Source organism: Bacillus sp. S14(2024) (assembly GCF_050473785.1).
GTDB lineage: Bacteria > Bacillota > Bacilli > Bacillales > Bacillaceae_G > Bacillus_A > Bacillus_A yunxiaonensis.
This window is the reverse complement of sequence record NZ_JBFLUP010000006.1, coordinates 2,402,492-2,517,834: the sequence shown is the minus strand read 5'-3', so window position 1 is coordinate 2,517,834 and position 115,343 is coordinate 2,402,492. Positions and strand designations below refer to the sequence as shown.

Below are 115,343 nucleotides of genomic sequence, written 5' to 3'. Positions count from 1 at the left end.
ATTAGTTGCTAGAGACGAAACGTTGTTGGAACAACACGCCGAGAATTTAAAAAAGGATTATGGCGTGCAAGTGAATACTTTTGCTGGTGATTTGAGCAGCTATACAACGATAGAGAGCTTGCATCAACAATTGAAAAACGAAGGAATTGACATCGATATTTTAATTAATAATGCTGGGGCTGGCGGGTTCGGGTTCATGACGGAAGCAGATATTCAGAAAGAAATGGAATATCTGCAGCTTAATATGATCTCGCTTACGTATTTAACTAGACTTTTTACAGATGATATGGTGGAACGAAAGCAAGGTAAAATCTTAAACGTGGCTTCACTAGCAGCCTTTCAGCCAGTTCCGCGGATGTCGATGTATGGAGCAAGCAAATCGTACGTATTATCCTTTTCGGAAGCGATTGCAGAAGAATTGAAAGGAACCGGGGTTCAAGTTTCCGTATTATGCCCCGGCTTTACCAAAACACCGCTCACGCAACAATTCGCCGGAGCAGGCACGAAAGTGTTCAATAAGAACATGTTGGATCCGCAAATGGTTGCTAAGTGCGGCTTTGAAGGGTTAATGAAGAATAAAAGGGTAATCATCCCGGGCTTTAAAAATAAACTCATGGCTAAATCTGTGGGACTACTGCCAAGGAAATGGGTAACCATTTATACTCGAAAACTTCTCGAGCAAAAAGTGTAAAAAATAACAAACTATAGTATTGTGGGTGATTTATTTTAGATGGTTACAAATCTAACGGAAAATTCAAAAAATTACTAGTAAACTTTTAACAGAATCGTAGGTATTAAAGAGGCATTCCGCTTCTTTAAGAAGGGAATACCTTTCATAAAAATATGACAATTAATAAATTACTCAGGTAATAGGAGGAGGAAAGATGGCCGAAAACTCTAACTTTTATAAAATTTGGAAAGAGTATTATTCCCGGTACAGTAACTTTTTTGATGAGCAAGTGACTAAAGAATTTCCTGCTCAAGGAATAGGACAGATGTTGGAGATGAATCTTCAATTCAAAAAAATGATGAATGAAACGACAGAACGTTATTATGAATTTGTTAATCTACCATCACGAAATGACCTTGCGCATATTTCTTCTCAGATTGTCAATATAGATGCAAAGGTGGATGATTTAGAAGAATTTATACAAGAAACAAAGGATACTCAAGGAGACTCAGTGGAATTGCAACGTGAAATGGCAAATTTAAAAAAGGATATGAAAAGCCTTGATACTAAAATGAATGAACTTATAACCTTATTAAAATCCCCAAAAGATGTGAGTACAAAAGGTACTGTATAAGAAATACAGTAAAAAACAAATTCATAAGTCGATTATTAATTATGTAAGGGGTGAAGTTATGAGTGTTCTTATGACAAAAGAATACGAAAAGTTTATCGAAATGATAACTGAGGAGTATCAACAGATGTATGGACGTGTAAAAAGTGCAACTCAAGTGTTAACATTGGATGCCGAGCCTGAAGTAGGTCCAACACCGAAGGAGGTTATTTGGACTAGGAATAAAACGAAGCTTTATCGATATTTTTCTGATCAACCGAAAAAACATAAAATTCCAATCCTATTGATTTATGCATTGATTAATAAACCATATATTATGGACTTAACAAAGGGGGGCAGTTTAATAGAATATTTAGTGAATCGTAACTTTGATGTTTATCTCCTAGACTGGGGGACACCAGGTCCCGAAGATAAAAATATGAAATTAGATGATTATATAATGGACTACATCCCACGTGCAGTTCGTAAAGTATTGCGAAAATCTAATACTGATGAAGTGTCCATGCTTGGTTACTGCATGGGCGGTACGATAACATCAATATTTACGGCGCTTCACCCTGAATTACCAATTCGCAATATTGTTTTTATGACAACTCCTTTTGATTTTGAAGAAACAGGTCTATACGGCGCTATGCTAGATGAGCGGTATTTTGATATTGATAAAGTGGTCCAAACGCTCGGTAATATTCCACCTGAAATGATTGACATTGGAAACAAATTACTCAAACCGATGGCAAATTTTTATGGGCCATATGTTAGTCTTTTCGATCGTGCTGAAGATGAAAGATTCGTAAAGAGCTTTAAACTTTTGCAAAAATGGTTAAACGACGGCATTCCATTTCCAGGTGAATCCTATCGTCAATGGATTAGCGATTTTTATCAAAAAAACAAACTGATTAAAGGGGAGTTGGTTATTCGTGGGCGTCAGGTTAAACTTGAAGCAATCACTGCTAATGTGCTCAATTTATCAGGTGAAATCGATATTATTGCTCAACCACATCAAGTAGAAGCATTGATGAATCGCATATCGAGTAAAGATAAACAATATATAAATTTACCTGTTGGGCATACGTCTATTGCTTTTGGAAGTAAAGCTTCAAAAATAACTTATCCAACGATTGGTGACTGGCTGGAAGAACGGTCTAAATAGTAGTGAATAATGTTCGAATGAGATAATCTGTATTGGCAACTTGAAGAGGTTGTGAAAAGCTAAATTCTATTAGTTAAGAAGTTTTTTAGCTTATAAAGCATAATGTAAGAGTGGTTGTAAAATGAAAAATATTAATGAAGAGGTGAAATTATGTGGGTTTGTACTACACACATGAAAGAAACATTACTATTGCTAGAAACTCCCCATGTTAGCAAAGCTTCGTATCAAATTAAGTGTTCTCTTTGTGATAATCTTGCTACTGCGAAAGTTTATTACACTCACCGAACTTATCATTTTACTAAAAAACAATTCATGGATTCTTTATCAAAATCTCCCTCCAAAAAATCTGGTTAATTAGTTTTAAAAAATACAAATTTACATAAAGTGCAGGTTTTATATTTTTTTTATGGATATGCATATTTATCTAGAATATGAGCACATTATTTACCAATAAAATGGAGGTGCTAAAGATGAATATTCAAGAACATAATCGTACCAATGAAATTCTTATCACAAGCGCAAGGAGCGCGATTGAGCAAATGAAATATGAAATTGCACGTGAATTCGGGATCACACTCGGTCCAAATACAACAGCACGCGCAAACGGAACAGTTGGGGGAGAAATTACAAAACGCTTAGTACGAATGGGCGAAGAAAAACTAGCTGGACAATATAGAATACACTAAAATGACGTTTGCTTTCTCTTTTATTATTTTAGAGGGACTGCTGTACACACATCTAGTTAAGATTTTAAAGTCCCCTCCCTACATTCTACTTTATTGAAATCCATAATTAAGTAATTATTGTAACGTTATAATTTTTTTGAAATTTATTTTTATTAATAAGGTAGTTAAAATCCTGTTTTGATGATATTCAAAACAGGATTTTTGTTTTACATACTAACATTTTTCTGCTTTGCTAACATGAATTTTTCATCTAAAAAGTTTGTACCTAATACACCGAGAATAATCATGACTGCGCCGATGATATGGTAGTATGCAAGATCTTCTTGTAAGAAAATTACGCCAGCGAACATCGTAATTAAAGTTGATACATTGCTAAATACACTCATTTTTGATGCTTCCATAATGGACAAAGCGTAATTTGATAGGAATGCTGTTAACAATGAAGAAAGAATTCCTAAATATAAAATTGAAACTAGGAATAATGGACTTGTAAAGGGCTGAAAATATTGATTCATCGTTCCCGCAGCAATATGATTTCCGATGGACAGTGTATTAAAGCAAACAAACCCAATTGTAGTCATCATATATGTTACATCAATTAATCGAAATTGTTTTGTCATCTTTCGTGCTAGAACGTTATAACCAGCTGACGATAATGCTGATAAGAGAATGAGTATAACTCCGATAAAACTAGTAGAATGAGAACCAAATCCTTTCATAGCAAAAATGTAGATGACACCAGATACAGATAAAAGAAGCGAAATTTTTTGCCAAATTGTTGTTCGTTCTTTTAAAAAGTAAGAGGCACATACCAATGTAAAGATAGGAATGGTAGCTTGAATAATGCCAGCTTCAGAAGATGATGTATACACTAATCCAAATGCTTGAAAAGTAAAGAATAAAGCTGGGTATAGGATTGCTACTGGTAAAATAGAAAGCATGCTTTTAAATGTGATATTTAATTTAACAAAACCGAATATTACTGGAATTGATGCGACAAGAAAAGAAATGGTAAATCGATGAGCTAACGTATCAAGTGGTCCTGTGACTGTAAAAGTTAACTTTACAAACATAAATGAAAAACCAATTATGAATGTATAAAGAATAGCTGCGGCGTATGCTTTTTTTGTTTGTGTCATATTCACACCTCATATAATGAATTTTCTTACTGGCCAGTATACGTAAATGGTAATGGTTTATTGCGGGTGCTACAATACAAATAAATGTCATCTGTACCGGTACAGAAAATATATAGGGGTGTAAACGTGTATAAATATTTAAACGTTTTCAATGATTTAGAACGCTTAATCCAAAATGGGGAATTAAAAGAGGGAGACAAATTACCTTCTATTCGATCCTTAAGTACGCATTATCAATGCACGAAAAGTACAATTATTCGTGCACTTCAGGAGTTAGAAAAAAGGCATATGATATACTCCGTTTTGAAAAGCGGATACTATGTTGTGAAAAAAACAAACGAAGGCTATGTAAATGATAGTAGTGTAATAGATTTTGCAACATCTGCACCTGACCCAGATGTTTTTCCATATTTAGATTTTCAGCATTGTATTAATAAAGCAATTGATACATATAAAAATGACTTATTTATATACGGGACTCCGAAAGGATTGTCATCGTTAATTCGGGTTGTTCAAAGGCAATTAACGAATTATCAAGTGTTTACAAATGAAGAGAATATTTTTATTACATCTGGCGTGCAGCAAGCGCTGTCTTTGTTAATTTCTATTCCGTTTCCGAATAAAAAGAAAACGATTTTAATTGAACAGCCAAGTTATCATTTATTTATCGAGTATTTAGAAACGCACAACATCCCTGTTATGGGAATAGAACGAACAGCCGAAGGGATAAATTTAAACGAATTAGAACTTATATTTCAAACAGAAGATATTAAATTTTTTTATACAATGCCGAGGTTTCATAATCCGTTAGGTACATCGTATTCTAAGAAAGACAAGGAAGCTATTGTCCGTTTAGCGAAGAAATATGATGTATTTATTGTAGAAGATGATTATTTAGCAGATTTAGAGAGGGACGCTAAAGCGGATCCAATGTATAGTTACGATGACTCCTCTCATGTTATTTATTTGAAAAGTTACTCTAAAATTATTTTTCCAGGATTACGAGTTGGTGTTGCAGTTATACCTAATTGTCTTACGGGAAATTTCTTAACATATAAAAAATTATTAGATATCGATAGCTCAATGATTTCACAAGCAGCTTTAGAAGTGTATATAAAGAGCGGAATGTTTGATCGGCATAAACAAAAAATTCGCGCTTCCTATTATGAAAGATCCAAGAGGTTAGCCGCTTCTTTGAAAGAATGGAGTATTACGAACAAACAGTTATTTCAATACCATGATGCGAAATTACCATGTGTTCATACACATATTACTTTAGATAAGAGAGTTATAGTTGAACCACTTCTTCGACAGTTAATAAAAAATAAAGTATTGCTAGATTCGATTGATAAAAATTATTTATCTTCGTTTCCAAAAGAAAGAATATTGAAATTAAATGTATCAAATGTAAAGGAAGTAATGATTGAAGAGGGAATATGTAAGATTATTGATGCAATGAAACGTATATAGGTTGTTCATTAAGGAAACAGATTTGTAGCATTTACAGCGTTAAGGAAATAAAAAAACAAAACAATATAAAGAAACAGGCTTTATGAATATATTGCGTTTACAAATCATGAATCGTTTAGATTGTGAGATTACGTATGGCAGTTACACAAAGCCGATACGAAAAGAGTTACGTTTATCTAAAACACATGTACACGACGCCATTGCGATTACAAATCCAAAACGGTTACAAGAATATGATCAAAGTGGTGAATTTTGCATCAAGCAATTTAGAAAGAAAAAACGTTCCCTGTATGAAGCAACCGCAAGAAAAGGAAGGAAAACAAAGAATACAAGTGCAAAACGGAACAAGAAAAATACATCACATATAGATGGAATCTATTTAGGTGATAAAGTAAAGGTATTTGGACAAGTAGGATTTGTGACAGGATTTACAGGAAAAATGGTATACGTACAAGATATACATGGACAATATATACAAAATCCTGCGAAATCCTATAAGCAAGTGAAGATGTCAGATATGGAACGTATACACCATACGAACAATTGGTAGTTCTTACAAATCAGTTAGGCTATGTCTAAATACGTTAAATGTGTCTTCTGAAAATTTATAGAATAGTAGGTTATATCACTTCTAAGGGGGAAAATAAGAATTGACTAAAATAATGGTCGTTGATGATGAAGATCATATTCGTGAGCTCATTCGTTTGTACCTTGATGGTGAAGGTTTTGATATTGTTGAAAAGTCGAACGGAGCAGATGCATTGGAATATGCTGAGAACCATCAGGTTGATCTTGTGATTCTTGACATCATGATGCCAAAGCTGGATGGATGGTCATTATGTAAGGAACTTCGTGAACTAGCTGATACTCCTATTTTGATGATTACCTCAAAAGGTGAATCAGAGGACAAAATAAAAGGTTTTAGGCTTGGAACAGACGATTATTTAGTTAAGGCTTTTGATCCAATTGAGCTAGTCTTGCGCGTGAAGGCACTGCTCAAACGCTATCGTATTGCAGCTTCAAATGTAATAAAGCTTGGAGACATTGAACTAGATCGTAAAACCTACCAGGTGATTTATAAAGATGGTAAAAGAATTACAATGCGAATGAAAGAATTTGAACTCCTTTATAAACTGGGCAGTTATCCTAATCAGTTATTTACACGTGATCATCTCATTGAGCAGATTTGGGGCATTGATTACGAAGGGGATGAACGGACAGTTGATGTCCATATCAAACGACTTAGGGAGCGATTTGCCGAGTATGAGCAGGAATTCAAAATAGTAACAATCCGGGGGCTCGGATATCGCTTGGAGGTGTATCGGGATTAAATCGCTCTATACACGAATAGTGGTTATTTATGTCAGCACTGTTATGTTTAGTTTACTTGTCGCTTATATTGGAACGAATATTTTATATCATGACCGTTCTCAGGAAGAGATACGGAAAATTCTTGTCAATAATGGTAAAAGGATGATTGAAATCTACCAAGCTACTGGATCGAACAATTTGCTGTCTTTTATGAAGGCATATTCGGGGACTGCTGGCACACGCCTTCAATTATATAAAAATGATAGTGTACCACTTCTCAAGGACGAAAATTTGAAAGTTGAAAAAAATATATCGATGCGGTTCTTGCTGGGGAAATTACAGACAATTTTAAAGGGTTTATAACGCATGTTCCGATTGTTGGCGTACCATTTCAAGAAAATGGGGAACATTATGCAATATTTTTAACAATTGAGAGGAATCAGTTTGAAGACCAGTTTATGAATGTAATTCATATCATGTACGTCATCATTTTGTTTTTTGGCAGCCTTTTGATTATTATAGCTGCTCGATATGTCGTCAGCCCTCTCGTAAGGTTGACAGAAGTAACGAGGAAAATGGCACAAGGAAATTTTACTATTGTGCTTCCGACGAAACGAAAAGATGAGATTGGCGCATTAAGTGCGAGCTTTAATGAAATGGCTAAAGAACTCGGCAAACTTGATCAAATGCGTCAAGAATTTGTGTCCAATGTATCACATGAAATCCAATCACCGTTAACTTCAATCTCTGGATTTTCAAAAGCGTTAAAACAAAAGAAAATGAGTGAGGAAAATCGTTTACGATATTTGAATATTATTGAACAGGAAAGTGATCGATTATCACGTCTAGCAAGAAACCTACTTCGCTTGTCTCACTTGCAGCATGATCAACTACAACTTAACCTGTCACATTTTCGATTAGATGAACAACTACGGAATGTTACCATCGGTTTGGAACCGCAGTGGTGAGCCAAGAAAATTGCGATAGATATTCAGTTAACCCCCATTACGATTGAAGCAGACGAAGATCAACTCAAGCAGGTGTGGACAAATTTAATACATAACAGTATTAAATTTACGCCACTTCAAGGGAAAATTACGATTAAAGCAGTATCAAAAAATCATCTTATCTCTGTCTTAATTATAGATACTGGTATTGGTATCCCAGTAGAAGAACGGAAGGATATTTTTAAGCCATTCCATAAAGTTGATAAATCCCGAGACCCGTCGATAAAAGGAAATGGGCTCGGCTTATCTATTGTTAAACAAATTGTTGATCTCCACGATGGGGATATTAAAGTTTTAGAGGGCCTTGAGGGGGGAACAGAGTTTATTGTTACACTGCCGCTAAAATATAAAAAATAGGTATATGAAAACACGCTTGTATTACAAATTTCAGGAACAATACTATGGTCTTTTTACAACGTATTAAAAGAACCTGTATTAATGGTTAAAATGATTATAACAGTAATGTGATTTCATTCCTATTCGTTATCGCAACACTATCCAAGACGGGGTGGTAGTAGTTGATAATGCCCACGTCGATAAAAATCACTTTTTGTGCCTGACACTGCTTGTAGACTCTTTATACAAGCAATGTCAGGCACTATTTTTATTTTTGAAATTTTTTGTGGATTTTTTTGTAAGTTCATATTCAGTTCATATTGGAAATTTATATTGAGGCTACATCAAACATGGAGGTTAGTAAAATGAATACAAAGCAAAAGAGGAAGAGCAAGAAGAAGCTTGTAATTTGGAGCATGATTGGGGTGGTTATAATCGCACTGATTTCAGTGTTGGCTTTTTGGCCAAAAGGAAACGGTGATTTTCAAGAGGAGAAAGCTCAAACAAGTGACATTACAACTTACTATAGTTTTTCTGGTACAGTTGAAGCAAAAAATAAACAGAACATATCTAGTAATAAGGAAATGCATGTTGACGAAATAATCGTTAAAGAAGGAGATCAGATTAAAAAAGGAGATGTGTTATTGAAAAATGGAGTAGGGGAAGAAATAAAGGCCGAAATCGATGGTGAAGTTTCAAAAGTATATGTAAAAGGTAACACTCATGTATTGCCAGGGACCCAATTGATAGACATTGTGAATTTTGCTAATTTACAAACAAAGGTCAAAGTAGATGAATACGACCTGAAATATTTAAAGGTTGGCAATGAAGTAAATGTAACCATCAATGCACTTGAAAAAGAAATGAAGGGTACCATTTCAAACATTTCAAAAGAGGCAACAAACGAAAATGGGGTTTCTTATTTTATAGCAACGATTGACCTTAATAGCGATAATACAATTCGAGTAGGAATGAGTGCTGAGGCAAGAATACTGAAACAAAAAGCTGTTGGGGTCACGACCCTTTCAATGAACGCGGTCCAGTTTGATAGTAAAAATAAGCCATATGTTCTGATTCCATCAGAAAAAGGATTACCCACAAAAAAATATATTCACATCGGCATTAATAATGGAACCACAGTTGAGATTAAAGACGGAGTTGACGCTGGTGGTGCAGTGATGGTTTCTACTAAAGAAAAAGACAATTCCAATGCAACTATGATGCATGGAGGGAATCAATAATGGGTGAGCAAATTCTCAAAATGACTCAGATTATAAAAACGTACTACATGGGTGAGGAAGAACAAGTAGTTTTAAATAATATTAATCTAACCATTCATAGAGGAGATTTCGTTGCAATCTTGGGACCATCCGGTTCAGGAAAATCAACTTTGATGAATATTATTGGGTGTCTAGATTCGACTACAAGCGGTGAATATATTTTATCGAATCAAAAGGTTGATGAGCTTGAAGAATCGGAGCTTGCTGCAATCCGAAACAAGGAGATTGGATTTGTATTCCAACAGTTCCAACTCCTTCCGAGACTTAGTGCCATTCAAAATGTAGAGCTTCCACTTGTGTATGCTGGTGTAGCCGAAAAGGAACGTAAGAAAAGAGCACGTGATATGCTCATAAGGGTTGGACTTGGTGAAAAATTGCAAAATGGTCCCAATCAGCTTTCCGGTGGTCAGCAGCAGAGAGTGGCCATCGCAAGAGCAATGGTAACAGAACCAACGATTTTACTGGCTGATGAACCAACAGGAGCATTGGATCAAAAAACGGGTCATCAAATTATGGAGATTTTTCACGAGCTTCACGAAGAGGAAAAAACGATTATTATGATTACCCATGATATTGAAATCGCTAAACATGCAAACAGGATTGTAAAAATATTGGACGGAAAACTTAGGGAGGAGTACACACATGTTTAAGGAAAATATCAAGATGGCCTGGATGAATCTCATTCATAATAAAATGCGTTCTTTCCTGACTATGCTTGGAATTGTGATTGGTGTGGTTTCGATTATTGCTTTGATTACAATTGTTAAGGGTGCAATGAATGGGATGATGAGTGAGTTTTCTTCTTTCGGAACTGATAAAATAACCGTTCAGGCCATAGGGACTCCACTTAAGCATGGATTGATTGATAGTGACATACAAAAGTTGTCTGCCATTGAGCATGTTGATGGAGTTTCTCCTACGCTTACTGGAAAAACAACGATTGTCTATAATGGTAATGAAAAAAAAGATGTAGTAGTTCAAGGCAAAAATGATGTGTATTTTTCAAAAACGAAGAACCTGATTGAAACAGGAAGAGGTCTAAATAACCTTGATATAAATAGTAAAAATAAGGTGTGTCTGATTGGGTCCGATATTGCGAATGATTTGTTTTGGGGAGAGGATCTCATTGGTAAGAGGATTCAGATTGCCGGGGCGACCTACACCGTGATTGGCACGTTACAGAAATCGAATCATTTTTCTGAATCCTCAATAAATAATGCGGTGATCATTCCTTATACTACATCCATGAGCCTTCTTGGAACAGGATACATTTCGAGTGTGGATGTATATATGAGTGATTCAAATCAATCCGAAAAGATAACCAGCGATATCGAATCTGTATTAAACCAGGCTTTTAACTACAAAGACAAAAGTTTTACGATCATGAATATGCAGGATATGATCTCATCGTTCAATAAAATAACGACAATGCTATCGCTCATGCTTGGGGGCATTGCATCGATTTCGCTTATTGTCGGAGGAATTGGGATTATGAACATGATGCTTGTTTCAGTTACGGAAAGAACGACAGAAATTGGGCTAAGAAAGGCCCTAGGGGCAGAACCGAAACGGGTTCAACAGCAGTTTCTGCTAGAGGCGGTATTGCTGTCTCTTTTTGGTGGAACCATCGGATTCTTGCTGGGCACGTCCATTGCTCTTGTTGTATGTTCATTAATCGGAGCAAGTTTTGCACTTTCTTTATCAACTGTATTGTTAGCTCTTGGCTTCTCAGCAGCAATCGGTATTATTTTTGGAATTGCACCAGCGAGGAAAGCATCAAGGCTGAACCCGATTGATGCGCTAAGGAGTATTTAATAGCAAAAAAGAACAAATAAATTGATAAACGGGAGGAACAAACAAATGAAAAAAGTTATCGTTAGCACTTTAACAACATGTGCTTTACTTTCAAGTACAATCTCAGTGAATGCCCAAGTGATCAATGAAAAAGCAGCTCAAGCCACTCAACATCCTGCAAAGTTGGAAAATTCATTGGTGACTTTTCCAAAAACTACAGGTAAGCATCAAGTAGGTTCTACTACCTTTGATTGGACCGACTTTTCCAGAAAAGACTTTCTTGACCATAATAATAACCGGGAACTTATGGTTCAAGCTTGGTATCCGATTGATAGCAATGACCGCAAGGGTAAGGAAATGGAGCCTTATATCCCTGCGACTATAAACGCAATCAATCAGATGGCAACTACTAATAAATTTGGTGAACTTTTTGTTGGTGTCAATAACGTAAACACTCAAGTGTATAAAGAGGGAGTGCTATCAAGTAAAGAAGATAAATATCCAATTGTTTTATTTTCGCATGGTTTTGGCTTGGGTAACTGGAATTATCAATGGCTTACTCGTGAACTGGCAAGTCAAGGATTCATTGTATTCAGTATTGATCATACGCACTTTAGCGCTGGAACTGAATTTAATGATGGGCGGTTTATTCCGATTAACCCTCAATATATTAATGAAATCCCGAATCTCACAGAATATGATAATAGAATTAATAATATATGGGTAAAAGATTTACAGTTTGTTATACACCAGTTGGATACATTAAACAAAACGGATAAGAATTTTAGGCACAGACTGGATTTGGATAAAATTGCGGCAATTGGACATTCAATGGGAGGGGCTACAGCAGCAAGAGCTTTGCAGGTTGAACCTAAAATTAAATCTGCAATAAATATGGATGGGGCTTTCTTTGGACTGACAGGCCCAGGCAGTATGACAAAGCCATTTGCATTTATTGCAACTGAAAATACTGAAATGTGGTTTAATGGAAGAGTTGAACAACCACTACCATCAGGACTAGATTCACAGACAGTGCAAGAAATAAGAGATATGTTCAAAGTGACTAATGACAGATACAAACAAGCAGTTTCAGGCCCGGCATACGATATTACGATAGCGGGTGGAGCAGTACACGGCAGCTTCACAGATTTGCCTTTGTTGAGACCATATCTTACCGGAACACCTTATGACGATGACAGTACATTACCACCGAACCCTGAGCATGTTTATGAATTGAGTAATCATGTTATATTATCGTTTCTTGAAAAAACTCTTAATGGTAAAAAGAATACGATACTCGATCGTGAAAATGTAAATATACCGGATTTGACGATTGTTCAATAGTTGGGGTACCGCCCCATGTCCATCAACTTAAGAATTTTATAACACCCCAAAACGAAAAAAATGAGCTAAATTCTCATAAATAACTGCAAAATAATAAAATTTTTGTTTTGGGGGTACTACAAAACCTTAGCTTGATAGCAATGTGGTGCTACCCCTGATAGAAGAATCGATTATTCAAGAAAAAATGAAATTAGCATAAACACAACATGAATGTAGATTTCCTCTAATTAAATAGAAAGGGAAGAAGTAAAAACACTTCTTCCCTGTCCTGTTATGGTTTTATCCATTTTATCTTAAAATCATACTGATAGACATAAATTATTTTTAAGAAATACTTTTTAATTCCTCTGTTAATCGTAGGAATTCTTCCTTGTTTCGATTTTGTAGTGATCGTTCGATTTCCTTTTGGATTTGCTCTTTTCGGAAATCATGAATGGCTTTGTCTAAAACCATTTCAGCAAATAGAGAATCCATGACGTTTACTTCAGATTGTGCTGGTGTATTAAGTAAATGCTTTTTCATAGGAAATCAACTCCTTAACCTTTTTTTTATTATACCAAAAATTTACGACTATTCAAACTATTTTGTTAATTTATAACATACAGTAAAAGCAGGAGATACTCCTGCTTTTGTCACCAAATTATTTTACCTAAGGTAAAAATCTTCCGTTTCCTTCCCCTAATATAAGCCTGCTCCATTGATTCTTGGTTCAGTATTATTCTAAATCATCCGCAAAACTCAATGCTGCATTATCCTTTCGTTTTAAATGTTTTTCCAAATAAATTTGTATTGTGAGGATATAGTCATGTGCCAGTGTACGTTGTATTTTCGTAATCTCGACTCTTCTAGATGCAGCTGCTATCGCAAAAAAATGATGAAATCAGCACGTGAAGATAATTCTGTAAGTGGAGAAATTATGAGACGCCTATTTCAAATGGGGAAGGAATAATTATTAGGACAGCATAGCTTACACTAAGATAAAAAAGAAAAGTATCTATTTAGAAATAGATACTTTTCTTTTTTATACGTAAAATAACAAAAAAGTAATCTATAAATATAAAGTTAATAAAATAAATTTTGATTAATACTATTCCCATATTAATCGCATACATGCCGTTTACAAATAAATTGTATAAGTACTTCAAAGTTTAAAGAATACAATGTCGTTCTTTCTTATTCTTTATTCAATTTTCAAATGTTGATACAATATTTTCTAGTCTTTTGGAACTTAGTTCACGTTTACTTCTCACAAAAGCAATAAAGTCAATTATTTCTTCAGTTGATAGTACTTCTCCGTCTATTGCAAGTGTTTGATCTGGATCTTTCAGTAGTTTTGTAATATCAATTATATCTTTGTTTTGATGTGAATTTTCAGTTCGGCCTATTATATAATCTACGGATGTATCAAATAAATCTGCAATTTTGGATAAAGATTGTAATGAAGGCAATCTATAACCATTTTCATACCCAGCATAGGTGCTTTTTGCAATCCCAAGTCGATCTGCTGTATCTTGTAAGGACCATTTTCGATTTTTTCTTAATTCAGATAAACGTTCCAGCATTCGTCTCATACCCCATCTATTTTTATTAAATCAATTATAACATAAGAAAATAATCAAAAACAGAAAAAGTACGCGTATTGAGTACGAAACCTTGATTATTTCAAATTAAGTTCTATAATGATAATTATAAATACGCATTTCGCGAACGATGTATAGTTGTTTATTTTATGGAGGTGTTTTGTATGAAGAGAATTTTATTACTTGCAACTGGTGGAACAATTGCATCTGTGGAGGGAAATGAAGGGCTTGTTCCAGGATTATCAGCTGAGGAATTGTTGAATTATTTTTCAAAGTCATCCCAAAACTTAGAAATAGATTGCAAAATCTTAATGAATATTGATAGTACCAATATGCAGCCTGAGCATTGGATAGAAATAGCTAATGCTGTTTTTAATCATTATGATGATTACGACGGGTTTGTGATTACACATGGGACAGATACGTTAGCCTATACATCTTCTGCGCTTTCTTATATGCTTCAAGGTTTAAGAAAACCAGTTGTTTTAACAGGCTCACAAGTACCTATCAGTTTTAAAAAGACAGACGCAAAGAAAAATGTAGCTGATGCCCTTAGATTTTCCTGTGAGGATGTTGGCGGTGTGTTTATTGTTTTTGATAGTCGGGTCATTATTGGGACAAGAGCCGTTAAAATGCGAACAAAAAGTTATGATGCGTTTGAAAGTGTGAATTATCCATATGTTGCTGAAGTAAATGAAAATGAAGTGAAATATCATTGGAAGCCAACTTCTATTCATAATGAATTCTCAGTAAATACTAATTTATGTACAGATGTTTTTCTTATGAAATTGTATCCAGGTACAAAACCGGAGATATTTGATTGTCTAAAAGATTTGTATAAAGGAATCATTATTGAAAGCTTTGGTAACGGTGGATTACCTTTTGAAGGAAGGAACTTGCTTTCGAAAATTCAAGAACTGTCTGAAATGGGGATTGCTGTAGTAATTACTACTCAATGCTTGGAAGAAGGAGAAGATATACTTCTCTATGAAGTAGGGAGGAAAGTGGCGCAGCATCAAGTAATATTATCAGGAGATATGAATACCGAAGCCATCATAGCAAAATTGATGTGGACGCTTGGAAAAACTAATAAATTAGAAGAAATTAAAGAGATTATTGAAACACCTTTAGCATATGATTTAACACTTAAATCTGACGATAATTGATAATGGATTCATCTGTTTTTTTCGGCTGTACATTTAATATAGGGAGAAATTAACATGTTAACTACAAATAAGAACATGCGAGTTGAGAAGGATTTTTTGGGATCAAAGGAAGCACCTACCAAGGCATATTATGGAATTCAAACTTTACGTGCTGTTGAAAATTTTCCAATCACAGGTTACAAAATTCATGAAGGCTTAATTAAAGCGTTTGCAATTGTAAAGAAAGCCGCAGCTCTTGCAAATACAGATGTAGGAAGATTGGAATTGAATAAGGGAAAAGCAATTGCAGAAGCTGCTCAAGAAATTCTAGATGGAAAATGGCACGATCATTTCATCGTCGATCCAATTCAGGGCGGTGCAGGTACTTCAATGAACATGAACGCAAATGAAGTCATTGCCAATCGTGCTCTTGAATTATTAGGAATGGAAAAGGGAGACTATCATTATATTAGTCCAAATAGCCATGTGAATATGGCACAATCAACAAACGATGCATTCCCAACAGCGATTCATATCGCAACATTAAATGCGTTAGAAGGCCTATTACAAACGATGGGTTATATGCATGATGTATTTGAATTAAAAGCAGAACAGTTCGATCATGTTATTAAAATGGGTCGTACACATTTACAAGATGCTGTGCCGATTCGTCTTGGACAAGAGTTTAAAGCGTATTCTCGTGTACTTGAACGTGATATGAAACGTATTAAGCAATCACGTCAACATTTATATGAAGTAAACATGGGAGCAACTGCAGTTGGTACAGGGTTAAATGCAGATCCGGAATATATTGAAGCAGTTGTAAAACATCTTGCTACGATTAGTGAATTACCGCTTGTTGGTGCGGAAGATTTAGTAGATGCAACGCAAAATACTGATGCGTACACTGAAGTATCTGCAGCATTAAAAGTATGTATGATGAACATGTCTAAAATTGCGAATGACCTTCGCTTAATGGCATCAGGTCCACGCGTTGGCTTAGCGGAAATTATGCTACCAGCTCGTCAACCAGGTTCTTCTATTATGCCAGGGAAAGTAAACCCTGTTATGCCAGAAGTTATTAACCAAATTGCGTTCCAAGTAATTGGTAACGATCATACAATTTGCCTTGCTTCAGAAGCAGGACAATTAGAATTAAACGTTATGGAACCAGTACTTGTTTTCAACTTACTTCAATCTATTAGCATTATGAATAATGGTTTCCGTGCCTTTACAGATAATTGCTTAATAGGAATTGAAGCGAATGAAAATCGTTTAAAAGAATACGTTGAGAAGAGTGTAGGAATTATTACAGCCGTGAACCCTCATGTCGGTTATGAAGCAGCAGCTCGTGTTGCGAAAGAAGCAATTGCAACAGGTCAATCCGTTCGAGAACTTTGTGTGAAAAATGGTGTATTGTCACAAGAAGACTTAGAGTTAATTCTAGATCCATTTGAAATGACACACCCAGGGATTGCAGGAGCAACTCTTTTAAAGAAAAATTAAAAAAAGAGGGGGGACAAGCCCCTCTTCTTTGTTTGAAATATAGAAATGCCATATATAAATAGAGGTAGGGATGTTATGAGTAAGTTTACAGTAGGTTCTAATGGTTCATTAGAAACGACATTAAGAGGAGTAGAAGTATTATCAACACCACTTTTAAATAAAGGGGTAGCTTTCACGCAAGAGGAAAGAGAAGAGTTAGGTTTAAAAGGGTTATTACCGCCAGCGGTTTTAACGTTAGAAGAACAAGCACGCCGAGCATATGAACAATTTAGTTCTCAGCCAGATGATTTATTAAAGAATGTATACTTAACTGCGTTACATGATCGAAATGAAGTATTATTTTATCGTATATTAACAGATCATTTACGTGAAATGTTACCAATTGTATATACACCAACTGTTGGTGTAGCAATTCAAAGATATAGTCATGAATACCGTAAACCGCGTGGGGTTTATTTATCAATTAACGATCCATCAGGTATTGAAGATGCATTTGCAAATATCGGTGCAACAGCTGAAAACATTGATTTAGTCGTTGTAACAGATGGAGAAGGTATATTAGGAATTGGTGATTGGGGTGTTGGTGGAATTAACATCGCGATTGGGAAATTAGCTGTATATACGGCCGCAGTTGGAATCGATCCTAGCCGTGTATTACCGGTAATTTTAGATGTAGGTACAAATCGTGAGGAATTATTAAACAATCCATTTTATATTGGAAATCGTCACCCTCGTATAACAGGTGAAGCTTACGATGAATTTATTGATACATTTGTACAAGCGGTAAATAAACAATTCCCGAAAGCACTTTTACATTGGGAAGACTTCAGTTCCCGAAATGCACGAAAAATTTTAGATAAATATCGTCATGACGTTTGTACATTTAATGATGATATTCAAGGTACAGGGGCAGTTTCACTTGCTGCCGTATTATCGGCAGTAAAAGCTTCGGGTGTACCGTTAAGTGAGCATTGTGTCGTTGTGTTTGGTGCTGGTACGGCTGGAATCGGTATCGCAGATCAAGTAAGAGATGCACTGGTTCGTGCGGGCTTATCAGACGAAGAATCTCATAATCGTTTCTGGTGTATCGACCGTAACGGATTAATTACAGATAATATGGAAGATCTTCTTGATTTCCAAATTCCATATGCAAGAAAAGAAGTTGAAGTAAGTGAGTGGAAACAAAATGATGTGATCGGACTTGCTGAAGTTGTGAAACATGTAAAACCGACAGTTTTAATTGGTACATCTACTGTTGCGGGCGCATTTAAAGAGGAAATTATTAAAGAAATGGCTTCTCACGTAGAAAGACCAATCATTTTACCGATGTCGAATCCAACGTCACTTGCGGAAGCGAAACCAGCAGATTTAATCGAGTGGACAGAAGGAAGAGCGTTAGTTGCAACAGGAAGTCCGTTTGAACCGGTTACATATAACGGTGTAACGTATGTGATTGGACAGTCAAATAACGCACTTATTTTCCCGGGACTAGGTCTTGGAACAATCGTTGTACGTGCAAGCGTCATGACGGACGGAATGTTCACAGCAGCTGCTGAAGCAGTTGCAAGTATGGTGGATACAAGTAAGCCAGGATCACCTATTTTGCCAGAAGTTGAAGAGTTACGTAATATTTCGGAAATGGTTGCAATTGAAGTAGCGAAAGTTGCAGTTGCAGAAGGTGTTGCTAGAGAGAACTTAAGTGATAACGATATCAAGATTGCAGTGAAAGAAGTAATGTGGAAGCCTGAGTATCGTCAAATAAAAGCGATAGAAAAGGTTAGAATATAGAAATAAAGCCCGTTTAAATAATAGGCGATACCGCCCCATGCCCATCAAGTTAAGCTTATATAAGTTTAACTTGATGGGCTTTTTTTTCTCTAAAAATCTATTAAAAAAAGTAATTCATGAATTCTACTCTCTTCGTTGGCAAATTGGCGTGTCCAGATAGGGACACATTATCTAGTTGGTGAAAGTCCAATCGGGAGAATAGACTCCACTTCCGTAGCCTGAGAGGCGCCATGAAGCGAAATCGAAATGGTGAAGCCCTCGACACCCGATGAAGAAACCTCATCGAGGAGACCATCTCTATAACCGCGATCGGGAAATGAGACCGGTAGGTGTCAGGGTGGCAGAACGGATCGTAGTACCAGAAATCTGCGTGCAGCAAAACGCGTTGGGAGGGAAGGGTCCGAACCTGTAAATATTTCGTATGACCAAAGGAGGCAAGGGTGCCATGACAAAAACACCTATTACTTTGCAGGAACTAAGGCGACGAATCTATCAAAAGGCGAAGTCTGAGCCTACGCATCGGTTTTGGGGACTATTTCCCCACATTACCAAACTAACGCCCCTCCATGAAGCATATCAGCACGCGAGGAAAAACGGCGGTGCTCCGGGTATCGACGGCCAAAGCTTTACTGATATAGAACTAGAATGAGTACTTAAAAGAAATAATTCATAATCAGGAAAAAAACAAGCTTAAATAGAACATGAACGTTTGACAAAGAAAGTAAGCGTGATGAACAGCTTATGTCACTTATTCGTGATATGCAGGAAACAAAGAAAATCATTGCGGCCACAGAACAACAAAAGAACAACATATTTGGCTGGTTTCGGCGCAAAAAATAAGGCATGCATGGAGATATCATGCATGCCTTGATCCCAAGAGGGTACATTATTACTTTATTCAGGATCAAAATTACATTTCGCACATTTAAAGTATACTATAGCATAAGTTAATTCCTAATGTTTTCCTGATATTTTCATGCAAGATTTTATACAATTTCGGATTGGGAAATAAAACGGTAAGGATACTAAAATCCTTGCTGTTTCTGTATTGCATAAAAACATGCATAACCTGAAATTTCATAGACTGTACAAATTATAGGAATAATGCGAGTTTGGGGCGTAGGAGAATTACTGATAATGGTATGTTATGTTAATCGAATATGTATAGAATATTCATTGTTCTTCTTTCCCTTTTTCTTGTAGGGTATTAATCCGAATATTTGATTTTTTTTGTATACTGGTTTATACTCAGTCTAATTATAATTCCTCTATACGTAACTGGCGAAGCGTGGAGTACCACGAGGAAGCGTATAGTTCATATAGTCGTACGCCTGGGCAAAAGTATTTGATTGTAAGTAACATAACAATCAAATACTTTTTTGTTTTTGAGAATGATTAAAAACAAAAATAGGAGATGAAGTAAAGTATGTATAATACTAAAAATGCAATCATCGGATTTATTGGTACAGGTGTTATGGGAAAAAGTATGGTCACCCACCTTATAAAGGCAGGATATACAGTTTTAGTTTATAATCGAACTCCTGCCCGTTCTCAAGAGTTAATAGAAAATGGTGCCATTTGGAAAGAAACTGTAGCTGAGATTGCTGCTCAAGCGAATATTATTATTACAATGGTGGGTTACCCGAAAGATGTAGAGGGAATTTATTTCGGGGAAAAAGGGATTTTACACCACGCTAAACCAGGTACATATGTTATCGATATGACTACATCAAGTCCTATTTTAGCGCAAAATATTTACGAAATAGCCCGTGAGAAGGGAATTTATACATTGGATGCCCCTGTGTCAGGGGGAGATATTGGGGCCAAAAAAGCAACTTTAGCCATTATGGTAGGAGGAGAACAACAAGATTTTAATGCAATGAAACCTATATTTGAGCTAATGGGAACTAATATTATCTTACAAGGAAAAGCTGGGGCAGGACAACATACGAAAATGTGTAATCAAATTGCTATTGCTTCAAATATGATAGGGGTTTGTGAAGCAATGGTATACGCTAAGCAAGCAGGTCTTGATCCAAAAGATGTATTAAGAAGTATTGAAACAGGAGCAGCAGGAAGTTGGTCTCTTAGTAATCTAGCTCCTCGGATGATTAATGGAGATTTTGAACCAGGATTTTATATTAAACATTTTATAAAGGATATGAGAATTGCTCTTGAATCAGCAAAAGAAATGGGATTATCAACACCAGGATTACAATTAGCTAAATCATTATATGATGAGCTCGCTGACAAAGGAGCAGAAGAAAATGGAACCCAAGCATTATACAAACTATTAAATAAACAACCTTTACATAAATCTTAGTAACTCTAATATAAAATTTATTTACTAGAAAAGAAAATACTCCAAGCAAGTGGTTCCTTATATGATGATAATACTGGGTAGGATGGCACGAGTGGCTATCAAGGTATCTGGCGTAGGTGGGGCCGATACTAGGGACAAGGGAGAAATATTGCTTTTTTACTATTATAAAACTCTATATATATTATAAAGAAAAGTGGAAAAGGAACTGACTTATGAACTGCACCCCAATTGTTAGACACGAACTAACAATTGGAGGTGCAGTTTTCTTATGGCCAAATATTCTTTAGAAACAAAATTAGCGGCAGTTCATGCTTACCAGAGTGGTGTAGAATTTTTTAAAACAGTAGCTGAAAAATATAGTGTAAATATATCGATGCTAAAGAAATGGGTAGCTAGGTTTAGAGAACACAGATTAGAAGGATTTCCAAAGGCGTATACAAATTATTCAATTGAGTTTAAAATGGACGTGCTTAATTATATGAACGAAACAGGAGCGTCCATTTCAGAAACTACTACAGTCTTTAATATTCCTGGCCTTAACACTGTCTGGGAATGAAAGAATTTATTTGATACACAAGGGATTGACGCTCTTCAATCAAAGAAAAAGGGGCGTCCATCTATGAACAATAAAAAGGAGAACAATCATTTAGTCGAAGGATCAAAAGAAACGCTTGCTTGCAGTAAATTCACGATTGAGTCGATTTTCAGCGACATATTGCACATATGAGGGAACATGAAAATTATCTTTTTATATAACTGTTATGATGTTTGTTATAATGAAAGGTATTTTACAAATAGTTGGATAAAAATTCCTTGACGTGTTAAAAGGAAATGTTATAATTAACGAAAACATATGAATATATGAACAATTATTCATATGTTATTTTTAAAAATTGGTAGTGAAGGTGAAGATATGTTAGATGTTATTGTGATTGGTGCTGGGCAAGCTGGATTAAGTATGGGGTATTATTTACAACAAGAAGGATATGATTTTGTAATACTTGATGGAGAAAAACGAATTGGAGATTCATGGAGAAACAGGTATGATTCTTTGATTTTATTTACACCTAAATCATATAGCTCACTGCCAGGAATGAAATTAGAGGGAGATGAAAATGCATTTCCTACAAAAGATGAAATTGCAGACTATCTTGAAACATATGCTAACCATTTTTTGTTACCAGTACAAGTAGAAACAACTGTACATAAAGTACAGAAAATAAAAAATACATTTGAAGTATCTACCGATAAGGGAGTATTTCATTCCAAACATGTTATCATTGCATCTGGTGCTTTTCAGAAATCGTTCATTCCCTCAATTTCTCAAAGTCTGTCGCAAGAAATATTTCAAATTCATTCGTCTCAATATCAATCACCAGAGACGATTCCAGATGGTCCTGTCCTCGTGGTAGGGGGAGGGAATTCTGGTACACAAATTGCGACTGAACTTGCAGAAAGTCGCGATGTAACCATTTCTATTAGCCATCCACTTAAATTTTTACCACTTAAAATCATGGGAAAAAGCATTTTTCACTGGTTGGAAAGGGTGGGTCTTTTATATGCAGGAAATACTACGAAGCGCGGATCATGGTTTCAAAAACAAAGTGACCCTATTTTTGGCCTTGAATTGAAGCATCTGATTCGTGAAGGGAAAGTTGAAACCAAACCGCGGGTGATACAAACACAGGGAAGTGAAATAACTTTTAGCGATCATAGTAAAAGAAACGTAAAAAATATAATATGGTCAACAGGTTTTGTTCCTGACTACAAATGGATAGATATAGAAGGAATTTTAAATGAAAAAGGATTTCCTCTTCACAAAAGGGGGGTAAGTCCGATTCGAGGTTTGTATTATATTGGATTACCTTGGCAGCATCATAGAGGCTCGGCGCTTATCTGTGGAGTAGGAAAGGATGCTGAGTTCTTAAGTTTGGTTATAAAAAATATGAAACATGATTAAGGTTGAACTTAGTCAAAGACAGTATCGTTCACTAAGCTATTAAAATGTTAGGATGCCGAAAAAATTTGGAAAAATAGAAGGTGGATAAGCATTATGGTTCTGGTGCAAAAACTTCAAGATAATTTCAATTAATCTCCAAATCTTGGGTATAGTTTTTGCAATGAGTTTTGGGAGGAGTTTTCGACAAAAAAACATCAAAAATTGATGAATATCCGAATGTCCCAAAAATAATCGTTTTTGGGAATTGTTGAGTACCTTAGAGTAGTAAAATCAACGTTTTCTTATGTCTAATTTTGCTTAGCGTATATTATCGTTAAAATGTTGGCGGTACGCCTAATAGAATAATTATGAAGGTGATCAGATAATAAATTTTTACACATAAGGAGATAAAAATATGGCAAAAAACAAATTACTAAGAATGGACAATGTCGGCATCGTTGTAGAATCCCTTGATGACGCAATCTCTTTCTTCGAGGAGATTGGCTTGAACCTCGAAGGGCGAACCACTGTCGAAGGTGAATGGGCTGGTCGCGTAACCGGACTGGGTTCTCAGTGTGTAGAGATTGCTATGATGGTTACCCCAGATGGCCACAGCCGAATTGAACTTTCGCGATTTCTCACCCCACCTACTATATCAGATCACCGGACTGCTCCTGTAAACGCCCTTGGTTATCTACGCGTCATGTTCACCGTTGAAGACATTGACGAAATGGTATCCAGACTCACTAAGTATGGTGCTCAGCTCGTTGGCGAAGTGGTTCAGTATGAAGACTCGTATCGGCTCTGCTACATTCGTGGAACCGAAGGACTTCTAATCGGTTTGGCGGAACAACTCGGCAACAAATAAGGGGTACCGCCAGCATTTTGGAAATAAACCACGTTAAGAATATTTTGATACAACACAACAGGTTCTGTTAAAAAGTTTGAAAAAACATAAATTAGATTGGTAAATGAGGAAAAAGGATTAGGAAGTAGCTAGTAATTGCTGAAGTTCATTGTATGTTGAAAAAGCGGAGTCTCTTTGCAGAAATTGATAACTGGTTAGAACCTTATCGAAAGTACTGGTCAGACAAGTTAGATATGCTAGAACAATTATTAGATGAGGAGGAGTAATGTATGCTAGCAGTTGTAAAGAAGTTTGAGGATGGGTATGTAGCCACATATAATCGACCACTACATCATTCAGTTGAAAAGGTTTGGGCCACATTAACTGAAAATGGGAAATTGGAAAAATGGATGTCAAACTTACAAGTTGTAGACCTTCGAAAAGGCGGAGTGATTAAGTTCAATATGAACGATGGGACAGGGAAATCTATTGATATTTCGATTATAGATTTCAAAGAACTGGAATACTTGCAGTACAAATGGGGAGAAGGTTGGGTTCGATTTGAGTTATTTCCAAAAGATGATGGTTGTTTATTAGTATTAAAAGAATATATTCCTACCCTGAGTGATCATACTTCAAAAGATTTAGCTGGATGGCATGTATGTCTAGATATGTTCAGTACTTTACTGGACGGTCAATATATGGACTTTCCAAAAGGTGAATGGAAAAAATGGCATGAGAAGTATGGAAGGATAATTAAACAATTATAGTGAATTAATTAATCGATCCTTAATAAATGGGCACAATCCTTATTAGAAGATTGTGCCTAAAAAATATAAAAAAGGATAACGAAGAAAATACTCCTTTTCTCTAAAACCAAGCTTTTGTCTCATTTACTAATACAACATTATCATGCTACAATATTCCTACTAATGACAGAAAGGATGATGGGTGGACGATGATTAACTAATCTTATTTTTAAATGTTGAAATTGGATATTTTAAATTTCAAATTATAAAAAATAGGATTAGTCTACCCATTTTTCATAATAAAGTAAAGCTATTTAATAAAGTAGCTTAATTGGGTATCAATAATATAAATGACTAATCCTGCCAAATTTAATTGGGAGGATTTTTTATTCTCTTATAGGTAAGTTGATATTTATTAATCCGTAACTGTACCTAACAAATAAAGGAGAGAGAAAAATGAGGAATTCAGACACTATTGTTACACATGTAATGCTCTATATAAGTCGTTAATATCCATCAAACTTATATGGAGGAATTAAAAAATTGATGGATATTCCGACTTTATATGAAAAGTGCTGATATATAAAGGAGGAATTATTATGTCAATGATAAAAGTTCAAGACTTAACTTTTTCATACCCAGGTAGCTTTGATAATATTTTTGAAGGTGTAAACTTTCAAATAGATACGGATTGGAAACTGGGGTTTATTGGTAGAAACGGACGAGGTAAAACGACATTCTTTAATTTATTATTAGGGAATTATGAGTATAGTGGGAAAATCATTTCTTCGGTAGAATTTAATTATTTCCCTTATCCAGTTTCGGATAAGAACAAGTTCACTCATGAAATCCTTGAAGAAATTTGTCCCCAAGCAGAAGATTGGGAATTTCTGCGTGAAATATCCTATTTAAATGTTGATGCCGAGGCCATGTATCGACCATTTAAAACATTATCAAATGGAGAACAAACAAAGGTGTTGCTTGCTGCACTGTTTTTGAATGAGGGTCAATTTCTATTAATTGATGAGCCAACAAACCATCTAGACACTGATGCACGAAAGATGGTCTCTGATTATCTAAGGAAGAAAAAAGGGTTTATCTTGATTTCACATGACAGAATCTTTTTAGATGGATGTGTTGACCATATCTTATCTATAAATAGAGCAAATATTGAAGTGCAAAGTGGTAACTATTCTTCTTGGAAGTTAAATTTTGATAGACAGCAGGAACACGAAGAGGCTACAAATGAGCGTCTACAAAAAGACATAGGGAGATTAAAACAGTCTTCAAAGCGTTCAGCAGATTGGTCTCATCAAGTGGAAGCTTCCAAAAATGGAACAAGGAATTCAGGATCTAAGTTAGATAAGGGTTTTGTAGGACATAAAGCGGCTAAGATGATGAAGAGAGCGAAGAACCTTGAATCAAGGCAACAAAAAGCTATTGAAGAAAAGTCAAAATTACTAAAAAATGTCGAGAAGACTGAGTCGTTAAAATTAGAACAATTGAAATTTCAGTCAAATGAATTGGTTGTTTTGGCTGATGTGTCTGTTAAGTATGATGACCAAATAGTGAATGAGCCAATTCGCTTCATAGTTGAACAAGGGGATCGAATTATACTTGATGGAAAGAATGGAAGCGGGAAAAGTAGTATCCTAAAACTAATTCTAGGAGATCCAATACAGCATACAGGCTCAGTTAATTTAAGTTCAGGACTCATCATTTCCTATGTCCAACAAGATACTTCTCATTTGAAGGGATTGTTATCGGACTTTATTGAAGAGCACGAGATTGATGAGACGTTATTTAAATCCATCCTACGTAAGATGGATTTTGACCGAATTCAATTTGAGAAAGATATATCTCATTATTCTGGTGGACAAAAGAAAAAGCTGCTTATCGCTAAAAGTTTATGTGAAAAAGCTCATTTATATATATGGGATGAACCATTAAATTTTATTGATATTTATTCGCGTATGCAGATTGAAGAGCTTATTCAACAATTTAATCCTACAATGGTTATTGTTGAGCATGATAAGGCATTTCAACAAACAGTTGCAACAAAAACTATATCTATATAGTTCAAAATGAATGATTGAAGATATAATCAGTAAATCAAGTCATTAAACTATAGGGCGCTTTAATGGAGTGATGAAAAAAGCCTAATTTCTCTACAATAAATTGAGAAATTAGGCTTTTTAATAGGAAAAGTAGGATACATATTAACAGAATACACTCATAAATGGGAATATGATATAAGACCATAAGGTTTTCCTACTGTTAAAGAAGATGCTTAGGTTTGAATGATACAGGATTAATTTGAACAAACTTTATTTTAAAACAACAATAGGGCGCGTTTATTGAACAAAAAATTAAGGGTGTTACATATTAGTCATGACTAATATGTAACACCCTTAATTTTTTATGACTATTTACCGTTTAGGTCTTGATAAGAATAAGTTGAGGTGCCTTTTTTCTTTTGCTTCAACAAAACTAAATTCCTATATCAAAGTCAAGTGATTTGGGCAGAGAGGCTGCTTTTTTCATGAGTTGTTCCCATAATTGTATAGATTTTCTCCATTCCGATGTGGCCTGCTCCTTTTGATAAATAGTATTCTCATAACTGAGAGTGAGCTTTTGCATATCAGTTGAGTTGTAAAGTATATCTACATGGATTGCATACTCTCGTAATGTTTGGCTCTCATTACGCGGAATGCCGATTCTGGCAAATTGTTTTAAAAGTGCCTCGTAAGCTTTTGGATAAACAGCATCATCTTTTCTGTATTTATAGAAGAGAATAATGCAAAATGTAAGCCACTTCATTCTAGTAGCAAAGAGAATGTAGCCAATTATGCTCATTGATATGATAGAGAGGAATAGGTACCACCAAGAAAATTTTTTATTGGAATTCGTAATTTTTTTGATAGAGACTTCTTCGGTATTTTCTATTAAATTTTTAAGCTTTGTTTCATTATTTTTCTGCTGTGTTTGTTCATTGTTTGGATTAATCACTTCGCTATTTCGTGAACCGGAAGCCGGAGCGTCTTTTATAAAATTATATGGGTTGCTGAAGCCTTTTGTTGGTTCGAATGGGACCCAGCCGTATCCTGGAAAATATACTTCGACCCAAGAGTGTGCATTATTATTCGTAATTGTATAGACGCTATCACCTTCTAAATTAACTAATGTATTGTCAAGAGCGCCTTCGGTATAGCCTTTTACCCAGCGTGCGGGAATACCGACAGAACGAAGTAACACAATCATGGATGTCGAAAAATTATTACAGTATCCGCTTTTTGTATCAAATATGAATTGATCTACATAATCTTGGTCTTTTTTAGGAACCAAAACATGTTCTGTTTCATATACAAAGGAATTGTCTGTGAAGTAGCTTTCAATAGCCAATACTTTATCGTACTGATTATCTTTGTTTTTTGTAAGGTCTACTGCCAGATCCCTTACTCTTTGTGGTAATGATTTGGGAAGCTGTGTATATTTTGTCATGAAATAAAGACTTGTCTCCATACCCTCATCCTTTTTTGCAGCTTTCAAGTTTTCTGTGGAAAACTGAGGGATTTCATAAGTCACTTTATATTTGTTTAAAGAGATAGAGGAGCCTTCTTTCATCGTATAAATTTTTTCTGAAAATGGATCAATACTGAATGATACATTTTCAGAAACAGCTTCAACTGACACTAATCCTGTGGGATAAATAAGATGAGGATAACTTTTTTGCATGTTAATCGTTGCTACGGCTGTATCTGTTTTTGTATTTGATTCGTACCAGGTCACTACGTTGTTTTTACTCTTAAAAGAATTTTTTTTTGGTTCCTCAGAAACTTCCCAACCTTTTCCGGTATAAAAATCTTTTGTTTCTACCCTCCAATATTGACTGTTTTGTGTTTGCGCGGTGAAAACAACTGTATCATCTGGTTTAAAAGGTCCGCCTAATTGAGAATCATCCATACCATACCCAATTTTAGAAACTTCAACTTTTTTACTTGCTGTAAATGTATCGAACTTCAAAAAAGTCATAGGATTTGACCATTGAGGGCCAAACTTTGGAGCAAAGTATGCGATGGTTGCTGATAATACAATAAACATAGTAAGTGGTCTAAGTAATTTTGATATGTGTCTTGAATAATTTTGCAAGTGTTCAATCATTTGTATCCGTTCGATTTGAAGAAGACTAAGCATAAAAAAGCCGATGACAACGGTACGAATAATAGCATGATTTGCGTTGTATAAGTGTAAGTTATGAAAAGTCGTGATATAAATAATAGTTAATACAAGAAATAACAGTCCGCGTTTTTGACGAATTACCCAATAAGAGATGAGAAAACATAAAAACCAATGTACTAGAAAAAGTAAGAAGGTAGGAAAAACAACGGAAATATCTTGCAAATTCCCCTGAAAAAGCAGGGAGGTGTTTTGAGAAATATCAGAAAAGAATACTGTCAGCCAAGATGGATTCATAAAAGTACCTTTATAATATACGGAATGAATGATGAATAAGATGATTACAATCTTTATTGCAATCTGCCACCGTATTTGAAAAAAAGAGAGAGTGAAGCAAATTCCTATAAATATTACAAAAATATCTAATCTCCCTATGTTCGTAATGTTTATAAGCGGTCTTAACCATTCTAGTAAAAGAAGAAACCCGCTTACATGCATTAAGAACCTGCTCATATTCCATTGATTGTTTGCACGTAGTGTTATCATTTGTTCACCTCAAAAAACACATTTGCATAATGATTATCATAAATCGCTTTTACAAATATTTTTCGCTTTTGAAGCGTTTCTAGTATACTTAGTTCCCGATTTGAGAATTGGTTCGCTTTTTCTTTTGCAACAAACACCATCAATCTTCTATTCTTCATTGCAACATTTTCAGCTGCTTTTAGAATATCAGGGGAAAGATCACTTGTCACAAGTATAACTGTTACTGGCTGATACATTTTTCTTAATTCCATTTCTATAGTTTGAGAGAATGGAAATATACTGTCTGCTTGCACTTTTGCTAAATGACAAAAGATTTGTTGCAACTGGGTATCTCCATAATGTAAAGGGAAAACAGTCTGTTCTTTTCCGATAGACACGAAAGACGTTTGTGAATCTTGTTTTAAGACAGCTCTCACGAGAGAAGCTGTAAACGTAACGACTGATTCGAATAGGGGAGATGGGGTTCTATCTATGAAAATCATGACATCATGACCCCGCTGTTGTTCAAATTCTTTTGTCATAATATTGTTTTTACGGGCGGTTGCTTTCCAATCAATCCATGAAAAACGATCCCCAGTTTTATATTCTCTGACACCAACTGAGACTGTAGAATCTTTTGTTACATTTATATTTGCTGGGAGCGCCCCTTGTTCGAAATGGTTTTCTAATTTTCGGTAAGTTATATCTATATATCGAGGATAGATTAAAAGTGTATTAGGAACTGAAAATATCATTTCTTTTTCAATAACACCGAAGATATCTCCAATTTTTACACGTACGCTTGAAAAAATGTGTTCTCCCCTAGGGATTGTGTCAATTCTATATTGATACGAAATATTTCGTTTAAATCCTGGAAATAATATCACTTTGGCGGAACTTGATTGTTTACTATTTGCAAATTGTGGGGGCAATTTATCTTCTATAATTATATAAAGTAAGGGAAAAGGAATTTTTCTTTCTATTATAATAGTGCTTCGAAATTGTTCGCCAGCTATGTATTCTTTTTGATTGGTTATGCGTCTCACTTCAGCATCCCTCAAAGCGAAAAAGGGGAGCAGCAATGAATAAAAGCCAAAAGGGATGATGCTGTAAAATAAGAACCAGCTTACAAATCCTCCTTGTAGCATAGCATATACAAATGTTAAGACAAGGGATACAGGAATCAGCAATAACTTTCCAACATTATAAATTGATCGTAGTATCTGTTTCATCAAAAATTCATCTTCCTTTGAGTTGGTACGGAAGTTCGTGCGATGATTTTTGCGATAACTTTTTCTCCTGTTATTCCTTCAAATTTCGCTTCCATTTTCAGAATAAGTCTATGAGATAAAACATAAGGAGCTAAAAATTTAACATCATCTGGAATCACATAATTCCTGCCATGGATGAGCGCATAAGCCTGTGAAGCCTTCATTAAAGCAATAGAACCGCGTGGACTTGCACCTAGTTGTATAGAATTATAGGAACGAGTTTGATTGACAAGTTTCACAATGTAATGCTTGATTGCTTTTTCTATATATATTTCTCGTACACTTTGTTGTAATTTCAGTAATTCTTCTATTGTAATAATAGCCTGTAGGAGTGAGAGTGGATTTGTTTTTTCCATACGATTTAAAACTTCAAATTCTTCTTCTGGTGTAGGATAGCCCATTTTCAATTTCAGCAAAAAACGGTCGAGTTGAGCTTCAGGCAAAGGGTATGTTCCTTCATATTCAACTGGATTTTGCGTGGCCATTACAAAAAACGGCTTTGGTAACGGGTGAGTTATGCCATCTATTGTAATATTACTTTCTTCCATACTTTCAAGTAAGGCGGCTTGGGTCTTCGGTGATGTACGATTAATTTCATCAGCAAGCACGAAATTCCCCATAATTGGTCCCGGCTTGAACTCAAATTGCAGCTCTTTCGGATTATAAATAGAAACACCTGTTACATCTGACGGTAGTAAATCAGGTGTGAATTGAATTCGTTTGTAATCAGCATCGATTGACTTAGCGAGGGTGCGTACCAGCATTGTTTTTCCAACACCTGGAACATCTTCTAATAGTACATGACCTTCAGCTAAAAGAGCTGTCAAGGTAAGAATCGTTTCTTTTTGTTTTCCGACCATCACTTTTTCGACATTGTCGATTATCTTTTCTGCAATTGGATGTAATGAATCGAGCTGCGTCATCGTACACCTCCTAATTTTAATTTCTTTTTTAGTTATGATTTACGCAAATAAGAATTGAGTTTTTTAGGTATGTTGTGGTGGATTATCAATTTAAGAAACTATAATTTTTTTAAGTGGTGATACCGTTGAGGGAACTGCCTCTTTTAATTACTTTATAACTTCTATACCTTCTAAGAAAATCCTACTCTATACTTTTAAAATATGTCATCTCATTTCTAGATGATATGCACATGAAGTATAGTCCAATAAGAAAAGGCCGTATAGTGAATAAATAAACACTCTACAGCCTTTTCAGTTAGATTAACTTGCAATCCTATTGTTAGAATTCTTTGATTTTTCTGCTTGTAAAAAGCGCTTTGTTTCTGTAACAACGATGCCACTTAATCCAATAAGACCAATTAAATTTGGGATTGCCATTAGTCCATTAGCGATATCAGAAAATGTCCAAACAAGTCCTAATTTTAAATTTGCTCCAAACGCGACCATACCAACAAAAATGAAACGGTAGTATCGAACGGCATTACGGCCAAATAGATATTCAACGCATTTCTCTCCATAGTATGACCAGCCTAACATTGTTGAGTAAGCAAATAAAATAATTGCAATGCCAAGAATCATACTTCCGGCATTTCCAAATACAGTTTGGAACGCAAAGGTCGTCGCTTCAACGCCTGTTTTCCCAGAATTCCAAGCACCTGTTGTAATGAGTACTAAACCAGTGATTGTACATACGACAAATGTATCAAGGAACGTTCCTGTCATAGATACGAGTGCTTGTTTAGCGGGGGAATCAGTCTTTGCAGCAGCTGCTGCAATTGGTGCACTTCCAAGTCCTGCTTCGTTTGCAAATACACCTCGTGCCATCCCGATTTGAATAGCTGAAACAACTGTTGCACCGGCAAAACCACCAGCAGCTGCAGTGCCGTTAAAAGCACCTGAAAAGATAAGCTGAAATGCTTCTGGAATTTGATCTATATGATAAAAAATAATAATAAGTCCAGCAAGTATATAAAAGAAAGCTTTAATTGGAACGAAATAACCTGTCACTTTCCCTATTTTTTTAACTCCGCCTAAAATGACTATTGCGATGAAAATCGCCATTACAATTCCAGTCACGACAGGTGATAAGGAAAAATTAATTTTCATGGCTTGAGCAACAGAATTGGACTGCACCATATTTCCGATTCCAAATGAAGCTGTTGTACCAAAAATAGCAAACAATATAGCGAGCCATTTCTTTCCTAACCCGCGTTCTAAGTAATACATTGGGCCACCAGAGTATTCACTGTTAGCTCCATGAATGCGATACTTTACCGCAAGAATAGCTTCTGAATATTTTGTTGCCATTCCAAACAAGGCAGTAATCCACATCCAAAATATTGCGCCAGGTCCTCCGATTGCAACTGCAGTTGCAACGCCTGCGATATTCCCCATACCAATAGTGGCTGACATCGCAGTCATTAATGCTTGGAAATGACTAATATCTCCTTTAGAAGATTTGTCCTCTGATTTTCCGAATGCTAACTTATGTGCATATAATAGTTTGATAAATTGTAAGCCTCGTAGGCGTACTGTAAGGAGGATTCCTGTTCCAACAAGCAGTAACAGTGTAGGTAGTCCCCATACGTAATGATTGATTACTTCTAATACTTGATTTGCTGTTTCCATCTCTATTCTCCTTTACAAAAAATAAAAAACCATTTCATATAAACGAAATGGTCTCTGGAGATACAAGGAATAGAAAAATAAACCGATTCGGGAATCGGTATTTTCTGTCGCTTGTCTCTGTCCTTTTACCTGAGAGATTATCCACTGTAATAGCGGATTTGCTCCTTCGGTGCTCTGTTTCCTCCTTTTTGCTATGCAATAAGAGGGAGTCTCTCCAGAGATTCGTCCCCATACAGTTCTACTTGAATACAAGACCTGAGAGTTTCAAAGCTGTCCGACCAGCTTTTTGCCCCATCGGTAGATCAAAAGATCTTCTCCTGTATGGTTCATCCGAATGCTATGAAATTAATATGAGTTATTATAATCATGATTTATATTTTAAGTCAAGAATTAAAAATATATAGATTCATAATTAATATTTATATATCAGTGATTTTAATCTGCTTATTTAGGCTGAAAAAGGCTTGTCTGTCGTAATTCATTTATTACTTTAGAAAGCACATCATTATAATTTCCCCGCGTTAATTCATAAATCTTCATTTTACTATTAGTCTTTATTTCATCTATTTTAGGATGAGAATCATAGTATATTGTCCCTAATACAGTTTGTGAACCTTGCATAAATTGATTGATAATAGATAGAAATGTTTGGGAGGCAATTTGCATAGGACCAATCTCATCTATCACTATAATTTTCTTTGCGTTATTTTGAATAGACTGAATAGCTATCTTTTCAAATTCGGAAACGTTTACGCCATATCTGCCTACTCTAATATCACTTTTAGAATTAACATCTGCAATTACCGCTTTTTCACCAGCAAGAGAGATAATTCTAAAACCAGTTCTATTAGAGTTCTCGACAATCTCCTCTGTATATAATCCACCAAAGTTTTCTACTCCAATTTCATTTATTATTTTCTTAAGAGATGTAGTTTTACCGACCCTGGGTTTTCCAGTTAGAAAAAAATAATTTCCATAAAGATATACTTCCTCCTGTGTCGTAAGAGTAACTACTTGTTGAATTAGAGATGTTTCGTTTCACTATTTTGCAAATGAGGACACTTGGCAAGTAAAGTTTTTATGAACAATTCTTCGTTTTCTGGTGATAGTTTCACACTGCCAAATAGAGCATTTGGATAGTGAATTTCTACACCGTGAAATGCAGCTGCTGGGCGAAATCCCATAAGCATATCATCAGTTGGATGAACCCCTGTAATATTTTCATATGGAACATTGCACCAAAAAGGACCACATCTTGCATATAAACTCTTTTCTCGCAATTCATAGCGAATACCAAATATAACCCATAACATAAATAAATCAAATATTAAAATGATACTTGGGATGATAATCCAATCTATAGAGTTCAATGTTTTATCTAACCAAAGTGGAAGAGATAAGAGTGTATTAGATAACAGAATGGTTCCAACCATCATATACCAATATTCTCGGTCCCGTCTTACTTTCCATTTCATTACATCACCTTCTTCTTTGTGTGATATGTTTTCTTATCAGAAATGATGACTTTGGGTTTATATACAAATATTATCACGTTTTCATGTGTATAATTGGGAATATGTTACATCAAGGGCTAAATATTGAAAATGAGGTAGTTTATTTAGAAATTAGATGGCAGAATGAAGAGGAAAGATGTCCGTTTTTTGAAATTGGATGAAATTAAAACTAAGTAAAGGAGAAATTTATGAAACCACTACAAGGGAAAGTTGCAGTAGTAGCTGGTGCAACACGCGGTGCTGGACGTGGTATTGCAATGATGCTTGGTGAAGCCGGTGCTACTGTATATGTGACAGGAAGAAGTACAAAAGGAAATTTATCATCCATGGGAAGAGCGGAGACAATTGAAGAAACAGCTGAACTTGTAACGAAACAAGGTGGAAAAGGAATTGCAGTTCGCGTTGATCACACAGTGAAAGAAGATGTTGCAGCTTTATTTGCAAAGATTGAACAAGAGCAGAATGGACAGTTAGATATTTTAGTGAATGATGTATGGGGAGGCGATCCGCTGACAGAATGGAATGTACCATTTTGGGAGCATAATTTAGATAATGGAATCCAAATACAAACAACTGCTGTACATTCTCATATGATAACAAGTCACTACGGTGTCCCGCTTATGGTGAAAAATAAGAAAGGGCTTGTTATTGAAATTACAGATGGTGTTGATTATGAGTATCGAGGGAATTTGTATTATAGTCTCGCTAAAATTTCGACAATTCATTTAGCACAAGCAATGGCAAAAGACTTAGCTCCCTACAATATAACATCTGTTGCAGTGAGTCCAGGATTTTTACGTTCTGAAGCCATGTTAGAGTTATTCGGTGTGACAGAAGAAAACTGGCAAGAAGGAGCAAAAAAAGATCCGCACTTCATTGCATCAGAAACACCATTTTTTATCGGAAGAGCAATTGCTGCTTTAGCGAGCGATCCGAATGTTCATAAGAAAACAGGAAAAGCGCTTAGCTCGTGGGAATTAGCGAGAGAATATGGATTTAAAGATATAGATGGAAGACAGCCTGATTGGGGAAAATATTTTGAAGAACATGTACAACATACTTTATAAAGGGTTTTCATTGACTTAGGAAAAAATAGATAAAAACTCGTAATCATACGGGTTTTTTATTTATTTCAATCGTCTTCAATATTCAAATGATTGCTAGAAGGTTAATTAACATTGACATGCAACCATAAGGTGTTATATTCTATGAAAGTAAAACCAAAAGGTTTTATTTTGAAATAAGGAAAGAAGGTAAAGTACTATGAATACATTACAAGATATTAAGCAAACTATCGTGCTAGAAGCACCTATTCAAAAAGTATGGGAAACAGTATCAACTGCAGAAGGTATTGCGTTATGGTTTATGCCAAATGATTTTCAACCAGAAGTAGGGCATGAATTTCATATACAATCTCCATTTGGTCCATCTCCATGTAAAGTATTAGAAATAGATGCTCCTCATCAACTTTCTTTTGCGTGGGATACAGACGGTTGGATTGTTTCTTTTATTTTGAAAGACTTAGGAGATAAGACAGAATTTACCCTCATTCATGGCGGTTGGAAAGAGCCTGACTTTATTCTTCCGAAACCGAATCAGAAAAGTTCTGTTATTCGTGAGAACATGGCATATGGTTGGAATGGCATTGTGAATGAAAAACTTAAAAAGGTTATTGAAGGTTAAATGTCTCCAGCAGCAGAAACTTATGATGTATTTCAGGCGATTGCTGATCCAACTCGTAGAGAGGTACTTCGGTTACTGGCAGAAAAAGAATTACCTATTTCAGAAATAACATCTCATTTTCCAATTAGTCGTACAGCTGTTACAAAACACCTTCACATTCTTTCAGAAGCAAAGTTAGTTAGTGGAAAAAAGGTGGGAAGGGAAAAAATTTATCAGTTGCAGCCAGAACCTTTACAAGAATTAAAACAGTGGCTGTCATTTTACGAACAATTTTGGAATAATAAATTATCCATTCTGAAACATATCGTTGAGAATGGAGAGGCTAGTGGATTGAAAATTATTGAAACAAAATCGGATAAACAAGAGGAATAAGATAATTTCCTACTAAATGAAAAAGAGTATGTTTGGAACAATTTGTTTTAACCATACTCTTTTATATTTAATAAACAGGATTAAGATTAATTTGAAAATGGTAATACTGTGTGTAAATTGCTGTAAAAGGAATGGACTGTATGAATATTGTTTTTGAAAGCATCATACTAATCGTGACAGGCATCCTCGGTTTAAAGTTAACGGGGAGTAAATCTCTTAGTCAAATGACGAGAGCTGAAATTATTATCGTTGTATCTATTGGGCGAATTATTGTAGAACCAGTGTTAAATAAGAAAATAGGACCAACTATACTCGCTACATGTATATTTTCTGGGATTTTATTCATCATTCATTATTTAGAAGTGAAATCACGAAAGGTGGAACAATTTCTAAATGGTGATACTATCGTTCTTATTAAAGATGGAGAACTTTTAAAGAACAATTTAAAATGTGCCAAAATGACAGAACAGCAATTATTTATGCATCTAAGAGTACAGGGAATTCATGACATTCAAACATTACAGCAAGTAACTGCAGAGCCAAACGGTCATATCGGCTATCAATTAACTGCTCAAGCTCAACCAGTTACTCGTGAAGTGCTAGAAAAGGTACTGCGTCAATACATTTCTAAAGAATAAGGAATATAATTATGCCTATTTTTGAAAATCGAAAATGATCTCACGTAGTTTTTGTAGTCCGGCAATTAAATCTTGATCATTTAGCATAGAATAGCTGATACGCATATACTCGTGTTTTGATTCGTGAACAAAGCAAGCTGTTCCTGGTAAAAAAGAAACGTCAACTTTATTTGCTTTTTTTAGTAATGCAAATGAATCCATTGAGTCCGGAAGGGAAATCCATAAGTTAAAGCCACCTTGTGGTATTTGAAAATGAAGTATATCTGTTAAGGGTGCAAGTGTTTCTATCGTAGCATCCCGACGTATTTGTAAGGCAGTCCGTAGTTTTTCTAAATGATTCTTCATTCTTTCTGTCCGCAAAAAAGGTAGAATGGCTTTTTGCGTTATTAGCGGACTACCTATATCCATTAATGCTTTCGCAGCATATAACCAATCAAATACTGGCCCTTCTGCGACTAAGGCTGCAATACGAAGCCCTGGTGCTAACGTTTTACTGAATCCTTTTAAATAAATGACATGACCGTTCTTATCAAAATGTTTAATAGGAGCCGGAAGCTCAATATCATTAAAATAGATCTCACCAAAAGAGTCATCTTCAATAATAAAAAAATGATAGAATTCTGCTAGTTCTATAAGCTCTTTTCTTCTTCGTTCACTCATTAATGTTCCAGTAGGATTATGAAAAGCAGGATTCACGTATAACAAAACTGGATTATTCTTTTGACACACCTCATCTACTAAATCAGCACGAATGCCTTGTTCATCAAGCCCAACAGGAATAACATGGATTCCTTTGTTAACAAACACATCAATGGCAGCACCGTAACATGGACTCTCTACTATTACTGTGTCTCCAGGCTTTAATAACGTTTGAGCGATTAAGTCAATCCCTTGCTGGGCACCGCTTGTAATTAATAAATGAGCAGGATCAGCTGTTAATCCTTGATAGTCTTTTAAATATTTGCAGATTTCCATGCGCAGCTCTTCATCACCTTGTACAGGCCCGTATGTAGCTAATATCATTTTGTCTTTGTCTAATATTTTTTGCATTTCACTTGATAGAAACGGATTAGGTAAAAGACGTGGGTACAGAATGGCCTGTGAAAAATCATAATACTTTTTGTGACGATTGATAATATACTGAGACCTTATTACATTAACAGCTTTCATATGTTGCCAGTCGTAAGGAGCATGTATACTTCGAGAAGTATTTCTTTTTCCCCTTATGTAAACACCCTTTCCTGGTTGTATATATACATAACCTTTTGTCTCAAGCTGTTTATATGCTTTACGAACAGTTAATACGCTTATTTTCAAATCATCTGCCATGGTACGTAGAGAAGGGAGGGCGTCTCCATCTGCTAACATGCTACTTTGAATACGATGAACAATTTGCTCATAGATTTGTTGATAGAATGGTACATTAGATTCCTTTCGGAGTACAATCTTCATTATCTCACCTAGTCTTTTTTATCTTCATTTAAACCGAAAAAAACTTTATAATCAACTGAAAATTCATGCAACTGTTATATAGCTTGATGTACTGTTATACACTGTTTCCTCTATACTCATCTCAACAATGAAAAGGAGGAAGCATTATGGTTATTTTTAATTATCTTCTTATTTGTATTATTTTTGGGACGACATTTTTAACGATTAAAATAGGAATTGCAACAGGAGCGCCGCCGCTTTTTTCAGCAGGAATTCGTTTCTTTTTAGCAGGTATAATTGTTATCATGTTTTTTATTGTGAAACGGAAACAAGTTATACCATACCTTTTAACAAAAAGAATTATATTCGCTGGCTTTTGTCTTACATTTATGACCTTTGCAACTTTATATTGGGCAGAGCAGTATATCTCATCGGGATTAGCAGCTGTTCTTTCCGCTACAGGTCCAATGATGATTTTATTGCTTCAAACGAAACGAACGAAAATGAAATTGAGAAGGGAACAACTTTTTGCACTTATACTTGCTCTTATAGGAGTAGTGTGCATTTCTTTGCCGGGTTTACAGCAGCAATTTTCTTATATGTGGAGTGTTGCTTGCCTTGTTATATTAGTAGGAGAATTTTTCTACGGAATGGGTACGATCCATTCAAAGGAAGTTTTATCAAATTTACCAAATGTCTCGCCATTTTTGATTAATGGAATTCAAATGTTTTATGGAGGTTTATTACTAATTGTTTTTTCTCTCTTATTAGAGCATCCTAACCCATCTGTCTTAACTTCATGGAGCGTTCAATGGCCCATTCTGTATTTAATATTTATAGGTTCAATTGGTGGGCATGGCTTATACTATTGGCTATTATCCAAAACCAATCCTGTATTTCCATCTACTTGGCTTTATGTTTCGCCATTAATTGCTGTTATAACAGGATATATATTTTTAGGTGAACCAATTAAACCAGAAATGGGAATTGGAGCTTGTTTCATTTTAATTGGTGTTTTTATGGCGAATCGATCTACACTTGAGGTGTATTGGAGACAAGGAAAGCTATTGAAAAAAGAGATGTAAGAGTTACTACAAAAGAAAAACCTCTCATATATCAATTTTTTTAATGATATATGAGAGGTTTATGTATGAAGTGTTAATTTACTTTTTTTATAAATCCTTTATAGTGGCGTTTCACAAGCTGGCTTTCTAACGTTTTCATTGTTTCTAGTGCTACACCGACAATAATGAGTAAACTTGTTCCGCCGATTTGCGCGGAAGCTGGTAAATCAGAAACTTTTGTAAATATAATTGGTAAAATAGAAATGGTTCCTAAAAAAATTGCCCCAATAAAAGTTAAGCGATATAAGATTTTTGTTACGTATTTCTCTGTCATTTTCCCTGGGCGAATACCTGGAACATATCCATTTTGCTTTTTCAAGTTTTCAGCCATTTGTTCAGGGTTTACTTGAATAAAGGCATAAAAGTATGTAAAAGAAATAATGAGGCCAACGTATAGAAACATTCCAATTGGATGCGTAAAATCCAAGTTTGTATTTATCCATTTGGACACTACAGAGTTTGGAAATAGCTGCGCAATTGTCCGCGGCGTCATTAAAAATGCTGAAGCAAAGATAACAGGAATAACACCTGCGCTATTTACCTTAAGAGGTAAGTGGGTATTTTTTGCTCCTTGATACGGATTGTTCCCAGTAGAAGCTTTTGCATATTGAATAGGAATTTTCCGATTTGCTTGCTGAATATAGATTACACCAACAATGATTGCTAAAATGACTAAAATAATTAATGCAATTTTTATTATATGCATAAAGAGTTGATCTCCAGCATTATGAATTTGTTGTAGGTATATTTGATTCATAATATTTGGAATTCCTGCCACAAGGCCTGCAAAAATAATAATTGAAATTCCGTTACCTACTCCATTGGCAGTAATTTGTTCACCTAACCACATTAAAAACGCAGTACCAGCAGTTAATACGGTAGCAATTAATAAATAAGTTTTCCAACCTGGATTAGTTATTAATTGTCCACCTGCCATATTGTTAAAGCCAATAGACATTCCTATTGACTGAATGAATGCAAGAACAATTGTAAAGTAGCGGGTAAATTGAGCTGATTTTTTACGGCCCATTTCACCTTGCTTTGCCCACTCTGCAAATTTAGGAACGACATCCATCTGTAATAACTGCACGATGATGGAAGCTGTAATATACGGTGTGATGCCAACTGCGAAAATGGAAAAGTTTTTTAAGGCACCTCCGCCAAATACATTGAGCATTCCTAAAATATTTGTTTGATCTTGTACTTTTAATACCTCGGCATTAGTATGAGGAACTGGAATGAATGTGCCAATCCGAAAAACAATTAACATTGCTAAAGTAAAAAGGATTTTCCTTCTGATCTCAGTCACTCTCATAAAGTTTGAAATTGTACGAAACATCATCTCGCCTCCTATATGTTTACCAGTCATGTAAAACAAAACTGGCTTTTATATCCTCACGTATAAACTGCAAACCTCCTTCCGAATAAAATTCATTATGACAAATGGATTTCTATACAGTTTATGGATATAAAATGAAGCGATATTTGTATTTTCGTAGCAACTCAATAACCATAATATAACTATAAAATGCGGATTTGTACATAGATAAGGCTAAAAAGCACAGGAAATACAAGAAGTATACTTTTTATAGCATCTTTATGGAAAAGAGGAAATTTCATATTTGATAACGAACATAGGTTATGTTTCACAATTCAATAAAGGAGTTTATTATATGGAATTTTATTTACATAATATAGATGTAGAAGAACTAACAATTACAATGATTCAAGAAGCAATGGAAAATGGTAAGTTCACATCAAGAGAGCTTGTTATGTATTATTTATACCAGATTGCCAAGTATGATAAAGCTGGACCTAATATAAACGCTATACTTGAAATGAATCCTGATGCAATTTTTCTTGCCGAATCATTAGATCATGAACGAAAGAAACAGGGAAAACGAGGGCCTCTTCATGGGATTCCTGTTTTACTAAAAGACAATATAGAAACAGGAGATAAAATGCATACAAGTGCTGGTATGCTTGCTTTAGAAAATCATGTGAGTCAAAAAGATGCGTTTCTAGTTAAAAAGCTTCGGGACGCAGGAGCTATTATTCTCGGTAAAACAAATATGACAGAATTAGCAAATGGCATGTCGTTAAAAATGTGGGCTGGATATAGTGCAAGAGGAGGACAAACTTTGAATCCTTACGGTCCTGGAGAATTTTTTGTAGGCGGATCCAGCTCCGGTTCCGCTGCTGCAGTTGCTGCAAATTTTACAGTATTATCAGTTGGTACAGAGACAGATGCATCTATCCTAAGTCCAGCAATACAAAATTCTGTAGTTGGCATCAAACCGACTGTTGGACTCATTAGTAGAACCGGCATCATTCCATTTACGTATTCACAAGATACTGCAGGGCCAATCGCTCGAACTGTAGAAGATGCTGCTCTTTTATTAGGTATATTAAGTGGTAAAGACGAACTAGATCCAGCAACTTATCGCTGCGAAGGAAATGTTGTACAAGATTATACAATGTATTTAGATAAGAATGGATTAAAAGGCGCTCGCATCGGTGTGTACCAGCAATTTTCCGAAGAGAATTTTCTACCGGGTGAATTTGATGAATCGTTATTTTATAAAGTCATTCAAGTCTTAAAGGAAGCTGGAGCAGAAGTAATAGAGAATATTGAAATCCCTTCTTTCCATAGAAAATGGAGTTATGAAGTGCCAACTCATGAGATAAAACATAGTTTAGGAAACTATCTGTATCAACTACCATCACAGGCTCCTATTCATAATGATCACGAATTAATAGAATTTAATAATAAAAATGGTGATAAAGCATTAAAGTATGGACAAAATATGCTTGAATATAGAGAATCTCTACCAAATACATTATGTAATTCAGAATACATAATGGCGAAATTAGAAGATCTTTATTATTCGCAGGATGAAGGGATAGATTTTGCAATTCAAAAATATAATCTAGATGCGATCTTATTTCCTTCATATATAGGATCGACTCTTTCTGCCAAAGCAGGTTATCCATCAATTGCTTTGCCAGCAGGATATATGGAAAACGGACGTCCATTTGGCATTACTTTTGCTGGAACGGCTTTTAGTGAAAAAATATTAATTAAGATTGGTTATGCTTTTGAACAAGCGACGAAATTTCGGAAACCTTCTAGTTTAATAGAGAAAGTATAGTAGATATAAAAGTGGTTTTGTGTAAGAAAAGAAGGACTCATGAATAAATAATACGTACGGGTAGTGATATAGTGAGGATTGGTAAATTTGGAGAAGTAAATCAATTGAGTATTGATACAATTAGGCATTATATGGATTTAGGGTTAATTGTACCTGAAAAGAAGGGAGGACATTATTTTTTTGATGAGCGCTGTCAAAATGATTTAGAGATTATTTTAGAATTTAAAGGGATGGGCTTTCGTTTAAACGAGATTAAAAAATTTTTTCTGTATAAAAATTTTGGTGAATTTACGGATTATGAACATGATACGTACTATCAATCTTTATTTATGGATAAATATAAGCAGGTTGAGCGGGAAATAAATAATTTAGTAGAAATAAAGAACAATTTAAAGACGAAATTAGATGAGTTAACAGCAAAATCTAAAGGTTCAAGCGTGGTGATGGGGATTGATTTAAAAGTACTCGATATGCTGAAATGTTTAAGATGTAGTGAAAAACTTATTCTTCAAGATGGAATGATAAATAGAAATCAAATTATAGAGGGAAAGTTAATTTGCGATTGTGGTGAAGAATATCTTGTTGAATCAGGCATTTTAAAGGTTGGTAATTCATTTCAAGCGGTTACTGGCCCTCATCATGAAGAATTTGTTCTTGAATATATTCATGTAACTGATCCAGCTTATTTGGAAAATGTCCATAAAGTTGGAGAATGGTCAAAGAGGAAACTTGGTCAATTAGACTTAAACGATAAAGTATTACTTGAGTTAGGATCTGGAGTTGGTTTTTTTCTGCGAAATATTTTTCGGGAATTACCGGAAAGTTGCCTGTATATTGCCATTGATCGCAACTTAGAGCGGCATCGATTTTTAAAAGGTGTATTAGAAAGAACTGGTTTCAAAAGAAACATTCTCTTTATTTGCGCTGACTTTTTAGATATACCTATACAGGAATACTCTGTCGATATCGTGATTGACCATTCAGGTACTAGTAATTATAGCTTTGAACATGAGGAGTTTTTGCTTCGTGAAGTGGTTTCTCTTTTCAAATCTGATTGTTACTTGTTGGGATCATTTATTGCTTTTAAAAATTTTAGCACCAAAAGTAAAATCGAAGCTAGATTTAGAGACAACTTTATAGCTAGAAAAATTAAGGAAAACATCAACAGTTTAGAGTATATCCCTCTTGAGGAAAGGACTTCAAAATATATTGATCGAGGTGGAAAGTACGAAAATTTCTTTGTGCAAGGGGAAGAAATATATTCATATTCATTTTTTGGTAAAAGGTAGGGTTAACCCTATCTTTTTTTCATTTTCTATTAAAAATTTATGGATTGCACCTATTGTTGTCGGGTTCACCCAACAGCTTACACTTTGTTATATAAAAAGTTAAGCGAGGTGGAGTATTTATGGATGCATTACAAATGAGTATAAGGAATGAAAAGAGAAAAATAGAAATAAAAAACCTATTCCTCTATTTTGCAGGAAAGACTGTATCAATATTTGGTACGGCTATTTATAATTTTGCGTTAGGATTATACGTTTTAAAGCTGACGGGTTCGGCCTTAAGCTTTGCAGTTACTCTTATATTAGGAATTATTCCGATGATTATCATCAATCCGTTTGCTGGGGTGATAGTAGATAAGGTCAATAAAAAGACGTTAGTTATTTGTATGGATCTTCTTAGTGGAATTTTGTTAGTTTCGGTTTATATATTATGTATGAAATATGAATTGAATTTACTTATCATTTACGCTACCACATTCCTGTTGACGGTGTTTGCTACTTTCTTTGGAATATGTTTAGAAGCAGTGAAGCCAAACATTGTATCTGAAAAAATGTTGATGAATATTAATTCTATTAGTAAAATAATTGATTCAATCTCTTCTATTATGGGTCCCATGTTAGGAGGAGTTGTTTTTGCGATCTTTGATATTAGAACCTTTATTATTATAAATGGAATTTCTTTTATCCTTTCTGGATTATCAATGATGTTTATTCATTTTAAGCTCTTCAATCACGAAATAAATGAAAATCATTCAAATAGAAAAATTCATTTGATAAGAGATATGAAAGATGGGTTTAACTATTTATTTGAAAGAAAGAGAATTAAAAGCACATTTACGATCTTAATTTTAATTAATTTCTTTCTCGGTTTTGCTGTAACTGTTCCATTACCGTATATGATCAATACAGTTCTAAAGCTAGGGTCAAAGGAGTTTGGTATAATCCAAGGGGCCTTTCCTGTGGGGATGATTTTAGGAGCTTTATTAGTAAAAAAAATCACAGAAAGAATTTCCTATTCCATTCTTTTAAAATATTTAAGCTTTGCTTTAGCGATTTTTATGATTTTATTAGGAGTTCCAGTTTTGCTGAAAAGTTTACACCTGAGCTCCATCGTTAACACCTGTTATTTCATTGTCATCATGTTCTTGTTTGGGGTAGTCATAGCGTTTATTGATATCCCTCTCGCTTATTTTATGCAAAAAGAGATTCCAGATGAATATAGGGGTAGAGTGTTAAGCATTGGCATTAGTACCGCGAAAATAATGCTTCCTATGGCGATGATTTCATCAGGAGCTCTATTAAATATTCTTCCTTCTTATATCATGCCTATTGCAGGAGGAGTGTTATTCTTTCTCTTTAATGTGCGTTCAGCGAATAAGGTGAACTTTGAACTAGCTTCAAAAAATATAAGTATTTAATTTGTTATAGCGCTGGATTATTGTGTAATAAAAGCAGTGCTATAGTTGAAAAAAAATCCCCTTCCAGTATACTGAATAAAGAAATTTATCTTAAAGGTAAAAGTATGTTTGATCATTTATAGATCAAATTTCTGGAACGTATTAAAGAATGAAAAAGGAAAAGGTGTTATAAATGAAAACGTATATTGTAGTTGGGGCTGGGATTCTCGGAGCATCTACTGCTTATCATCTTGCAAAAGCAGGGGCTCGTGTTACATTGGTTGATCGTCAAGATTTAGGGCAGGCAACGGATGCAGCAGCAGGAATTGTCTGTCCTTGGCTTTCGCAGCGTCGGAATAAAGCTTGGTATCAAATCGCAAAAGGCGGGGCTCGTTACTATGCTTCCCTTATTCAACAATTAGAAGCAGATGGCGAAACGGATACAGGTTATAAACGTGTAGGTGCGATCAGTCTTCATACAGAAGAGAAAAAATTAGATCAAATGGAAGAGCGGGCATTTAAACGACGTGAGGATGCTCCGGAAATCGGTGAAATTACTCGTCTATCAAGTTCCGAGACAAAGAGCTTATTTCCGCCGTTATCAGAAGAATATAGCGCTGTACATATTAGCGGTGCTGCTCGTGTAAACGGTAGAGCACTTCGTCAGTCTCTTGTAAATGCAGCTAAAAAGCATGGTGCTGTATGTATCATGGGAGATGCATCATTAGTTCATGAAGATAATCGAGTTATTGGCATTGAAGTAAATGGTGAGACTTTAACAGCTGATCAAGTTATCGTAACTACGGGTGCTTGGGCAAATGAGTTATTGCAGCCGCTTGGTGTTAATTTCTTAGTTACATTCCAAAAAGCGCAAATTGTTCATCTCCATATGCCAGAAATAAATACAGAAAGTTGGCCTGTTGTTATGCCGCCAAATGACCAGTATATTCTTGCATTTGAAGATGGTCGTGTCGTAGTAGGTGCGACACATGAAAATGATACTGGATTTGATTACCGAGTAACAGCAGGTGGATTACATGAAGTATTCGATAAAGCGTTATCGATTGCTCCGGGTCTATCAAATAGTACGGTACTTGAAACGAGAGTTGGATATAGACCATTTACCCCAGGATTTCTTCCTGTAATTGGTGCATTACCTAACTTTGAAGGCATACTAGTTGCTAACGGACTTGGTGCTTCTGGGCTAACAGCAGGGCCTTACTTAGGTTCTGAACTTGCAAAACTTGCTCTTGGTGAACAGACAGAACTTGATCTTAGTTATTATGATGTATCTGGGGCAATTGAACAACCAAAGAATTAGAGAAATAGTATGTACTACATATAGGGGTAGCCTACATGCCTGTCAGGCTAAAAAATAAAATAATTCATAACAAAAATTTTCTTTCTCTACAACTATTTATAAGAAGTTAGATTCTTTTTTTGTTGTGAAGAGAAAAGAATTTCTTAGCTTGATGGCCATGTTTCGGTACCCCTAAAAGAAATTAATGACAGGATTCTTATTTTAAAATAGCTTAAATTGATGGATGTGATATTACCTCTAAACGTAGTTTCTTACTTATTAGTTAACCTGGACATTTCAACAGATTTTTGAGTACAACGTTTCATAGCTGAAATGATAGCTGTTCTTAAGCCTTTTTCCTCTAATGTTGCTACAGCTTCTATTGTCGTTCCGCCCGGAGAACAAACCATATCTTTAAGTGCGCCTGGATGTATTCCTGTTTCAAGTACCATTTTTGCTGAACCTAACACAGCTTGAGCTGCGAATTTATATGCTTGTGTTCTTGGCATACCATCTAGTACAGCAGCATCTGCCATGGCTTCTATAAACATATATACATATGCTGGAGAAGAACCACTTACAGATGTTACAACATCCATTAATTTTTCAGTTACTATCTCTGTTTGGCCAAAGCTATTAAATATATTTAGTATGTCTTCTAAATCTTTTTCTGTAACCATTTCATTAGCACATAACGCAGACATTCCTTCTCCAACAAGAGCCGGTGTATTAGGCATTACTCTAACAACCTTTAACTTTCTGCCGAAAGCATTCTCAGTACTCTCAATACTTTTTCCTGCAGCAATAGTTACGACTATTACATCGTTTTTTATCTGCTCTTTTATTTGGTTAATTACTGATGAGTATAGGTCTGGTTTGATTGATAAAATTAAAATATCAGCATTGTTAGCTACTTCATTGTTGTCAGTAGTTGTAGTTATGTCATATTTTTCACTAGCATTTTTCAAATTAATAATACTTACATCTGAACAAATTATTTTATCTGAAGAAACTATATTTTTGTTAATCATTCCACCTATCATAGCGATACCCATGTTTCCACATCCGATGAATCCTATTTGTTTGTTCATAATAACTCGCTCTTGCTCCTTTTAGTATAAATTTTATTGGTTTGGGATTGTTATTCTAGAAAAATAATCATATCCCCGTACAGAAAAAATAAACATTATAAACTATATCGAGATTCGTATAAAAAAACATTTTAAGAGAGTACATTACTTTTTGCAATACAAAAAATATATAGAAATCACTTTTACTCTGCACTAAACAAGTACATTTTCTATTATTTAATATTTTTTGTTATATACCACTCAATAATATTTTAAATAATTTTAGAGAATATAAACGTATCACTATCTTTCCTTATTTTCTAAAATATCTCTTGACATAAAAATGCGTTATATCGCATACTATATAAAAATTAAAGTGTAAATCGTTGAAGGGAACTAGTACATATGTCTTCTTGCGCCAGAGAGTGGAATCCGCAGGCTGAAAGATTCCTCGTATAGAAATTATCGAACCTATCCCTGAGTCTTAAACGAAAGTTTAGGCGTATGCCTGCGTTACAGGCGACAAGCGGATATAGATTTATATCAATGAAGGTGGTACCGCGGAACAATGACCGTTTCGTCCTTTTTTAAGGACGGAGCGGTCTTTTTTATTTGGCTCTTTATCACGAGACAGGCATCATTGGTGAGGGGGGCATTGCTGCAAATTGCACGTGGTAGAAGAATAGTTTGTCTCCATTTGAAAAAAGAAGCAGCACAATTTACAAGAACTTTTATTTTAGACTAGGGGGTACAAAAGTGAAAAAACAACGAATTGTCGTAAAAATCGGAAGCAGTTCCTTGGCAGCGAATCATGGCGGCATCTCTGGCGAACAGCTTTCAGATCACGTCGCAGCTTTGGCGCGACTGAAGCAGGAAGGACATGAAGTCGTGCTGATTACATCTGGGGCAGTCGCCGCAGGTTTTTCCGCTCTCGGGTATCCCGGCCGACCCGTGACAATTAAAGGGAAGCAGGCTGCTGCCGCTGTCGGACAAAGTCTGTTGATGCAGGCGTATACGGAGGAATTCCGCAAATATGGGATTGTTACTGCGCAGCTTCTGCTGACAAGAAGCGATTTTTCCAGAAAAGAACAATACAGCAATGCCTACGCTACTTTATCGGAGTTACTAAACCGCTCCGCTCTTCCTATAATCAATGAAAACGATTCTATTTCTTTGGAGGAGCTGACGTTTGGTGATAATGACATGCTATCAGCTTTAGTAAGCGGACTTGTCTCGGCGGACATGCTCATGATTTTTACGGATGTGAACGGTTTGTATGACCGGAATCCCCAGAAAAATCCGGACGCGAAAAAGTATTACTTTCTCCCTACCGTTACGGAAGAAATTGCCTCCCTTGCTGGAGATGCTGGCTCAAAACTTGGTACTGGCGGCATGAAATCGAAAATCGATGCGGCAAAGATGGCACTATCTCTCGGTGTGAGTGTATTCATCGGAACAGGACGTGGAGGGGAGAAGTTTTTAGATGTTTTGAAGGGTAAAGGTGATGGGACGTATATCGGCAATACACCTCAAAAAGTGATCAAAATGAACAAGCAATGGATCGCGCTGCATTCGCTTGTCAGCGGACAAATCGAAGTGGATACCGGAGCAGCCGCTGCTATCATTCAGCGTGGAAAAAGTCTTCTGCCTGCCGGTGTTACCGGTGTGTTTGGGATCTTTCAAGCCGGCGAAGTCGTGGAGGTCATCACACAACAAGGACGCGTGATAGGGAAAGGACAATGCAGATATAGTGCAGAGGAATTGCGGGAGCTAAAAGGTATGCAGAGCCACGACATTCAAGCGCGAGGCGAAAGACATAGCTATGAGGTCATTCATAGGAATAATTGGGTTTCATTTTAAGAATAAGAGAGATGGCTCGTTCAATTGAAGAACACATGGCCCTCTGTCCTAAAAGGCGTTGTTTGTCTATTCCCGCTCTAAGCGTCTAATTGATTCAACTAACATCTATGCAGGAGAGTCTTGGATTGTAGTGCCTAGTTGGCGGAGTTGGACACGTCTCAAATTTTATACTTTTTAATCTTTAAAAGGGGGAAACGAAAATGAATGAAGTGTTGGCAAAGGGACAAAAAGCGAAACAGATTGCGGGAGAGCTTGTGACCAAATCGACTAATGAAAAAAATAAGGCACTGGCGGCTGTTGCTGAGCAATTGATAGTAGAGACATCCTATATTTTGGAGGAGAACAAACGGGATATCGAACAAGGTAAAGCGAAAGGAATGTCTGCCTCTCTCCTCGACCGCCTCATGCTGAATGAACAGCGCATTATTGATATGACAGAAGGGATCCGGCAGCTGATTGATTTGCGCGATCCTGTCGGAGAATGTGTAGCTGCATGGGAACGGCCGAATGGATTGTCTATTCGGGAGATGCGCGTGCCGCTTGGTGTTGTCGGGATGATTTACGAGGCGCGGCCGAACGTGACGGTAGATGCGGCTACAATTTGCTTGAAAACAGGTAACGCAGTAATCTTGCGTGGTAGTTCTTCCGCCGCTTATTCCAACAAAGCCATCGTCGCTGTCATTCATCGAGCGCTCAAACAAACGAGCTTGCCTCCAGAAAGCGTACAGCTCATTGAAGACAATTCACGAGACAGCGCAAAGCAGCTGTTTACATTGAACGAGTACTTGGATGTTCTTATTCCAAGAGGTGGCAAGCAGTTGATAGATACTGTAGTGAGAGAAGCGTCTGTTCCTGTATTGGAAACAGGTGCGGGAAATTGTCACATTTTCATTGATGAAACAGCAGATAAACAGATGGCATTTGATATTATCGTAAATGCCAAAACACAGCGTCCGTCTGTATGCAATGCTATTGAAACAATTATACTTCATGAGAATTGGGCGCAGCGATTCGGTACCGAGCTATTTTCTTTCTTGAAGGAAAGAGGAGTGGAGCTGCGTGGAGATAAGAAAGCATTGGCAATTGATTCTTCTCTTGTACCCGCTTCAGAAGAAGACTGGGAAACAGAGTTTTTGTCTCTTACGCTAGCAGTCAGAATCGTTTCCTCTGTTGAAGAAGCGATTCGCCACATTAATACTTATGGCTCCATGCATTCCGAAGCGATCATTACAGAGAACGAGGAAAACGTCAGCAAGTTTTTCACGTCCGTCGATGCCGCGGCGCTCTACCATAATGCTTCGACCCGCTTTACTGACGGCTTTGAATTTGGCTTCGGCGCAGAAATCGGCATCAGCACGCAAAAACTGCACGCGCGGGGACCGATGGGGCTATCTGCATTGACTTCCACAAAATATGTGATTCGTGGAAATGGACAAATTCGGGGATAAGAAGTAGAAGGTCAGATGCAAAGCCCCTTTTGTTTTATTTTTGCTTTCAGTTTCTATTGCTTTTTTAGTATTAAAGTGGTTTCTAGAAAACTTAAACTTAGCTTGATAGCGTCACATCGCCATCAAGCTAAGACTTGAAGCAGGAAATCTAATTTTTTCGCTTAAGTTTTGTCAATTAGCTTGAACGAATGTATGGATAGCTAATGCATGTTTTTTAATTACTGGAGTTGGATTACCATTACTATGTATCACAGCATTTGTTTTTTTTGGGTGAAAATAATTTACAATCTTTAGCTAGACGTGTACATCTGTTGTTTGGTATTGTATTTATGACTATTCTCTATCTAGCAATTGGTCCTTTTTTCACTATCCCTAGATCTGGTAATGTATCATTTGAAAGATGCAAGTCCTGTTGCATTAATCATATTTACAGTCTTATTTTTCATAGTTTCATGCTTGTTATCATTTAATCCTACAAAAAATATTGATTTAGTTGGTTTTTTTAACTCCTATTAAATTGGCATTTATCGAATTGCTCGTAGTTGTGGCTTTTGTTTTTGGAATTATTATTGTGAATACAATTAAAGAAAAAGGAGTTATCACTAAAAAACAACTTATGATTATTTGTGCAAAAGCGACGGTTATTGTTGCCGTAATCTTAGCTCTTATTTATACGGCCCTTTTCTATATGGGCGCTTCTAGTATTGAAAAACTAGTTCGTTTAGATAATGACGCTAAAGTTTTAGCAAAAGTTTCAGACTATTATTTTGGTTCTTAGGGTGCAATTTTATTAGGTTTAATGATTACAGCGGCATATTTGACCACGAGTGTAGGGCTTATCACTGCTTGTTCTTCTATTTTTTATGAATTGTTTCCAGCTAGCTCTTATAAAAAAATGCTTTCATTTTGTCTGTGTTTAGTACACTTGTAGTAAATATAGGATTAACACAACTAATTACAGTTTCAATCCCTGTATTAATGACCTTGTATCCAATTTCTATCTCCTTAATTTTCTCAACATTCTTACATCGTGTGTTTAATGGTAGATCAGAAGTATATCAAGGCAGGTTGATGTTAACATTTATTGTGAGTCCATTTGATGGTTTAAACGCTGCTGGAATACACATTGAAGTAATTCATAATTTTTTCACTTAGTTCCTACCTATGCATAAGGTAGGTTTAGGTTAGATACTTCCATTTATTATAGGGGGTTATCTGGTTACATTTTTAGTGGATTACGGAAGAAGAATATTCTTATTTATCGTGCAATTCGATAAATTAAGTAATTTGTCGACTGAATAACGAAAGGAAGATGAAGAATCTTTCTAACTGTTAGGAATGTTTAACAAGAAGTGAAGAATGAGTTTAGGGAGGAGTTTTAAAAAAGACTCAAAAAAGGGACGCTTGCTTCATCATTTCGATACAGAATAGAGGTTGTATTATAGTATCTTGATTAAAATTTCGGCTATTAATGTGTAAGGGGAGGAAATAGAATGGCACACGAAGAACTGAAGAGAGGCTTGAAAGCGCGTCATATTCAGATGATTGCTTTGGGCGGTACAATTGGTGTTGGTTTATTTATGGGTTCAACGAGCACGATTCAATGGACAGGCCCGTCAGTAATGCTTGCTTATGCAATTTCAGGGATTTTTATATTCTTCATTATGCGTGCAATGGGAGAAATGTTGTACTTAGAGCCAAGTACAGGTTCATTTGCGACATTTGGCCATAAATATATACATCCATTAGCAGGGTATATGACTGCATGGAGTAACTGGTTCCAGTGGGTTATCGTTGGAATGTCAGAAATTATAGCAGTTGGGACATACATGCAGTACTGGTTTCCAGATCTACCTGCTTGGATACCAGGTATCATCGCAATGGTGATTCTTGGTGCAGCGAACTTAATTTCCGTTAAATCATTTGGTGAATTTGAATTTTGGTTTGCGATAATTAAAATCGTTACAATTATATTGATGATTATTGCTGGGATTGGTCTTATTTTCTTCGGATTTGGTAACGGAGGAGATGCAATTGGATTATCTAACCTTTGGAAAAATGGCGGCTTCTTTACAGGTGGATGGTCAGGGTTCTTCTTTGCTCTATCACTAGTTGTTGGAGCTTATCAAGGTGTTGAATTAATTGGGATTACAGCTGGCGAAGCAGAAGATCCTCAAAAAACATTAACTGAAGCGATTCAAAGTATTATTTGGCGTATTTTAATCTTCTATATTGGTGCGATTTTTGTTATTGTAACTGTTTACCCGTGGGATCAACTAAATTCAATTGGCAGTCCGTTTGTTGTAACTTTTGCGAAAGTTGGGATTACATCAGCAGCTGGACTTATTAACTTTGTCGTGATCACGGCTGCAATGTCTGGCTGTAACAGTGGTATTTACAGTGCAGGACGTATGCTTTATACATTAGGAGCGAATGGACAAGCACCAAGGTACTTTACAAAAATCTCTCATAACGGTGTGCCTTTATTCGGTACGATTGGTGTGCTAATTGGTTTAGCAGTTGGCGTTATTTTAAATTATATTGCACCAGGAAAATTATTCGTGTATGTATACAGTGCAAGTGTTCTTCCTGGTATGATTCCATGGTTTGTTATTCTAATTAGCCAAATTCGATTCAGAAAAGTAAAAGGAGCTGAAATGGACAATCATCCATTCAAAATGCCTTTTGCGCCTGTTACAAACTATTTAACGATTGCCTATTTAATTTTGGTATTAATCGGTATGTGGTTTAATAAAGACACACGTATCTCGCTTATTGTAGGAGTTATTTTCCTGGCTATCGTTGTCATTAGTTTTTATGCTTTTGGAATGGGAAAACGTGTTCCAGTAGATGCTCAAACAGATGATGAAGTGATTAACCAATAATTCACCTTGTTTGATTAACGTTAAAATAAGGAATAGTGAGTAAAAAAATTGGTTCTGGTGCAAAGATAGAATAAAAGAGAATAAAGCGTATATATTCCTAGCGGACTTGTAGCTTATGCTGCAAGTCCAAACAATTGATGGATGAATTCTTTCTAATTTTGGGCGGACTAATCCCGTAAATCAATCTGTTCTTTTTTATTATATGCAAGGCATCTGCTCGCGAAAGAATGGATGTAACTGTGTCAAAAGACTTGAACTTTAACATAGAAGCTCATTTTATCATTTTGGGGTAGTAATAGTATTACGATTTCCTAAAACCTCTTTAGCGAGAGTAGACGCATACAAAGAGAAAAAGGATTCAAGCTATTTTAGCTCGAACAGTCGGGCAATCGAGATGACAAGTGAGCCATCACTTGTCCGAAGGTGAATCATCCTCGACGAAGGTGTTTTAGTTTTACGGAATCTTATAGATTTGATGAAGCACCCTGATATGTCACTAGAAAACGCGATCAACTATTTTTAGAAAACATTAGAAACAGGCAAGCAGAAAAAGAAATAGCAGTAACACAACAAAAAAATAGTTTTTACCAAAAGTTAAAGTGGTTCTTGTTTGGTAAATAAAAAATGCTTCATCCTGGGAGCATTTTTTATTTTACTTTTTTATCGGAAGTCGATGTATTTAGAAATCTATGAAGTCCTTTCAACTTCGGGGCTGTTCTAACGTTCAATAAAAGCAAGAAGAAAAAAAACCAACAGTGAAATCAAAAGAAACTGTATTTTGTTATGATTTTACTTCACGCTTCCTCTTTTTTAATGCTAAGACAAGCAGAAGTAGCAGCGGTTGTAAACCAAATAAAAAAAACGCAAAATTGCCCATCATATCCCCGAATTTAAATAGGTCATTAGTATTTTTCGGAATCATAGAAATGATGTAAATAACCGGAAGCAGGCCAAACATAAATGGATGAATGTTCTTTTGAAAAAGTTGCGCCAGTCCCAAAGAAGCAGCATAATAACCAATGCTAAAGCAAGTAAACATTTTCATAATCCATATTGCGAGCAAAAAAGACTCAAATCGTTCAAATATCAAACCGGTTATTTCAAAACTTCGCATGAGGTCAACCGTCGGCCATGTTCTTGTTATCACTCCATCGATGGAAAACACACCGATGACTATTATAACAGTTATCAAGTAAACAATCAGTGAGATAGAAATTCCAACTAGAACAGCTTTTACTGCTTTATTTGGCTGTTTCATAAACGCCATTATAATCAACATGCTTTCAAAACCTGTATATGAGAGAGCGGTTGTTTTGATTCCTTTTAGTACTGGTATGATTCCCAATCCCAGTACCGGGCGGATATTATCTATCTCAAATATTTTGAAACTCATAAAGGCAACCAACAAAAAAAATCCGATCGCAATGGGGAGGATAATTTCAAGCAGGCGTGCAATGGGATTTATGCCGCCCATGATTAGATAGAGGCTCACCCACATAAATGGCATCACGATGGCCCAAGACGGGGTGCCTTCCAATAAAAAGAAACTTGTTATTTCTGCTAATGCACGGGTATGAAACCCACCCATCATTACAAAATAACATACAAGGAGTAAACTTAGTAACCCGCCCATCCATTTCCCTACAATTTCTTGGCTGTATTGATAAAAAGTTTTTCCTGGAAACTGTTGACCTAATTTGACTACAATAACGCCTATCATCATCGCGATTAGCCCACCTAAAATTACAGTTAACCAGATATCTGGTGTTTTCACTTTCTCTGCAGCTGCTCGTGGCAAGGTTAAAATCCCCGTTCCAAGTGTATAATTGATAACGATAACAGCTGCTTGAATTGTTGTAATGCGATCTTTGGAGTTCTTAATCATCGTAGGTCACTTCCTTATCCATAATTCAGGATTACTATTTTTAGAAGGGTCATTATTCCATGCTTTTTCTTATAAACGGTACCATTTTATATTTCCAAAAAAGAACAAAAATTATGCATATTGTATTCGTGTGGAGTTTATATAACAGCTCATTATCGGTAGCAAGAAAAAAGGCGGCCTCTTACTCTTGTAAGGAAACCGCCTTATTAACCTCATACGTAACCTGCTACGTATAATTTTCATGGGAGCTTAAAAAATTATAAGCATATTGGTGGAAGTTACACTCTAAAAAAGGCGATATAGTTAATCTTAATTGGTTGATCACAAAAACTTAAGATCCTATGAAAGGATCTTATAGATACATTAGATGTCAAATAAATTAATTAGGTGGAGAATTGAAGTTTACTTATAAAACATAAAAAGGACAAACCTGTAGCAATAAGCTGCATTAGGTTGTCCTTTTTTGCATAGCACTTGTTAAGTATCGATTTGAAATCAGAGTTTAATAACTTTATTTTACGGAATTTTCAAAAAACAACATATTTAGTTTATATGTGATATTATACTTAGGATAATAAAACTACATTAGTTTTTCTCAACTAAACCCTTAATAGGGTCCCGCCAACATTACGCGGATTTACAACGTTAAGGGCTCTAAGAAGAAAAAATTCCTCAATTCAGCCACGCTAAAAAACTGTTTCTATATGTCATAAAGTTTTTTGCAGGGATGACATATTGCAAAATTCTCATTCAGGACCTTGTGACATACTCTTTTCTAGACATATCGGGCCTGTTATAAAGCATGCTTTTTGATAGTAGCCACACATAAAAAATACCTTATTTTATTGTTGTTTAAAAACGTTAGTCATATTATTCCATTTAAGGGCTAGATTATGGAACAACTAATTGACAAGAAAAGCTATTAAATTTAATGTAATCCATGGCCTTTGTTGGATATATATTAGAGAATGTCTATTAAAGGTAAGAATTGATCTTCTATTTCTTTCTACTAACATAGTTTACAGGTGGTGTATTGTGAAAGAATTAATATTCGTCCAAAATAAAAAAAGAATCCTTATGAAATTTGTATTTTTAAAAAAGGATATAGTGCTTACCATTTCACTGATGCTGGCAATTGTAAGCTGTTTAATATATCCGCCAAGGATCGAATATATTAACTTTGAAGTGCTGGTTAGTTTATTTAATCTAATGGTGGCCATAAAGGCCTTTGAAGAGCTAAGGTTATTAGACAAACTTGCCGTTGCTATATTGAATAAATGCAATAACAGCAGATCAATATCAGTTATTCTGATTTTGTTATGCTTTATTTGCTCCATGTTTGTAACGAATGATGTCGCTTTGCTCACTTTTGTACCAATAACACTTGTCATTAGTAAAAGGACACAAATGAATATGATGGATACGATTATCCTGCAGACAATTGCGGCAAATATCGGAAGCAGCTTGACGCCTATAGGGAATCCGCAAAATTTGTACATCTATTCTTACTATGGAATTAAGCTCATCCCATTTTTTGGTTCAATCCTGTTATTTGCTGTGCTTGGCATCAGTTCGTTGTTTATGTTTACTCAAAAGCTTCATAAAACAGAAGTAAAAATAGAATTCCCTGTTATCACTATAGAGGATCGAAAAAAAGCTACAGTCTGGAGCCTGATACTTGTCATTATTATCGCGTCTATTTTTGGAGTCATCAATTATTACATTGCGCTAATAATCACATTGATAACAGTATTTATTTTGAATAGAAAATTACTATTTAAGATTGATTATTTTCTTCTGATAACCTTTGTCTGTTTTTTTATTTTTATTGGAAATATATCTAACTCAAATGCCATGGACACATTTGCTCGCGCCAATTTAAGAGGAGGAACATCGATCTTTTTTAGTTCCATATTTTTGAGTCAATTGATAAGCAATGTGCCTACTTCAATTCTTTTGTCAAACTTTACTTCTGATTGGAAACCCTTATTATTAGGAGTAAATATCGGAGGACTTGGAACAATTATCGCATCTTTAGCCAGTGTAATCTCCTATAAACTATTCATTCAGGCTAACCGTAAAGAGAGCAAAAAGTATTTAATCAAATTCAGTGTTTACAACTTTTCATTATTAGTCATACTTGCATGTATACAATACTTCATCTTTAAATTTCTAAAAATCTTTTAAAAAAATGATTACCGATGGGAGTGTAAAAAACCTATGGTGTTCTTATTCCTTTTCATATTGGTACGCTTAATGGTTGCGGTGATCATTCCTTCTTTTTGGAGCCACTCACAAAAGTGGCCTTTTTTATGCAATTTTACTATAGAGAACTAGATTTCAGTGTAGTTTTTGTTTAAGATCCGTTATTTCGTACGCTAGAAAGCCGATGATTCCTACACTAAGGAACCGTCGGCTTATTATATTTTTTTGCTATATAGTTGTTTAAAATGATACAAACACGCTGAATTCTTTGTGGGATATGTCGGAAAAATACGGGTCTTCAACGTTAAACTAATTTCAGTTTAAAATAGTTAATTTCCTTAGTTATTATTCGATCCTTCTACTAACTTACTCAAATAAGGAAACCTTTAGCTAAACAAGATTTATTTTTCCATACTAATTATGTACTCTTTTCAGGATAATAGTTTCAGTATATTAAAGGTTTAGAGATTGATTGCGATTTTTTGAAGTTTTTGCACCAAAATCACTTTTCTGATAGTTAAAAAATCTTTTTTGTAAAACCATGTACTTTTTGGTTAGATTCTGTAGTGCTGATTATAAATTAATGAAAGTTCTGGTGCGAAAATTTGAAGAAAAGTGGAGGGAGTAAATCTATTTATATCATGTATTAATTTAGAAGGGGAATACCAGAGCAGTTAAGTGCTTTTCTAAGAAGCTTTAATTAGAAAATAAAGAGACATTACTCTAGAACAAATATGAAAGCGCTTGAATTTACTTGAGTTTTCAGAAAATTCATTTAATCCCCTTTGCAAATAATAAATAGAGACAAAAAGGATCTATATAATTCAAATTTATAAATCCGGCATACAGAACAAGCATGATGGTGCAGCAACATTTCTGGATAAAAACTATTTTCTGCAGGAGGAGCTAGAGCATCCACATGTAGAAGTATCAGGCCTTTTAAGATGTCAGCTGTACGGTTACATGTTACGGATATTCGTATAATCGAGGAAATACCATTTTCATAGAAAATTTTTACCTGTGTTACATGTGTATATGAGACGAGTTTAGTTATGTCGGAAAAATAAGATTATTTTATATGGATTAGGGGTTACTTAATTTTGATATGAGGTGATGATATGGGACAATTTTTGTCGGATCTATTGGCATCAACAAATGATTTTATGTGGTCTAAATTGTTAATTATTATGCTTGTTGCTTGCGGAGTTTATTTCACATTTAAATCGAAATTTGTACAGTTTCGAATGTTAAAGGAAATGGTCCGTGTGTTAATGGAAGGGAAAGCTGGTTCTAAAGATGAAATTTCACCATTTCAAGCGTTCTGTGTTGGTATGGCCGCTCGCGTTGGAACGGGAAATATCACAGGAATTGCGATTGCGATTGCATTAGGCGGTCCTGGAGCAGTATTCTGGATGTGGATTATTTCTATTATTAGCTCAGCATCCAGCTTTGTTGAAAGTACGTTAGCGCAAATATATAAAGTGAAAGATAAAAATAGTTTCCGCGGTGGTCCATCCTATTATATGGAAAAAGGATTAAACAAACGTTGGATGGGAGTATTATTCTCCATTTTAATTACGATTACTTTCGGTCTTGTATTCAATTCTGTCCAATCAAATACCGTTACACTTGCTTTTCAGAACTCATTCGGTACAGATCGTTTAACTTTAGGGATTATCATGGCAATTGCTTTCGCTGTGATTATCTTTGGCGGTGTGCAGCGTATTGCCAAAATGGCTGAATACAAGGTAATGTTCCTAGCGGTGTTATACATTGGTGTTGCATTATTTGTTGTAATTACGAATATAACAAAAATGCCGGAGGTTCTTTCTCTTATTGTTCAAAACGCATTTGGCTTTAAACAAATAGCGGGCGGTTCAATCGGTGCAGCGCTTATGAATGGAGTTAAACGTGGTTTATTCTCAAATGAAGCTGGTATGGGAAGTGCGCCAAACGTTGCCGCAACGGCAACAACAAGCCATCCGGTGAAACAAGGACTTATTCAAGCATTTGGCGTATTAACGGATACACTGATTATCTGTACAAGCACAGCCTTTATTATTTTACTTTCTGATGCATACAAACAACCAGGGCTAACTGGTATTGCACTTACACAGGCAGCATTAAGTGAACATATCGGCTCTTGGGCATCAGGCTGTCTTGCTATCTTTGTTTTCCTATTTGGATTTGGTGCTTTAATTGGTAACTATTATTACGGAGAAACAAATATTCGATTCTTAAACAATAGTAAAGTAGGGTTGATGGTATATCGAATAAGCGTGTTAGCCATGATTGTATTCGGTTCTGTTGCAAAGGTCCAATTTGTATGGGATTTAGCAGATTTATTTATGGGCTTTATGGTTATCATAAATTTAATTGCTATTTCATTCCTATCAAAAACAGCCTTTGCTGCGTTACATGATTACATGAAACAGAAAAAAGCGGGTAAAGATCCTATTTTTTATAAAGACAGCATTAAAGGGCTTGAAAACGTTGAATGTTGGGAGCATTATAAGGATGCTTCAACTTCTGAAAAGAAAAGTATGTAATAAAAAAGATATTCGGACTGTAATATGTCTGAATATCTTTCTTGGTTCTAGTGCAAATAAAACTGATTACAATAAAAAACAGTGTTGTAACTCAAGAGTTTTGAAACAGATTCTTTAACAACTAACGGATGCAGAATAGTAAAAGGTGTTCATATATTGCAACTATATTAAGATCATAAATAGAGGATCCTGAAAAGCAGAGAAAGTAATGGTCGATTCCTTTAAAATGATTTTTTAAACATCACAGTTCTATTAAGTAAAAGTATGTTTAGCTGCTTATATCGGTAGAAAAAGAAAAAACAGCTGTTTTTGATTTAGCCGCATTGCATTACCCTTAAGAGCAATATAGCTTATAATTGGTTAGGTTATATAAAATTTGAATGTGCTATTACCTATCAATCTATATAGAAAGGTGACCGTCTTGACAGTGTTTTTTCGCACTTTTTGTCTATTCTCCATAAAGAAAAATGTATACTGTATAAAATTAATAGGACGGGGGAATAAGGTTAAATGATAAAGGAGTATAGCGTTCAAGTTGAGAGTCAAAGGAGGGCTTGCTTAGATCAATGGGTAGCACATTATCGATCCTATGCTGCTAAAGGACAAAACGTCAGTTATATTCCAGCTTTGGGAAAGATAAATTTATCGCAATTAGGTATTTGTATCATAGAGCCAGATGGAACAATGATAAAGTCAGGCGATTGGAAGGTACCTTTTACCTTACAAAGCATATCAAAAGTAATTGGCTTTATAGCTGCTTGTTTAAGCCGAGGTATTTCTTATGTGTTAGAGCGTGTTGATGTAGAGCCAACTGGAGATGCTTTTAACTCGATAATTCGTTTAGAGATGCATAAACCCGGAAAACCGTTTAATCCTATGATTAATGCCGGAGCGATTACGGTAGCTTCGCTTCTGCCAGGAACGTCGGCACAAGAAAAATTAGAACATGTTTATGCATTAATCGAAAAAATGATAGGGAAGCGCCCAGCTATTAATGAAAAAGTGTTTCAATCTGAATGGCAAACAGCCCATCGAAATAGAGCTTTGGCACATTATTTAAAGGAGAATGGTTTTTTAGAATCGGATGTGGAGGAAGCACTAGAGGTTTACTTGAAACAATGTTCGATAGAAATAAATACAGAAGACATAGCCTTAATAGGACTTATACTTGCACATGATGGATATCACCCTATTCGTAAAGAACAAATCTTACCTAAAGAGGTAGCTAAATTAACAAAAGCTTTAATGCTCACTTGTGGAATGTACAATGCATCTGGCAAATTTGCTGCTTTCATCGGATTGCCAGCTAAAAGTGGGGTGTCCGGAGGGATAATGACACTCGTCCCGTCAAGGCTAAAGAGCGAACTACCGTTTTCAGATGGATGTGGTATTGGTATTTATGGACCAGCAATTGATGAATATGGGAATAGTTTACCAGGAGTTATGTTATTGAAACGTATTGCACAAGAATGGGATTTAAGTATTTTCTAAAAACCATCATGTATGTTTTGGTGCCAGAACGAACACAAAAATGTTCAGACTGTATAATGTGTCTGAGCATTTTTGTGTTACATAGCATCTTCCTGTTTTAAAGCTGAATAATATCAAGAATACTCACAATGTTTAATTCTTTTGTTTGTATCTGATATGTAGTATTTATAAAAAATAGCGTAAGTGTTGTATTAATCTCAACGGGTTTGTATACTGATTGTTAGTCAAAATTGGGAAGTGATTATCTTGAATCTCAGTAATTTAGTAAAAAAAGACATCTATATTTTGGTTCTGATGATATTTACAGTACCCTTAGCAGGTGAAATAAAGTTTTTCCCCTTTAATGAGACGTTTCGAATGAGCTTTGGTGCACCAACATTTTTCTTTTTTTTGTTATTATTTCGGCGAATGCCAGCATTTTTCCCGGGTTTTTTAACAGGAATGGTGGTTGTAGAATTTCGTATCCTGATAGACCTCATCACACAGGAAAATATGGATTGGATATCTTCTTTTCATATCCAATATCCTAGTTTTTTCTTTTATTTTACTTATTCTTGTCTCTTTTATTTAGCAAAAATCAAACGATTTCATCACCAACCATTGATGATTGGGTTTATTGGCTTCATCATCGAAATATTATCGGACTGTGTAGAATTAATGATTCAATATTTTGTATTAAAAACAACTGTTACACCAGAGGCACTATATGAGATAATCGTTGTCGCATTTTCCCACAGTTTTATAGTTCTAAGCTATTTCAATATGATGAAACTGTATGAAGCACAGTCGAATGAAAGGCATATTAAAAAACAAAATGAACACATGCTCATGCTCATTTCCAATTTATATGAAGATGCTGTTCATTTAAAAAAAACGTTGCAAGATGCTGAAAATATAACGAAGAAATCTTATGAATTATATAAAAGTTTAGACTCTTTAGAGGATGGACAAATAAACTTTCAGGTTGAGGATTTACGTGATCATGCGTTGAAAATCGCTGGTGAAGTCCATGAAATTAAAAAGGATAACCAACGTATTTTTGCTGGACTTTCAAAACTGATTTCTGATGAAAGTTTTACAGATTATATGTCCATATATGAATTGGTAAACATCATCGTACGAGCAAACGAGAAATACGCCCGTTTACTAGAGAAAGATATCCAATTTGTGTACAAGGTTTATGGTGTGCATCCTCATTATCATATTTACACAATTTTATCAATTATAAACAATGTCGTTGCAAACGCTGTAGAAGCTATCCAAGATATGGGGACCATCACGATTGACATTAATAAAGAGCATGATTTGGTTGAATTTCGAATAGGAGATAATGGTCCTGGCATTTCCTCAAAGTATAAAGAGTCAATTTTTGAACCTGGGTTTACTTCTAAATATGATGCTGCTGGTAACGCATCGACAGGTATCGGACTATCGTATGTAAAAGAAATGGTCAAACAACTTGAAGGTGATGTTACGTTTGAGGACAGACCCGAAGGAGAAGGCTCAATTTTTATAATTAAATTAGGGATCGATCACATAATTGGAAAAGGGTGATTCTATGAATTTTTATATAGTAGATGATGAGAAAGCAGTTCGCTTAATGTTGGCCCAAATTATCGAGGATGAAGATCTTGGAGAGGTTGCAGGAGAAGCTGAGAATGGCTCATTGGTAGATCAACAAATGCTAATCTTGAAAAATATAGACATTTTATTTATCGATTTGTTAATGCCGATTCAAGATGGAATAAAAACGATTCGTCAAATAAAACCGTCATTCAAAGGAAAAATCATCATGGTTTCTCAAGTAGAATCAAAAGAATTAATTGCTGAAGCGTATTCGCTTGGTGTTGAATACTTTATTATCAAGCCGATTAACCGGATTGAAGTATTAACAGTCGTTCAGAAAGTAATTGAACGAATCAAATTGGAAAAATCGATAAAAAACATTCAAGAATCACTCAATACTGTGCTTAAATTGGATAGCTATCAAAGTTCACAGGGAAAATACCGTAACGAAAAACATATAAGTACTTCCAGCCATTTTCAAAATTCCGTTCATTTTCTTCTATCTGAATTAGGGATAGACACTGAAAGCGGAAGTAAAGATCTAATGGACATGTTGGATTATTTATATAAATATGAACAAGATAAAACGTTCGAACAAGGGTTTCCCTCTCTAAAAGAGATTTTTTTCAATTTAGCTCAAAAAAGACTTGGAGAATCAATCGAAGAGGCCGAATTAAAAAGATCCATTGAAGCCTCCAAACAACGGATCCGGAGGGCGATTTACCAGTCATTAAACCATTTAGCATCCCTTGGACTTACTGATTTTTTAAACCCTAAGTTCGAAAATTACGCTTCTAGGTTTTTTGATTTTACAACCGTAAGGAGAAAGATGACAGAATTGAATAATGAGCCAACAGTACCTCCCCGTATTGATGTGAAAAGATTTATTCAGGTTCTTTATTTTGAAGCTAAGCGGATACATTTGGAGTTGCAATGACGAACTCTTACTTATTCTTAATATCAAATGATGGATTCGCTTTAAAATCTGGATGCTTATTGGACTAGTTTTTTATATGTTATATGGAAAAAATAAAAGTGATTTAGCTAAAAATATAACTAAGTAGTTAGTTAAAGTAAAAAAGATGCTATCTAGCATCTTTTTTACTTTAAAAGGTATCATTACATACTTATATTATTTTTAATAACAGTTACTTATCAAATTATTAGCTCGCATGCGTAAAGTAGAGGAGGTGAAGCAAAACAAAACGTTATATAAGTGTTTTGAGACCGGAGATTCTATTCCTCAAATAATTCATGAGTTTTCATTGAAAAGAGAGAGCTCTTTGTTCAGCCCGCATATATACATGGAATAACATTATAATGGTTTTTTTTACATAATTGTGATACTATTTTCCTTTATAACAAAAAAAGGACGTGACATACAGTGATCAAAATTGAGATACCAACTCCAGACGTTACGATTACAGAGCGTAAGCAAGTAATAAAAGGTGATGAACCAAGAATAACTCCGATTAGCGGGTTTATTGATTTTCATTTAATTCCGAGAGATAAGGGCGGCATTTTTATGTTTTATAATATTAATGACGAGCTTTTATTCGTTGGGAAAGCAAGAAAATTAAGACAAAGAATTAAAAAGCATTTTGAAGATACTGTTTCACCAATGAAAGCACATAGAGATGAAGTATATCGAATTGATGCATGTATCGTAGAAGATCCAATGGAAAGAGAAATTTACGAAACATATATTATTAATGAACTTCAGGCGAAATATAATGTAGATAAAGTATTTTTTAAATAAAAAGTTCTGAAAAAAATGACCTCAGTGTTGTCCTGAGGTCATTTTAGTTGAAGTCTAGTAGTAGTACCTATATTCTATATGCCTGTTTACGAATTAGTTCTTGATAATGTATCCTCAATTCGAAGATTCAGGAGGAAAGCGTGTGCGGATATTCCATGTAAGTGAAGAGAGTCATATTCAAGTGTTTCAGCCCCGAATACCTACTCGAACGGACCTAGATCCAACGAAAGGACTTGTATGGGCGATAGATGATAAATGCTTACCTAACTTTTTAACACCTAGAAATTGTCCACGTGTTTGCTATCATATCGGACCAAATACATCTGAAATCGACAAGCAAACATATGTATCTTCAAAATCTGGTTCACATGTAGTAGTTATTGAAAACAAATGGTTTGAAACGATGAAAAATACAAAGTTATACTTGTATGAATTTGATAAAAAGCAATTTACACTTCAAGACGAGAATGCTGGTTATTATATAAGTGAAACAACACAAATTCCGATTGCTAAATTAGAAGTAGCTGATTTATTTCAAGAACTGTTTAAATGTAATGTTGAATTACGTTTAGTAAATAATTTGTGGGATATTTGTGATGAAATTCAAAAAACAACATTTAACTGGTCAATGTGTAGAATGGGGTTTGCGCAGCCAAGGTTAATGAATAGTTTGTAATTCAGTAAACTTTATAACAATGGTAGAAACGTTTTTTTCATAGTATATCTATGAGTTCTGATTAATTATTTTTATAAAAACTAAATTTAGATTTCTAATTAGGGAATCCATTTTGATCAATCTAATTTTTCAAAATGGATTCTTTTGTTTTGGCTTAATTATGAGTGTTTTAGAAGTAGTTTTAAATGAACGTTATTTTACAACTACATTTTTGCAAGATTCAATTGCCAAGAAACACCGTACTTATCTTGGATCCAAGCAAATTTTGCACTCCAAGGAGAAGCAGTTAACGGCATTAATACTGCGCCATCCTCAGATAACTTATCAAAAACTCGATCAATTTCTTCTTCTGTATCACAAGAAACAAACAAGGACATAGCAGGAGTAAATTGATGTACATCTTTATTACTATTATCAATACACATAAATAGTTGTCCTTTTAATGAAAACGTAGCATGCAGCACTTTTCCCTCTTCAGCAGTTTCGTTTCGAGAAATACTTATGATTTCTGATTGATCAAATATAGAAGTGTAATGCTTCATTGCTTCCTCGGCTGTTCCAGGGAACATTAAGAAGGTAGTAATTTTTTGATTTGAGTTTTCCATTTCCTATTCACTCCTTTTATTAAATATAAAGACAAAAACTTTCATTCTTATAAAACGAACGTACATTCTTATGTATATATTTATATTATCTTTAAGAGTTCTCTATTGTCAATTGTTATCACTTTATTTTATAAATCACATAATTGTCATCCAATATAAGAATCTATTAAAAACGAGTAACTTTACATAACTAAAAAAAGACAAACATATACTGGTACAAGCAAATTTGAAAGGAGACAATCATGAATTGGTTAGAAGCCTTTATCTTAGGAATTATTCAAGGTTTAACAGAGTTTTTACCAATTAGCAGTACCGGTCATTTGTATTTAGGAAGACACCTTTTTGGTTTAGATGAGGCAGGACTTTTTTTAGATACGATGCTTCATATAGGGACGTTAGTAGCGGTTTTTATTTACTATAAAAAAGAATTTCTCTATTTAATAAAAAATCCATTCTCAAAATTAACGTATTTATTAATTATCGGAACAATTCCTGCAGTCGTAATTGGTTTACTATTTAAAGATTTCTTTGAAGAGATTTCCAAAACAGGTATAACGATCGGGTGGGAATTTTTGATTACAGGTTTATTTTTATATATGGCAGAGAAACAAAAAAGCGGACGGAAGAAGATGAACGATATTACATATAAAGACGCATTTATTATTGGTTCGTTTCAAGCCTTTGCTATTTTCCCAGCAATATCTCGTTCAGGAATGACCATCGTCGCAGCACTTTGGAGAAAGTTAGATCGTGAAACAGCGGCTTATTTCTCATTTTTATTATCAACACCTGCAATTGTTGGAGCAATTATCTTACAGTTAGTTGATGTTTTTCAAGGAAAAGCAGAAGCAATCTCTAACATGTCCCTTATTGTTGGTACATTATCTGCAGCATTCTTTGGATATATTGCTGTCTCATGGATGATTCAATATTTAAAACATCATTCTTTAAAAACATTTGCGTATTATGTATGGGCCCTTGGGCTTCTCATTCTTACCTTACAATTTGCTGGTGTATTTTAAGGGAGGAGGAACATGAAAAAACATGAGAAAATGGTAAGGTTATTGTATGGGGGATTCTTTATGCTAGGTTTAGCTGGTGGAATGTTATTAGAAAAGCCTAACATCGGAATTTTTATTGGGATTGCTTGTGGATTATTTGCGCATGCGATTCTTGTAATGAAAAGTAAAGATGAATGACATATCACTAGAAATTAAAATCCTGTATTCGTATTATGATACAGGATTTTTAAATTTGTTATGTTAAGAGATCTTAAAGTAGTAAAATTAATAGAGAACTAGGGAACAAGGAAGATAGGGGGTAACATATTGGAGAACGCGATTGTAATTGGAGGAAGCATTGCTGGAAAACTTGCTGCAAAGACTTTATCTCATTTTTTTCAGAAAGTAATAATTTTAGAAATAGGTGAAGAATGGACGGAAAAGACTCCTAGAAAGAGGGTGCCGCAAAGTTATCACCCGCATGTTTTATTAAAAGGCGGAGAAGAAGCAATCGAAAAATTATTCCCTCAAATTACTTCACAATTAATCGAGGATAAAAGTATTGTAAATAATTTTACACAAGATGTGAAGTGGCATCATTTTGGCTGTTGGAAATCACAATTTACAGGAGATTTAACTATGGTTCAACAAAGTCGCCCTATGTTTGAGTGGCATTTAAAAAAACGAATTGATCAAGTAGCTAATATTGTAACTAAATATAGAATGATGGTTGAACAAATTTTGATAGATGAAGAGCATAATCAAGTATACGGAGTACGAGTGAAAAATCTTGAAACAGGTGCAAAAGAAGAAATTCATGCAAATGTAGTTGTGGATGCAAGCGGATTTGGGTCAAAAAGTGTAGAGTGGCTACAAACACATGGTATACAGGTTAAAGAGGAAAAAGTATGGATTCAACTATTTTATGCTACTAGAGTATTTCGTTTAAAAACAAAAGAACGACTAGATTGGTGTAACCTTCTTGTTTCTCCTAGTTTTCCTGAAAACCCTTATGGTGCTCTTATTCAAACAATTGAAGACGATCGTTTTTATGTAACTTTTAGCGGTTACGCAAATGAGCGTGCTCCGCAAACTGATGAAGAATTCTTTGCTTATGCTCAGAAATTACCAGTCCCTGATGTGAAAAGATTTCTTGAAATAGCAGAGCCTCTTTCAGATATAAGAATACATAAAATTCCTTATCAAGTGCGTCGCCGATTCGACTTAATAAGGCATGTTCCGGAAGGTTTTTTAGTAATTGGAGATGCTCACTGCCGTTTTGATCCTGTTTTTGGACAAGGGATTTCAGTCGCTGCAATGGAAGCTTTAGAGTTGGAAAGGTGTCTCCGGGAAAATAAACATCTCGAAAAAGATTTCACCTACAAATTTCATAGGAGTATTTCGAAGTTGATAGCAACGCCGTGGGATATGACTACAACAGAAGCATTTCGCGTTTCGAACATTAAAGGGGAAAGACCTCTTATGCAACCATTTAAACAGTGGTACACCAAAAAGATATATCGTCTTTCTGCTTTTAATCCGGAAATTTATATTCGATTGGCTAACGTTATGAACTTAATTCGTAGTCCTTTACATCTTTTTCATCCTAAAGTACTGTTCGCTATATTTACGGGTCGAGGAAAGTAGCCTTTTTTCAGCAGGATTTTGTGACGAAATAGCAAATTTATATAGTTGATTCATTTTGAAAAGGAATGGTTAGCGAATGGAAATCTACATAGAAAAGTTAAAGGAACAAGATGCAGAAGAATTGTTTGCTTTTGAATGTAGTAACCGGGCTTTTTTCGAAAAGATGGTGCCTAGCCGTGGTGAAGATTACTATACATATGAAACGTTTCAAAAGATTTTCTATGAATTATTAAAAGAACAATTTGAAGGTATTTCATATTTTCACCTCATAAGAAATCATGCAGGAACAATTGTTGGGCGAATCAATTTAGTAGATATTGAGAAAGATAAAGAATTTGGGTACCTTGGCTATCGATTAGGAGAAAAATATGTTGGAAGAGGTGTTGCAACTAAAGCTGTAAAATTCCTCTTAGATGAAGCAGCAAACTATCAAGTTACTGAAATTCACGCGAAAACAACGAATAATAATTTTTCTTCTCAAAAACTATTAGAAAAGAACCATTTTTCACGTATCTCAATTGATGAAAATGCAGCAGAATTACAAGGCCAAAAAATTGATTTTATCCATTATATTTGGAGACATTCTAACTAAAAAAGGAGAGCAATACAATTATGGACTTACGTTATCCGATCGGTCAATTTACTTATGAAGGTAATCCTACCACAGATTTAATAGAGAACTGGATAAAAGAAATCGAAAACCTTCCTGCGAAGCTAAAGGAAGCAATAAAGGATTTACAAGATGAGCAGCTTAATACATCGTATCGTCCTGGCGGATGGACAGTTCGCCAAGTCGTTCATCATATTGCAGATAGTCATATGAATAGTTATATTCGGTTTAAATTAGCTCTGACAGAAAATAATCCAACGATTAAACCGTATATGGAAGAAAAATGGGCAGAGCTTCCTGATTCACAGCTACCAATAGATGTATCCCTAGCACTTTTAGAATCATTACATACGAGATGGGTTACTTTGCTGCGATCTATGAAATCTAATGATTTTGAAAAAACGTTTCATCATCCTGAATCAGGGTCGAGTAAATTAGGTGTAACGATCGGTCTTTATGCATGGCACGGTCGTCATCATACCGCACATATTACTTCTCTTCGTGATCGATTAGGGTGGTAATTAAATTAAGCAGTTGAAATGCAAAGGGGGACAGTTTATATGGGGATATCTAATAAATGGACTGAGGTAGATCGCTATATAACTGATTTACTGATTCTGTCTGATCCTGTACTTGATACGGTACTTCAAGTTAACGCAGATTCTGGCTTACCGGCGCACGATGTTTCTCCGAATCAAGGGAAATTTCTGCAGCTGCTTGCGCAAATTAAAGGAGCACGCACCATACTAGAAATTGGCACGTTAGGTGGTTATAGTACAATTTGGTTAGCGCGAGCATTGCCTAAAGATGGTCGTCTTCTTACGTTAGAAGCAGATCCAAAGCATGCAGAAGTAGCTCGTTCTAACATTAAGCGTGCTAATTTAAGTGATATAGTGGAGGTACGCCTTGGACTAGCATTAAATACATTACAGCAACTTGTTAATGAAAAGCATGAACCGTTTGATCTTATTTTTATTGATGCTGATAAGCCCAATAATCCGTATTATTTAGCGTGGGCATTGAAGCTTTCACGTCCAGGTACTTTAATCATTGCAGATAATGTCATACGTGATGGTGCAGTAATAGAAGATTCTAATGTTGATCAGAGTGTTCAAGGGATACGGCGATTCTACGAGTTGATCGCTACTGAGCCACGCTTGAGCGCAACGGCAATTCAAACTGTTGGTTCCAAAGGATATGACGGCTTTGCGCTTGCTGTGGTTACGTCTATTTGAAATGAACTTGAACTTCAATGGTTGAAGTGGAACTTAAAGATGTTTTTGTGACATTTAGTAGTTGATATAGTTTAAAGTTAAAAGCACTGCATTTGCAAATGCAGTGCTTTATTTATGTGCATAAAATTAAATATGAGTGATTATTTAATAGGATTATAGAAGTCTTATTCTCTACATTATTTGTATAAAATAGGTGTGACTATGGTTTCAAAACGACTTTTATGCAATTGTCTTCACGATTATTAAAAATTTGATAACCATGACTTGCTTCTTCAAGAGGCATTTTATGTGTAATAATTTCTCTTGGATCAAACTCGTTATTCGTTATTTTTTGAAACAGTTCTGGCATAAGATGAATGACGGGGGCTTGTCCCATTTTAAGATTTATATTTCTAGTCCAAAATGCTCCTAAAGGAAATACATTGTAGTTTCCTCCATAAACACCCGTTATTTGCACAGTTCCACATTTCCGAACGGCTTTCGTAGCAATTTGAATAGGACCAAGAGTACCACCTTGTAGTTTTAATTTTTGTTCGAGATATTCAAGAGGTGATTTTTTTCCGTCCATACCAACGCAATCAATAACTACGTCGGCACCGCCATTAGTAATTTCTTTTAAATGCTCTCCCATATCAGGATATTTTGTAAACTCGAATACCTCAACTTTGTTCATTTTTTTAGCATGATTTATACGATAATCTAAGTAATCAACAGCGATGACACGTTTAGCACCTTTCATCCATGCAAATTTTTGAGTCATCAATCCAACAGGTCCACAGCCAAGAACAATGACAGTATCGCCCGGTTTTACACCTGCGTTTATTACACTCCAATATGCAGTTGGGAGAACGTCGGATAAAAAAAGTAATGATTCATCTTCAAGTTCGCATGATTCAGGAATAACAAACGGAGTAAAATTTCCAAAAGGAACTTTCAAATATTCAGCTTGGCCACCTGGATGGTTGCCAAATTTCTCTGTATAGCCAAAGTATCCACCAGAATCATAGTGAGGATTTGAATTATCGCATTGACTCTCCATTTCGTGCTGACAATAAAAACAATGCCCACATGAAACATTGAAAGGAATTACAACACGGTCTCCTTTTTTGACCCTGGTGACATCGGGTCCTACTTCCTCTACAATACCCATCGGTTCGTGGCCAATAATATATCCTGGAGGTAATGGCATGTTCCCTTGATATAAATGTAAATCAGATCCACAAATAGCAGTAGAGGTAATTTTTACGATAATATCATCTTTCTTTTCAAGTTTTGCATCTTCCACCTGATTAACTTCAACAAAATTTGGCCCTTGATAAGTCACAGCTTTCATAATTCTAGAACCTCCTAGTTTCTTAAATGCACCTTTTAACACCTTTAACTATGTTCAGTCAAAGAAGTAAATAATATACTTATTCATCTTGTAACAGATAATAAATTTGTAAGTGTTGGAAAATATATAAACAGATCGATTTTTAATAAGCAATATAAGTTTGAAAAAGGAGGGTATTCATTTTGAACAAAGCAGAAAATACACTATCCATTTTTGCTTTAGGCGGCATAAAGGAAATAGGAAAAAATATGTATGTTATACAGTATGCAAATGACATTGTGATAATTGATTGTGGTTCAAAGTTTCCCGATGAAAGTTTATTAGGAATTGATTTGATTATCCCTGATATTACATATTTAAAGGAAAATCAAGATAAGATTCGGGCTTTAGTTGTTACACATGGACATGAAGATCATATTGGAGGTATTCCATATTTATTAAAACAACTAAACGTGCCAATTTATGCAACACGTTTAACGCTAGGGCTAATTGAAGTTAAATTAAAAGAGCATAAACTTCGAAATGAAACAGATCTATTTGTTATTGACTCTGAATCGTTAATTGAATTTGGACAAATAAGTCTATCTTTTTTCAAAACGAATCATAGCATTCCAGACTGTATTGGCATTGCTTTTCATACACCAGAAGGTACAGTAGTACATACAGGTGACTTCAAGTTTGATTTGACTCCTGTAAATAATCAATATCCAGATATCCATAAAATGGCTAAAATCGGAAGTAATGGTGTTTTAGCTTTACTCTCTGAAAGTACAAATGCAGAACGTTCTGGATTTACTCCATCAGAACGATTTGTAGGCGAACATATTGAAGAAGCATTTCTAAAAGCGCGCAGAAAAGTTATTCTTTCTACTTTTGCTTCTAATGTGAATCGCCTGCAGCAAGTGGTAGATGCTGCATGTAAAACAAATCGAAAACTCGCTTTGCTTGGAAGGAGTATGGTAAATGTAGTATCTGTTGCATTGGAGCAAGGATATTTAAATATTCCAGAGGGAATGTTAATTGAAGCACATGAAATCAATCAAATGGAGCCGGAAAAGGTAGCAATTCTTTGTACTGGCAGTCAAGGTGAGCCTATGGCCGCTTTAGCTCGTTTAGCTAGTGGAAACTATAGACAGGTAGATATCCTGCCGGAAGATACTGTTATTATAGCTGCAACTCCTATACCAGGAAATGAACGAAATGTTTCTCGTATTGTAGACAACTTATTTTTATTAGGAGCAAATGTAATTTATGGATCGGGAAGTTCAACAGGAATGCACGTTTCTGGACATGCTTATCAAGAAGAATTAAAATTAATGCTCACTTTAATGAAGCCAAAATATTTCATTCCGATTCATGGAGAATTTAGAATGCTACACCATCATCGTCTTTTAGCAGAGTCCGTTGGTGTTGAGAAAGATAATATTTATGTTATGAATAACGGTGATGTTGTTGATATAAAGAACCAAGTTGCTTATCAAACTAGACGAATACCTGCAGGAAATGTATATGTAGACGGATTGGGTATTGGTGATGTTGGAAATATTATTTTACGTGACCGTAAACAGCTTGCAGAGGATGGTATGCTTGTTATAGTTATAACTCTTAGTAAAACAGATAGAAAAATGATTTCTGGTCCAGATATAATTTCTCGTGGATTTGTATACGTACGTGATTCAGAAGATTTTATGAAGAAAATTAATCAATTAGCTGTAACAACCATTAATAATTTACTAAAAACCAATATTAACCAGTGGAATGTTCTTAAAAAAGAAGTAAAAGAAACACTTGGACAATTTTTATACGAACATACAAAAAGAAAGCCAATGATTCTTCCTATAATAATTGAAGTTTAAAATGCCTACTTTCCCCCTAAGTAGGCATTAATTTAAATTTGAATTAACAGTATCCTTATTAAACTATATCCATTTAGTTTAATAAGGATACTGTTATAAATTCCTATAGCTAATGTTGATAATATATTTACTCAAAATAAATAAAAAACTCTTTTTTGTATGTGATGTGTTTAGTTTGTCTAACAAAGTTTCAAGTGAAAAATCCCAATAGGAGGGGAGGGAATGGAATGGGTAAGTGTATTATTTCACAACCTTGCTAGAAAAGTTAAATTATCTTTATAAAACTTTTAGTTTAACTAATAAAGCTAATAAAATTTGAAGAAGGACTTGAATATTTACTGCTATATCAGTATCTGTAGTAGTTACTGAAACATTTCTAGAATTTTTAATCACAGTACGTTGTTTAGTAATTTGCGAAATGGCAGATTTTTGAAAAAGCTCTTGTGCAATTTTATCAGCTTTTTCGCCATCTGCAATAGATATACTTAGAATCGCAATAATTGCTGCTTGTAATGAGGCTTGAATCGATAGTGCCACTTTTGTATCTGTTGTAGTAACTTGAACATCAGCGGAATCAACAATCGATATATATTCTTCGGATAATTGATAAATTTTATTTTTTTGCTTAGCTTCTTCTGAAATTGTTGGATCGTAGAATGATGGATGAGGCTTTGAAGAATCTAGTGCGTTCCACTTTTTATCTTCGTTTGGATACCAAACTCCCGACATAAACTCTCTCCTTTTAATCTAAAATGTTATTAATTTGATTTTTTAATTCAGAAAAGATTTTTTTGATTTGTGTTTTTTTCTCTGGGGGTAAATTTTTTAGAGATGAATCTGTTATATCATTTCTATTTAAAATATCTGAAAGTAGTATAGTGAATATTTCGTTCTTTTGTTTTCCGTTAAGTGTTGAAGAAATCATTTTTTTTAAATCATCCATTCCAATATCCCTCCAAATTGGGTTTAAATTATTAGTTAGTATTATCTAACTAGAATCATTATATGAAATAGAATAGATATGGTTTGGACAAGTATCATTAAAAAAAGTTTTTATAATATTTTTTTAGTAAATAATAGATTACGTCTGTCTTAATAGCCGAACAAGATTATTTAAAATATAAAAAAGATAATATGATAGAATACAAAAAAGACTATCTTGTGATAGGGATAGTCTTTTTTTGTATTTTTAATCAAAATTAATGTATGTTGTTCCAAAATATACGGGGTAAATACTTTTATTTCTGTATAAAAATACATTATTGTTATTTTGTTGTGTAAGCTACAAGTGCTTTTTGAATGTTGTAAATACTATCGTCTTTTCTAAATTCTTTCGAAATCGGAGTAGACATGCTTGATACCCAAATTTTTAACTCAGCATCTAAATCGAAATGACCAGCTGTTTCTATGCTAAATTGTGTAATACTTTTATATGGAATAGAATGATATTCTGTTTTTTTACCAGTCATACCTTGTTTGTCTACTAAAATCATTCGGCGATTTGTAAATACAATTAAATCACGAATTAACTTATAAGCGTGTTCTACTTGCTCATCGTCTAACATAATCGCTTGTAGATCACGTTCTACGCTACTTATATCTGCATCAGATGCATTTCCTAAAATACCATTAAATAAACCCATTATGAATTCCCCCTTTATGTATAGAATAAGTTTCTTTTATTGTAACATGTAACGGAAAAGCAGGTTCTTACTTTTCAATATAAGAATTAATTTTCAATTGCAATGAAACAATTTAATACTTCATCATAATATCTTATGCTAATATATTTGTGTAAGAACTTTTTATACACTACGAATTTGAAATTGAAATATGATAGAGGGACAATATATGAACAATATCGGATTAGTTTTAGAAGGCGGAGGAATGAAAGGACTTTATACAGCAGGTGTATTAGAATTTTTCATGGAAAAAGATCTTTATTTTCCTTATGTGATAGGTGTTTCAGCAGGGGCTTGTATGGCTGCTACGTATTTATCTCGTCAAAAAGGAAGAAATAAGAAAGTAAACACAGAACTTGTAAGCGATCCACGCTACATATCATTTCGGAATTTTTTACGAAAACGTGAATTGTTTGGCATGGACTTTTTATTTGATGAAGTACCTAACAGAGTTGTTCCGTTTGATTTTCAGACATTCTTAAATGGAGCAGAACAGTTTGTTATTGGTACGACTGATTGTGAAACAGGAGAGGCTGTGTATTACAATAAGCATGAACATGGAAATGATATTTTAAAAATTATTCGTGCATCAAGTTCAGTGCCATTTATTGCTCCGGCAGTTGAATATGATGATAAAAAGTTACTAGATGGAGGAATTACAGACCCAATTCCGATTCAGAAAGCACAGGCTGATGGATTTCAAAAAAATGTAGTCATTATGACGAAACCAGCAGGATTTGAAAAACAACGAAACAAACTGTCATCTATTGCGAAATGGTTGTATCGACATTATCCTAATGTAGCAAATCGCCTTGTGGAGCATTACGAAATCTATAACAATACTATATCTTATCTTTATTCAGAGAAACAAAAAGAGAATTTCTTTGTTATACAACCAAGTGTTCAATTACCTGCAAGTGGATTAGAACGGAATAAAGAAAGATTAGTTCATTTATATGAACTTGGTTATAGTGATGCCAAAAATCAATTTGAGCAGCTGAAACAGTGGATTAAATAAAATAATATTTTGTTAAAATGGTCGTCAAGATTGGGCGATTGTACTGAAAAGCATAGCAGCGCCATGAAATTAGATTGAACAACTTTTGTTCAATCTAATTTCATTTACCGTATTTTTACAATAAAAAAACAAACCGTTCTAACAATACTCATCTATATCCAACCGGCAAAGGAATTTTACTTCTTACATTAGAATTTACTATCTGAAGAGTAAATAAGGAGGACCAAAATATGAGAACTCGCTTTCACCACATTGTCAGGGGTGTGCTTATAAAAGACGGAAAGCTTTTGGTAGCACATTTTAAGGGACATCATTCTTTTTTACCTGGGGGACATATTGAATTAGGTGAGTCAGTCGAAAATGCACTTATACGAGAGTGGGTAGAAGAAATAGGTACAGCTTGTTCAATTGAAAAATTCCTTGGTGTCATTGAAAATCAGTGGAAAGATGGAGACACACTACATTATGAAATTAATCATGTATTTAAAGTTAACAGTGATAACTTAAATGCAGAAACACCTCCTAAATCTAGAGAATCTCATCTGGATTTTTATTGGATTGTACCTAATGAAGATAACTTGAAAAGATATAAAGTCATGCCGGATGCTGCCGTACAAACACTTATGAAAAAAATTCAAGAACATGACATAGAAACATGTTGGGTTAGTACACTTTAACTACTTGAAACTGGATTTATGTTAAGAAAGGTGTTTTCACGTCTAGAAAACACCTTTTTAGTTTGTAAAGTTTTTTATAGTCTAATACTTTATTCTATACGGTCTTAAATATAAAATTTGTTCACAAAATATACACTATACTTATAGTAAATAACCAGGAAACAATCAACTTGGTACTGAAATAAGTATTGAGTTGAAAAGAGAAAAGGGGGGCAAAAAATGAAGAAACTAATGAGTCCAATTATGCATGATTTGGCGAAGCAATTAAATCAAGAAAATCCTTCTGCTGTTACATTGTTTTTAGAAAGTATAAAGAAACAAGAAATACCTATAGTGGAGACTTGTCCAATTGATGCTGAGTACCATCTTGTTACATATATTTGGTTAGGTGATGAAAAAACTGAAAATGCATATGTATTTGGCAGTTTTCCTGGTTGGGATATAGCGGCAAATGAAATGAACAAGCTTTCACATACAAACATATGGTTTAAAACATTTCGAACAAAAGAAAGGTTTGCTTCGACGTATTATTTTTCAATTAATGATGACTTTGAACAAGATTGGGTAAAGCGAAGTAAAAACTATAAGCGTGATCCATTTAATTCTAAAATATTTGAGCATAAAGCAGGACCAATATCTGTTTTAGAGTTAGGCCTATCGTCACAAATTGATAAAACAAAGCAACAAACTCAAACCCCAAAAGGAAAAGTAGAAACATATCAGTTTCATAGTTCTATATTGAAGAATGAACGACAACTTTGGATATATACTCCGCATAATTACTCACCTGAACAAGCTCCTTACGACCTTCTTATCATGTTTGATGGCAGTTCTATGCTGCGGACGTTATCAGCAGCTGCAACACTAGATCATCTTATACATACAAAAGAAATTCCACCGTGTATTCTAATTGGCATTGATCATGTAGATCGATTTACAGAACTCACATTTTATGGGGAAATGAATCTGTTTTTAACAAAAGAACTATTTCCTTGGATTCAACAAAGATATCATGTTAATGCAAATCCATATCATACAACAATTGGTGGATTCAGTCTTGGTGGTTTAGCAGCTTTTTATGCAGCATTGGAATATCCAGATCTCTTCGGAAATGTTTTATCAATGTCTGGTTCTGTGCATTGGAAAAAAGACAATTACACAGGACCACATCCTTGGATCGAAAATCAATTTAAAAGAAGCAGCACATTACCACTACATATTTATATGAGCGCTGGGGAGCTGGAAAATAAACCATTGTTAGAAGCAAATAGGAGGTTATCACAAGTGCTTAAAGAAAAAGAATATCAAATCACCTATGTTGAATTCCCTGGTGGTCACGATGAATTGTGGTGGCATAAACAGTTTGCTCAAGGATTAGTATCTTTACAACAATTTAAAATCCCCATGAAATAATAAAAAGGGAGGAGAAAACATATGAAAGATAGAGAAAAAGATTTAGATAAAGCATTAAAGAAACAAGAAATTTTAGTGAAAGATGAAAAAGTATGGTCATATACGTACGAAGATCATATTAGCTCTATTATTAAACGCGCTCAAAAAGAAGGCGTATTTGATGACTTAGTAGGCAAAGGAAAACCACTGCAAATTGATAAAAGTCTCTCTTATAATCCAGAAAAACAGCTATATAAGACGATGAAGGATAATCATATTTTACCGAGGTGGATTGAACTTTCAAAAGAAATCGATGCGTTAAAGGAAAAATTGCATACATGCATAGAAAAAGAAGAAATTACTGCAATGGTTGAAATGATTAATAAAAAAATTTACGAACACAATTTAACTTGTCCACCATCAGCACAAAAAATGAAGATAAGTAAAACTAGTGCAAATATATCGGAATGAAGAGCGAAAAGTTATCTATCATAATCGAAAAAGCGGTATTTTACATTTAATACGTCAAATAGAAAAGATAACAAATGCGCATTTTATAGGAAAGATTATATCTAATAGAATACAAGTCATTTATTAAAATTCTTCCTAAAATAACAAGGGAGGATTTTTTTGTTCCATAAATATATTATGTTAACTAAGAGCGATTGAACTTAAGTGAAGAAAAAATAGGCCAGAGCTAGGATTATAGAAGATTTTTATATAAAACACATTTCTGTGTATATTTAGAAAACAAGATATCAATATCGAATGTAAAATGAAAAACAAGTCAGAAAATAAACTGTTTAAGTGCAAAATAAATATAAATTACGGCTCTGATCATTTAATAAGAAATTTCTCCGGCTGTGTGTGAAGGATTTTGCTGAATGAAATTATAGTGAGTTGTTTGAAATTCAATAATTTCAAAGCTTATTTAAACATGCTATAAATCGTTTTAAAAATCTCTATTTCGTCTCAAAATATATAGTTTACTTGGTTTTAGAGATATGAAACTCCTTTCATTTTACAACTTCCTATAATTTATATTATGTAAACTAAAAAAATAAATTAACTTAATCTAAGTAAGTTTGTTTTTTTATTCCTCCCTGTTTTTATCTTCTTGTCATAAATAAAAAATCAGTTAGTGTGCTTGTCTAAAGTTTGCACACTAACTGAAAGATAATTTATTTTTTCTGTTGAAAAATTTCATATTTCCTTTGTAAGAATAATTCTTTGTCTTTATAAATCCATTCTGCAAAATGTTGAATTTCGTTTTTGCCACTTAAATATATACGATACTGTTTTTCTTTATTAACAAACTTAGGTTTGTAGTTCTGATCGGTTAACACTTCTTTTAAAGAATTCATAAAAAGATATGAGCCGCTAACAAAACTTACAAAATATTTTTTAGGATTAACATGTTCACCTCCATCAAAGTACCCTCTAATAAAATGATGTAAGTATTCTTCCGGAACATATGGGAATTGTACATCATATGATTTGCAAGGAGTAATGCTGTGCAAATTTATTAGGTCGTTTTTCATGATTTTGCTATTTAAGTTCAATATATATACACCGGTATTTTGGTTTTTATATAGTGGATGGTTTGAATTTATTTCTTTTTTCATATCTTCCAAAATCCCTTTTTCTTTTTGAGAAATACTAACTGTGTGACTGTTTTTGGCTATTACACCGTCAGCAACGAAAAAACCTAAAATATATGCCATGTTGTTAGACCAAGTTTTAAAGTAATCTTCATTTAAATCATATTTACGCTTCCAGCTTCCACGCGCGCTCTTTTCAATGTTGCTATCTGTTAGGACCATGCGAACGTATCTAGAAGAAACATTAGCTAAGTTTGCGATATCTGATGTGCTAGAACCTTCTAAATATAACTTAATCATTTCGGCCTTTTCCAACATGCATTTAGACTTTCTTTTGCCCTGTTTACACATTAGGAGTATCCCCTTTCAACAGATATAAAAATTGAGTATACCTTCTTATATATCATATCCAAAGAACAAATGTTCCGTCTACCGTTAATAAAAAGATAACCAATAAAATAAAGACTTTAGCATCTTTTTTAGTTGCTAAAGTCTTTATTTTTTACTTAAATATAAATTCTAGTTTAAATGGGTATGATTCTTTCAATCTATAGCCTGTCCAGATAAACAAAAAATAGGTTGCAGTAAGCAATGCAACCTATTTTTTGTTTATTATGAAATTATCCAATCCAAACACCGTTACTATTAAATTGATACCATTGGTTATCAATTAATGCCCAACCCGTTCTCATATAACCTGAATAAGAGTCAAGGTAGTACCAACTTCCGCCAAGTTGTAACCACCCTTTGTGTTGGGCCCCATTGTTGTTATAATAATACCAAGAACCATATTCTTGTATCCAACCTGTTTGCATAGCCCCTGAATTTTTATCGAAGTAGTAATATACGTTGTCTACAGACGTTCTTCCTGTCTCCATTTGTCCGTAAGTGCCAAGATAATACCACTTTCCACCATTATTTAGCCAACCCGTTTGCCTTACGCCATTATTATTTAAGAAATACCAATATCCATTAACTTTCACCCAACCCGTTTGCATCACACCGGTGTTAGGATCGAAATAATACCATGAAGTTACTCCAGTTTTTTTATCTTTGATTGACAGCCAGCCAGTTTGCATAATACCACTATAATCATATAGATAATACCACTTTCCGCCGTCATTTAGCCAACCTGTTACTCTATTACCATTTTTGTCATAGAAATACCAATATCCGCGTTCTTGTACCCATCCTTGCTTTTGGCTAGCAATACTTACATTTGTAAGTTTAGAAGCATTAGCAGTATTTTGAGTTGCCTTAGTCTCCTCCGCATGAGCAACAGCTGGAATTAATAGTGTAGTAGAAAGTAAACAAGTAATAATTTTCTTTTTCATTATTTTTCCCCTTCCAATAAATTGATAACATATATAATTTTACCAATTCATTGGAGTGATTCAAATGTTTTTATTAAAATATTTCTATTAAAATATATTTTGTTTTAAGAATTGTACATTAAATTTACACGTAATAAAGATACACTTATAACTAGTAGATTACATCGATGTGTATTGTATGTTTAACTTTATGATAAACTTGCATATGTTTTAGAATCACTAGTTATTGAATTTACTAGCTTCTGTACCTCAATTTCTTTTTTCTCTTGAAAGATTTTGTATTCTATTCATTCATGAAAATATTTTTTTGTCTTCATATGTAATTTATAAGGATTTACTTTTAATCTACCTCATTCTAAATTTATTGTTTTTTATTGCGAGTTTCAGTAGTTAAATTTTCTAGCATAATACCACCCTTTCTTATTTGTTTGAAATCGATGACTTTATTGTGAACTAACTGTTTCCTTTATACATTGGTACGTGAATCCTATATAATAAGGTATATATGATTAAAAACTTAACGGGATGGATGGAAATAATGAAGATTTTAATAATTGAAGATGATCAGCCTCTTTTAGAAGGAGTTATGGCAGTTTTACAAGAAGAAGGATATGAAATTGATTGCGCTGTAGCTGGTGATGAAGGATTATTCATGGCCAAGCAAAATATTTATGATGCTATTATTTTAGATATCATGCTTCCAGAAATGAATGGATTTGAAATTGTGAAAGAAGTACGTGCTGCTTCCGTTAAGACCCCTATTCTTCTTCTTACTGCTAAAGATAGTGTAGAAGACCGTGTAAAAGGCTTAGATGTTGGCGCAGATGATTATTTGATTAAGCCGTTTGCAGTACCAGAGCTGCTTGCAAGAATACGCGTACTGTTACGAGAAAAAGGAACGATTGGAGAACATAATTTTTCCTATGGTCCTATCCAATTACACATACAAGAACATGATGGGTATATAGACGGTAATAAGTTATATTTGACGACTAAGGAATATGAATTACTTGAATATTTTATACGAAATAAAGAACAAATCTTAATCCGTGATCAAATTTTTAGTCGTATTTGGGGGTTAGATTCTGACGTAGGGCTCGGTGTTGTAGATGTATATGTGCATCATTTGCGAAAGAAATTAAACGCATTTCATGATGAAACGTTTATTCATACCGTACGTGGTGTCGGTTTTATATTCAAAGGAAATGACCAAAATGTTTAAAAAAACAAAGATGCAACTTGTTACCTTAAATACGGTTGTTTTTTCATTGATTTTATGTGTATTCGGTGTTGTTTTGTATGTATATATGAATCATTTTATTTATACAGAGATTGATTCGAAGCTTGCTAGCGTGTCTGAAGAAATACAGCAAGAAGGCATGAAACATGTTTTGAAAGAACATGAATCCAAACGAGAATCAGAACGGAAAACTGTTTACTTAGTTTGGGATGAAAACGGGCATTTCATAAAAAGTATACCTGAAAATGCTGTCTTTTCTAACGATATTAATGATTTCTCCCCTTCTCGATTTCAGGACAACAAACTATGGACACAAACAATCAATAAGCATAGTTATCGTATTCTTAAGTTTGAACCACCATCCCGTTATTTGGAGGATATTGGGATGAAATCGGCTCATACGGTTGAGATTGTCTTAAATATAGATTCTGAGGTGACTATACTGCAAAACTTGCTTATATTGACTATAGGAGGTTGCTTTGCGGGAGTTATCATTTCTTTCTTTATAGGGTGGTTTTTAGCAAATCGCTCACTTATACCGATTCAAAACTCTTGGGAAAAACAAACTCAGTTTGCAGCGGATGCTTCCCACGAACTTCGAACCCCGTTGTCTGTTATCCAGACACACTTAGAATTATTATTCCGTCATCCGCAATATACAATTGAACAAGAAAGCATGACAATTTATAAAGTGCTACAAGAAGTAAAGAGAATGAATAAACTTGTATCAGATCTACTGACTCTCGCAAAAACAGATTCGAATCAGATACTTATTCAAAAGAAGGAGTTTGCACTAGGTGAATTAGTCAGCACAATCATTCATCAATTTGAACCCATTGCAGAGCTGCGGAATATTACGATTATTGAAGATGTGGACAATCAACTGATGTATAAAGGAGATAAAGAACGAATTCATCAACTGCTCGTTATATTGATGGATAATGCTATGAAATACAATGTTGAGAATGGACGAATCAAAGTTACATGCAACAAGGATGGAAGTTTTGTCACTATCATAGTAGAAGATACAGGTATCGGTATTTCAAATAAGGAACTTCCTCATATCTTTGACCGCTTCTATCGTAGTGATAAGAGTAGAACACGTTCTGAAGGCGGGACAGGTTTAGGGCTGTCCATAGCTAAGTGGATTACGGACGCTCATAATGGAGAAATAAAAATACGGAGTGAACGGCATAAAGGGACATGTGTTACCATTAAGTTCCTAGTATGACTAACAAAGGGTGTCAAGAGGAACTGCTTCCTATAACTTGACACCCTTTGTTGATATAGAACTAGGTATTTTAATTGAAATACGGATATAATCAGATTGTAAGCCATTTTCTATATATTTCTTTCTTAAATAGCTGGTGAAGCTGATGATGTACGTGATGTTTTTTTGTTTTTAGAAATTTTTAATGCTTTCCATCCATTTGCAATCAATATGCCTACTAATAGAAAAATTAACCCTCCAAACATCATATAAGAAACTATACTTGCTATTGCTGTAATAATCCCGAATATAACTTGATCTTTATACTTTCCTAGAGAAGTCGGTGGATCAGTAAGCATAAAGAATGCTAAAAATAAGGTTGAATTTATATATGGGACTCTTAGCATATCCCCCACATTTGTAGTTCCTATAATTCCTATAATCAAAAGTGCAAGAAAATAAACACCTAAGAATGAAAAGACTTGTGGAAATTTATTTACTTTCTGTGTTACAAAAAATCCTGTGATACATACAAACATAATGCACCAAGTAGGAAGCATAGATAGTCCTCCCCACCAACTTTGTCCGCTTGAAAATAAAACAGCTGTAACAAGTAATCCGAAGGCAGCAGGATTAAATATAGGTTTTTTCTTAACTGTAAATAGATGTTTCGATGCAATTGCAATCGCTGCCGTTAATGCTGAAATATACGAGGAAACCATTGGACTTAATACGAGTGCAACAATTAAGCCTGTTATAGCAGCCCCATCTGGAAATGTAAGCTTTCGTTTTTTTAGCATAGCGATGAAGGTATCTATGAACATTGCAGTTGCAGCCGAAATTCCTGCATGAACAAGACCAGTATAATTGGTCATATTTACCTGGGCTATTAACATTAATAAAAGTAGCATAACTAAGACGAGTCTTTTAGGAGTCATAAAGGGTTTATGGCTTCGCTTTCGTTTCCGGCTTTCTCTTGTTTCGTCTGCAATCGCATATTTTTGTCTCGCTCCGCTCATTGTATTTTCTTTTTTATCCACGCTCATACAAATATCCCTCCACTCCGTGTGTCATATTTATGTTTAAAGAGGATGTAATCCATATACCTTCGAGATCAACGTTTTGCAACAGTGCGGCTCCCTCTTTTTTACCTAATAGAAAAGCTGCTGTTGAAAAAGCATCTGCCATCATTGTAAAGGGCGCAATTACAGTACAGCTTACGATATCGGACTGAGACGTTCCTAAGTGTGGATGTATGAGATGATGCTCATTCATATGAACAGGACTCTTTCGCTCATAGCTGCCAGAAGTACAAACCGCCTGATCAGTTAGCTGAACTTTACAAATTGTTTTTTCCTTTTGGAAAGGATGCTGAATACCAATGACCCATGGTTCTCCCCTTTCATTCGTACCACTAGCAAAAAGATCTCCGCCGGCATCGATGACAAAGCCTTCAAAATCGCGTAGTTCTTGAACAGCTAAGTCAACTGCCAACCCTTTTGCAACAGCACCTAAATCTAACAACAGAGGTTTTTTCAGCAAAATAGTCCGTTTTTCTTCATCTAGAATCACATCTTGATAATTTGCAGGAGCTACCGTAGATGAAACAAGTTCTTCACCTGTTAAATAGTGACGGTTAAATCCGTACTCCTGAAGTGTATGCCCTAATGTTAGATCGAATGTTCCTTGCGTTAAATCAGCTACTTGCCAAGCATAGCGAACAGCCTCAAAAAGAATATGACTGACTTGAATTACTTTACCACTTTGAGTGCATAGACGTCGAAGTTCACTCTGATGATTGAAACGGCTGCATACTTTTTCTACAGCGTAAAATGCTTGAAATGCCTTTTCCATTTTTTCTTTTATATATCTTTCTGTGTGTGATGTGACTACTTTGATATGGATAATTGTTCCCATGTAAAGGGCGGATTGTTCATATGTTTTTCTTATTCGATTATGCATTTCCTGTCACACTTCCTGTATTTTGTGTTTTATAAGATACATTGGCCTGCTTTGCCTGTAATAAAGCACTCTGAACTGCTTCTTGAAAATCTTCCGTACTTCTTGTTGCGCCGGAAACTACATCTACATCTGCGCTTTGTCGGTCCACGACTTGTTGAGGTAAGTCGTCAATGTAAGATTGAGAATAAGAAGTGGTGCAATCTGTAATTTGTACAGATTTAATTTTATCTTTTTGAATTGTAACTGCTACAGCTACTGAACCGATATGATTTGCACCCTGACCATAATATGTCCCATCTTTATAAGTACTTTTAACCTTTTTAGTTGTTAAATCGGAAGTGCTAGAAGGTACCTTAGGTTGCGGTGTAGATTCCGTTATATTTTGGGAAGCTTGTTCAACTTCTGCTTTTGGAGATTCTGTAGTAATATATCCAGCTGTATAAATCATTCCTACAGCAACTGTACATAACGTAATCATTTTATTTCCCATTTTAGCCATATCCATGACCTCCTGCATCATTAAATGTATTTGAATATCTATTTTGCATTTTACAAGGCTATTTTTAAAAAAGTATTAAAAACCTATTTGATTCTCAAATTATAATTTACCTCTCTTGTTTCCGCTTTTACTGTATGTATGGTATTTATATACAAGTTCAAAATTTTAAACGAAAGGCTGTTATGTTCCTATCACATCTTCTGATAAAAAATAACAGCCTTTTCCCGACTAAATATTGAGAAAAGGCTGTTATTTTTTTAATTATCCTTCTTGGTAAAATCCGGATAATTGAGTTATCTATCAAGTTAAACTTTTACCCCGGCGTGATTCTTCATTATTTATTAATCATAAAAATACTAAATTGTTTATTTTATTTTCTCTAATTGAGTTACTGTAAATTCATATTGAGAAACTGTATATGTGAACAATGCGTCCAAAGGTCCATATATGCTTAAAATCTCTTCAATTCTCTCAAAGTCTCTAGTGTAGAAATTGTAAACACAGAATTTTCCTCATGCTCTAAAGTTCGGAAATACAAGCTTCTTAAGAATGATTTAATATTTTGCACTAAGATATCATTATGAGGAGCTGGAGCTTCTTCAATGATCGTAAAGCTGTCAAGCCAATTTTTCCATTCTTCTTGAGACAAGATATTTTGGTTCCGTAAAGACATTACTGCGGTCACTAATCTCTCATCCTCAGAGTTTATATATAAGTAATCGTGTAGACGAACCTTATGACGAACAGCAGCAAGTATTGCATGACCAAACTCGCGATTCCGTATAGTACGGGCTAGAGCACTTAGGGCATCTGCAACATGCGCTGTGGAATGTGCCCAACCTTTTCCTTCTACATACCCTCTTACATCCTGTTCAAGATACGCGTACTCAAGAACTTGTTCTGCAACGCTGTACAGCTGTTCTTCAGACAAGAACGGTTCTTTTTCATGAACGGATAAAATAAGTGGCGGGATTAAAATAGAGAAAGCACGTTTAAAAACAGAGTCTGTTCCCTTTTCATCGATTTGATAAAATAAATAATCAGGACTCAGAGCTTGCAGCAGTAGTCCGCGTAGTTCTTTTTGTCTAAATACCCCACTTGTTATCCAGCGTTCTAGCGTACTGTAAATTAGTTCATCACGCAGTTCGGCATCAGGTGATCCAATATAGTCAAGCATCCATTGTGCATATGGATATGCGTCCACATCATCTGGGACGGCGTAATTGTTATTTTTAATATGTTGTAGCTCTTGTTTCAATTCGTATTGTTCCATCATAATATTTTTTGTCCTTTCATACAGTGTTTATATGTTGTTTTTTAAACATTACTTTATATTTTTCTTAAAGGGCTGAAATGTTTGCACCATCGTCTAGTTATAAATTCATAGCCTTGTATAAAAATTGTGCGAACTGTTCACGTGTTACAATCATTTTCGGTTCGAACTTACCCTCACCTGTACCAGCTGAAATGCCATTTGACTGTAATGCGCTAATCGCTTCATTTGCCCAAGAATTAGGATTTACATCGTTAAAATTTTGCTGACCTTTATTTTTTAATTTGAATGCGTTCGTAAGTACTTGCGCCATTTCCTCACGAGTTAAGGAATCTTTTGGTCTAAAATTCCCTTGTTCATCCCCATTGAAAACCTTCATCTCTGTAAGAGCTAAAACTTCATTTAGAAACATTGTAGAATTTTTATTTAAATCATAGTATGGATTAGGGTACTCTCCCTTTGGAGATATTTCTAATGCACGATAAATAAGAGCCGCTACTTGTTCACGTGTAACTGGATCACCCATACCAAACCTGCCATTACCATAACCAGATACAATTTTTTTGTTTACTAGATCCATAATTGCTGGATAAGCCCAGTGAGTAGTTGGTACATCAGAAAATATTTGAGAATTCGTCTTTGAGTCTTGGAATGCTGAGAAATTGACTAATCCGTATCCGTATAATGGATCCCTGCCTTTTACCCCTAAGTCTTCAACATATTTTTGAAGCTCTGTTCGAAGCTCATAGTTGGACATGTTAGGGTTTTTTTCTTTTAGTAAAGCGAGCATCGCCGCAACATGTGGTGATGCTTGTGATGTACCATTAAATTTACCGTAGTATCCATCTAAATATGTACTTATTATATTGTTACCAGGAGCGGTAAACTCTACTTCTGGCCCGCGTGAAGAAAAAGAAGTAATATTTTTGTTTTCATCTATGGCAGACACTGCAATAACACTATCAAACTTTGCAGGATAATTCACTGCCTCGCCATCATTTCCTGCAGCAGCAACTAAAAGAATACCTTCTTTATTCGCTTTGTCCACCATGTCATGCAACGCTTGCGAGTTAAATGTAGTTGCTAAACTTAGATTAATAATATCCATATGATTTGTAATTGACCAATCAATTCCTTTTAATACATCATCCAAATTCCCCCGCCCAGTTCCGTCTAAAGATTTTACAGCAAAAAGACGGACGTCAGGAGCAATTCCAACAATCCCCATTCCATTATGTTTAGCTCCTATAATCCCCGCAACATGTGTACCATGTCCATTATCATCTGTATAAGAAGGTGTATAATCAACAGTCGAAGTACCACCTTCAATAGATAAATCAGGATGAGGATAAATCCCAGTATCTATAACTGCAACCTTTACTCCCTTTCCAGTAATTCCTTGTTTAAATGATTTCGCATTTGGGTCTACTGTTTGGAAGTTCCAAAGACTCTCTTCAAAAGGAATAGAGTCTGCTGTTTTTACCATTGCTTTTACATCTTCTTTTCCCGTAATTGTAAATGTCACATTAGGTTCAACGTAAGCAATATTGGGATCATTTTTTAGTTCGTGAATATTATTTGTTGTTAATGTGGCAGACACTGCAGGAACTGTTTTGAATTCATGATCAACTTTTATGCTGTCTTCTAGTACTCTTTCCTTTCCAGTGTTGTTTTTATATACCACGACTACTTCCTGCTTCGTTTCTGTTGACCCATTTGCTTGAGCTGTTGTACAGATAAACAGATTTGAAAGCAGTGATAGAGATAGTATAGGAACAAATAATTTACTATAAATCTTTTTCTGTTTCATAGAATCTTCCTCTTTCAACGATTATTATAATATTATAGGTGTTATAAAAGTCAATCTATTAAAATAATAATAATATATTTCGGTAAATTTTAATATATAGATTGAATTGAAAAATACAATAAGCTTTAAAAGTTGAAGAGTAAAATGAAACTGATTCGGCTCTATTCCTATTTGAAGACTTAAAAGATAATGAAAATAAAATGTGTAGATGCCATTATCAATGAATTAGCTGATGTAAATTCTGAAGGATACGCCTTTTTTGAGTGTAATGATGTAAATCCAGAAGTTTATTTTTGCGTATATCAATGCGGACCAGGCCCTAGCTAAGATTTTTATGTAGGAAAAAGGGTGTAAAATATTAAAATCTAGAGAGTATGTGAACTCACATTAATTAAATTTAAAAATCATATATATTTATAAGTGAGAATAAAGAAGAGGGATTTGCTTTTCTAATGAAAAGCAAATCCCTCTTCTTTTGTCTTTAAACTTTAAATGAGCTTCTTTGGAATGAAATAAAAATTAAACATGCTCACGCTGCTCTGCGATCAATCTTTTGTTTTTCATTTTGCTGATTAGGTGGTCGAATCAAAATAGAGATAATAAATGACACAATACACAGTGCGCCAATTACCATAAAAGTTGGCTTAAATCCACCTAGAATTGCTCCAATAAAGGAACCTGCGAGTGCTCCAAAACCAAAACCTTGATACACGATTCCGTAGTTTTTACTATGATTTTTTAGACCAAAGAAATCACCAACAATGGCTGGGAAAATGGTGATATTTCCACCAAAGCAAAAAGCAACGCTTGCTACACAGGCGAAATAGATACCATAATTTAAGTTCAGAAAACTGAGCACAAAAACAGACATAGCTATAATAACAAAAGTTGCCGAGACAATTTTTAAACGGCCGATTTTATCTGACAACGGCCCCAATATAATTCGACCAACCGTATTAAAGATTGCAACCATAGCGACAGCATTAGCTGCCGTTGCCGCGCTAAGTCCTACGAGTTGAACACCAATATCCTTTACCATGCCTATTAAATATAAACCACTCATACATGATGTAAATAGCATGATAAATAACAGATAAACTTCTTTTGTGTGCAGCATTTCCCTTGTTGTATAGTCATGAGTCATTGTTTTATGAACTGTATCCTGCTCTGCGGCTTGATGTATAAAACACGCGCCTATCACTACCATAACCGCGACAATTAAGCCCCAATATAAAAACGCTTGTGATACTCCAACTGAATCAATTAACTTTGCATTAATGTATTTAAAAATTAGGCTACCCGTTCCATATGCGGAGACAGAAATACCAGCAATTAAACCTTTACGCTCTGGAAACCACTTTATTAAATTAGAAAGTGAAGTGATATAGGCTGTACCATCTGCGTAACCCACAACAACACCAGCTAGTAAATAAAGCATTGGTAATGAGGAAACCTGTGAGCTAAGCATTAAGCCAATTCCTAGGGCTAATCCAGCTATCATAATGAGTTTGCGAAGTCCCCATTTCTCTTGTAATTTACTCGCAAACAAAGTTGAAAATGATAAAGAAAAGCTAGTGATTGAGAAGGTTATCGCAACAGCGTGAAGATTCCAGCCAAATTTACTCACTAAAGGCTGATTGAATAAGCTCCATGTATATATCGTTCCAAGGCCCATTTGTATAATGATTGTACCAAGGACGACAAGCCATGGATTAACAGATGAATGTTTCATATCATCCTTCCCTCTCTTTTTTTACTTCAATTCTTTTCAATGATTGTCTAACGATGTTTATTATAACCACAATGCTACACGAGATACGGATATTGAAATAAAAATTAATACAGAGTATTATCTTTCATATAAAAATGACTTTATTGTTCTTTCGCATCAAAAAGACACTTCATTGATAAGTGTCTTTTTGATGTTTAGATATATACGATTTTATTGCACTAGACAAGGTACCTTCTAATATAGATACTTTTACTTATAGGGTGAGGCCTAAATACACATCTAAATTAAAATCTTGCTATATCATCTTACATATTTTCTAGAAAAGATAACATACTATGTATATGCTATTTCATTAATAGCTCAAATAATTGTTCATTCAATTGACAGATAATACATTTGTTTATCTGCCAAACTCTTTCATACGCTTTTTATTTTTAAAAAATTTAGTGTTTGGAGGTATAAAAATGAATTTTCCACATTCTAAAAAAGAAAAGAGTAACAACTCAAAAAACTTAAAGTCTGAGACTACAATAACTGGACTTCAACCAGTAGAACAAGCCATGAATGGATTGTACGGAATGCCTGAAACTGATATAGAAGACAAAGAGCACTTCAAAACGAAAATTTGAAAATAATTAGTATGTTAGATACTACTTTTATTTTGTATACATATTTTATTTCTAATAAAAAACCAAGGAAAATTAATTTTCCTTGGTTTTTTAATTTTATAATATTCTCAAGCATCTACTTTTGTTCTCTCTTTTTTCTTCCAAAGTTTACCCGGCCAAAATGCGAATCGTCCTAGAACCACTGTAATGGCTGGGACAAGAAGTGGTCTTACAATGAATGTATCTAGTAGTACGCCTATTGCTGTAACAATACCAAATTGAACAAGTACTTGGATTGGAAGTGTAGCTAAAACCGCAAACGTTCCTGCTAAGATTAAACCAGCAGACGTAATAACACTACCTGTTTGAACCACCCCGTTTTTGACTGCTTCAAGGTGTGGCTGGCTTCTTTTGTTTTTCCATATTTCAGAAACCATAAATATGTTATAGTCCTCTCCTAATGCTACCAAGAACACAAATGCATATAGAGGAATCGCCCCTTGTATTGCAGGAGCATCCATACCATCGTGAAGTAGTAACCACCCTGCTCCTAATGCAGAGAAGAATGATAATACCACTGTTACAATTAAGTAGATCATCGCCACAACAGAACGTAAATAAACAAGTAATAATAATGCAATAATACCAATCATAACAGGAATAATCACATTTTGATCACGTTCAGTTGTTTGTTTGGTATCGTATAATGTAGCCGTTTCTCCTCCAATCCATATGTAATTATTAGCATCACTTATTTCAGCGCTTTTCATTACCTGTTCTAAACTTTTTCTTAACTCGGGGATTTTATTCATCCCCTCAATAGAATACGGATTATCTTTTATTGAAACTTCAAACATTTGTAATTGATTATTCCGTTTTCCTTGCACTGGTTCTGTTACTTGATCTACAAAAGAAAGTTTTGTTAATTCTTCTTTGACAGATACATCTTTTCCTTTTGTATCAACAACAATTTGTACAGGTGCTAACTCACCAGGTGAAAAATGATCAGAGATTAAATCAAATCCTTCACGTGAAGGCATATCTTTTGGAAATGATTCTAATAAATCATACGTATATTGGACACGTGGAACAAATGAAGCCAACCCAACTAATAAGAATAGTGTTAACAGGATAATTGTCCATGGTTTACGAATAACAAGATCTCCAAGTTTTTTACTTAAGAACCCTTTCGATTCCTTTAACTTAATTGTTTTCTTTTTTTTCTTAGCATAGTCTTCATTCATTTCTTTTGTTCTTGGAATGAATGGGAAAAATGCTACTCTCCCCAAAATAGCTAGTAATGCGGGTAAAAGCGTCAATGAGGCAACCCCCATTAGGAACACAGCAACACTAAATGGTACTGCAAATCTATAGAAAGAACCAATATGAGCAAGTAAAAGGGTACCTAATCCAACTACTACTGTAAGAGCACTCATGATAATTGCCCCACCCGATTCTTTGATAGCAAGTTGCAGAGCTTTAAATTTATTTTGTTCTACTAATAAAAACTCTCTATATCTTGAAATAAGAAATAAACAATAATCAGTACCAGCTCCAAATAAAAGTACAGTCATAATTGAAATTCCTTGTGCATCAGCAGTAATCCATCCTTTATCTGCTAAAAATCCTAAAGTTGGACTAATTACCCCATAAGCAAACCCAACTACAATTAAAGGTAAGATTCCTAAAAGTGGTGAGCGATACAGAAGAATAAGTAAAACTAAAACAAGTAGCACTGTTGCAACAAGTAACTTTATATCAGCCTGACTGAATAAGCTTACTGCATCAGTCTGAATACCAACTGGCCCTGAGAGACGAACATGCAGACCAGAATCAGAAATTTTTCTTTTAAAAGGATCATCTGCCAAAGTATCCTTTATAACACGCTGCAATTCATTCATATTCTCTTGAAGAATATCCGTCCCTGCTGTTGTGTTAAAAAATACAGTGGTTACTAGAGACGTACCATCTTCTGAAACACTCTTCGCTAATGTTTGCTGTGGTATTGTATCAAATGGCGGTAACATTGATTGACCTTTTAATGGTGTGTTTTTAAGCTGTTTGTAAGTATCTTGAATTGCCTTAAAGTCATTCGCTTCTAAACCCTTGTCTCTATGCCAAACGATAAGCGCGGGGTTTCCAGCATCATTAGGAAACTCCTGTTTAATTAAACGATTAGCTTGTTGTGACATAGCGTTTTCAGGAAGGTTTGGAGCCGTCTCATCTTCAACTGTATTAACTGCTGGCCATGTAAATGATAAAACCAAAGTTAATAAGACCCATACCAAAAGAGTAATCCACCTTGCTTTTGGTCCCCCAACCAATTGTCCCCAAGTATATAGAGGATGTTTTTTCATAAATATCCCCCTTTCTAACTAAATCTTTCCATTAATTATATATACTAGTTGGTTAATTAATCAAGAACTATTATATGAATATGCTATAATACTTTTAACTTTGAAAAGTCAGGAGCGAATAGAATTGGAACACAAACAACGTCCCTTGGGAAGACCACGTCAAAATAAAAATACTATATCTACAAAAGATAAAATTGTAAACATTGCTACAAATTTATTTTTAAATAAAGGATATCAAATTGTTTCTATGGATGATGTTGCTAAAGAATGTGATGTGACAAAGGCAACCGTTTACTATTATTATGCTACTAAGGCTGATCTTTTTACTGATGCAATGGTTCAAATGATGGTTCGAATTAGAGAAAATATGTATACGATTCTTTCAACAAATAAGCCTCTTAAAGAGCGCTTACTTGATGTTGCAAAAATCCATTTAACGGCTACAATGGACATTGATATAAAAAGCTTTATGAGGGATGCAAAGATTTCCCTGTCGGATAAGCACTTAAAACAAATGCAAGATGCAGAAGATAAAATGTATGAAGTATTGGCACAAACCATAGATAAAGCGATACAAGAAGGGGAGATCCCTAAAAGGCACACGCTTTTAAGTGCTCACGCCTTTGTTGCTTTACTATACGTTGGAGACTACAAAGATGTTGATCAAAAGCCCCTTATCCCTGATATAGAAGATTTAGCACAACAAATTGTTGATTTTTATTGGAACGGATTAAGTAAGTAATTATGATTGCTTCTTAATTATTTTTTCTACAATACTCTCTTTTATATATTTTAAAAAGAGTGCCTTACATTTTGGATTCACTTCAAATTGACTAACGCTTCATAAAAAGTGGACAAAGCGGGTATATTGGGCTTTTTTAATATTTCTTTGGCAGTCGGTAACCTTTGAAAGGAACGAGCCCATTCCTTTAACCTGGATAACAAAATCCTTTTTGTATACATATGTAGCTAATTTTTGGATTACTTTAATAAAATAAACAAAATTAAAAGCTAATAAACACTTTCGATATTAAAAAGGCAAGCATCAAAAGATGCTTGCCCTATCTTCTAACGACGATGTTCTACAAGATCAATTACACCTAAAACAACGTGAGCTAAACCAAATCCAAATACTGTATTTGCAATCATCTTATTTGACCCACGAGTTTGCTTAAGAGCATAACCCGCAGCTGTAACTGCTGTACCTAGTGTAGTTGGAATTAATCCTTCACGAATATTCATAGTAACGTCCTCCCAGTATCGCAGTTAGTAATTATGATTTAATACTTTGAAATTAAAGTATTAAATCATGTATTAGTATTTTCCTGCTATGTGGAAAATATGTGGAGCTACTATTTATTTAATTTCGGTCTAGACTGCAAGTATAAATTTAAATTAGGACTAGAACCTTTTATAATTACATCTCGGATAATTTTAGAAAGTACCATACTATAAACTAACCCATTATCACCATACGCATAGATAAAATAACAATTAGGAAATTCTTCATACATTCCGATTATAGGTAAACCATCATGAGTACCACCATAAAAGGCACTTAAATAAAATTCAGGTTTAACTGTAATATTAGGAAAGAGCTTATTGAATTCATGTAATAGCTTTTCTTTATTATGGATTAATTTTGAATCTCTCTCTTCAGCAATGTTTGTATCTTCATCTAGACCACCTATAATAATTCGATTATCTGCTGTAGTTCGCATGTATATATATGGTCTAGCGGTTTCCCATATGAGAGTGCGTTTATGCCAAGATGAAAAATCTTCAACAGGGGTAGTGACAATTGCATACGAGCTAATTAGCGTAGCATTCTTTTCTTTTTTAAATTCTAATCCTTCATAACCTGCAGCTACGATTACTTTCTTGGCAGTAACGGAATTACCACTTTTGGTATAAAAAGTAGCGAAGTCTTTTTCTAATTTTTTCCCAACAATCTCAGTATCTTCATAAATCTGTACTCCTTGATTAGAAGCTTGCTTTAATAAACCATGTGTAAATTTATAGGGATTTATTTCACCATCTTCATATGTATAAAGGGCAGCACGTTTTTTAAATGGATATTTCTGTCCAATTTGTTTTTCTGATAACCAATCTGCTTTAAAACCATGCTTTTGTAAGTAATAAAGCTCTTTTTCTAATTTCCTAATATCCTCTTCATAGCTTGCAAAATATAAACTATCACGTCGCATAAAATCAGAATCAAAAGGTAATTTTTGATTTGCAAATTCAATATTATTAATTGCTTCTTCACATAATTTCATATGTTTTACTGTATACTCTTCCCCAAATGTATTAACAAGCTCAAAAAACATTTTATCACCCAAATATTGTATGAGCGCTGTATTAGTTAGGTTACTGCCATGTCCAACCTTCCGTTTATCAACTACAACCACACTTAAATCCGAATCACATAAATAGTATGCTGATTGAGCCCCTGAGCTGCCAGCACCTATTATTAAAACATCACAAATTATATCTTTTTCTAAACAAGGATAAGAAGGTGGATTGGGAAAAGTTGTGTTCCAATATAATTTCCCTGCCTGTAAATCCATTATTATTACACCACCCTATATAAAATAATTACATCCTCATTTTTATTTCCAAACTAATTCAAATATATACTGTCTTTACGGTTTATAATTTTATTAAAGGTTATTTCGTACTAATATAACTAACTAGGTATACCTGATATAAATTCTTTAACAAACAAATGAATTTCATCTTTAATCTGAGAATTCATACAAAAACATCATCACTTTTATATCCTTCAACAAAAAGGACAGCATTATAGATGCAGTTTCTCTTAGTTTGAAATAGAGACATTAACGTTATTTGTAAATTTACAAAAAAGGGATTGTCCCAAAAGTTAGTTTCACTAACTTTTGGAAATCACCCTTTTATATAAAAAATTGCTTTAACCTCTTGTAAGTAATCGACGGGGTTAAATTGAGGTACATTTAATGTGGCGTTATAAACTAGTGTTTATTTCTAACACCTATATATTGTTGTAACAGACTTGGTATTCTTCTATGTGAAATATTCTAATTTTGCATTTGGAAAGAACTTCTCCATATAAGAATAAAGATAATTCTTTATATCTTCTTCTTCTTCTTTTTGATAAATGTATTTTCCAATTCCGTATTTTCCCCATTTATATCTTCTTTTCTCTTCATCTAATTCCAATTTTGTCATTGGATAATTTTTTTCAATCACTCTCTTAGCAGGCTTTGTAAAACGATGTTGAATAAATTCAAACGTGATATCATCACGTGCATCAGGGGGTAATTCAGCATCAAGACGCTCAAACATCTGATAGTATCCATCTTTCCAACCTTCATGAAGATAAATAGGAGCAACAATGAATCCGAGGGGATATCCTGCTCTTGCTACTTTTCCAGCTGCCTCAATCCTTTTAGCTAGTGGAGAAGTTCCTGGCTCAAAATTTTTAATAACATAATCAGCGTTTACACTAAACCGAAATCTTGTTTTTCCATTATGCTTTGCATCAAGTAAATGATCTACATGATGAAATTTTGTAACAAACCTCAATTTTCCATGCTCGGATTCTCCAAAATGCTCAATTGCGCGTTTGAGAGTATGAGTCAAATGATCAATTCCCACAATATCGGATGTACAGGAGGCTTCAAACCTTGTCAGTTCAGGTGCACGTGCCTCTATATATTTGTCAGCAGCTTCTAGAATTTCGTCGACATTTACATAGGTACGGATATATGGCTTACTTCCCATTGTTGTTTGTAAATAGCAATAATGACAATGGCCCATACAGCCTGTTGCGAACGGAATAGCATACTCTGCTGAAGGCTTTGAGGTATCAAATTTTAGTGTTTTTCTAACGCCCACGACAAGAGTAGATTTTGCTACCCGATACTTTTGAAAATCGTTTTCTCCTGGGAGATCTCTCACTTGATTATGAGAAGTAGTATGCCGAATTTCAACATCCGTCTTTGCAAATTTTTCATGAAGCTCTCTCCCTAATGGATAATCCAGTGCTTTGGGTTCAAAGTATACAAGTTTAGGCATGAATGGATTATTCATTCTAGCATCCCTTCTGAAGCATCCCCATAATAGTAGTTGTAAGCTTGGTTTGCCTCTTCTTCTGTAGAATAAACAGCCATTTCATGTGAAAGTGGATAATAAGTTTCATAAAGAAACAATGCTAATTCATTAGGAGTATTAGGGTTATTTACAACAGCTGCGGCTTGTACATTTGCTACATCCTGAGTGTGGGGATTGCGATAAAAAACATAGACAATATCTCCAGCATGATAAGTTTTGCTTTCGTTAGACAATTCCATTCGATCACCTTTTTTATAAAATTTACTGCATAAAGCTTTTCATTAATAAAATTTTCCCTTTAAGGTTTAGAATTATGTCATCTTTATTATGGAAAAATTAAATGGAGTTAATTAAATTATGGCCATTACGAGACAAAAAACCTATAAAAAAGTATTAAATTGATAAACCGGTTCCTTTACGTACAGGGGACTGGTTAAAAATTGTGTCCAAACGTACAATTTTCTTTTTTTTGATATGGTGCCCCCTATAGTAACAGTTTGTATGACCATTTAGTGAGCAAATGTATCGGCAACTATATTGCTGAATTCTCGTAAGTAGTAAAGGTAATTCTCTCCTCCGTAGTTATATCTTTTGTTATACATCTTTGCGACAACGACATTATATTCAGGAATTACTAAAATTGTCGGCCCTGTCACACCTAATATTTGATAAGATCCTTCTGGAACTCTTTCGCCTATTTCACTTTGCAGTGCTGGTGTACGTTGAACATACCAAAATAATCCGTTTTGCGGTAAATCTTTATTTTTATAATGAGGACTTTGTATTTGTGTTGCCAATTCAATGACTTCTTTCGGTACGATTTGTTTTCCATTCGTATATCCTTTATTTAGGTGAAGGTTTCCCCAATAAGCAAATTCTCTAGCAGAGACAAAAAGATTCGTTTCTGTTCCATCATCTGATAGCCCTATCTTACATACAGCTTCTTCATTTGGATTTATGACTACTTTTACTAAATCTTCATGATCTTCTGTTTGCCAGGCTGTTTCTTTAAACTCTGAAGGTATAAAAACTCGTTCGCTCAGCAATTTTGGAAAACTCTTATTATATAATTTATAAATTAGATGTGTCATCATTTCGATGTTAACGCCTCTATAAGCCCATTCTTCTCCTGGTTCAAACTCTCGATACATGATTCCGTTCTCACTTATATGTAAACCGTGAGAATGTGTTACTAAATGTCTTAACGTTGTCTTACCAAGTAAAGTTTTATCATATTCTTCAAAGTAATCTACAGCATAATCGTCAAGATTTCTAATTTTCCCCTCATAAAGTGCGTAGGCAATCGCGAGCCCTAAATAACTTTTTCTTGCAGAAGCAACATTAAATTGTGAAGTTGCTGTAATAGGAGGACTATTTTTTATATTAGAATGAGTTCCGCTATAGTGCTCCAATACAACTTTATTGTCTTTCATAATAAAAAGTGCTGCTGCGGAGCTATGGTTTCGTTCTTTTATATGTTCTACCCATAAAATTATTTGCTCGTATTTTTTCATTTTTTATCCCTTTCATTATTGGATATATACCAAATTTCAATTTCGACAAAAAATGAAAAACACCTTTCTTTAGATACTATACTTAAACAGCAAAAAAACAGGAGATTGTTTCCTGATTTTTTGCGTACGTATTTATTTTTTTGATTTTCTTTAGTTTTTCTTTAGTAATTGAAGTTTCTAAAAGAAATTTTGCTTTTGATATTATTCGTTTGAACCTTCTTCAATTGAGCCATGATTCATATTTTTTCCATAAAATATTTCATCCATTTCCAATTTTAATTTCTTTGTAATTTCCTCTTGTTCGTTTATAGATAATGTTTCCTGTGTATATCCAAACAAATAGTTGTTTAGGTCAAATTCTTTTAGTTTGCATTTCGTATGAAAAATATGTTCTTGATATACGTTAACATCAATCATGTCATACATATTTTTTACATTTTCTGGGATGTAATTTTGGATGGAGTTTATTTCGTGGTCAATAAATAATTTGTTACCTGTTATATCTCTTGTAAATCCACGAACTCGATAATCAATTGTCATAATATCCGTATCAAATGAATGAATTAAATAATTTAATGCTTTAAGAGGCGAGATTTCTCCGCATGTAGACACATCAATATCTGCTCTAAAAGTACTGATTCCTTCATCAGGATGATATTCGGGATACGTATGAACCGTGATATGACTCTTATCTAGCTGCATGACGACTGATCCAGGAAGAGGACCAGGTGATTCGTTAAATGATTCAGTTGGAACTTCTACAATTGGGCCTTCTGAAACTAAAATTGTTACACTTGCTCCTTGTGGAACGTAGTCTTGTTTGGCTACATTTAATACGTGTGCACCTATAATGTCAGATACGTTTTTTAAAATTTTTGTTAATCTATCTGCGTTATATTGTTCATCTATGTATTCTATATAAGCTTCTCGTTCTTCTCTTGTTTTTGTGTAGCAAATATCATACATATTAAAACTTAATGATTTTGTAAGATTATTAAATCCATGCAATTGAATACGCTGCTCTGGTGTTAGTTTCATGGTGCAACTCTCCCTCTTTTTTATATTCAATAATGATGTATACATCCTTCATGAAATATAGTTCCATCCTATAATTTTTTAATGCATATTTTGTTTATTTAGAATCACTTGTAATCCTTCTTACTATGTCTTAATGGGTTGTGTATTCTTTTTCTTTATGTTTTTAATTGTTTTTTCATTTTTACCAAAATACGGTAAATGAAATTCGTTCTTTTTTTAAGTATGACTAGATTTTTGTTATATGAAAAAGCTTGGATCTAATTGAATCCAAGCTTTTTCAATATCTAATGGTTCAAAACATTATTTATTTAAATCTTTTTTTGTTACTTCGCTTCTAATATTTACATCTTTGGAGAATTCAGTTTCGTTTTTCAGATTATTAGGATATTTGTTTTTACGTTCTCTGTTATCATTTCGGTTCGTCATAAATAATCCTCCTTTTTTAGTTTGTACCTATTTTGTACGAAAGGAACAATTTGATACAGATTAAATTGTTTCTTTCAATGTAAATACAATATGAATTGATGAGATTCACAACCCTTGTTTCCACTTTTTGTGAACTTTCTTTTAGGCAAAATACACACTTGTTAGCACATACTATTCTTATTGGAGGTGACAATCATGGGACACAATCAAGACCCGTTTACAACAAAGAAACGTACTGCCAATGGACATTACGATAAGGAAGCACACAGCATCGACAGTCATGGGAATTATGTACCTAACACCCCAACAAATGATGCTGTACTTCGTGCTGAAAGACCAAAAAAATGACTACCATGAGGGATGAAATATTAGAGTTAGTACCGGGTCCGGTAAAGAAGTTACTCCAGAAAAAAGTTCAAGATGGAAACCGATGTTTCATTGATTTAATTGTCGATGATACAACTACTTATGAATTTGAGTCAGAACAAGTAATCCCCTGCATCATGGCAGCTTATTATGTTTACGAGTCCACGGCTTATCCTTGTGAAATGGAAGAGGATTGGAAGCTGAGCTTAGTTTTTCACGCAGCCAGCCGTTCAGCGATGAAGCTTCTGTCTTACGGTAAGTATAAAGCGGAGCGATCTGAGAGTGGATGGATGAGGTATAGTAATTCATAAAATGTGGATTTACGTTAGTTAATGATGAATTACATGAATAAGCTCATTCCGACATAAAAAGTCCAGTTGTAACCTGTGGTCTTACCCCTGTCAAGTGGACAGATTCAAAAAAGACTATGCAATCAGTGTGTTCCGATATTCGATTGGAGCACACTGATTCAGTTTTTTCTGAAATCGTTCATGATTATAGAACCAAATATAATCCTCAATGGCTCGATAGAGATCGTTTTCTGTTTTACATCCAGAAAAATACATATTCTCTGTTTTGACATGTGAAAAGAAGGATTCAATGCATGCATTATCTAGACAGTTTCCCTTGCGAGAATGACTACCTATTATCCCGAATGTTTTAATTTGATCATTGTATGTTTTAGATGTATACTGGAAACCCTGGTCTGAATGAAGGATTGCTCCTTGTACTTCTCTTGTTGTAGCCAGTTTTTTGACAGTATCACTCACCAGCTTCAAATCATTTCGTTTGGATAGCTCCCACGCGACGATTTCATTATTAAAAAGATCTTGGATGGCAGACAGGTAATAGAAACGATCTCCAAGATCTAGATAGGTTATATCTGTAACATAAAGACGGTTTGGTTTATTCGTTTTAAATACACGATTGAGTCGATTCGGTTGTATGATAGAGGCCTTCCGCCCAAAGAAACGGCGTTTCTTTCGAATTACAGACCGAATATTCAGCTCTTTCATTAACCTATACACACGTTTATGATTCACATGAAACCCTTCTTTTTTCAGTGCTATTTGCAAGCGGGGACATCCATAAAAAGGACGTGTATGATGGATAGCCATTAAATGTTTCTTCAAGAGTTGTTCATATTGGTACCTTTTTTTTCGAACTTTCTCCGTTTCTCTCCATTTATAGTAGCCAGATCGGGAAACACCCGCAATCGTTACGAGCCAGGTAATAGGATAATTCTTGTGTAATTCGTGAATGATCTCAAAACGTTTTACTTTTGGAACCCATCCTTCCCATGTAGATTTGGATACTGCTTTTTTAAGTATTCAACCTGCGCTTTTAAATAATCTCTTTCTTCCTCGATACTTTTAAATGTTGTTTTAGATAAGCGATGAAAGGGATTGAGTTCTCTTGATTCTCCCCCTCGTTGATCAGCCAAAGGCTCACCCTGCTTATGCTTCTTTACCCAATCTTTCAATTGAGTAGGACTTCTAAGCCCTAGTTCATTTGCCAGAATCTGATAACTCTTTTCTCCATTTACATACAGCATGACTGCCTTACGTTTGAATTCTTCTGTATACGGTTGAAATGTTTGTCCTTTTTTAGCCAAAGAAAATCCCCTCCAAATAGAGTGTAACACTTACTTATCAAAAACAGTCTTTTTACACTGTCTACTCAAAAGGGATAATACCACCTGATTTAAGATTACAACTGGACTTTTAACATATAATTTACATGCGGGTTAATGAAAACCCTAAAAACTCTCAAGATTCTTTGTTATTTTTTTATATTTAATAACGCGTTATAAATATTTGCTTCACCATCTCCAAATAAAGCATCGTGTCCTGGTTTACCGTAATCTTTTGCTGTTTGTTTAATTAAGTTTGCTACTTGTGCAGGAGAATAGGTTGGATGAGCTGCTTTAATAACCCCGGCAATTCCCGCTACTTTTGGCGAAGCCATTGATGTTCCATGCATTAAAGCATAGTTATGCAGATTTGAGGTGAAATATGGGTTCAAATATGTTGGCCAAGTACTTAATGCACGATAATGGAAGTCACGCTGTGCTAAATTTCCTGTTTCAGCATAAACAGGGCCGTTATCACCGCCTGGTGCCGCTACATCAATAAAGCTGTTTCCATAGTTAGAGTAGAATGCAATTTTATCTTTTGACCATTGATTAGAAGAAGATACAGTGACTACACCCGGAATTTGACCAGGAGTTTCAACAGACGGACCTTTAAAAATAAGGCCCAAGGGTCCGTATTCCTTATTTAAGTAATCTGTTACCATTTTCTTATCATTCATATTCAATGATTCATTTCCAGCTGCAGCCACGACTGTTACATTTTTTTGTACGGCATACTCAATTGCACGCTTCCAAAGAAGAACATCAGCAATATCGCTATATTTTTGACCATTTGAATAGTATTTCAAGCTATCAAATCCACCGATCGACATATTAATAACGTCTACTTTATCATTTGCAGCCGCAACAATAGCGTCTACAATCCAAGCTGTAGGTGCACTCCCCGATTTAGGAAAAACGCGATATGCCTTAATTTTAAGATCCGGCCCAACCCCTTTTAGCTTACCGTTCGCTGCAATTGAACCTGCTACATGAGTTCCATGTCCCCCGCGATCTCTCACATCTTTAGGATTACCTGTTTCAGTTTCATCCTTGTCAGTTCCAGCTGGTACAAAGTTTTGACCGCCGGTATAGTTTTTTATTAAATCAGGATGATTCGCGTCAATACCGCTGTCGATTACACCAACTGTTGCTCCTTTTCCTGTTCCTCCATTAATCTTATAGGATGCGCCGTCATTTGTTATATCTTTTATGTCCCATTGATATTTCCAATAGCTGTCTATATTTTCCGGCTGCGGGATATCAGTTACTGGCTGTCCATCCGCTGCTGCTGGACTTATTTCTTCTTTATCTAAAGCATGAACAATTTCTTTATTCGCAGCTTGGATAGAAGAAACTCCTTTCAAATTATCCAAAAAAGAATCGTTGCTTGATTTTACTTCTAAAGCACCGATGGCAGGAATGGCGCGGAGAACTTGTCCACCTGCATTCGAAATAATAGATTCATAATTGCTTGGTAAATCTTTCTTAAAGGCAATCAAGTAATTCTTTTCTGTTTGAGCTGAGCTGGTTGTTGTTTTTGTTTGTGCTGACACATTGTTTCCTGCTAGAGCGCCGAATGCTAAAGCTGTAGCTAGTGTTACAGAGGCTAACTTAAAATTCATTACAATTCCCCCTAAAAAATTAGTAATGTATGGATAAGATTCTATTCCACATGAGAGATGATAAAACCTCCAATACATTACCTATGTAAAGATTAATTTTTTCCTGTCCCTATCCTTACGAACTAAGTAACTTCTGAGCAACAAACCAGCTAGGAGGAATTGTTGTTGTTCCTCATTTAAAAAAAAGTGGCCTATATAGTGTTTTTTTACGCTTTTTCTTACTACGTACATTATTTTTTATAAATAGATAACCTGTCCAATCAAGAGGATATACCTTTAAATAGAATGGTAAGAGGATTTCCTTCAAAGAGCATCATATTTAGCGCTTTTTTATTCATTCTTGTTTTTATAAACGCTACTTTATGTGTCTATCTACATATGAAGTATGGGTTATTTGGAAAGGAGAGGTTTACAATAGCTTATTCATTCGAGCAATGCATGAATATATGTTTAGAAATTTTAATTGCTCCAGATACAGACATAGAGCTTGCTATTAGTGACTACGATACATGTTCACCAGGGGTTTCAATTGATGGTAACGTAATCATCATTACATTACCGTTAGTTGCATGTGTAGAAATTACAATTGAGGATGATTTTAGTATTTCAGTTGAGCTCATTGGTTCATTAGTCTTTCTTTCTCTTCCTCCATCTAATTAGAAGTAGTACCAGAAAAGCAGTCACCTAATATGATTATTTGGGGACTGCCACATCACGTGTAATTTTCAATTAAGCTGTCTAATCATCAAACATGATACAATTATCTATTAGATTTTCACTCGTTTTTCTGTAGGTGAGTGAGCAGGCAGAATAATACCTTTGATCACCCTTAGATTCCTATTTGTATTACTTCGGGCAAAGAAGAAATGACTTTATAATGTTAACTCTTTTTTGAACAAGGTAAGATTATAATCATGAAATTTTTTCATTGCTTTTGGATAATTATATTTTTTTATGATGTCGTATGTTTCTTCTTGCTTGTCTTCTAGTAGTAATTGTTTCACTTGTAAAATATAATCAATTGACTCGGCTATTCTCTTTTTCATCTCTGTTTTATCATTTGTAAATTCTCCATGTCCTGGTATTAAAATATTAATATCATATTCCTTTATTATAGATTCAAATTTTTTTAAAGTTGTTAAATAGTCATCACTGCTATGATAAATATATGGAAACTCTACATTGGATAAGTAGTCCCCAGCTATTACGATACCAAATGGTTCGATAACTGTAATGATGCCATCTTCAGTATGACCTGGAGCCTGATAAAAATAAAATTTTATGTCTCCTATTTCTAATTCCTCATATTCTTTGCTAATTGAAATATCTACATTTGGAAACTTTATTTCATATCCTCTTGTTAAATAATAGGAATCATCAAAATCTTTAATACTATTGATAATTGATTGCTTGTCGGGGTTATCTTTTAATTTCTGACTTGCAATTACTTTGACGTGAGAAAATGCACCGTAACCTAAAATATGATCAAAATCGGAATGTGTAAAAAGTAAGTAAACGTCTTTATGTTTTTTATTTTTATAAACATAGTTCTGAATTGCATTTACTTCATTAGGTAACCAAGTAGGATCTATAACTAATACCAATTTATCAGTTTCTATAATAACTGCGTTTGTTTGATAAAGAGCGCTTTGAAAGATGGTTATGTGATTATCTTTATACTGAATCATAGTCCTATGCCTCCATTTTAGAATTTTTCGTTTGTTTTGAAGAGATTTAGCTACATATCTCTAAAATCAAAAGAAATAAAAAACAAAAGGAAATTATTTCAAATACTCTACAAAAAGAATAGCATTCTTTTTGTTTGTAAGCTATGAAATCTTATATTTTGTTTCACTGTTTTTCTCTAGCTGAAATATATACACTCTCCTTCTTTTTCTCAGCGACTTATAGTGAATAGTAAAATGAAAAAGAAACCGAAACAATATCGTTTCGGTTTCTTTTTGCTAATTAATTAATATTCTATTTCATCATAATCTTTCGGCTGTGGTACTGGTTGCATATTACTTGCATCTTTTGGATCGCTGTAAATAGCGTTTTCCTCCGTATTTAATTTTCTAATGTTTGTTTTTTTATTAAAATTAGGCTGTTTTTCCATTTGAATCATCTCCTTAACATCTTTTCAAATGTAATTATGTCCTATACTACTCTTTTCTACTCTATTTGAATGATTAGGAGTTAATCCCACATATTTATTCTCTTGTTTTTTACTAATTGTAAAAATACGGTAAATGAAATTAGGCATTGATTTTTATTATCTAATTGTTTTATCCCGTCATCAAAATTCTAAAAAAAAAAGAAGGTTTTGGATAAATCTTTAACGACTTTAATGTTAGTCTTGTTTTGCGCTATAACGTCTTTCTTCATATAACTGATAAGTCCAGATGGAAGCAGCAAGCCAAGATCCGCTAGCTAAGTACCCTCCAAGTACATCACTTGGATAATGAACTCCTAAGTATATACGACTTACGCCAATAGCAATAATCATTGTTGCGCCAATGAAAATTAAAATAATACGGCCAAATGAACTTTTCACATGTCGCCATAGCAAAAAAGTGACGATCCCGTACAAACTAAACGCTGCCATCGAATGACCACTAGGGAAACTGAATCCATTCGCTTCAACAATGCGATGAATAGTTGGTCTAGCACGATGAAATATCATCTTTAATATCCAATTTAGAAGTGCTGACCCAATAACAACCCATCCGAATAAAATCAATTCTCTTCGATGGTGCAAAACCTTATATAAAAACAGGATTATAGCTAACGTAATAAAAACAACGGGTAATCCTGACCCGATAAAAGTACAGAATTTCATGATACTTGTAAGTGTTGGAGATTCCAGTCCTTGAATAAAAGAAATGACGGTATTGTCAAATCCAGCAATTCGCTTATCACTTATAAGCAGTGCAATGAATCCAAATGCACTAGCACATAAGAGACTAATAAAAAATGCACGAGTTAGTTGTAATTTCAATTTCATTTCGTAAAAATAATCCTCCTTAAATACACATGCCTATCATCAATAATGCAGCGATTACAGCAATCATACAAATCATCTTGACTGCAAACAATGATAGATATAGATCCAAATATTTGCCGGCAAATCCGTTATAGCATTAAAGGTGCCTATCACTATACTTCTCTGTCCTTCGGATATAATAAACTTTTTGTCGTCCTTCTGTAAAGGTGCAGTAAAGTCCGTATGAAACAAACTGTATCTAAATGATTGCAAAATCTAAAAATGAGGACAAGGCGTCGGTCAGAAATGGCTAAACGCAAAAAGTGTAGAAATTAAAGAAACCAAATAATACGATGATTGAGGTTTTTAATGTCTATCCTCACTCTTATTTTTTCGTCTCACTACTTTATTCATTCATATAGGAAATAGGTAAAAGCAAGTCCACATCGGTTCCTTTTCCTTCCTCACTTCGTATCTTAATTTCTCCTTTATGCTGTTTCATAATATTTTTTGCGATAGCTAGCCCTAATCCCGTACCTCCTGTCTCTCGACTCCTTGCTTTATCTACCCGGTAAAATCGTTCAAAAATATACTCTATTTCTTCCTTAGGTATACCGATACCAGAATCGCTTACTCGTATAACAGCATAATCTTTATTCTTCTCTAGGAAAATTTCAATTTTGTCAAAACTATATTTGATAGCGTTATCGAGCAATATGATGATGACTTGTTTTATCTTTAACTCATCCATTTTAACCATGATAGGTGCTTGATTGTAATGGAGTGTAATTTCTCTTCTGTAAACGTCTTTGAATTGCTGTAGAATGCTGTGGCATAGTGATACTAAATCAGATGATTTTATTTCTAAAACAGTTTCTTTTTCTGACGCTGCTAAATCCAGTAATGCTTCCGTCATTCTTTGCATTCGAGTTGCTTCTGAGTGGATTGCCTCAATCGCTTCTATTGTCATTTCTTCATTTTTGATGCCTCGTCTTCTTACTAAATTGGCATAACTTCTAATGACTGTAAGAGGGGTCTTTAGTTCATGAGATGCATCCGAAATAAATTGTTTTTGTTTTTCAGAGTTTTCTTGCAGCCTCTTTATCATAAGATTAAAAGCTGTAGCCAATTTTTCAAGCTCATCCTTTGTTTGTTTATGAATAGCGATTGTTTTTGGAACACCGCTTTGTTCAATATCTTCCATCGTTTTAATCATATTGGAAATAGGTCGCATAATAATATTTGACAACCATCTTCCACCAAGAAGAGATAATATAATAGCAATAGCGGAACAAGCAACAAGAATAGATAATAAAATGTCTTTTCTCGTTTCCAGCCCGGTTAATCGCTCGCCAATTTCCAAGGTGCCCATAACATGATTATGCGAAGTTATAGGGACACGGGTAATCAAGATTTGCTCCTCTCGAATTTTGTATAGTTGTGACTCAGATTTTTTAGAGAATTTCCCTTCTATATCAGTTAAATGCTCATCATCTGTGACTTGGCTTATCACATGAGAATCGGGGGTTATAATCCGAATAAAAGAATGGGTAACTAAATATGATTTTAATGTGTCTTCTGTTAGCGTCGTTGTATTTTGTTTATGAAGCTCTTGTATAATATCGTGCGCTTTTTGAAACAGCACTTCTTCTTCCATATTTACAGTTGTTTTCATAAAAGAAAAAAATACAACAACGTTTATAATTAGTAATATACAAAGTAGCCAAGCTGTTGTTAATAAATTAATTTTTGTTGTGATCTTCATCTTATTTCTCCCTTATGGAATACCCTATTCCCCGGATTGTATGAATTAAAGGAGAAGAAAACTCCTCGTCTATCTTCTTTCTAAGATGTCGAATATACACATCGATTACGTTCGTTTCGCCTTCATATTCATATCCCCATACGTGCGTAAGAATGCCTTCACGTGTTACTATCTTGTTTTTATTCGTAAGTAGATATACTAATAAATCATACTCTTTGGGAGTTAGTGAAATGGATTTTTCGTTTCTTGTCACTTCTCTCGTATCAATGTTTATCGATAAATCAGCAATGGATAAAAGAGGTGTTTGTTCATTCAACGAGACACCAGCTGTAATCATAGTGTTCGAACGAATGCTTGAACGTACCCGCGCAAGAAGTTCCTCCATTTCAAACGGTTTTGTAACATAATCATTTGCCCCTTGATCTAAGCCCATGACTTTATCTAATGTTGTATTTCGAGCTGTTAAAAGGATTACTGGTACATAGATATCAGCCTTTCTTAATCGTCGTAACACTTCTATACCGCTCAATTCTGGCAACATTACATCCAGCAAGATTAAATCTAAATTTGCTTGTAAAGCTACTTCTAATCCTGATTTCCCATCATGTTTTACTAATACTTCGTATCCTTCATACTCCAATTCTAACTGTAGTACTCTTGCTATTTGTACTTCATCTTCTACAACTAAAATACGTTTGTTCATAATCTCCTCTTCTTTCTACATTCATTGTCTGACATATTCCCATGAAAACGTTTTGTATGCACGGGACATTAAATTTGTTTATTTACTATAAGGCGCAGCATCTCAAACAGCAAGAAATTCAAGAACATCCACACCCCGCCATATACATATCCACCCACGATATCGCTTGGGAGTATATGAGAAAACGCAATGTTTGCAATTGCTATACAAAGTAAAAGTAAGATACCCAGAAGAGGGACAATAAATTGTATATATTTATTCTTCAGGTGGCGTACAATTAGAAATAAGCAGGTTCCATACACAATGATGGTGATCGTTGCTTTTTCATCCGGAAAAGCAGAAGAATGAATCGTTGCTCCTTTTCCGACAGAATGAAAATATGACAGCCCGTGTAAGACAGTATTACGATACAAAGGCGCTCCAAGTATGGCGATAACGAGTAAAAGGCATTCAAGCCATCTATTCCTTCCTTTTTTCCAAATGGCTAAAATCGTAATAATAATTAGAACACTAAATGCGATAGCTGACTGCAACGGCAAGAATCCTTTCATAATACTTGTCCAACCTGTTTGAAGGATCGAGTGAACAATATATATAGTAACTTCATTAAATTGAGTAAACTCATTATATAAATAATCTTCTGCAAGCCCGAGCATTAAGGTTATCATTCCTAATAAAACTAATGTAAGACTGATAAGAAACACTTCCGTTGCTCGGATTGTTCGAAAATAAGAAATGAGCCGATTAAGCAGTCGTATGAAAAAGTTTTTGATTTGTTTTTTGTAAAATTTGTAAATTAGTAACCCCGCTATGACGATAGCGAGTACAAGAACAATGTAGATGAGATATCGACCGGCCAATTTATGAAAGTCCTGCCAGCGCGGTCCTAATATTTTACCTAGTGTAATAAAGGAAAATCCCCATAAACTCGCCCCTATATATGCTGGAACAACAAAAGTTCGATACGGCATCCTAGAAATACCGGATACGTATCCGGTAAAGTGTCGAACCCCAGGAATGAAATAAGCAAATAGCAACAACTTACTGCCTGATCGTTCCATCCAGGCGGCTGTTTTTTTGTAATTCTTAGGACCAAGGTGAATATACCGCCCATATTTCTTTATCAGTTTATAACCTCCCAACCTTCCGATCCAGTATGTAGCTGTAATTCCGACTCCTCCTGCCGCAATAGCTGTCAGAATGGCTAAAGTGTAATCCATTTTCCCTTGAAACACACAGTATCCGGCATAACTCATAAAGAATTCAGCCGAAATCGGAATCGCAAGCAGTTCAAGTGCAATAACAGAGAATAAAATAATGTAACTGTGATGCTGAAATATTGAAATAAAATGTTCCATGTCATTCCTCCGAGCCTCATTCTTTTTTTGTATTTATTTTCATTTATAAACTACTATAGCACTAAATTCTCGGTTCCTTTTCATTTTTAATTCATTTTTAATGTAATTTTCATAGGATGTTCAGCTTCTCACGATACACTTAGTATACACATTTTTGGTGAACTTGCGTTTTTCATCTTCCTACATAAGACACCAAAACCTATAAATAAGGAGCTGAACAATATGAACTTTGAAATATTTCAATGGATTAACGATTTAGCCGGCCGCTCCTCTTTTCTAGATAGAGGTATGATATTCATCACTAATAGCGTCCCTTATGTCGTAATCGCATTTATGTTATTTCTATGGTTTACTGCAAAAAAAGAAAAAAGAGCAGAGAAACAATATACAGCTATATACATTGTCTTTTCTTGCTTACTTGGATTGTCCATAAACGCAATCCTTCACCTTTTCTATTATCATCCACGTCCATTCGTGGCACATCATGTTCATCAATTAATACCGCATCCGGCTGACTCTTCATTTGTAAGTGATCACTCGGTATTAGTATTTTCTATAGCATGTACGCTGTTGCTGCGAAACGATTCGTGGAAATATCCCGTATTAGTATGGGCTATCATTGTTGGCATTTCCCGCGTATTCGTCGGAGTCCATTATCCTGCAGATGTGATTGGCGGCGCCCTTGTTTCATATGGGACAAGCATATTGGTTATGCAGTTCTCCCAAAAATTGGAGCCGTTAGTGCAAGTCGTGTTCTCTCTATATAGGAAAGTAACGGAACATATCCCTTTCCTAGCTAAATACAGCCATAAAGATTTAAGTCCAGAAAGATAAGGATATTTCTAATAAAAAATAGGCTGCAATAGGAACGCAAGATCCTATGATTACTAGAGAACTGCAATTTTTTAAAAAATTCGATTTACATGAATGAAACGAGGAGGTAAGAGAATGAAAAAGATTGTTGAGGGATCGATGCAACGAGGCATATTAATGATTGTTTGTGCCCTCATTATATTGGCTTGGGGAGGCATTTCTGCTTTCCAGATGCAGCGCGACTACTTACCAGGAATTAACAATACTACTCTTACAGTAAGTATGCGTGTTCCTGCGGAGCAAGCAGATCAAATCAAGAAAGAGATTACAGACCCGCTTGCAAGTGCTGCTCAAACTGTAGACGGATTAGCGAACGTAGAGACAACCTCTTACGATGGCGGTTTGTTTATGAGTTTGTATTTTCCTATGAATTTTAACATGAAGAAAGCAGAAGACGAAGTAAACAAAGCGCTGGCAAATGCACAGTTACCGCCTACTGTTACAGCGAAACCAACTGTGACAAGAATAACTACAAGTTCATTTCCTGTTTTAACGTATAGCTTAACAAGCTCTAAGTTTAATGAACAAGAACTGCGCTCTAACGTACAACAAGACATTGTAAAACAACTCAAATCCGTACCAGGTGTTTCAGATGTGAGCGTCTTTGGCGGAGCAAAGGATGGATTTGTATTAAACGTACGCATGAAGGATTTAGCAAAAAACGAACTAACGCTAGATGATGTAAATAAATCTTTAGCTACATCCCTTCCAAGTTTACCAAAAGGAACAATGCTAAATAATCAATTATCCATTCCAGTAAGCTTTGATGGGTTAACACTAGATGAACAACAAATAAAAAATGTACCTGTTAAAAATGCAGAAGGGAAAACTGTACCGTTATCAGCGATTGCAGATATCTCTCGTTCCCTAAATGATGTGAAGACTGTGTCTAGAACAAATGGTCAAGCTAGCGTAGTGCTAAATGTCATTAAAACTCCTTCTGCTAATATTACAGACGTAGCACAACAGGTAAAAGATCGAGTACAACATCTTGATTCCGTTAAAAATGGTAACGTTTCAATGCAAGTATTATTGGATCGCGAACAGGAGTTAAATAGTTCCTTATTCGGATTAGTTCGAGAAGGATTACTCGGCTGTTTATTCTCCATGATCTGTGTATTTTTCTTTTTCCGTAACGTTCGATCCACTTTGCTTATCGCAATCTCATTGCCGATTTCCCTTTTGGCAACAACTGCGATATTAAAATCTATGGGTATCACGTTAAATATTTTAACAGTTTCCGGTTTGATTGTAGCGATGGGACGAATTGTGGATGATTCGATTGTCATTTTGGATAACATGTACCGTAAAAGAGAAGAATCAAAAGAGAAATCTTTACTCTCATTACTAGGGTCTGCGGTAACAGAAATGTTACCTGCGATTCTCGCATCCACTTTAACAACTATCGCAGTATATATACCGATCACCATGGTAGGAGGTATGATCAGTGCATCTTACAGTGGATTTGCTTGGTCAGTAGTCATTGCGCTTATTACTTCATTCTTTGTTGCGATGTTCGTCATCCCAGCTTTAGCATTCATGGGTTGGAAAGGTGCTCCATCCAATAAAAAATCAGTAAGCATAGAGCCGAAGATGAAGCCGGTTTTACAATCTGCTTTAAAACATAAAAAAACAATGGTGTTTGGATCTGTTATTATCTTTGTGTTCGCAGCCATTTATGCTGCTTTCCTTCCAATTAACTTTTTGCCAAGCGCTAAATCTGGTCAAATTGC

The 115,343-nt window shown here is 34.7% G+C and carries 105 protein-coding genes, 5 pseudogenes, 2 riboswitches and 1 other annotated feature (2 of these 113 running past the window's edge); of the genes and pseudogenes, 67 read left to right on the top strand and 43 right to left on the bottom strand.

Annotated features, from left to right (window positions below; translation table 11 throughout):
- From AB1279_RS13060 to AB1279_RS13045, 4 genes are all read left to right on the top strand, one after another.
- Positions 1 to 691, top strand: the 3' portion of a protein-coding gene (locus tag AB1279_RS13060; protein WP_429759213.1) for an SDR family NAD(P)-dependent oxidoreductase. The gene continues 92 nt to the left of window position 1, outside the view; only the last 691 of its 783 coding nucleotides appear in the window; its start codon lies beyond the left edge, outside the window; its stop codon occupies positions 689 to 691.
- Positions 692 to 884: 193 nt separating this feature from the next.
- A complete protein-coding gene (locus AB1279_RS13055; RefSeq protein WP_429759212.1) occupies positions 885 to 1,304 on the top strand; it encodes a hypothetical protein in 420 nt (139 codons plus the stop codon).
- A gap of 58 nt (positions 1,305 to 1,362) precedes the next feature.
- On the top strand, positions 1,363 to 2,451 hold the full coding sequence (phaC, locus tag AB1279_RS13050; RefSeq protein WP_429759210.1) for a class III poly(R)-hydroxyalkanoic acid synthase subunit PhaC: 1,089 nt from the start codon (positions 1,363 to 1,365) through the stop codon (positions 2,449 to 2,451).
- Between the two features lie 470 nt (positions 2,452 to 2,921).
- Positions 2,922 to 3,137, top strand: a complete 216-nt coding sequence (locus AB1279_RS13045) for a small, acid-soluble spore protein, alpha/beta type (protein ID WP_429759209.1) — start codon at positions 2,922 to 2,924, stop codon at positions 3,135 to 3,137.
- A gap of 206 nt (positions 3,138 to 3,343) precedes the next feature.
- Here AB1279_RS13045 and AB1279_RS13040 read toward each other — a convergent pair whose 3' ends face one another.
- Entirely contained in the window at positions 3,344 to 4,276 is a 933-nt protein-coding gene (locus tag AB1279_RS13040) for a DMT family transporter (RefSeq protein WP_429759208.1), read from the bottom strand.
- 126 nt (positions 4,277 to 4,402) lie between these two features.
- On the opposite strand from AB1279_RS13040, the gene AB1279_RS13035 reads away from it, so the two are divergent.
- The 9 genes from AB1279_RS13035 to AB1279_RS12995 all read left to right on the top strand — a co-directional run bounded on the left by AB1279_RS13035 (position 4,403) and on the right by AB1279_RS12995 (position 12,818).
- The gene (locus AB1279_RS13035) at positions 4,403 to 5,746 is read left to right on the top strand and encodes a PLP-dependent aminotransferase family protein (protein ID WP_429759206.1); all 1,344 of its coding nucleotides are present in this window, start codon (positions 4,403 to 4,405) and stop codon (positions 5,744 to 5,746) included.
- Positions 5,747 to 5,828: 82 nt separating this feature from the next.
- Positions 5,829 to 6,296, top strand: coding sequence for a hypothetical protein (locus AB1279_RS13030; protein ID WP_429759205.1), 468 nt, complete (start codon positions 5,829 to 5,831; stop codon positions 6,294 to 6,296).
- A 100-nt stretch (positions 6,297 to 6,396) separates the two neighbouring features.
- Complete coding sequence (locus AB1279_RS13025) at positions 6,397 to 7,077, top strand: response regulator transcription factor (RefSeq protein ID WP_429759203.1); 681 nt, start codon at positions 6,397 to 6,399, stop codon at positions 7,075 to 7,077.
- A 438-nt stretch (positions 7,078 to 7,515) separates the two neighbouring features.
- A complete protein-coding gene (locus tag AB1279_RS13020; RefSeq protein ID WP_429759201.1) occupies positions 7,516 to 8,025 on the top strand; it encodes a histidine kinase dimerization/phospho-acceptor domain-containing protein in 510 nt (169 codons plus the stop codon).
- Between the two features lie 72 nt (positions 8,026 to 8,097).
- On the top strand, positions 8,098 to 8,421 hold the full coding sequence (locus AB1279_RS13015) for a sensor histidine kinase (protein ID WP_429759200.1): 324 nt from the start codon (positions 8,098 to 8,100) through the stop codon (positions 8,419 to 8,421).
- A 344-nt stretch (positions 8,422 to 8,765) separates the two neighbouring features.
- Entirely contained in the window at positions 8,766 to 9,641 is an 876-nt protein-coding gene (locus tag AB1279_RS13010) for an efflux RND transporter periplasmic adaptor subunit (protein ID WP_429759199.1), read from the top strand.
- Positions 9,641 to 10,330 (top strand): ABC transporter ATP-binding protein, encoded by a 690-nt coding sequence (locus AB1279_RS13005; RefSeq protein ID WP_429759197.1) that lies wholly within the window; start codon positions 9,641 to 9,643, stop codon positions 10,328 to 10,330. Before AB1279_RS13010 ends, AB1279_RS13005 begins: the two co-directional genes overlap by 1 nt.
- Positions 10,323 to 11,495: an ABC transporter permease gene (locus AB1279_RS13000; RefSeq protein ID WP_429759196.1), complete on the top strand. Its 1,173-nt coding sequence runs from the start codon at positions 10,323 to 10,325 to the stop codon at positions 11,493 to 11,495. The genes AB1279_RS13005 and AB1279_RS13000 overlap by 8 nt, the downstream gene beginning before the upstream one ends.
- A gap of 45 nt (positions 11,496 to 11,540) precedes the next feature.
- A complete protein-coding gene (locus AB1279_RS12995) occupies positions 11,541 to 12,818 on the top strand; it encodes an alpha/beta hydrolase family protein (RefSeq protein ID WP_429759195.1) in 1,278 nt (425 codons plus the stop codon).
- A 324-nt stretch (positions 12,819 to 13,142) separates the two neighbouring features.
- Here the strand turns inward: AB1279_RS12995 and AB1279_RS12990 are convergent, their stop codons facing one another.
- Both AB1279_RS12990 and AB1279_RS12985 read right to left on the bottom strand, forming a co-directional pair.
- Complete coding sequence (locus AB1279_RS12990) at positions 13,143 to 13,340, bottom strand: IDEAL domain-containing protein (RefSeq protein WP_429759194.1); 198 nt, start codon at positions 13,338 to 13,340, stop codon at positions 13,143 to 13,145.
- A 662-nt stretch (positions 13,341 to 14,002) separates the two neighbouring features.
- Positions 14,003 to 14,380, bottom strand: a complete 378-nt coding sequence (locus AB1279_RS12985; RefSeq protein WP_429759193.1) for a helix-turn-helix domain-containing protein — start codon at positions 14,378 to 14,380, stop codon at positions 14,003 to 14,005.
- Between the two features lie 182 nt (positions 14,381 to 14,562).
- On the opposite strand from AB1279_RS12985, the gene ansA reads away from it, so the two are divergent.
- The 11 genes and pseudogenes from ansA (at position 14,563) to AB1279_RS12930 (ending at position 26,773) form a co-directional block, all read left to right on the top strand.
- Positions 14,563 to 15,564 carry an asparaginase gene (gene ansA / locus AB1279_RS12980; RefSeq protein ID WP_429759192.1) on the top strand — a complete coding sequence of 334 codons (1,002 nt, stop codon included), beginning with the start codon at positions 14,563 to 14,565 and terminating at the stop codon, positions 15,562 to 15,564.
- A gap of 54 nt (positions 15,565 to 15,618) precedes the next feature.
- Complete coding sequence (gene aspA / locus AB1279_RS12975; protein WP_429759190.1) at positions 15,619 to 17,049, top strand: aspartate ammonia-lyase; 1,431 nt, start codon at positions 15,619 to 15,621, stop codon at positions 17,047 to 17,049.
- A gap of 75 nt (positions 17,050 to 17,124) precedes the next feature.
- A complete protein-coding gene (gene malS, locus AB1279_RS12970; protein ID WP_429759188.1) occupies positions 17,125 to 18,837 on the top strand; it encodes an oxaloacetate-decarboxylating malate dehydrogenase in 1,713 nt (570 codons plus the stop codon).
- Positions 18,838 to 19,282: 445 nt separating this feature from the next.
- Positions 19,283 to 19,483 (top strand): annotated as a pseudogene (locus AB1279_RS12965) (group II intron reverse transcriptase/maturase); the annotation flags it as partial.
- An 80-nt stretch (positions 19,484 to 19,563) separates the two neighbouring features.
- Positions 19,564 to 19,677 (top strand): annotated as a pseudogene (locus AB1279_RS12960) (DUF3967 domain-containing protein); the annotation flags it as partial.
- Between the two features lie 424 nt (positions 19,678 to 20,101).
- Positions 20,102 to 20,181, top strand: a riboswitch (ZMP/ZTP riboswitch).
- Positions 20,182 to 20,263: 82 nt separating this feature from the next.
- Positions 20,264 to 21,160, top strand: coding sequence for an NAD(P)-dependent oxidoreductase (locus AB1279_RS12955; protein ID WP_429759186.1), 897 nt, complete (start codon positions 20,264 to 20,266; stop codon positions 21,158 to 21,160).
- A gap of 268 nt (positions 21,161 to 21,428) precedes the next feature.
- Positions 21,429 to 21,716 carry a transposase gene (locus AB1279_RS12950; protein ID WP_429759184.1) on the top strand — a complete coding sequence of 96 codons (288 nt, stop codon included), beginning with the start codon at positions 21,429 to 21,431 and terminating at the stop codon, positions 21,714 to 21,716.
- Positions 21,717 to 22,073: 357 nt separating this feature from the next.
- Complete coding sequence (locus tag AB1279_RS12945; protein ID WP_429759182.1) at positions 22,074 to 23,120, top strand: flavin-containing monooxygenase; 1,047 nt, start codon at positions 22,074 to 22,076, stop codon at positions 23,118 to 23,120.
- Between the two features lie 394 nt (positions 23,121 to 23,514).
- Positions 23,515 to 23,967, top strand: a complete 453-nt coding sequence (locus tag AB1279_RS12940) for a VOC family protein (RefSeq protein ID WP_429759180.1) — start codon at positions 23,515 to 23,517, stop codon at positions 23,965 to 23,967.
- A gap of 269 nt (positions 23,968 to 24,236) precedes the next feature.
- A complete protein-coding gene (locus tag AB1279_RS12935) occupies positions 24,237 to 24,716 on the top strand; it encodes an SRPBCC family protein (RefSeq protein WP_429759178.1) in 480 nt (159 codons plus the stop codon).
- 578 nt (positions 24,717 to 25,294) lie between these two features.
- Entirely contained in the window at positions 25,295 to 26,773 is a 1,479-nt protein-coding gene (locus AB1279_RS12930) for an Lsa family ABC-F type ribosomal protection protein (protein WP_429759176.1), read from the top strand.
- Between the two features lie 412 nt (positions 26,774 to 27,185).
- Here the strand turns inward: AB1279_RS12930 and AB1279_RS12925 are convergent, their stop codons facing one another.
- The 6 genes from AB1279_RS12925 to AB1279_RS12900 form a co-directional block, all read right to left on the bottom strand.
- Entirely contained in the window at positions 27,186 to 29,417 is a 2,232-nt protein-coding gene (locus AB1279_RS12925; protein ID WP_429759174.1) for a transglutaminase TgpA family protein, read from the bottom strand.
- Positions 29,414 to 30,628, bottom strand: a complete 1,215-nt coding sequence (locus tag AB1279_RS12920; protein ID WP_429759172.1) for a DUF58 domain-containing protein — start codon at positions 30,626 to 30,628, stop codon at positions 29,414 to 29,416. Before AB1279_RS12920 ends, AB1279_RS12925 begins: the two co-directional genes overlap by 4 nt.
- Complete coding sequence (locus AB1279_RS12915) at positions 30,628 to 31,590, bottom strand: AAA family ATPase (protein WP_429759170.1); 963 nt, start codon at positions 31,588 to 31,590, stop codon at positions 30,628 to 30,630. Before AB1279_RS12915 ends, AB1279_RS12920 begins: the two co-directional genes overlap by 1 nt.
- A 300-nt stretch (positions 31,591 to 31,890) precedes the next feature.
- Positions 31,891 to 33,258: an alanine/glycine:cation symporter family protein gene (locus AB1279_RS12910; RefSeq protein ID WP_429759168.1), complete on the bottom strand. Its 1,368-nt coding sequence runs from the start codon at positions 33,256 to 33,258 to the stop codon at positions 31,891 to 31,893.
- Between the two features lie 107 nt (positions 33,259 to 33,365).
- A riboswitch (glycine riboswitch) is annotated at positions 33,366 to 33,486 on the bottom strand.
- Positions 33,487 to 33,702: 216 nt separating this feature from the next.
- Positions 33,703 to 34,281, bottom strand: coding sequence for a nucleoside-triphosphatase (locus AB1279_RS12905; RefSeq protein ID WP_429761392.1), 579 nt, complete (start codon positions 34,279 to 34,281; stop codon positions 33,703 to 33,705).
- Positions 34,281 to 34,733, bottom strand: a complete 453-nt coding sequence (locus AB1279_RS12900) for a PH domain-containing protein (protein WP_429759166.1) — start codon at positions 34,731 to 34,733, stop codon at positions 34,281 to 34,283. The genes AB1279_RS12905 and AB1279_RS12900 overlap by 1 nt, the downstream gene beginning before the upstream one ends.
- A gap of 227 nt (positions 34,734 to 34,960) precedes the next feature.
- Here AB1279_RS12900 and AB1279_RS12895 point away from each other — a divergent pair, with 227 nt between their 5' ends.
- From AB1279_RS12895 to AB1279_RS12880, 4 genes are all read left to right on the top strand, one after another.
- A complete protein-coding gene (locus AB1279_RS12895) occupies positions 34,961 to 35,839 on the top strand; it encodes an SDR family oxidoreductase (protein ID WP_429759164.1) in 879 nt (292 codons plus the stop codon).
- A 196-nt stretch (positions 35,840 to 36,035) separates the two neighbouring features.
- On the top strand, positions 36,036 to 36,455 hold the full coding sequence (locus tag AB1279_RS12890; protein WP_429759162.1) for an SRPBCC family protein: 420 nt from the start codon (positions 36,036 to 36,038) through the stop codon (positions 36,453 to 36,455).
- Positions 36,456 to 36,827, top strand: coding sequence for an ArsR/SmtB family transcription factor (locus tag AB1279_RS12885; RefSeq protein ID WP_429759160.1), 372 nt, complete (start codon positions 36,456 to 36,458; stop codon positions 36,825 to 36,827).
- A gap of 140 nt (positions 36,828 to 36,967) precedes the next feature.
- Positions 36,968 to 37,465 carry a DUF421 domain-containing protein gene (locus tag AB1279_RS12880; protein ID WP_429759158.1) on the top strand — a complete coding sequence of 166 codons (498 nt, stop codon included), beginning with the start codon at positions 36,968 to 36,970 and terminating at the stop codon, positions 37,463 to 37,465.
- 15 nt (positions 37,466 to 37,480) lie between these two features.
- On the opposite strand, the gene AB1279_RS12875 is transcribed toward AB1279_RS12880, so the two are convergent.
- Positions 37,481 to 38,917 carry a PLP-dependent aminotransferase family protein gene (locus AB1279_RS12875; RefSeq protein ID WP_429759156.1) on the bottom strand — a complete coding sequence of 479 codons (1,437 nt, stop codon included), beginning with the start codon at positions 38,915 to 38,917 and terminating at the stop codon, positions 37,481 to 37,483.
- Positions 38,918 to 39,063: 146 nt separating this feature from the next.
- On the opposite strand from AB1279_RS12875, the gene AB1279_RS12870 reads away from it, so the two are divergent.
- Positions 39,064 to 39,981 (top strand): DMT family transporter, encoded by a 918-nt coding sequence (locus AB1279_RS12870; protein WP_429759154.1) that lies wholly within the window; start codon positions 39,064 to 39,066, stop codon positions 39,979 to 39,981.
- Positions 39,982 to 40,054: 73 nt separating this feature from the next.
- Here the strand turns inward: AB1279_RS12870 and secY are convergent, their stop codons facing one another.
- Entirely contained in the window at positions 40,055 to 41,359 is a 1,305-nt protein-coding gene (secY, locus tag AB1279_RS12865; RefSeq protein WP_429759153.1) for a preprotein translocase subunit SecY, read from the bottom strand.
- A 334-nt stretch (positions 41,360 to 41,693) separates the two neighbouring features.
- Between secY and AB1279_RS12860 the strand changes: the two genes are divergently transcribed.
- From AB1279_RS12860 to AB1279_RS12845, 4 genes are all read left to right on the top strand, one after another.
- Positions 41,694 to 43,172 (top strand): amidase family protein, encoded by a 1,479-nt coding sequence (locus AB1279_RS12860; protein ID WP_429759152.1) that lies wholly within the window; start codon positions 41,694 to 41,696, stop codon positions 43,170 to 43,172.
- 71 nt (positions 43,173 to 43,243) lie between these two features.
- On the top strand, positions 43,244 to 44,461 hold the full coding sequence (locus tag AB1279_RS12855; protein WP_429759150.1) for a MerR family transcriptional regulator: 1,218 nt from the start codon (positions 43,244 to 43,246) through the stop codon (positions 44,459 to 44,461).
- Positions 44,462 to 44,580: 119 nt separating this feature from the next.
- Complete coding sequence (locus AB1279_RS12850) at positions 44,581 to 45,876, top strand: MFS transporter (protein WP_429759149.1); 1,296 nt, start codon at positions 44,581 to 44,583, stop codon at positions 45,874 to 45,876.
- Positions 45,877 to 46,048: 172 nt separating this feature from the next.
- Positions 46,049 to 47,176: an NAD(P)/FAD-dependent oxidoreductase gene (locus AB1279_RS12845; protein ID WP_429749800.1), complete on the top strand. Its 1,128-nt coding sequence runs from the start codon at positions 46,049 to 46,051 to the stop codon at positions 47,174 to 47,176.
- A 251-nt stretch (positions 47,177 to 47,427) separates the two neighbouring features.
- On the opposite strand, the gene proC is transcribed toward AB1279_RS12845, so the two are convergent.
- The gene (gene proC, locus AB1279_RS12840) at positions 47,428 to 48,246 is read right to left on the bottom strand and encodes a pyrroline-5-carboxylate reductase (protein WP_429759148.1); all 819 of its coding nucleotides are present in this window, start codon (positions 48,244 to 48,246) and stop codon (positions 47,428 to 47,430) included.
- A gap of 356 nt (positions 48,247 to 48,602) precedes the next feature.
- Positions 48,603 to 48,813, top strand: a binding site (T-box leader).
- Positions 48,814 to 48,981: 168 nt separating this feature from the next.
- On the opposite strand from proC, the gene proB reads away from it, so the two are divergent.
- The 6 genes and pseudogenes from proB (at position 48,982) to AB1279_RS12810 (ending at position 54,418) form a co-directional block, all read left to right on the top strand.
- Positions 48,982 to 50,085 carry a glutamate 5-kinase gene (proB, locus tag AB1279_RS12835; protein WP_429759146.1) on the top strand — a complete coding sequence of 368 codons (1,104 nt, stop codon included), beginning with the start codon at positions 48,982 to 48,984 and terminating at the stop codon, positions 50,083 to 50,085.
- A gap of 200 nt (positions 50,086 to 50,285) precedes the next feature.
- Positions 50,286 to 51,533 carry a glutamate-5-semialdehyde dehydrogenase gene (locus AB1279_RS12830; RefSeq protein ID WP_429759144.1) on the top strand — a complete coding sequence of 416 codons (1,248 nt, stop codon included), beginning with the start codon at positions 50,286 to 50,288 and terminating at the stop codon, positions 51,531 to 51,533.
- A gap of 196 nt (positions 51,534 to 51,729) precedes the next feature.
- Positions 51,730 to 51,807: a hypothetical protein gene (locus AB1279_RS12825; protein WP_429761390.1), complete on the top strand. Its 78-nt coding sequence runs from the start codon at positions 51,730 to 51,732 to the stop codon at positions 51,805 to 51,807.
- Between the two features lie 55 nt (positions 51,808 to 51,862).
- The gene (locus tag AB1279_RS12820; RefSeq protein WP_429761388.1) at positions 51,863 to 52,003 is read left to right on the top strand and encodes a branched-chain amino acid transport system II carrier protein; all 141 of its coding nucleotides are present in this window, start codon (positions 51,863 to 51,865) and stop codon (positions 52,001 to 52,003) included.
- 74 nt (positions 52,004 to 52,077) lie between these two features.
- Positions 52,078 to 52,688: pseudogene (locus tag AB1279_RS12815) on the top strand (branched-chain amino acid transport system II carrier protein).
- Positions 52,689 to 53,026: 338 nt separating this feature from the next.
- The gene (locus AB1279_RS12810) at positions 53,027 to 54,418 is read left to right on the top strand and encodes an amino acid permease (protein ID WP_429759143.1); all 1,392 of its coding nucleotides are present in this window, start codon (positions 53,027 to 53,029) and stop codon (positions 54,416 to 54,418) included.
- 781 nt (positions 54,419 to 55,199) lie between these two features.
- On the opposite strand, the gene AB1279_RS12805 is transcribed toward AB1279_RS12810, so the two are convergent.
- Positions 55,200 to 56,303 (bottom strand): spore germination protein, encoded by a 1,104-nt coding sequence (locus AB1279_RS12805; protein WP_429759142.1) that lies wholly within the window; start codon positions 56,301 to 56,303, stop codon positions 55,200 to 55,202.
- 1,035 nt (positions 56,304 to 57,338) lie between these two features.
- Here AB1279_RS12805 and AB1279_RS12800 point away from each other — a divergent pair.
- From AB1279_RS12800 to AB1279_RS12765, 8 genes are all read left to right on the top strand, one after another.
- Positions 57,339 to 58,490 (top strand): anion transporter, encoded by a 1,152-nt coding sequence (locus tag AB1279_RS12800; RefSeq protein ID WP_429759140.1) that lies wholly within the window; start codon positions 57,339 to 57,341, stop codon positions 58,488 to 58,490.
- 1,136 nt (positions 58,491 to 59,626) lie between these two features.
- Positions 59,627 to 61,057 (top strand): alanine/glycine:cation symporter family protein, encoded by a 1,431-nt coding sequence (locus AB1279_RS12795; RefSeq protein ID WP_429759138.1) that lies wholly within the window; start codon positions 59,627 to 59,629, stop codon positions 61,055 to 61,057.
- A gap of 510 nt (positions 61,058 to 61,567) precedes the next feature.
- Complete coding sequence (locus AB1279_RS12790) at positions 61,568 to 62,548, top strand: glutaminase (protein WP_429759136.1); 981 nt, start codon at positions 61,568 to 61,570, stop codon at positions 62,546 to 62,548.
- A 237-nt stretch (positions 62,549 to 62,785) separates the two neighbouring features.
- The gene (locus AB1279_RS12785; protein ID WP_429759134.1) at positions 62,786 to 64,102 is read left to right on the top strand and encodes an ATP-binding protein; all 1,317 of its coding nucleotides are present in this window, start codon (positions 62,786 to 62,788) and stop codon (positions 64,100 to 64,102) included.
- A 4-nt stretch (positions 64,103 to 64,106) separates the two neighbouring features.
- Positions 64,107 to 65,051, top strand: a complete 945-nt coding sequence (locus AB1279_RS12780; protein WP_429759132.1) for a response regulator — start codon at positions 64,107 to 64,109, stop codon at positions 65,049 to 65,051.
- A 34-nt stretch (positions 65,052 to 65,085) separates the two neighbouring features.
- Complete coding sequence (locus AB1279_RS12775) at positions 65,086 to 65,178, top strand: hypothetical protein (protein ID WP_429761386.1); 93 nt, start codon at positions 65,086 to 65,088, stop codon at positions 65,176 to 65,178.
- Positions 65,179 to 65,498: 320 nt separating this feature from the next.
- Positions 65,499 to 65,873 (top strand): nucleotide excision repair endonuclease, encoded by a 375-nt coding sequence (locus AB1279_RS12770; RefSeq protein WP_429749779.1) that lies wholly within the window; start codon positions 65,499 to 65,501, stop codon positions 65,871 to 65,873.
- Between the two features lie 142 nt (positions 65,874 to 66,015).
- The gene (locus AB1279_RS12765) at positions 66,016 to 66,549 is read left to right on the top strand and encodes a DUF6886 family protein (protein WP_429759130.1); all 534 of its coding nucleotides are present in this window, start codon (positions 66,016 to 66,018) and stop codon (positions 66,547 to 66,549) included.
- 203 nt (positions 66,550 to 66,752) lie between these two features.
- Here the strand turns inward: AB1279_RS12765 and AB1279_RS12760 are convergent, their stop codons facing one another.
- Complete coding sequence (locus tag AB1279_RS12760; RefSeq protein WP_429759128.1) at positions 66,753 to 67,154, bottom strand: VOC family protein; 402 nt, start codon at positions 67,152 to 67,154, stop codon at positions 66,753 to 66,755.
- Between the two features lie 242 nt (positions 67,155 to 67,396).
- Here AB1279_RS12760 and AB1279_RS12755 point away from each other — a divergent pair, with 242 nt between their 5' ends.
- From AB1279_RS12755 to AB1279_RS12730, 6 genes are all read left to right on the top strand, one after another.
- On the top strand, positions 67,397 to 68,176 hold the full coding sequence (locus AB1279_RS12755) for an undecaprenyl-diphosphate phosphatase (protein ID WP_429759127.1): 780 nt from the start codon (positions 67,397 to 67,399) through the stop codon (positions 68,174 to 68,176).
- A 12-nt stretch (positions 68,177 to 68,188) separates the two neighbouring features.
- Positions 68,189 to 68,353, top strand: a complete 165-nt coding sequence (locus AB1279_RS12750; protein ID WP_429759125.1) for a hypothetical protein — start codon at positions 68,189 to 68,191, stop codon at positions 68,351 to 68,353.
- Between the two features lie 126 nt (positions 68,354 to 68,479).
- On the top strand, positions 68,480 to 69,802 hold the full coding sequence (locus AB1279_RS12745; RefSeq protein WP_429761384.1) for an NAD(P)/FAD-dependent oxidoreductase: 1,323 nt from the start codon (positions 68,480 to 68,482) through the stop codon (positions 69,800 to 69,802).
- Between the two features lie 76 nt (positions 69,803 to 69,878).
- Positions 69,879 to 70,394, top strand: coding sequence for a GNAT family N-acetyltransferase (locus AB1279_RS12740; RefSeq protein ID WP_429759124.1), 516 nt, complete (start codon positions 69,879 to 69,881; stop codon positions 70,392 to 70,394).
- Between the two features lie 17 nt (positions 70,395 to 70,411).
- On the top strand, positions 70,412 to 70,933 hold the full coding sequence (locus AB1279_RS12735) for a YfiT family bacillithiol transferase (RefSeq protein ID WP_429761382.1): 522 nt from the start codon (positions 70,412 to 70,414) through the stop codon (positions 70,931 to 70,933).
- A 39-nt stretch (positions 70,934 to 70,972) separates the two neighbouring features.
- Positions 70,973 to 71,647 (top strand): O-methyltransferase, encoded by a 675-nt coding sequence (locus AB1279_RS12730; RefSeq protein WP_429759122.1) that lies wholly within the window; start codon positions 70,973 to 70,975, stop codon positions 71,645 to 71,647.
- Positions 71,648 to 71,846: 199 nt separating this feature from the next.
- Here the strand turns inward: AB1279_RS12730 and AB1279_RS12725 are convergent, their stop codons facing one another.
- Positions 71,847 to 72,980, bottom strand: coding sequence for a zinc-dependent alcohol dehydrogenase (locus AB1279_RS12725; RefSeq protein ID WP_429759120.1), 1,134 nt, complete (start codon positions 72,978 to 72,980; stop codon positions 71,847 to 71,849).
- A 182-nt stretch (positions 72,981 to 73,162) separates the two neighbouring features.
- Here AB1279_RS12725 and AB1279_RS12720 point away from each other — a divergent pair, with 182 nt between their 5' ends.
- Complete coding sequence (locus AB1279_RS12720; RefSeq protein WP_429759119.1) at positions 73,163 to 74,836, top strand: ribonuclease J; 1,674 nt, start codon at positions 73,163 to 73,165, stop codon at positions 74,834 to 74,836.
- A gap of 276 nt (positions 74,837 to 75,112) precedes the next feature.
- On the opposite strand, the gene AB1279_RS12715 is transcribed toward AB1279_RS12720, so the two are convergent.
- The 3 genes from AB1279_RS12715 to AB1279_RS12705 form a co-directional block, all read right to left on the bottom strand.
- The gene (locus AB1279_RS12715; RefSeq protein ID WP_429749764.1) at positions 75,113 to 75,565 is read right to left on the bottom strand and encodes a spore coat protein; all 453 of its coding nucleotides are present in this window, start codon (positions 75,563 to 75,565) and stop codon (positions 75,113 to 75,115) included.
- A gap of 13 nt (positions 75,566 to 75,578) precedes the next feature.
- Positions 75,579 to 75,779 (bottom strand): spore coat protein, encoded by a 201-nt coding sequence (locus AB1279_RS12710; RefSeq protein ID WP_429759118.1) that lies wholly within the window; start codon positions 75,777 to 75,779, stop codon positions 75,579 to 75,581.
- Between the two features lie 322 nt (positions 75,780 to 76,101).
- Positions 76,102 to 76,479: a PH domain-containing protein gene (locus AB1279_RS12705; protein ID WP_429759116.1), complete on the bottom strand. Its 378-nt coding sequence runs from the start codon at positions 76,477 to 76,479 to the stop codon at positions 76,102 to 76,104.
- A gap of 208 nt (positions 76,480 to 76,687) precedes the next feature.
- Between AB1279_RS12705 and AB1279_RS12700 the strand changes: the two genes are divergently transcribed.
- From AB1279_RS12700 to AB1279_RS12685, 4 genes are all read left to right on the top strand, one after another.
- Positions 76,688 to 77,536 carry a patatin-like phospholipase family protein gene (locus AB1279_RS12700; protein WP_429759114.1) on the top strand — a complete coding sequence of 283 codons (849 nt, stop codon included), beginning with the start codon at positions 76,688 to 76,690 and terminating at the stop codon, positions 77,534 to 77,536.
- Between the two features lie 230 nt (positions 77,537 to 77,766).
- Complete coding sequence (locus tag AB1279_RS12695; RefSeq protein WP_429759113.1) at positions 77,767 to 78,213, top strand: NUDIX domain-containing protein; 447 nt, start codon at positions 77,767 to 77,769, stop codon at positions 78,211 to 78,213.
- 219 nt (positions 78,214 to 78,432) lie between these two features.
- Complete coding sequence (locus tag AB1279_RS12690; protein ID WP_429759112.1) at positions 78,433 to 79,626, top strand: alpha/beta hydrolase; 1,194 nt, start codon at positions 78,433 to 78,435, stop codon at positions 79,624 to 79,626.
- Between the two features lie 21 nt (positions 79,627 to 79,647).
- Positions 79,648 to 80,076 (top strand): DUF1992 domain-containing protein, encoded by a 429-nt coding sequence (locus tag AB1279_RS12685; RefSeq protein WP_429759110.1) that lies wholly within the window; start codon positions 79,648 to 79,650, stop codon positions 80,074 to 80,076.
- Positions 80,077 to 80,786: 710 nt separating this feature from the next.
- On the opposite strand, the gene AB1279_RS12680 is transcribed toward AB1279_RS12685, so the two are convergent.
- Positions 80,787 to 81,557, bottom strand: coding sequence for an LAGLIDADG family homing endonuclease (locus AB1279_RS12680; protein WP_429759108.1), 771 nt, complete (start codon positions 81,555 to 81,557; stop codon positions 80,787 to 80,789).
- A gap of 269 nt (positions 81,558 to 81,826) precedes the next feature.
- Complete coding sequence (locus AB1279_RS12675; RefSeq protein WP_429759106.1) at positions 81,827 to 82,540, bottom strand: N-acetylmuramoyl-L-alanine amidase family protein; 714 nt, start codon at positions 82,538 to 82,540, stop codon at positions 81,827 to 81,829.
- A gap of 538 nt (positions 82,541 to 83,078) precedes the next feature.
- On the opposite strand from AB1279_RS12675, the gene AB1279_RS12670 reads away from it, so the two are divergent.
- On the top strand, positions 83,079 to 83,762 hold the full coding sequence (locus tag AB1279_RS12670; RefSeq protein ID WP_429749742.1) for a response regulator transcription factor: 684 nt from the start codon (positions 83,079 to 83,081) through the stop codon (positions 83,760 to 83,762).
- Positions 83,755 to 85,011: a sensor histidine kinase gene (locus AB1279_RS12665; protein ID WP_429759104.1), complete on the top strand. Its 1,257-nt coding sequence runs from the start codon at positions 83,755 to 83,757 to the stop codon at positions 85,009 to 85,011. Before AB1279_RS12670 ends, AB1279_RS12665 begins: the two co-directional genes overlap by 8 nt.
- A 125-nt stretch (positions 85,012 to 85,136) precedes the next feature.
- Here the strand turns inward: AB1279_RS12665 and AB1279_RS12660 are convergent, their stop codons facing one another.
- The 7 genes and pseudogenes from AB1279_RS12660 to AB1279_RS12630 all read right to left on the bottom strand — a co-directional run bounded on the left by AB1279_RS12660 (position 85,137) and on the right by AB1279_RS12630 (position 92,266).
- On the bottom strand, positions 85,137 to 86,036 hold the full coding sequence (locus AB1279_RS12660) for an RnfABCDGE type electron transport complex subunit D (protein WP_429759103.1): 900 nt from the start codon (positions 86,034 to 86,036) through the stop codon (positions 85,137 to 85,139).
- Positions 86,023 to 86,952: an FAD:protein FMN transferase gene (locus AB1279_RS12655; RefSeq protein WP_429759101.1), complete on the bottom strand. Its 930-nt coding sequence runs from the start codon at positions 86,950 to 86,952 to the stop codon at positions 86,023 to 86,025. Before AB1279_RS12655 ends, AB1279_RS12660 begins: the two co-directional genes overlap by 14 nt.
- Positions 86,945 to 87,451 carry an FMN-binding protein gene (locus tag AB1279_RS12650; RefSeq protein ID WP_429759100.1) on the bottom strand — a complete coding sequence of 169 codons (507 nt, stop codon included), beginning with the start codon at positions 87,449 to 87,451 and terminating at the stop codon, positions 86,945 to 86,947. The genes AB1279_RS12655 and AB1279_RS12650 overlap by 8 nt, the downstream gene beginning before the upstream one ends.
- A 451-nt stretch (positions 87,452 to 87,902) precedes the next feature.
- Positions 87,903 to 88,727, bottom strand: coding sequence for a DUF2785 domain-containing protein (locus AB1279_RS12645; protein ID WP_429759098.1), 825 nt, complete (start codon positions 88,725 to 88,727; stop codon positions 87,903 to 87,905).
- 97 nt (positions 88,728 to 88,824) lie between these two features.
- A pseudogene (locus AB1279_RS12640) lies at positions 88,825 to 89,364 on the bottom strand (S-layer homology domain-containing protein); the annotation flags it as partial.
- A 42-nt stretch (positions 89,365 to 89,406) separates the two neighbouring features.
- Positions 89,407 to 90,534, bottom strand: a pseudogene (locus AB1279_RS12635) (S8 family peptidase); the annotation flags it as partial.
- Positions 90,535 to 91,063: 529 nt separating this feature from the next.
- Entirely contained in the window at positions 91,064 to 92,266 is a 1,203-nt protein-coding gene (locus tag AB1279_RS12630) for an L-lactate MFS transporter (protein WP_429759096.1), read from the bottom strand.
- A gap of 464 nt (positions 92,267 to 92,730) precedes the next feature.
- Between AB1279_RS12630 and AB1279_RS12625 the strand changes: the two genes are divergently transcribed.
- The gene (locus AB1279_RS12625) at positions 92,731 to 92,895 is read left to right on the top strand and encodes a DUF4021 family protein (RefSeq protein ID WP_429749728.1); all 165 of its coding nucleotides are present in this window, start codon (positions 92,731 to 92,733) and stop codon (positions 92,893 to 92,895) included.
- 107 nt (positions 92,896 to 93,002) lie between these two features.
- Here the strand turns inward: AB1279_RS12625 and AB1279_RS12620 are convergent, their stop codons facing one another.
- On the bottom strand, positions 93,003 to 95,231 hold the full coding sequence (locus tag AB1279_RS12620) for an MMPL family transporter (RefSeq protein WP_429759095.1): 2,229 nt from the start codon (positions 95,229 to 95,231) through the stop codon (positions 93,003 to 93,005).
- A 124-nt stretch (positions 95,232 to 95,355) separates the two neighbouring features.
- Here AB1279_RS12620 and AB1279_RS12615 point away from each other — a divergent pair, with 124 nt between their 5' ends.
- A complete protein-coding gene (locus tag AB1279_RS12615; RefSeq protein WP_336480679.1) occupies positions 95,356 to 95,973 on the top strand; it encodes a TetR/AcrR family transcriptional regulator in 618 nt (205 codons plus the stop codon).
- 326 nt (positions 95,974 to 96,299) lie between these two features.
- On the opposite strand, the gene AB1279_RS12610 is transcribed toward AB1279_RS12615, so the two are convergent.
- From AB1279_RS12610 to AB1279_RS12580, 7 genes are all read right to left on the bottom strand, one after another.
- Positions 96,300 to 96,473, bottom strand: coding sequence for a hypothetical protein (locus tag AB1279_RS12610; protein WP_001025956.1), 174 nt, complete (start codon positions 96,471 to 96,473; stop codon positions 96,300 to 96,302).
- 110 nt (positions 96,474 to 96,583) lie between these two features.
- Complete coding sequence (locus AB1279_RS12605) at positions 96,584 to 97,801, bottom strand: NAD(P)/FAD-dependent oxidoreductase (protein WP_429759094.1); 1,218 nt, start codon at positions 97,799 to 97,801, stop codon at positions 96,584 to 96,586.
- A gap of 475 nt (positions 97,802 to 98,276) precedes the next feature.
- On the bottom strand, positions 98,277 to 99,305 hold the full coding sequence (splB, locus tag AB1279_RS12600) for a spore photoproduct lyase (RefSeq protein WP_336480683.1): 1,029 nt from the start codon (positions 99,303 to 99,305) through the stop codon (positions 98,277 to 98,279).
- Positions 99,302 to 99,565 (bottom strand): transcriptional regulator SplA domain-containing protein, encoded by a 264-nt coding sequence (locus AB1279_RS12595; RefSeq protein WP_253629593.1) that lies wholly within the window; start codon positions 99,563 to 99,565, stop codon positions 99,302 to 99,304. Before AB1279_RS12595 ends, splB begins: the two co-directional genes overlap by 4 nt.
- Positions 99,566 to 99,835: 270 nt before the next feature.
- Positions 99,836 to 100,840 (bottom strand): serine hydrolase domain-containing protein, encoded by a 1,005-nt coding sequence (locus tag AB1279_RS12590; protein WP_429759092.1) that lies wholly within the window; start codon positions 100,838 to 100,840, stop codon positions 99,836 to 99,838.
- A 201-nt stretch (positions 100,841 to 101,041) separates the two neighbouring features.
- A complete protein-coding gene (gene speD / locus AB1279_RS12585) occupies positions 101,042 to 101,878 on the bottom strand; it encodes an adenosylmethionine decarboxylase (RefSeq protein ID WP_429759090.1) in 837 nt (278 codons plus the stop codon).
- Positions 101,879 to 102,178: 300 nt separating this feature from the next.
- Positions 102,179 to 102,304 (bottom strand): hypothetical protein, encoded by a 126-nt coding sequence (locus AB1279_RS12580; RefSeq protein WP_429749715.1) that lies wholly within the window; start codon positions 102,302 to 102,304, stop codon positions 102,179 to 102,181.
- A gap of 195 nt (positions 102,305 to 102,499) precedes the next feature.
- Between AB1279_RS12580 and AB1279_RS12575 the strand changes: the two genes are divergently transcribed.
- Together AB1279_RS12575 and AB1279_RS12570 are read left to right on the top strand one after the other, a co-directional pair.
- A complete protein-coding gene (locus AB1279_RS12575) occupies positions 102,500 to 102,652 on the top strand; it encodes a hypothetical protein (RefSeq protein WP_429759088.1) in 153 nt (50 codons plus the stop codon).
- Positions 102,653 to 102,657: 5 nt separating this feature from the next.
- Positions 102,658 to 102,981: a hypothetical protein gene (locus tag AB1279_RS12570; protein ID WP_429761380.1), complete on the top strand. Its 324-nt coding sequence runs from the start codon at positions 102,658 to 102,660 to the stop codon at positions 102,979 to 102,981.
- 114 nt (positions 102,982 to 103,095) lie between these two features.
- Here AB1279_RS12570 and AB1279_RS12565 read toward each other — a convergent pair.
- A protein-coding gene (locus AB1279_RS12565) for an IS3 family transposase (RefSeq protein ID WP_429758578.1) occupies positions 103,096 to 104,285 on the bottom strand; the annotation gives its coding sequence in 2 pieces (ribosomal slippage) (positions 103,096 to 103,985 and positions 103,985 to 104,285; 1,191 coding nt in all).
- A gap of 167 nt (positions 104,286 to 104,452) precedes the next feature.
- Positions 104,453 to 105,928 carry a S8 family serine peptidase gene (locus AB1279_RS12560; protein WP_429759086.1) on the bottom strand — a complete coding sequence of 492 codons (1,476 nt, stop codon included), beginning with the start codon at positions 105,926 to 105,928 and terminating at the stop codon, positions 104,453 to 104,455.
- 378 nt (positions 105,929 to 106,306) lie between these two features.
- Between AB1279_RS12560 and AB1279_RS12555 the strand changes: the two genes are divergently transcribed.
- On the top strand, positions 106,307 to 106,588 hold the full coding sequence (locus AB1279_RS12555; RefSeq protein ID WP_429759084.1) for a hypothetical protein: 282 nt from the start codon (positions 106,307 to 106,309) through the stop codon (positions 106,586 to 106,588).
- A gap of 212 nt (positions 106,589 to 106,800) precedes the next feature.
- Here AB1279_RS12555 and AB1279_RS12550 read toward each other — a convergent pair whose 3' ends face one another.
- The 6 genes from AB1279_RS12550 to AB1279_RS12525 form a co-directional block, all read right to left on the bottom strand.
- Positions 106,801 to 107,616: an MBL fold metallo-hydrolase gene (locus AB1279_RS12550; RefSeq protein ID WP_429759082.1), complete on the bottom strand. Its 816-nt coding sequence runs from the start codon at positions 107,614 to 107,616 to the stop codon at positions 106,801 to 106,803.
- 284 nt (positions 107,617 to 107,900) lie between these two features.
- Positions 107,901 to 108,044: a hypothetical protein gene (locus AB1279_RS12545; RefSeq protein WP_336480690.1), complete on the bottom strand. Its 144-nt coding sequence runs from the start codon at positions 108,042 to 108,044 to the stop codon at positions 107,901 to 107,903.
- Positions 108,045 to 108,278: 234 nt separating this feature from the next.
- Positions 108,279 to 108,932, bottom strand: a complete 654-nt coding sequence (locus AB1279_RS12540) for a phosphatase PAP2 family protein (RefSeq protein WP_429759080.1) — start codon at positions 108,930 to 108,932, stop codon at positions 108,279 to 108,281.
- 385 nt (positions 108,933 to 109,317) lie between these two features.
- A complete protein-coding gene (locus AB1279_RS12535; RefSeq protein ID WP_429759078.1) occupies positions 109,318 to 110,676 on the bottom strand; it encodes a HAMP domain-containing sensor histidine kinase in 1,359 nt (452 codons plus the stop codon).
- A 1-nt stretch (position 110,677) separates the two neighbouring features.
- Positions 110,678 to 111,379, bottom strand: a complete 702-nt coding sequence (locus AB1279_RS12530; protein WP_429759076.1) for a response regulator transcription factor — start codon at positions 111,377 to 111,379, stop codon at positions 110,678 to 110,680.
- A 68-nt stretch (positions 111,380 to 111,447) separates the two neighbouring features.
- Complete coding sequence (locus AB1279_RS12525; RefSeq protein WP_429759075.1) at positions 111,448 to 112,737, bottom strand: VTT domain-containing protein; 1,290 nt, start codon at positions 112,735 to 112,737, stop codon at positions 111,448 to 111,450.
- 222 nt (positions 112,738 to 112,959) lie between these two features.
- Between AB1279_RS12525 and AB1279_RS12520 the strand changes: the two genes are divergently transcribed.
- Together AB1279_RS12520 and AB1279_RS12515 are read left to right on the top strand one after the other, a co-directional pair.
- Positions 112,960 to 113,571 carry an undecaprenyl-diphosphatase gene (locus tag AB1279_RS12520; protein ID WP_429759073.1) on the top strand — a complete coding sequence of 204 codons (612 nt, stop codon included), beginning with the start codon at positions 112,960 to 112,962 and terminating at the stop codon, positions 113,569 to 113,571.
- A 114-nt stretch (positions 113,572 to 113,685) separates the two neighbouring features.
- On the top strand, positions 113,686 to 115,343 hold the 5' portion of the coding sequence (locus AB1279_RS12515; RefSeq protein ID WP_429759071.1) for an efflux RND transporter permease subunit. Its footprint extends 1,465 nt past the window's final position; 1,658 of the gene's 3,123 nt are visible here — the first part of the coding sequence; the start codon lies at positions 113,686 to 113,688; its stop codon lies off the right edge, out of view.

What these genes read in the sequence shown, in the direction of transcription:
- AB1279_RS13055 (WP_429759212.1), top strand. Translation starts at nt 885, where the DNA reads ATGGCCGAAAACTCTAACTTTTATAAAATTTGGAAAGAGTATTATTCC.
- phaC (WP_429759210.1), top strand. Translation starts at nt 1,363, where the DNA reads ATGAGTGTTCTTATGACAAAAGAATACGAAAAGTTTATCGAAATGATA.
- AB1279_RS13045 (WP_429759209.1), top strand. Translation starts at nt 2,922, where the DNA reads ATGAATATTCAAGAACATAATCGTACCAATGAAATTCTTATCACAAGC.
- AB1279_RS13040 (WP_429759208.1), bottom strand. Translation starts at nt 4,276, where the DNA reads ATGACACAAACAAAAAAAGCATACGCCGCAGCTATTCTTTATACATTC.
- AB1279_RS13030 (WP_429759205.1), top strand. Translation starts at nt 5,829, where the DNA reads ATGAATATATTGCGTTTACAAATCATGAATCGTTTAGATTGTGAGATT.
- AB1279_RS13020 (WP_429759201.1), top strand. Translation starts at nt 7,516, where the DNA reads ATGAATGTAATTCATATCATGTACGTCATCATTTTGTTTTTTGGCAGC.
- AB1279_RS13010 (WP_429759199.1), top strand. Translation starts at nt 8,766, where the DNA reads ATGAATACAAAGCAAAAGAGGAAGAGCAAGAAGAAGCTTGTAATTTGG.
- AB1279_RS13005 (WP_429759197.1), top strand. Translation starts at nt 9,641, where the DNA reads ATGGGTGAGCAAATTCTCAAAATGACTCAGATTATAAAAACGTACTAC.
- AB1279_RS13000 (WP_429759196.1), top strand. Translation starts at nt 10,323, where the DNA reads ATGTTTAAGGAAAATATCAAGATGGCCTGGATGAATCTCATTCATAAT.
- AB1279_RS12995 (WP_429759195.1), top strand. Translation starts at nt 11,541, where the DNA reads ATGAAAAAAGTTATCGTTAGCACTTTAACAACATGTGCTTTACTTTCA.
- AB1279_RS12990 (WP_429759194.1), bottom strand. Translation starts at nt 13,340, where the DNA reads ATGAAAAAGCATTTACTTAATACACCAGCACAATCTGAAGTAAACGTC.
- AB1279_RS12985 (WP_429759193.1), bottom strand. Translation starts at nt 14,380, where the DNA reads ATGCTGGAACGTTTATCTGAATTAAGAAAAAATCGAAAATGGTCCTTA.
- ansA (WP_429759192.1), top strand. Translation starts at nt 14,563, where the DNA reads ATGAAGAGAATTTTATTACTTGCAACTGGTGGAACAATTGCATCTGTG.
- aspA (WP_429759190.1), top strand. Translation starts at nt 15,619, where the DNA reads ATGTTAACTACAAATAAGAACATGCGAGTTGAGAAGGATTTTTTGGGA.
- malS (WP_429759188.1), top strand. Translation starts at nt 17,125, where the DNA reads ATGAGTAAGTTTACAGTAGGTTCTAATGGTTCATTAGAAACGACATTA.
- AB1279_RS12955 (WP_429759186.1), top strand. Translation starts at nt 20,264, where the DNA reads ATGTATAATACTAAAAATGCAATCATCGGATTTATTGGTACAGGTGTT.
- AB1279_RS12950 (WP_429759184.1), top strand. Translation starts at nt 21,429, where the DNA reads ATGGCCAAATATTCTTTAGAAACAAAATTAGCGGCAGTTCATGCTTAC.
- AB1279_RS12945 (WP_429759182.1), top strand. Translation starts at nt 22,074, where the DNA reads ATGTTAGATGTTATTGTGATTGGTGCTGGGCAAGCTGGATTAAGTATG.
- AB1279_RS12940 (WP_429759180.1), top strand. Translation starts at nt 23,515, where the DNA reads ATGGCAAAAAACAAATTACTAAGAATGGACAATGTCGGCATCGTTGTA.
- AB1279_RS12935 (WP_429759178.1), top strand. Translation starts at nt 24,237, where the DNA reads ATGCTAGCAGTTGTAAAGAAGTTTGAGGATGGGTATGTAGCCACATAT.
- AB1279_RS12930 (WP_429759176.1), top strand. Translation starts at nt 25,295, where the DNA reads ATGTCAATGATAAAAGTTCAAGACTTAACTTTTTCATACCCAGGTAGC.
- AB1279_RS12925 (WP_429759174.1), bottom strand. Translation starts at nt 29,417, where the DNA reads ATGATAACACTACGTGCAAACAATCAATGGAATATGAGCAGGTTCTTA.
- AB1279_RS12920 (WP_429759172.1), bottom strand. Translation starts at nt 30,628, where the DNA reads ATGAAACAGATACTACGATCAATTTATAATGTTGGAAAGTTATTGCTG.
- AB1279_RS12915 (WP_429759170.1), bottom strand. Translation starts at nt 31,590, where the DNA reads ATGACGCAGCTCGATTCATTACATCCAATTGCAGAAAAGATAATCGAC.
- AB1279_RS12910 (WP_429759168.1), bottom strand. Translation starts at nt 33,258, where the DNA reads ATGGAAACAGCAAATCAAGTATTAGAAGTAATCAATCATTACGTATGG.
- AB1279_RS12900 (WP_429759166.1), bottom strand. Translation starts at nt 34,733, where the DNA reads ATGAAATGGAAAGTAAGACGGGACCGAGAATATTGGTATATGATGGTT.
- AB1279_RS12895 (WP_429759164.1), top strand. Translation starts at nt 34,961, where the DNA reads ATGAAACCACTACAAGGGAAAGTTGCAGTAGTAGCTGGTGCAACACGC.
- AB1279_RS12890 (WP_429759162.1), top strand. Translation starts at nt 36,036, where the DNA reads ATGAATACATTACAAGATATTAAGCAAACTATCGTGCTAGAAGCACCT.
- AB1279_RS12885 (WP_429759160.1), top strand. Translation starts at nt 36,456, where the DNA reads ATGTCTCCAGCAGCAGAAACTTATGATGTATTTCAGGCGATTGCTGAT.
- AB1279_RS12880 (WP_429759158.1), top strand. Translation starts at nt 36,968, where the DNA reads ATGAATATTGTTTTTGAAAGCATCATACTAATCGTGACAGGCATCCTC.
- AB1279_RS12875 (WP_429759156.1), bottom strand. Translation starts at nt 38,917, where the DNA reads ATGAAGATTGTACTCCGAAAGGAATCTAATGTACCATTCTATCAACAA.
- AB1279_RS12870 (WP_429759154.1), top strand. Translation starts at nt 39,064, where the DNA reads ATGGTTATTTTTAATTATCTTCTTATTTGTATTATTTTTGGGACGACA.
- secY (WP_429759153.1), bottom strand. Translation starts at nt 41,359, where the DNA reads ATGTTTCGTACAATTTCAAACTTTATGAGAGTGACTGAGATCAGAAGG.
- AB1279_RS12860 (WP_429759152.1), top strand. Translation starts at nt 41,694, where the DNA reads ATGGAATTTTATTTACATAATATAGATGTAGAAGAACTAACAATTACA.
- AB1279_RS12850 (WP_429759149.1), top strand. Translation starts at nt 44,581, where the DNA reads ATGGATGCATTACAAATGAGTATAAGGAATGAAAAGAGAAAAATAGAA.
- AB1279_RS12845 (WP_429749800.1), top strand. Translation starts at nt 46,049, where the DNA reads ATGAAAACGTATATTGTAGTTGGGGCTGGGATTCTCGGAGCATCTACT.
- proC (WP_429759148.1), bottom strand. Translation starts at nt 48,246, where the DNA reads ATGAACAAACAAATAGGATTCATCGGATGTGGAAACATGGGTATCGCT.
- AB1279_RS12830 (WP_429759144.1), top strand. Translation starts at nt 50,286, where the DNA reads ATGAATGAAGTGTTGGCAAAGGGACAAAAAGCGAAACAGATTGCGGGA.
- AB1279_RS12820 (WP_429761388.1), top strand. Translation starts at nt 51,863, where the DNA reads ATGACTATTCTCTATCTAGCAATTGGTCCTTTTTTCACTATCCCTAGA.
- AB1279_RS12810 (WP_429759143.1), top strand. Translation starts at nt 53,027, where the DNA reads ATGGCACACGAAGAACTGAAGAGAGGCTTGAAAGCGCGTCATATTCAG.
- AB1279_RS12805 (WP_429759142.1), bottom strand. Translation starts at nt 56,303, where the DNA reads ATGATTAAGAACTCCAAAGATCGCATTACAACAATTCAAGCAGCTGTT.
- AB1279_RS12795 (WP_429759138.1), top strand. Translation starts at nt 59,627, where the DNA reads ATGGGACAATTTTTGTCGGATCTATTGGCATCAACAAATGATTTTATG.
- AB1279_RS12790 (WP_429759136.1), top strand. Translation starts at nt 61,568, where the DNA reads ATGATAAAGGAGTATAGCGTTCAAGTTGAGAGTCAAAGGAGGGCTTGC.
- AB1279_RS12780 (WP_429759132.1), top strand. Translation starts at nt 64,107, where the DNA reads ATGAATTTTTATATAGTAGATGATGAGAAAGCAGTTCGCTTAATGTTG.
- AB1279_RS12760 (WP_429759128.1), bottom strand. Translation starts at nt 67,154, where the DNA reads ATGGAAAACTCAAATCAAAAAATTACTACCTTCTTAATGTTCCCTGGA.
- AB1279_RS12755 (WP_429759127.1), top strand. Translation starts at nt 67,397, where the DNA reads ATGAATTGGTTAGAAGCCTTTATCTTAGGAATTATTCAAGGTTTAACA.
- AB1279_RS12750 (WP_429759125.1), top strand. Translation starts at nt 68,189, where the DNA reads ATGAAAAAACATGAGAAAATGGTAAGGTTATTGTATGGGGGATTCTTT.
- AB1279_RS12740 (WP_429759124.1), top strand. Translation starts at nt 69,879, where the DNA reads ATGGAAATCTACATAGAAAAGTTAAAGGAACAAGATGCAGAAGAATTG.
- AB1279_RS12730 (WP_429759122.1), top strand. Translation starts at nt 70,973, where the DNA reads ATGGGGATATCTAATAAATGGACTGAGGTAGATCGCTATATAACTGAT.
- AB1279_RS12725 (WP_429759120.1), bottom strand. Translation starts at nt 72,980, where the DNA reads ATGAAAGCTGTGACTTATCAAGGGCCAAATTTTGTTGAAGTTAATCAG.
- AB1279_RS12715 (WP_429749764.1), bottom strand. Translation starts at nt 75,565, where the DNA reads ATGTCGGGAGTTTGGTATCCAAACGAAGATAAAAAGTGGAACGCACTA.
- AB1279_RS12710 (WP_429759118.1), bottom strand. Translation starts at nt 75,779, where the DNA reads ATGGATGATTTAAAAAAAATGATTTCTTCAACACTTAACGGAAAACAA.
- AB1279_RS12705 (WP_429759116.1), bottom strand. Translation starts at nt 76,479, where the DNA reads ATGGGTTTATTTAATGGTATTTTAGGAAATGCATCTGATGCAGATATA.
- AB1279_RS12700 (WP_429759114.1), top strand. Translation starts at nt 76,688, where the DNA reads ATGAACAATATCGGATTAGTTTTAGAAGGCGGAGGAATGAAAGGACTT.
- AB1279_RS12695 (WP_429759113.1), top strand. Translation starts at nt 77,767, where the DNA reads ATGAGAACTCGCTTTCACCACATTGTCAGGGGTGTGCTTATAAAAGAC.
- AB1279_RS12690 (WP_429759112.1), top strand. Translation starts at nt 78,433, where the DNA reads ATGAAGAAACTAATGAGTCCAATTATGCATGATTTGGCGAAGCAATTA.
- AB1279_RS12685 (WP_429759110.1), top strand. Translation starts at nt 79,648, where the DNA reads ATGAAAGATAGAGAAAAAGATTTAGATAAAGCATTAAAGAAACAAGAA.
- AB1279_RS12680 (WP_429759108.1), bottom strand. Translation starts at nt 81,557, where the DNA reads ATGTGTAAACAGGGCAAAAGAAAGTCTAAATGCATGTTGGAAAAGGCC.
- AB1279_RS12675 (WP_429759106.1), bottom strand. Translation starts at nt 82,540, where the DNA reads ATGAAAAAGAAAATTATTACTTGTTTACTTTCTACTACACTATTAATT.
- AB1279_RS12670 (WP_429749742.1), top strand. Translation starts at nt 83,079, where the DNA reads ATGAAGATTTTAATAATTGAAGATGATCAGCCTCTTTTAGAAGGAGTT.
- AB1279_RS12665 (WP_429759104.1), top strand. Translation starts at nt 83,755, where the DNA reads ATGTTTAAAAAAACAAAGATGCAACTTGTTACCTTAAATACGGTTGTT.
- AB1279_RS12660 (WP_429759103.1), bottom strand. Translation starts at nt 86,036, where the DNA reads ATGAGCGTGGATAAAAAAGAAAATACAATGAGCGGAGCGAGACAAAAA.
- AB1279_RS12655 (WP_429759101.1), bottom strand. Translation starts at nt 86,952, where the DNA reads ATGCATAATCGAATAAGAAAAACATATGAACAATCCGCCCTTTACATG.
- AB1279_RS12650 (WP_429759100.1), bottom strand. Translation starts at nt 87,451, where the DNA reads ATGGCTAAAATGGGAAATAAAATGATTACGTTATGTACAGTTGCTGTA.
- AB1279_RS12645 (WP_429759098.1), bottom strand. Translation starts at nt 88,727, where the DNA reads ATGATGGAACAATACGAATTGAAACAAGAGCTACAACATATTAAAAAT.
- AB1279_RS12630 (WP_429759096.1), bottom strand. Translation starts at nt 92,266, where the DNA reads ATGAAACATTCATCTGTTAATCCATGGCTTGTCGTCCTTGGTACAATC.
- AB1279_RS12625 (WP_429749728.1), top strand. Translation starts at nt 92,731, where the DNA reads ATGAATTTTCCACATTCTAAAAAAGAAAAGAGTAACAACTCAAAAAAC.
- AB1279_RS12620 (WP_429759095.1), bottom strand. Translation starts at nt 95,231, where the DNA reads ATGAAAAAACATCCTCTATATACTTGGGGACAATTGGTTGGGGGACCA.
- AB1279_RS12610 (WP_001025956.1), bottom strand. Translation starts at nt 96,473, where the DNA reads ATGAATATTCGTGAAGGATTAATTCCAACTACACTAGGTACAGCAGTT.
- AB1279_RS12605 (WP_429759094.1), bottom strand. Translation starts at nt 97,801, where the DNA reads ATGGATTTACAGGCAGGGAAATTATATTGGAACACAACTTTTCCCAAT.
- splB (WP_336480683.1), bottom strand. Translation starts at nt 99,305, where the DNA reads ATGAATAATCCATTCATGCCTAAACTTGTATACTTTGAACCCAAAGCA.
- AB1279_RS12595 (WP_253629593.1), bottom strand. Translation starts at nt 99,565, where the DNA reads ATGGAATTGTCTAACGAAAGCAAAACTTATCATGCTGGAGATATTGTC.
- AB1279_RS12590 (WP_429759092.1), bottom strand. Translation starts at nt 100,840, where the DNA reads ATGAAAAAATACGAGCAAATAATTTTATGGGTAGAACATATAAAAGAA.
- speD (WP_429759090.1), bottom strand. Translation starts at nt 101,878, where the DNA reads ATGAAACTAACACCAGAGCAGCGTATTCAATTGCATGGATTTAATAAT.
- AB1279_RS12580 (WP_429749715.1), bottom strand. Translation starts at nt 102,304, where the DNA reads ATGACGAACCGAAATGATAACAGAGAACGTAAAAACAAATATCCTAAT.
- AB1279_RS12575 (WP_429759088.1), top strand. Translation starts at nt 102,500, where the DNA reads ATGGGACACAATCAAGACCCGTTTACAACAAAGAAACGTACTGCCAAT.
- AB1279_RS12570 (WP_429761380.1), top strand. Translation starts at nt 102,658, where the DNA reads ATGAGGGATGAAATATTAGAGTTAGTACCGGGTCCGGTAAAGAAGTTA.
- AB1279_RS12560 (WP_429759086.1), bottom strand. Translation starts at nt 105,928, where the DNA reads ATGAATTTTAAGTTAGCCTCTGTAACACTAGCTACAGCTTTAGCATTC.
- AB1279_RS12555 (WP_429759084.1), top strand. Translation starts at nt 106,307, where the DNA reads ATGAAGTATGGGTTATTTGGAAAGGAGAGGTTTACAATAGCTTATTCA.
- AB1279_RS12550 (WP_429759082.1), bottom strand. Translation starts at nt 107,616, where the DNA reads ATGATTCAGTATAAAGATAATCACATAACCATCTTTCAAAGCGCTCTT.
- AB1279_RS12545 (WP_336480690.1), bottom strand. Translation starts at nt 108,044, where the DNA reads ATGGAAAAACAGCCTAATTTTAATAAAAAAACAAACATTAGAAAATTA.
- AB1279_RS12540 (WP_429759080.1), bottom strand. Translation starts at nt 108,932, where the DNA reads ATGAAATTGAAATTACAACTAACTCGTGCATTTTTTATTAGTCTCTTA.
- AB1279_RS12535 (WP_429759078.1), bottom strand. Translation starts at nt 110,676, where the DNA reads ATGAAGATCACAACAAAAATTAATTTATTAACAACAGCTTGGCTACTT.
- AB1279_RS12530 (WP_429759076.1), bottom strand. Translation starts at nt 111,379, where the DNA reads ATGAACAAACGTATTTTAGTTGTAGAAGATGAAGTACAAATAGCAAGA.
- AB1279_RS12525 (WP_429759075.1), bottom strand. Translation starts at nt 112,737, where the DNA reads ATGGAACATTTTATTTCAATATTTCAGCATCACAGTTACATTATTTTA.
- AB1279_RS12520 (WP_429759073.1), top strand. Translation starts at nt 112,960, where the DNA reads ATGAACTTTGAAATATTTCAATGGATTAACGATTTAGCCGGCCGCTCC.